At 63.4% G+C, this 115343-nt stretch carries 100 protein-coding genes and 1 other RNA gene (2 of these 101 cut by a window edge); 43 read left to right on the top strand and 58 right to left on the bottom strand.

The genetic code is table 11. The features are described 5' to 3' along the window. The 3 genes from CLAM6_RS03935 to CLAM6_RS03925 form a co-directional block, all read left to right on the top strand. Window positions 1-571 carry the 3' portion of a glycosyltransferase family 2 protein gene (locus CLAM6_RS03935; RefSeq protein ID WP_153635200.1) on the top strand. 512 nt of this gene lie to the left of the window's left edge, so the window shows 571 of its 1083 coding nt (coding positions 513-1083); its start codon lies beyond the left edge, outside the window; it ends in the stop codon at window positions 569-571. Continuing rightward, window positions 571-2025 carry a WecB/TagA/CpsF family glycosyltransferase gene (locus CLAM6_RS03930; RefSeq protein WP_172978618.1) on the top strand — a complete coding sequence of 485 codons (1455 nt, stop codon included), beginning with the start codon at window positions 571-573 and terminating at the stop codon, window positions 2023-2025. The genes CLAM6_RS03935 and CLAM6_RS03930 overlap by 1 nt, the downstream gene beginning before the upstream one ends. 70 nt (window positions 2026-2095) lie before the next feature. Beyond that, the gene (locus CLAM6_RS03925; protein WP_153635198.1) at window positions 2096-3340 is read left to right on the top strand and encodes a hypothetical protein; all 1245 of its coding nucleotides are present in this window, start codon (window positions 2096-2098) and stop codon (window positions 3338-3340) included. Between the two features lie 176 nt (window positions 3341-3516). Here CLAM6_RS03925 and CLAM6_RS03920 read toward each other — a convergent pair whose 3' ends face one another. After that, the gene (locus tag CLAM6_RS03920) at window positions 3517-5343 is read right to left on the bottom strand and encodes an SEC-C domain-containing protein (RefSeq protein ID WP_153635197.1); all 1827 of its coding nucleotides are present in this window, start codon (window positions 5341-5343) and stop codon (window positions 3517-3519) included. Between the two features lie 155 nt (window positions 5344-5498). After that, entirely contained in the window at window positions 5499-6437 is a 939-nt protein-coding gene (locus CLAM6_RS03915; protein WP_225347630.1) for a homocysteine S-methyltransferase family protein, read from the bottom strand. 267 nt (window positions 6438-6704) lie between these two features. Between CLAM6_RS03915 and CLAM6_RS03910 the strand changes: the two genes are divergently transcribed. The 3 genes from CLAM6_RS03910 (at window position 6705) to CLAM6_RS03900 (ending at window position 11947) form a co-directional block, all read left to right on the top strand. Then, a complete protein-coding gene (locus CLAM6_RS03910) occupies window positions 6705-8612 on the top strand; it encodes a hypothetical protein (RefSeq protein ID WP_043332458.1) in 1908 nt (635 codons plus the stop codon). 69 nt (window positions 8613-8681) lie between these two features. Then, window positions 8682-10829, top strand: a complete 2148-nt coding sequence (locus tag CLAM6_RS03905) for a DNA topoisomerase III (protein WP_153635196.1) — start codon at window positions 8682-8684, stop codon at window positions 10827-10829. A 71-nt stretch (window positions 10830-10900) separates the two neighbouring features. Next, complete coding sequence (locus tag CLAM6_RS03900; protein ID WP_242007737.1) at window positions 10901-11947, top strand: ketopantoate reductase family protein; 1047 nt, start codon at window positions 10901-10903, stop codon at window positions 11945-11947. A gap of 229 nt (window positions 11948-12176) precedes the next feature. On the opposite strand, the gene CLAM6_RS03895 is transcribed toward CLAM6_RS03900, so the two are convergent. From CLAM6_RS03895 to zwf, 3 genes are read right to left on the bottom strand one after another with little or no spacing between them, the layout of a single operon-like run. Beyond that, complete coding sequence (locus CLAM6_RS03895) at window positions 12177-12839, bottom strand: bifunctional 4-hydroxy-2-oxoglutarate aldolase/2-dehydro-3-deoxy-phosphogluconate aldolase (protein ID WP_043332465.1); 663 nt, start codon at window positions 12837-12839, stop codon at window positions 12177-12179. A gap of 56 nt (window positions 12840-12895) precedes the next feature. After that, window positions 12896-13588 carry a 6-phosphogluconolactonase gene (pgl, locus tag CLAM6_RS03890; RefSeq protein ID WP_153635195.1) on the bottom strand — a complete coding sequence of 231 codons (693 nt, stop codon included), beginning with the start codon at window positions 13586-13588 and terminating at the stop codon, window positions 12896-12898. 1 nt (window position 13589) lies between these two features. Continuing rightward, window positions 13590-15080, bottom strand: coding sequence for a glucose-6-phosphate dehydrogenase (gene zwf, locus CLAM6_RS03885; RefSeq protein ID WP_043332469.1), 1491 nt, complete (start codon window positions 15078-15080; stop codon window positions 13590-13592). A 390-nt stretch (window positions 15081-15470) separates the two neighbouring features. On the opposite strand from zwf, the gene CLAM6_RS03880 reads away from it, so the two are divergent. The 6 genes from CLAM6_RS03880 to CLAM6_RS03855 all read left to right on the top strand — a co-directional run bounded on the left by CLAM6_RS03880 (window position 15471) and on the right by CLAM6_RS03855 (window position 21548). Continuing rightward, window positions 15471-16328, top strand: coding sequence for a MurR/RpiR family transcriptional regulator (locus tag CLAM6_RS03880; RefSeq protein ID WP_043332471.1), 858 nt, complete (start codon window positions 15471-15473; stop codon window positions 16326-16328). A gap of 221 nt (window positions 16329-16549) precedes the next feature. Then, window positions 16550-17431 carry a putative selenate ABC transporter substrate-binding protein gene (locus CLAM6_RS03875; RefSeq protein WP_172978617.1) on the top strand — a complete coding sequence of 294 codons (882 nt, stop codon included), beginning with the start codon at window positions 16550-16552 and terminating at the stop codon, window positions 17429-17431. 4 nt (window positions 17432-17435) lie between these two features. After that, on the top strand, window positions 17436-18164 hold the full coding sequence (locus CLAM6_RS03870; RefSeq protein WP_153635193.1) for an ATP-binding cassette domain-containing protein: 729 nt from the start codon (window positions 17436-17438) through the stop codon (window positions 18162-18164). After that, window positions 18154-19713: an ABC transporter permease gene (locus tag CLAM6_RS03865; RefSeq protein ID WP_242007736.1), complete on the top strand. Its 1560-nt coding sequence runs from the start codon at window positions 18154-18156 to the stop codon at window positions 19711-19713. Before CLAM6_RS03870 ends, CLAM6_RS03865 begins: the two co-directional genes overlap by 11 nt. Before the next feature lie 73 nt (window positions 19714-19786). Continuing rightward, entirely contained in the window at window positions 19787-21073 is a 1287-nt protein-coding gene (locus CLAM6_RS03860; protein ID WP_153635192.1) for a cation diffusion facilitator family transporter, read from the top strand. 172 nt (window positions 21074-21245) lie between these two features. After that, window positions 21246-21548: a hypothetical protein gene (locus CLAM6_RS03855; RefSeq protein ID WP_043332474.1), complete on the top strand. Its 303-nt coding sequence runs from the start codon at window positions 21246-21248 to the stop codon at window positions 21546-21548. A 57-nt stretch (window positions 21549-21605) separates the two neighbouring features. Here CLAM6_RS03855 and CLAM6_RS03850 read toward each other — a convergent pair whose 3' ends face one another. Beyond that, window positions 21606-22070, bottom strand: coding sequence for a pilin (locus CLAM6_RS03850; protein WP_153635191.1), 465 nt, complete (start codon window positions 22068-22070; stop codon window positions 21606-21608). A gap of 571 nt (window positions 22071-22641) precedes the next feature. Between CLAM6_RS03850 and pilB the strand changes: the two genes are divergently transcribed. From pilB to yacG, 5 genes are all read left to right on the top strand, one after another. Next, window positions 22642-24378: a type IV-A pilus assembly ATPase PilB gene (gene pilB / locus CLAM6_RS03845; RefSeq protein WP_153635190.1), complete on the top strand. Its 1737-nt coding sequence runs from the start codon at window positions 22642-22644 to the stop codon at window positions 24376-24378. A 174-nt stretch (window positions 24379-24552) separates the two neighbouring features. Beyond that, entirely contained in the window at window positions 24553-25791 is a 1239-nt protein-coding gene (locus tag CLAM6_RS03840) for a type II secretion system F family protein (protein WP_153635189.1), read from the top strand. 81 nt (window positions 25792-25872) lie between these two features. After that, a complete protein-coding gene (locus tag CLAM6_RS03835) occupies window positions 25873-26733 on the top strand; it encodes a prepilin peptidase (RefSeq protein ID WP_172978616.1) in 861 nt (286 codons plus the stop codon). Next, window positions 26730-27380, top strand: coding sequence for a dephospho-CoA kinase (gene coaE, locus CLAM6_RS03830; protein ID WP_153635188.1), 651 nt, complete (start codon window positions 26730-26732; stop codon window positions 27378-27380). Before CLAM6_RS03835 ends, coaE begins: the two co-directional genes overlap by 4 nt. Beyond that, window positions 27373-27618 carry a DNA gyrase inhibitor YacG gene (yacG, locus tag CLAM6_RS03825; protein ID WP_153635187.1) on the top strand — a complete coding sequence of 82 codons (246 nt, stop codon included), beginning with the start codon at window positions 27373-27375 and terminating at the stop codon, window positions 27616-27618. Before coaE ends, yacG begins: the two co-directional genes overlap by 8 nt. Before the next feature lie 131 nt (window positions 27619-27749). Here yacG and CLAM6_RS03820 read toward each other — a convergent pair whose 3' ends face one another. From CLAM6_RS03820 to CLAM6_RS03805, 4 genes are all read right to left on the bottom strand, one after another. Next, the gene (locus CLAM6_RS03820) at window positions 27750-28703 is read right to left on the bottom strand and encodes a Nudix family hydrolase (RefSeq protein WP_043332483.1); all 954 of its coding nucleotides are present in this window, start codon (window positions 28701-28703) and stop codon (window positions 27750-27752) included. A gap of 107 nt (window positions 28704-28810) precedes the next feature. Next, window positions 28811-30034, bottom strand: coding sequence for a bifunctional glutamate N-acetyltransferase/amino-acid acetyltransferase ArgJ (gene argJ / locus CLAM6_RS03815; protein ID WP_153635186.1), 1224 nt, complete (start codon window positions 30032-30034; stop codon window positions 28811-28813). A gap of 89 nt (window positions 30035-30123) precedes the next feature. Next, complete coding sequence (secA, locus tag CLAM6_RS03810) at window positions 30124-32886, bottom strand: preprotein translocase subunit SecA (RefSeq protein WP_153635185.1); 2763 nt, start codon at window positions 32884-32886, stop codon at window positions 30124-30126. Between the two features lie 175 nt (window positions 32887-33061). Continuing rightward, entirely contained in the window at window positions 33062-33442 is a 381-nt protein-coding gene (locus CLAM6_RS03805) for a hypothetical protein (RefSeq protein WP_153635184.1), read from the bottom strand. Between the two features lie 62 nt (window positions 33443-33504). Here CLAM6_RS03805 and CLAM6_RS03800 point away from each other — a divergent pair, with 62 nt between their 5' ends. Beyond that, window positions 33505-33984 carry a DUF721 domain-containing protein gene (locus tag CLAM6_RS03800; protein WP_054555084.1) on the top strand — a complete coding sequence of 160 codons (480 nt, stop codon included), beginning with the start codon at window positions 33505-33507 and terminating at the stop codon, window positions 33982-33984. Between the two features lie 216 nt (window positions 33985-34200). Here the strand turns inward: CLAM6_RS03800 and lpxC are convergent, their stop codons facing one another. The 17 genes from lpxC to rsmI form a co-directional block, all read right to left on the bottom strand. Then, window positions 34201-35112, bottom strand: coding sequence for a UDP-3-O-acyl-N-acetylglucosamine deacetylase (lpxC, locus tag CLAM6_RS03795; RefSeq protein ID WP_054555085.1), 912 nt, complete (start codon window positions 35110-35112; stop codon window positions 34201-34203). Between the two features lie 451 nt (window positions 35113-35563). Beyond that, window positions 35564-36730, bottom strand: coding sequence for a cell division protein FtsZ (ftsZ, locus tag CLAM6_RS03790; protein WP_043332494.1), 1167 nt, complete (start codon window positions 36728-36730; stop codon window positions 35564-35566). 40 nt (window positions 36731-36770) lie between these two features. After that, window positions 36771-38051, bottom strand: a complete 1281-nt coding sequence (gene ftsA, locus CLAM6_RS03785) for a cell division protein FtsA (RefSeq protein WP_043332496.1) — start codon at window positions 38049-38051, stop codon at window positions 36771-36773. 289 nt (window positions 38052-38340) lie between these two features. Continuing rightward, window positions 38341-39069 (bottom strand): cell division protein FtsQ/DivIB, encoded by a 729-nt coding sequence (locus CLAM6_RS03780; protein ID WP_153635183.1) that lies wholly within the window; start codon window positions 39067-39069, stop codon window positions 38341-38343. 3 nt (window positions 39070-39072) lie between these two features. Further along, window positions 39073-40038: a D-alanine--D-alanine ligase gene (locus CLAM6_RS03775; protein ID WP_054555189.1), complete on the bottom strand. Its 966-nt coding sequence runs from the start codon at window positions 40036-40038 to the stop codon at window positions 39073-39075. Window positions 40039-40070: 32 nt separating this feature from the next. Then, window positions 40071-41483: a UDP-N-acetylmuramate--L-alanine ligase gene (gene murC / locus CLAM6_RS03770; protein WP_054555190.1), complete on the bottom strand. Its 1413-nt coding sequence runs from the start codon at window positions 41481-41483 to the stop codon at window positions 40071-40073. Window positions 41484-41505: 22 nt separating this feature from the next. Further along, a complete protein-coding gene (gene murG, locus CLAM6_RS03765; RefSeq protein WP_153636776.1) occupies window positions 41506-42582 on the bottom strand; it encodes an undecaprenyldiphospho-muramoylpentapeptide beta-N-acetylglucosaminyltransferase in 1077 nt (358 codons plus the stop codon). A 77-nt stretch (window positions 42583-42659) separates the two neighbouring features. After that, entirely contained in the window at window positions 42660-43889 is a 1230-nt protein-coding gene (gene ftsW, locus CLAM6_RS03760; protein ID WP_052384394.1) for a putative lipid II flippase FtsW, read from the bottom strand. Next, a complete protein-coding gene (gene murD, locus CLAM6_RS03755; protein ID WP_153635182.1) occupies window positions 43882-45393 on the bottom strand; it encodes a UDP-N-acetylmuramoyl-L-alanine--D-glutamate ligase in 1512 nt (503 codons plus the stop codon). The genes ftsW and murD overlap by 8 nt, the downstream gene beginning before the upstream one ends. 13 nt (window positions 45394-45406) lie before the next feature. Beyond that, on the bottom strand, window positions 45407-46489 hold the full coding sequence (mraY, locus tag CLAM6_RS03750; RefSeq protein ID WP_043332504.1) for a phospho-N-acetylmuramoyl-pentapeptide-transferase: 1083 nt from the start codon (window positions 46487-46489) through the stop codon (window positions 45407-45409). A 9-nt stretch (window positions 46490-46498) separates the two neighbouring features. Beyond that, the gene (locus tag CLAM6_RS03745; RefSeq protein WP_153635181.1) at window positions 46499-47962 is read right to left on the bottom strand and encodes a UDP-N-acetylmuramoyl-tripeptide--D-alanyl-D-alanine ligase; all 1464 of its coding nucleotides are present in this window, start codon (window positions 47960-47962) and stop codon (window positions 46499-46501) included. Then, on the bottom strand, window positions 47959-49557 hold the full coding sequence (locus tag CLAM6_RS03740; protein ID WP_242007735.1) for a UDP-N-acetylmuramoyl-L-alanyl-D-glutamate--2,6-diaminopimelate ligase: 1599 nt from the start codon (window positions 49555-49557) through the stop codon (window positions 47959-47961). The genes CLAM6_RS03745 and CLAM6_RS03740 overlap by 4 nt, the downstream gene beginning before the upstream one ends. A gap of 105 nt (window positions 49558-49662) precedes the next feature. Then, a complete protein-coding gene (locus CLAM6_RS03735) occupies window positions 49663-51324 on the bottom strand; it encodes a peptidoglycan D,D-transpeptidase FtsI family protein (protein ID WP_054555193.1) in 1662 nt (553 codons plus the stop codon). Window positions 51325-51440: 116 nt separating this feature from the next. Next, the gene (gene ftsL, locus CLAM6_RS03730; protein WP_043332508.1) at window positions 51441-51761 is read right to left on the bottom strand and encodes a cell division protein FtsL; all 321 of its coding nucleotides are present in this window, start codon (window positions 51759-51761) and stop codon (window positions 51441-51443) included. 250 nt (window positions 51762-52011) lie between these two features. Then, the gene (gene rsmH / locus CLAM6_RS03725; protein WP_153635180.1) at window positions 52012-52998 is read right to left on the bottom strand and encodes a 16S rRNA (cytosine(1402)-N(4))-methyltransferase RsmH; all 987 of its coding nucleotides are present in this window, start codon (window positions 52996-52998) and stop codon (window positions 52012-52014) included. 285 nt (window positions 52999-53283) lie between these two features. Next, window positions 53284-53636, bottom strand: an RNA gene (gene rnpB / locus CLAM6_RS03720) — RNase P RNA component class A. 102 nt (window positions 53637-53738) lie between these two features. Further along, window positions 53739-54602, bottom strand: a complete 864-nt coding sequence (gene rsmI, locus CLAM6_RS03715) for a 16S rRNA (cytidine(1402)-2'-O)-methyltransferase (RefSeq protein WP_153635179.1) — start codon at window positions 54600-54602, stop codon at window positions 53739-53741. A 196-nt stretch (window positions 54603-54798) separates the two neighbouring features. On the opposite strand from rsmI, the gene CLAM6_RS03710 reads away from it, so the two are divergent. Genes CLAM6_RS03710 through CLAM6_RS03695 form a run of 4 tightly spaced genes read left to right on the top strand, consistent with a single transcriptional unit; the run spans window position 54799 to window position 58334 of the window. Then, window positions 54799-56700: a penicillin-binding protein activator gene (locus CLAM6_RS03710; RefSeq protein WP_153635178.1), complete on the top strand. Its 1902-nt coding sequence runs from the start codon at window positions 54799-54801 to the stop codon at window positions 56698-56700. Window position 56701: 1 nt separating this feature from the next. Further along, entirely contained in the window at window positions 56702-57103 is a 402-nt protein-coding gene (locus CLAM6_RS03705) for a YraN family protein (protein WP_052384397.1), read from the top strand. Between the two features lie 21 nt (window positions 57104-57124). Then, window positions 57125-57718, top strand: coding sequence for a phosphoheptose isomerase (locus tag CLAM6_RS03700; RefSeq protein WP_043332512.1), 594 nt, complete (start codon window positions 57125-57127; stop codon window positions 57716-57718). Between the two features lie 37 nt (window positions 57719-57755). After that, window positions 57756-58334 carry a BON domain-containing protein gene (locus CLAM6_RS03695; RefSeq protein WP_153635177.1) on the top strand — a complete coding sequence of 193 codons (579 nt, stop codon included), beginning with the start codon at window positions 57756-57758 and terminating at the stop codon, window positions 58332-58334. A 193-nt stretch (window positions 58335-58527) separates the two neighbouring features. Here the strand turns inward: CLAM6_RS03695 and CLAM6_RS03690 are convergent, their stop codons facing one another. The 8 genes from CLAM6_RS03690 to zapE all read right to left on the bottom strand — a co-directional run bounded on the left by CLAM6_RS03690 (window position 58528) and on the right by zapE (window position 65253). After that, window positions 58528-59118, bottom strand: a complete 591-nt coding sequence (locus CLAM6_RS03690; RefSeq protein WP_153635176.1) for a ClpXP protease specificity-enhancing factor — start codon at window positions 59116-59118, stop codon at window positions 58528-58530. Window positions 59119-59285: 167 nt separating this feature from the next. After that, a complete protein-coding gene (gene sspA / locus CLAM6_RS03685) occupies window positions 59286-59912 on the bottom strand; it encodes a stringent starvation protein SspA (RefSeq protein WP_043332516.1) in 627 nt (208 codons plus the stop codon). Window positions 59913-60127: 215 nt separating this feature from the next. Then, on the bottom strand, window positions 60128-60940 hold the full coding sequence (locus CLAM6_RS03680; protein WP_441303504.1) for a cytochrome c1: 813 nt from the start codon (window positions 60938-60940) through the stop codon (window positions 60128-60130). Continuing rightward, the gene (locus CLAM6_RS03675) at window positions 60937-62199 is read right to left on the bottom strand and encodes a cytochrome b (RefSeq protein ID WP_107335416.1); all 1263 of its coding nucleotides are present in this window, start codon (window positions 62197-62199) and stop codon (window positions 60937-60939) included. The genes CLAM6_RS03680 and CLAM6_RS03675 overlap by 4 nt, the downstream gene beginning before the upstream one ends. Next, a complete protein-coding gene (gene petA / locus CLAM6_RS03670) occupies window positions 62199-62795 on the bottom strand; it encodes a ubiquinol-cytochrome c reductase iron-sulfur subunit (protein ID WP_043332520.1) in 597 nt (198 codons plus the stop codon). Before petA ends, CLAM6_RS03675 begins: the two co-directional genes overlap by 1 nt. 217 nt (window positions 62796-63012) lie before the next feature. Then, entirely contained in the window at window positions 63013-63402 is a 390-nt protein-coding gene (rpsI, locus tag CLAM6_RS03665) for a 30S ribosomal protein S9 (RefSeq protein ID WP_043332522.1), read from the bottom strand. A gap of 13 nt (window positions 63403-63415) precedes the next feature. Next, entirely contained in the window at window positions 63416-63844 is a 429-nt protein-coding gene (gene rplM, locus CLAM6_RS03660) for a 50S ribosomal protein L13 (RefSeq protein WP_043332524.1), read from the bottom strand. A gap of 251 nt (window positions 63845-64095) precedes the next feature. Further along, window positions 64096-65253 carry a cell division protein ZapE gene (zapE, locus tag CLAM6_RS03655; RefSeq protein ID WP_043332526.1) on the bottom strand — a complete coding sequence of 386 codons (1158 nt, stop codon included), beginning with the start codon at window positions 65251-65253 and terminating at the stop codon, window positions 64096-64098. 570 nt (window positions 65254-65823) lie between these two features. On the opposite strand from zapE, the gene CLAM6_RS03650 reads away from it, so the two are divergent. Next, entirely contained in the window at window positions 65824-66276 is a 453-nt protein-coding gene (locus CLAM6_RS03650) for a YhcB family protein (protein WP_043332529.1), read from the top strand. A gap of 100 nt (window positions 66277-66376) precedes the next feature. On the opposite strand, the gene CLAM6_RS03645 is transcribed toward CLAM6_RS03650, so the two are convergent. Continuing rightward, on the bottom strand, window positions 66377-67144 hold the full coding sequence (locus CLAM6_RS03645) for a Nif3-like dinuclear metal center hexameric protein (RefSeq protein ID WP_054555098.1): 768 nt from the start codon (window positions 67142-67144) through the stop codon (window positions 66377-66379). Window positions 67145-67330: 186 nt separating this feature from the next. Here CLAM6_RS03645 and CLAM6_RS03640 point away from each other — a divergent pair, with 186 nt between their 5' ends. Continuing rightward, the gene (locus tag CLAM6_RS03640) at window positions 67331-68647 is read left to right on the top strand and encodes a S1C family serine protease (RefSeq protein ID WP_153635175.1); all 1317 of its coding nucleotides are present in this window, start codon (window positions 67331-67333) and stop codon (window positions 68645-68647) included. Between the two features lie 122 nt (window positions 68648-68769). Here the strand turns inward: CLAM6_RS03640 and hisD are convergent, their stop codons facing one another. From hisD to CLAM6_RS03595, 9 genes are all read right to left on the bottom strand, one after another. Continuing rightward, a complete protein-coding gene (gene hisD / locus CLAM6_RS03635) occupies window positions 68770-70074 on the bottom strand; it encodes a histidinol dehydrogenase (RefSeq protein ID WP_153635174.1) in 1305 nt (434 codons plus the stop codon). 191 nt (window positions 70075-70265) lie between these two features. Next, window positions 70266-70910 carry an ATP phosphoribosyltransferase gene (gene hisG, locus CLAM6_RS03630; protein ID WP_131431369.1) on the bottom strand — a complete coding sequence of 215 codons (645 nt, stop codon included), beginning with the start codon at window positions 70908-70910 and terminating at the stop codon, window positions 70266-70268. Between the two features lie 83 nt (window positions 70911-70993). Further along, a complete protein-coding gene (gene murA, locus CLAM6_RS03625; protein ID WP_043332539.1) occupies window positions 70994-72259 on the bottom strand; it encodes a UDP-N-acetylglucosamine 1-carboxyvinyltransferase in 1266 nt (421 codons plus the stop codon). A gap of 12 nt (window positions 72260-72271) precedes the next feature. Next, window positions 72272-72526 carry a BolA family protein gene (locus CLAM6_RS03620; RefSeq protein ID WP_043332541.1) on the bottom strand — a complete coding sequence of 85 codons (255 nt, stop codon included), beginning with the start codon at window positions 72524-72526 and terminating at the stop codon, window positions 72272-72274. Between the two features lie 223 nt (window positions 72527-72749). After that, window positions 72750-73121: an STAS domain-containing protein gene (locus CLAM6_RS03615; RefSeq protein WP_054555102.1), complete on the bottom strand. Its 372-nt coding sequence runs from the start codon at window positions 73119-73121 to the stop codon at window positions 72750-72752. Window positions 73122-73135: 14 nt separating this feature from the next. Further along, window positions 73136-73798, bottom strand: a complete 663-nt coding sequence (locus tag CLAM6_RS03610) for an MlaC/ttg2D family ABC transporter substrate-binding protein (RefSeq protein ID WP_153635173.1) — start codon at window positions 73796-73798, stop codon at window positions 73136-73138. 139 nt (window positions 73799-73937) lie between these two features. Beyond that, window positions 73938-74402 carry an outer membrane lipid asymmetry maintenance protein MlaD gene (mlaD, locus tag CLAM6_RS03605; RefSeq protein WP_043332545.1) on the bottom strand — a complete coding sequence of 155 codons (465 nt, stop codon included), beginning with the start codon at window positions 74400-74402 and terminating at the stop codon, window positions 73938-73940. Next, window positions 74402-75202: a lipid asymmetry maintenance ABC transporter permease subunit MlaE gene (gene mlaE, locus CLAM6_RS03600; RefSeq protein ID WP_043332547.1), complete on the bottom strand. Its 801-nt coding sequence runs from the start codon at window positions 75200-75202 to the stop codon at window positions 74402-74404. Before mlaE ends, mlaD begins: the two co-directional genes overlap by 1 nt. Beyond that, a complete protein-coding gene (locus CLAM6_RS03595; protein ID WP_082388135.1) occupies window positions 75199-76119 on the bottom strand; it encodes an ABC transporter ATP-binding protein in 921 nt (306 codons plus the stop codon). The genes mlaE and CLAM6_RS03595 overlap by 4 nt, the downstream gene beginning before the upstream one ends. Before the next feature lie 315 nt (window positions 76120-76434). Here CLAM6_RS03595 and CLAM6_RS03590 point away from each other — a divergent pair, with 315 nt between their 5' ends. The 12 genes from CLAM6_RS03590 to mgtE all read left to right on the top strand — a co-directional run bounded on the left by CLAM6_RS03590 (window position 76435) and on the right by mgtE (window position 87567). Continuing rightward, window positions 76435-77379 (top strand): calcium/sodium antiporter, encoded by a 945-nt coding sequence (locus tag CLAM6_RS03590; RefSeq protein WP_043332549.1) that lies wholly within the window; start codon window positions 76435-76437, stop codon window positions 77377-77379. Between the two features lie 99 nt (window positions 77380-77478). Next, window positions 77479-78546 carry a KpsF/GutQ family sugar-phosphate isomerase gene (locus tag CLAM6_RS03585; protein WP_153635172.1) on the top strand — a complete coding sequence of 356 codons (1068 nt, stop codon included), beginning with the start codon at window positions 77479-77481 and terminating at the stop codon, window positions 78544-78546. A 126-nt stretch (window positions 78547-78672) separates the two neighbouring features. Then, window positions 78673-79242 (top strand): KdsC family phosphatase, encoded by a 570-nt coding sequence (locus tag CLAM6_RS03580; RefSeq protein WP_052384400.1) that lies wholly within the window; start codon window positions 78673-78675, stop codon window positions 79240-79242. Then, the gene (lptC, locus tag CLAM6_RS03575; RefSeq protein ID WP_153635171.1) at window positions 79242-79925 is read left to right on the top strand and encodes an LPS export ABC transporter periplasmic protein LptC; all 684 of its coding nucleotides are present in this window, start codon (window positions 79242-79244) and stop codon (window positions 79923-79925) included. Before CLAM6_RS03580 ends, lptC begins: the two co-directional genes overlap by 1 nt. 108 nt (window positions 79926-80033) lie before the next feature. Continuing rightward, the gene (gene lptA, locus CLAM6_RS03570) at window positions 80034-80612 is read left to right on the top strand and encodes a lipopolysaccharide transport periplasmic protein LptA (protein WP_225347607.1); all 579 of its coding nucleotides are present in this window, start codon (window positions 80034-80036) and stop codon (window positions 80610-80612) included. 3 nt (window positions 80613-80615) lie between these two features. Continuing rightward, a complete protein-coding gene (gene lptB / locus CLAM6_RS03565) occupies window positions 80616-81356 on the top strand; it encodes an LPS export ABC transporter ATP-binding protein (protein WP_043332551.1) in 741 nt (246 codons plus the stop codon). 233 nt (window positions 81357-81589) lie between these two features. Further along, complete coding sequence (locus CLAM6_RS03560; protein WP_054555105.1) at window positions 81590-83038, top strand: RNA polymerase factor sigma-54; 1449 nt, start codon at window positions 81590-81592, stop codon at window positions 83036-83038. 660 nt (window positions 83039-83698) lie between these two features. Beyond that, the gene (gene hpf / locus CLAM6_RS03555; RefSeq protein ID WP_043332555.1) at window positions 83699-84007 is read left to right on the top strand and encodes a ribosome hibernation-promoting factor, HPF/YfiA family; all 309 of its coding nucleotides are present in this window, start codon (window positions 83699-83701) and stop codon (window positions 84005-84007) included. A gap of 9 nt (window positions 84008-84016) precedes the next feature. After that, window positions 84017-84487, top strand: coding sequence for a PTS sugar transporter subunit IIA (locus CLAM6_RS03550; RefSeq protein ID WP_043332557.1), 471 nt, complete (start codon window positions 84017-84019; stop codon window positions 84485-84487). A 137-nt stretch (window positions 84488-84624) separates the two neighbouring features. Next, the gene (gene rapZ, locus CLAM6_RS03545; protein WP_052384402.1) at window positions 84625-85572 is read left to right on the top strand and encodes an RNase adapter RapZ; all 948 of its coding nucleotides are present in this window, start codon (window positions 84625-84627) and stop codon (window positions 85570-85572) included. Further along, window positions 85559-85828, top strand: a complete 270-nt coding sequence (locus CLAM6_RS03540; protein ID WP_153635170.1) for an HPr family phosphocarrier protein — start codon at window positions 85559-85561, stop codon at window positions 85826-85828. Before rapZ ends, CLAM6_RS03540 begins: the two co-directional genes overlap by 14 nt. Before the next feature lie 383 nt (window positions 85829-86211). Then, complete coding sequence (mgtE, locus tag CLAM6_RS03535) at window positions 86212-87567, top strand: magnesium transporter (protein WP_043332561.1); 1356 nt, start codon at window positions 86212-86214, stop codon at window positions 87565-87567. Between the two features lie 105 nt (window positions 87568-87672). On the opposite strand, the gene pmbA is transcribed toward mgtE, so the two are convergent. Continuing rightward, entirely contained in the window at window positions 87673-89043 is a 1371-nt protein-coding gene (gene pmbA, locus CLAM6_RS03530; protein WP_153635169.1) for a metalloprotease PmbA, read from the bottom strand. A gap of 76 nt (window positions 89044-89119) precedes the next feature. On the opposite strand from pmbA, the gene yjgA reads away from it, so the two are divergent. Beyond that, complete coding sequence (yjgA, locus tag CLAM6_RS03525; protein ID WP_043332563.1) at window positions 89120-89623, top strand: ribosome biogenesis factor YjgA; 504 nt, start codon at window positions 89120-89122, stop codon at window positions 89621-89623. 136 nt (window positions 89624-89759) lie between these two features. Here the strand turns inward: yjgA and tldD are convergent, their stop codons facing one another. From tldD to CLAM6_RS03490, 7 genes are all read right to left on the bottom strand, one after another. Further along, window positions 89760-91220, bottom strand: coding sequence for a metalloprotease TldD (gene tldD, locus CLAM6_RS03520; RefSeq protein ID WP_153635168.1), 1461 nt, complete (start codon window positions 91218-91220; stop codon window positions 89760-89762). Beyond that, on the bottom strand, window positions 91217-95515 hold the full coding sequence (locus tag CLAM6_RS03515; protein WP_153635167.1) for a YhdP family phospholipid transporter: 4299 nt from the start codon (window positions 95513-95515) through the stop codon (window positions 91217-91219). The genes tldD and CLAM6_RS03515 overlap by 4 nt, the downstream gene beginning before the upstream one ends. Before the next feature lie 80 nt (window positions 95516-95595). Continuing rightward, window positions 95596-97059 carry a ribonuclease G gene (gene rng / locus CLAM6_RS03510; RefSeq protein ID WP_043332570.1) on the bottom strand — a complete coding sequence of 488 codons (1464 nt, stop codon included), beginning with the start codon at window positions 97057-97059 and terminating at the stop codon, window positions 95596-95598. Between the two features lie 185 nt (window positions 97060-97244). Continuing rightward, window positions 97245-97925 carry a Maf family protein gene (locus CLAM6_RS03505; RefSeq protein ID WP_153635166.1) on the bottom strand — a complete coding sequence of 227 codons (681 nt, stop codon included), beginning with the start codon at window positions 97923-97925 and terminating at the stop codon, window positions 97245-97247. 210 nt (window positions 97926-98135) lie between these two features. Beyond that, the gene (mreD, locus tag CLAM6_RS03500; RefSeq protein WP_043332574.1) at window positions 98136-98618 is read right to left on the bottom strand and encodes a rod shape-determining protein MreD; all 483 of its coding nucleotides are present in this window, start codon (window positions 98616-98618) and stop codon (window positions 98136-98138) included. Next, window positions 98618-99595: a rod shape-determining protein MreC gene (gene mreC, locus CLAM6_RS03495; protein WP_268750727.1), complete on the bottom strand. Its 978-nt coding sequence runs from the start codon at window positions 99593-99595 to the stop codon at window positions 98618-98620. The genes mreD and mreC overlap by 1 nt, the downstream gene beginning before the upstream one ends. Window positions 99596-99659: 64 nt before the next feature. Continuing rightward, entirely contained in the window at window positions 99660-100697 is a 1038-nt protein-coding gene (locus CLAM6_RS03490; protein ID WP_043332576.1) for a rod shape-determining protein, read from the bottom strand. Between the two features lie 329 nt (window positions 100698-101026). On the opposite strand from CLAM6_RS03490, the gene gatC reads away from it, so the two are divergent. The 4 genes from gatC to CLAM6_RS03470 all read left to right on the top strand — a co-directional run bounded on the left by gatC (window position 101027) and on the right by CLAM6_RS03470 (window position 105094). Continuing rightward, a complete protein-coding gene (gatC, locus tag CLAM6_RS03485) occupies window positions 101027-101314 on the top strand; it encodes an Asp-tRNA(Asn)/Glu-tRNA(Gln) amidotransferase subunit GatC (protein WP_054555110.1) in 288 nt (95 codons plus the stop codon). A 130-nt stretch (window positions 101315-101444) separates the two neighbouring features. Then, on the top strand, window positions 101445-102923 hold the full coding sequence (gene gatA / locus CLAM6_RS03480) for an Asp-tRNA(Asn)/Glu-tRNA(Gln) amidotransferase subunit GatA (protein WP_153635165.1): 1479 nt from the start codon (window positions 101445-101447) through the stop codon (window positions 102921-102923). Then, entirely contained in the window at window positions 102923-104377 is a 1455-nt protein-coding gene (gene gatB, locus CLAM6_RS03475; RefSeq protein ID WP_153635164.1) for an Asp-tRNA(Asn)/Glu-tRNA(Gln) amidotransferase subunit GatB, read from the top strand. The genes gatA and gatB overlap by 1 nt, the downstream gene beginning before the upstream one ends. Before the next feature lie 165 nt (window positions 104378-104542). Next, on the top strand, window positions 104543-105094 hold the full coding sequence (locus CLAM6_RS03470) for a cupin domain-containing protein (RefSeq protein WP_043332584.1): 552 nt from the start codon (window positions 104543-104545) through the stop codon (window positions 105092-105094). Window positions 105095-105216: 122 nt separating this feature from the next. Here the strand turns inward: CLAM6_RS03470 and CLAM6_RS03465 are convergent, their stop codons facing one another. Genes CLAM6_RS03465 through CLAM6_RS03455 form a run of 3 tightly spaced genes read right to left on the bottom strand, consistent with a single transcriptional unit; the run spans window position 105217 to window position 109021 of the window. Then, complete coding sequence (locus CLAM6_RS03465; protein WP_153635163.1) at window positions 105217-106713, bottom strand: aldehyde dehydrogenase; 1497 nt, start codon at window positions 106711-106713, stop codon at window positions 105217-105219. Between the two features lie 2 nt (window positions 106714-106715). Continuing rightward, window positions 106716-108230, bottom strand: coding sequence for an aspartate aminotransferase family protein (locus CLAM6_RS03460; protein WP_197738703.1), 1515 nt, complete (start codon window positions 108228-108230; stop codon window positions 106716-106718). Window positions 108231-108232: 2 nt separating this feature from the next. After that, window positions 108233-109021 carry a gamma-glutamyl-gamma-aminobutyrate hydrolase family protein gene (locus tag CLAM6_RS03455; RefSeq protein WP_153635162.1) on the bottom strand — a complete coding sequence of 263 codons (789 nt, stop codon included), beginning with the start codon at window positions 109019-109021 and terminating at the stop codon, window positions 108233-108235. A 260-nt stretch (window positions 109022-109281) separates the two neighbouring features. Between CLAM6_RS03455 and CLAM6_RS03450 the strand changes: the two genes are divergently transcribed. Further along, window positions 109282-110658 (top strand): glutamine synthetase family protein, encoded by a 1377-nt coding sequence (locus tag CLAM6_RS03450; protein WP_153635161.1) that lies wholly within the window; start codon window positions 109282-109284, stop codon window positions 110656-110658. A gap of 229 nt (window positions 110659-110887) precedes the next feature. Beyond that, complete coding sequence (locus CLAM6_RS03445) at window positions 110888-112387, top strand: Na+/H+ antiporter NhaC family protein (protein ID WP_153635160.1); 1500 nt, start codon at window positions 110888-110890, stop codon at window positions 112385-112387. Between the two features lie 160 nt (window positions 112388-112547). On the opposite strand, the gene CLAM6_RS03440 is transcribed toward CLAM6_RS03445, so the two are convergent. Then, window positions 112548-113840, bottom strand: a complete 1293-nt coding sequence (locus tag CLAM6_RS03440; RefSeq protein WP_043332594.1) for an NAD(P)/FAD-dependent oxidoreductase — start codon at window positions 113838-113840, stop codon at window positions 112548-112550. A 209-nt stretch (window positions 113841-114049) separates the two neighbouring features. Next, a protein-coding gene (locus CLAM6_RS03435; RefSeq protein WP_052384404.1) for a glutamine synthetase family protein crosses the window boundary here: on the bottom strand, window positions 114050-115343 show its 3' portion. Its footprint extends 89 nt past the window's final position; the window shows 1294 of its 1383 coding nt (coding positions 90-1383); the start codon falls outside the window, past its right edge; the stop codon is at window positions 114050-114052.

The raw sequence follows: 115343 nt of genomic DNA, 5'->3' as shown, positions 1-115343 counted from the left end.
TGAGATCAAGGGGGGCGGCGTGCTGCCCTGTTATTTCGATGAGAGTCTGCGCCAGAGCGAAGACATCGAGTGCTGGACCCGCATCGCCCTCAAGACCGGCACCACGGTGGAAGGCATTCCCGAGCCGCTGACCCGCTACCGGCTCAATGAAGGCGGGCTTTCGGCACAACTGGAGCGCCAGTACCAGAGCTGGCTTGCGATCGTCGAGCTGACGCGCGCCTACGCGCCTGACTTCATCGAGCAATGGTATCCCCGCGCCCAGGCCTACCAACTGCGCTACCTGTCGCGTCAGGCGATTCGCCTGCGTGACGGGGATGCTGCCTGGGCGTATTGCCGCCGCGCCGTCAAGGCATGGCCGGGCATCTGGAAGGCGGAATTCGGGCGCACCGCTGCCACGGCAGGGGCCGCCCTGATGCTGCGCATGATGCCCAAGAGTCTCTATCTACGCTGTGAAGGGCTCGCCCAAGGGGTCATCGGCAAGGCGCAGAAGAAGAAGATCGACAATGCGCCGCGCCCGCAGTCGGCCAGACCGAATCAACAGCAGGACGCTCATGAAGTGGAGTCGCCATGATGAGCCAGCCATTGGATCAAGCCCTCTTCACCACTGAGCGCGTCAAGACGCTGCCTCACGTCAAGGTGCTGGGGGTGCCCTTCGTCAACACCAGTCTCGACACCTGCCTGAGCCTGCTCAAGAGCTGGATCAGCGACCCGCAGCCGCGCACCGTCAATTTCGTCAATGCACACTGCCTGAACGTGGCCCAGGTCGATCGCTATTACATGCAGGTACTGCATGACAGCGACCTGCTGCTGCCCGATGGCAGCGGCGTCAAGATGGCCTGCCGCATGCTCGGCCAGGAGCTCGAAGCCAACCTCAATGGCACCGATCTGCTGCCCCACCTGTGCGACATGCTGGTGGCGGAGAACAAGCGCCTGTTCCTGCTCGGCGCCGCGCCGGGCGTGGCCGACAGGATGGCCGACAAGCTCCGCGAGCAATGGCCGACGCTCGAGATCAGTGGCGTGCATCACGGCTTCATCGGCCCGGAAATCATCGACGACGTGCTGGCGCAGATCAATCAGGGCACTGACCTGTTGCTGGTGGCGATGGGCGTGCCGGCCCAGGAGAAGTGGATCTCGACCTACCGTGAGCGACTCGAGGTGCCGGTGGTCATGGGCGTCGGCGGTCTTTTCGATTTCTATTCCCAGCGCATCCCGCGTGCGCCGGGCGTCGTGCGCAGACTGGGCATGGAATGGGCCTGGCGGCTGCTGATGGAGCCACGCCGCATGTTCAAGCGCTACGTGCTTGGCAACCCGAGCTTTCTGATGAGCGTGCGCAGGTATGGGGAAGAGGCGATTCCCGGCCGCGGCCTGTGGATGAAGTCACGCTCCAACTGGCGCCACTTTCGATGGCGAGTGAGCAACTGGCTGACCCCGCGCGCGCGCCGCGCCATGGATATCGTCGGTGCCAGCGGCGTGCTGCTGGTGCTGTCACCGCTGCTGCTGGGCACCGTGCTGGCCATCCGCCTGGAATCGCCAGGCCCGGTGCTGTTCGGTCAGGAGCGTATCGGGCGCCACGGCAAGCCGTTCAAGCTGTGGAAGTTCCGCTCGATGTACATCGACGCCGAAGAGCGTCTGCGCGAACTGCAGGCCGCCAACGAGAGCGAGGGTGGCGTACTGTTCAAGATGAAGCAGGACCCGCGCATCACGCGCGTGGGTCGTATCATCCGCAAGCTGTCCATCGATGAATTGCCGCAGCTATGGAACGTGCTGCGCGGCGAGATGGCGCTGGTCGGGCCACGCCCCGCCCTCGCCCGCGAGGTGGCGCTCTACGAGGCGCGCGCGCGCATGCGTCTGGATGCCACCCCGGGGTTGACCGGGCTGTGGCAGGTGTCGGGCCGCTCGGACCTGTCCTTCGAGCAACAGATCCATCTGGATCTCTTCTACCTGCATCGTCAGGGCATCAAGGAAGACATCAAGCTGCTGTTGCGCACGATTCCTGCTGTTCTGACCAGCCGTGGAGCCTACTGATGCGTGAGACTCCCTCTCTCATTCGTGCTGCGCTGCGCCAATATCACGACTCATGCCAAGGAGGTGTGCAATGCATGTGATCCTGTTGGCGGACCGCCTCGGCCAGGAAGTCGCGCCGATTGACCGCCGTTACTCGCCGGCGCTGCTGCCGATTGCCGGACGCAGCGTGCTGGAGCGCAATCTCGACCTGCTGGTCGGGCGAGGCGTGACGCATATCAGCCTGATCATCGCCCGTGACCCCGAGTGGTTCCGGGCGCGTATCGCCGATGGCTCACGCTGGGGCATCGATCTCGACATTCTGCCGATGCCCGGCGAGCGAAACCCGCGCGAGCAGATCAAGCGCCTCGGCGCCATGGCTGCCCTGCCCGCTCCGGTGCTGCGCGCCGATGTGCTGCTGATGCCGGAGTGGTTCAAGGATGACAGCCTCGCGATCAGCGAGCAGGCCATGGCGTCGGGCGCGCCGGTCTGCCATCCAACCAGCGTGACAGACCCGTCTCTCGCTCGCCTGCACTGGCCGGAGCTGCGCGACAATCCCGGGCTTGGGCCGGCCCTGCTGGCCTCGCTGTCGCACTATCACGCCCTGGTGATGCAGGCACTCGATGCCGATGACTCAGGCCTGACACCACATGGCGAGCGCGGAGTATTGCCCGGCGAGCAGGACCTGCACCACGTCTACTACGCCGCCGGCGCGACGCGCCTGGATGAATCGCGCCTCACCGGCGGCTTCGCCGGCATCACCACCCATGTGGAGCCCGGCGTGCTGCTCAAGGGACACTGCTGCCTCGAACAGGGCAGCTACGTGGAAGAAGGCGCCATGCTCGAGGACTGCGTCATCCTGCCCTTCACCCGCGTGCACGGTGGCCAACAGGTGAACGCCGGCATCCTGTTCGAAGGCGAGGCGCTCGACAGGACGGCCCCGCACTGGCTCAAGGACCGCCGCCAGGCAGGTGCCGCCTCGCAACGCGGCGTCGCCTACCGCAACCCGGCACGCCCTGAATGGCAAGAGCGGATTCTGGCGGCCCTGATCACCCTGGCCACACGCCCCTTCGGCTCACGCTACAAGGAGCTTCGCCATCGCCTGCGCCAGGTGCAGGACAGCCGCATGCGGCTTTTCGGGGCACTGCCCGAGCGCTCGCCACCGCCACTGGACAGGGTCGGCATCAGCAGTGCAGGTGCCATCCAGCCCCCGGATTGGCGCGCCACACCGGATGCCTTCGCCGCGACGCTGGAGGCCATCCAGGTCGGCCAGACGCCGGGGCTACGCGGCGCCATTCGAGAAGCCTGGCGTCTGCGTCAGCAAGGCAAGCAGCAGTGATCGCCTCCGTTCACGCTTCCCCCTGAGCCCGCCTCGCGATGCAAGGCGAGACACGAAAAACCCCGCAGTGCCGTGGCACTGCGGGTTTTTTCATACGGGGCCTTGTCACACGAGGTCTAGTCATGCGAGCGCTTGCGATCACTCGTCAGGCAGCATGAGCAGCCTTTGACACCGGCTCAGCGATGCTTGGCCAGCCAGGCAAGCGCGCCTTCGCTGCGCTTCCACTGGTCGCGCATCAGGGTGCGGTACTGCCAGGCCTCACCACGCGTGCCGGGCTCCGGTGCTTCCACCGCCAGACTCACCGGCCGCGGATGCTCCGCCAGCAGCAGGCTGATCAGATGCGAATTGGCTTCCCGCACGATCTCGAGTGCCTGCTCGGCGTCCTTGTCGCGACCCAGTCGATAGAGCGCCAGCACCTGGCCCATCAGGATGCCCAACAGCGGCATTTCCTCATCGACGGCACGTCGCTCGATATCATGTTCGGCGAGGGTCACGGCCTCGTCGTTGCGGCCTTCGCGCAGCAGCTGATCCAGCACCAGCTCACGCAGGCCGAGGCTGTCTTCCTCGTCGAGCTTGAGCAGGCGCTCCGCCAGCTGGCGCGAACGCTCGCGCTCACCGCGCTCCATGCCGATCACCAGCCCCAGCCCACAGCGCAGCAACTGGGCGTTGTCGCCATCTTCCCAGCGCAACAGGCCGCCGGCCTGTTCGATCTGATCGAGCCAACGATCGAAGCGCTGTGCCAGCGGCACGAAGAAGGTGTCCGACATCCACGGCAGGCTACCGAAGCGACTGGCCAGTGCCAGAATCAGCCCCTGACACACCGCCGGAACGTCCAGCCATTCGGGGCTGGCGCACAGCTGCTGCAGCCACTCGTTGGGGTCCTGGACATCCCAGGGATCGATATCCAGCGCCAGTGCCGCCTCTTCCTCGATACGCGCCGGGAAGACCGCCTCCCAGAGCCCGAGTGTCACGGCCTGCTCCGCATTCTGACGGAACAGCAGACTGCCATCTTCCTGCGTTTCCAGCGCCAGACGCGGCGGATGCTCGATCACCTCGAACAGCGCCTGCAGGGCGGCCAGTGAATCCGACAGCGACTCATCGGAATTGACCATCTGCTCGGCGAGCGTGGCACGCGGGTTTTCGGCCAGATCCGCCAGGAATTCCAGCTGACCGGGCTCGATGTCCTTCTGCTTGGACAGACGACGCCACCAGAAGCGCGCACGATCCTGCGCCTCTTCCGGCTGGCCTTCGTGCAGCAGCAGCATGGCTTCGATATACGCCAGCGTCGGCGAATCGGGCAGCGTCTGCTGGGCACGAATGAAGGCGGCGCGCGCCGAGCCCAGATCATCGCTGTCCAGATGCAGCAGACATTGATGCTCCAGGGCGACGCCGCGGAGGAAGGCAGGGCCGCGCTCCAGCACCTCATCGAGCAGCAGCGCCTTCTTGCGGGTGAAGCCGCGCTCCTGATAGAGGTCCAGCAGCAGCTCGAAGCCAGGCTCGGCCTGCTCGGGCAGACGCGACCAGTCGCTGGTATCGAACAGCGCCTCCATGATCTGCTGAGCTCGACCACGATTGCCGCTCTCGGCGCTGATCAGCCCCGCTTCGAGCAGCGCCTGCGCCGGCGCGAGACCAGAGGCCAGCGCCGCCTTGAGCTGTTCACCCTTGAACTCGCGCAGCGACAGCATCCACATCAGGTGATCCGGTATCGCCGGCAGCTGCACCTTGTCGCAGCACTGCTTGTACTTGCGACCCGAGTCACACCAGCAAGGCTCGTTGCGTCCGGGCGGCGCCAACGACTCGCGCGCGAAGTCGAGTCGCACCAGCGGAGTCTGGCTCCACAGCACCGGCGCCAGCGCTACCGCCAGCGCTTCGTCGCCACCGCTGTAGTTCACGCCCTCCGAATGCGCCCACTGCATGAAGGCAGGAAAGGATTCATCGGCGCGGATGGCATCAAGTGCCCCACTGGCGTAACTCAAGAGCCGTTCGACCCACTCGGCAAGCATGGCATCTCCCTAAAAAAGCGTTTCACAGTCCTGCAGACACCGCATCCCGATCGTCGCCTCGGCGTTCACCTCGGCGTTTCCTCAGGCGCGATGCCCGTCAGAACCTGCGAATCAAGGGGCGAAGTCTATCACGAGGAAGCCTCCCCCCTCATCGTTCACTCACTCAAGCGGCTGACGCAGCGATAACCTGCTGACCTGAGCTGTTCGGCCAGGCAGGCGATATGCGCCGGGCCCACCTCACAGCAACCGCCGACGATACGAATGCCGGCATTGACCCACCCCAGCGCATGCGCCGCGTACTGCTTAGGCCCCAGGTCTTCGCGCGCCTTGAGGTCCTTGACGGTGCCGCCGGGGTTGAGTTCCGCGATGGAGGTGAAGCCATTGGCATAGGCACCGGTCGGCAGCGGGCTGGCCAGCAGATTTTCCAGACTACCCTGAATGGCTTCCGGCGCGCTGCAATTGATCAGGATCGCGTCCACGCCCATCGCTTGCAGCATGCTGATCGCGTCGGCCAGCGGCTCACCGCTGCGCAGGGTCGCGGTCAGATCATCCTTCACCGTCAGCGAGACCCACACCGGTAAGCCGCTCTCGAGTGCGGCGGTGGCAGCGGCGCGAGCCTCGACGCAGGAAGACAACGCCTCACACAGCAGGACATCGACCAGCGGTGCCTGCAATTCCACCAGCCGGCGATAGCTGGCCAGGGATTCGTCAGCACTCGGCGCGACATCGGGGCGATAGGTGGCGACCAGCGGCGGCAGGCAGCCTGCCACGCGCACGTCCGCCTCGCCACTCAGGGCGATGGCATCCCGCGCGGCCTTGCCGGCGGCGGCATGAATGGCCGCGATCGACTCGCCGACACCCGCCAGGCCCAGACGCTGCGGCGTGGCCGTGTAGGTATTGAGCGTGATGACGCGCGCGCCGGCACGAATGAAATCCAGGTGCAGGTCACGCACCAGCTCAGGCTGGTCCAGCATCACCTGAGACGACCACAGCGGCGTCGGCTCACGACCGCTACGACGCACCAGTTCCTGGCCCATGCCGCCGTCCAGCAACACGACTTCAGCCCCGTCACCTGCACCCTTTCCTGCTTCCAAGTCTCGTTCCACACAACCTCCAGAGCTTTTTGATGTCCTAGCGTGAGCCTGACGACCTGGCGAGACCCGCTGGCCAGTCAGTGGCGGGCGAAATTCTACCACGCTCGACCCGCTTGCGGCCCTTGCTCACTGGAGCCAAAAGGCTGCCCAATGCTACTGTTGACGACACCCTTTGCCCCGCGCTGCGCTCGAGGCTCGTGCTCACGAACCTCTCGGCAGCCCATGTCGTGCCAGAAGCCCCACCCCGTTCAATCAAGGAGGCCTGCCTTGCTGTTGCCGAGCCCCTTTCGTCCCCGAGCCAACACTGCCAACGACGCGCCCCAGGTGCGTCTGGAGCGTGAGGGCCGCGACGAGATTCGCCGCATTACCCAGGCCGTGGAGCGTGTGCCCTGGTCGGTGAGCCTGATGCAGATCCTGTGGACCGCAGGCCCGGTGACGCTGATCGGCGCCTGGGGCGGCTATCTGCTCGGTTACGGCAAGGAACCGACCTTCGAGAACTACATCTTCTTCATCTCCTACACCGTCATCACCGGTGTCGCGGGCATCGTGGCCAATATCGCCCACAACCTGACCAGCTCACGGCGCTATGACCGCACCGAAGCCAAGATCGAACGCGTCATCGACACCGTGCCGGAGCTGATCCTCGCCACGCGCAATCTGATCGTCGAGAGCCTGGAAGGCGATGCCCGCCGGCGTGAAGCGGCGGCCATGCTGCTGCGCAAGCAGGACCTGGCGCCGGAGGGGGTTGAGCTGGCGGCGCTGGAGCTGCTCGATGACCGTGATGCCGCGCGCATCATCAGCCAGATCGACGTCTACCGTCGCGTGGGCCTGCATGCGCGTATCCGCGACATGAACAGCCTCAACCGCGAATGGCTCGAGCCCCAGTTCAATGAGCTGGCCGAGCTGGCCCCCGAGGCCATCGGCCTGCTGCGTGAGCGCTTCGAAGGCCGCGCGCCCGACCTGCACAGCGGTGTGCCGCGTGACGAGAACTTCATCGAGCGTGTGCTGGCGGCCATCGAGCAGGACAACGACCTGCTGATGACCCTGCAGGACGTGGAGGAGATGTTGATTCTGGCCTTCGAGCTGATCAGCGGGCGCAAGATTCCGCTGCTGACCTTCGAATACCGTGGCCGCTGGAAGCTGGCGCGCGCGCTGGACAACCTCGAGCATGCCCGCTCGCGTTATCGCATACGTCAGGCCACCGGCCTGTCACGCCTCAAGGCGCTGACGGTCTATCTGGCCGAGCAGTCCGGCACCCTGGTGGAGGATGCCGCCTCCGGCCTGCGCGCCGAGGTACTGCTGGAGCGCTCCACCCAGGCGATGGACGCCCTTGCCGAGCAGGTGACGCATCTGGCGATCGCGGTCAATGAGGGCGATCGTGAACACCGCGCCGCACTGCGCTCGCGGGCCGACATCCTCACCAACGCCATCCGCCTCTACAAGACGGTGACCAATGCCTACGAGCAGGTAGGGCGCAGCCACGCCGTCTTCCTCAAGATGTCCAAGCGCTGGGAAAACATCGCCTCGCAGATGTCCGATGACGCCACCCGCCTGCGAGTCGGTCCGGGCCGTCGTGGTCTGCGCATCCAGGAAAAGACCATCGCGCTGGACGATGAAGCCAAGGCGGAGGTCTGCAAGCATCTGGCCGATCACTTGAACGAGAGTCGCATCAAGCGCGTCGACAGCGAGATCGCCTACCAGGCGCGCGAGACGGTGCTGCGCGTCGGTGTCGACAAGGCCAAGGCGATGGCAGTCGAGATCGCCCTCGCGCTGGAGCCCCACATACACCTGTCACGCCCGGCCGTGCAGCGCGCCATCAATGGCTCCAACGCCGCCTATTTCGGCCAGCTGGAGCCCAATCAATCCGCGGCGGCCAAGGCGGCCCTGGGCAGCGCCATGGTGCGCGAGATCGACGATGACCTGTCACGCACCGCCGAATCACTGGCCATCGCGCTGGTGCGCCACTACCGCGTCGAGCTGGAGCCGCTGGCCATCGAGTTCCTGCGCGATACCTTCGGCGCCCGTGAAGCGACGCTCAACATGCTCAGCAACTATCAGCCCGCGGACCACCACCCGGTCAGCTATCTCTCCAATCGCCCCCCGCTGATCCAGACCGCCAACCGCGACTGGTATCGCGCCCTCGTCCAGGCGCGTCGCGCGCTCGACGACGATTGATCCCCGCCTCGGGCCAACGGCATACTGTATGGATCATCATATCGACAGCCTTTGACCGCAGGATGCCCGATGCGCCTGATCATCGCCGAAAAGCCCAGCCTCGCCCGCGCCATTGCCGAGGCGCTGCCCGGACGCTCAAGCAAGCGCGACGGCTATATCGATGCCGGTGACACCCGTGTCACCTGGTGCATCGGCCACCTGCTGGAGCAGGCCCCGCCGGATGACTACGACGAGCGCTTCAAGCGCTGGTCGCTGGATCACCTGCCGATCATCCCCGAGCAATGGAAGCTCAAGCCACGCAGCCAGGCGCGCGGTCAGCTCAAGACCATCCGCGAGCAGCTCAAGCTGGCCGATGAGGTCGTGCATGCCGGCGACCCCGACCGTGAAGGCCAGCTGCTGGTGCAGGAAGTGCTGGAGCACATGCGCTGGCGCGGGCCGGTCAAACGCCTGCTGATCAGTGACATGAACCGCCCTGCCGTCAGCCGTGCCCTCAACAAGCTGGACGACAATCAGCGCTGGCAGCCGCTCTATGAAGCCGCACTGGCGCGCCAGCGCGCCGACTGGCTGTATGGCATGAACCTGACTCGCGCCTGGACATTGACCGGACGCCAGGCCGGCCACGACGGCGTATTGTCGGTGGGACGCGTGCAGACGCCGCTGCTGGGACTGGTCGTGCGCCGTGACGAGGAAATCGAGGCCTTCGAGCCCCGCGCCTTCTTCCCGCTGTGGATCGAGGCAGGTGTGGCGGCGGGCAGCTTCAAGGCCTGGTGGCATGCGCCCAGCTCGCCCTGGCTGCAACGCCTGGCGGACAAGGGCACCCCGCTGCCACTCGATGACAAGGGTCGCCTGCTGGATAGCCGTCCCGCCGAGCGCCTCGCCCGACATCTCGCGACCTTGACCACCCTCGGCGATGGCCATGTCGAAAGTGTCGAGGCCAGCGACAAGTCACAGCCCGCGCCGCTGCCCTATTCGCTCTCGGCGCTGCAGGTCGATGCCGCGCGCCGCTTTCGCCTGCCCGCCCAGAAGGTCCTCGACACCTGTCAGGCGCTTTACGAGCGTCATCAGCTGATCACCTATCCGCGCTCCGACTGCCGTTATCTGCCGCGTGAACATCACGCCGGCATGGCCAATCTGATGATCAGCGCCTGCGTGGGTGACCGTGAGCTTGAACGCTTCAGTGGCGGCGCCGATTTCAGCCTGCGCTCACGCGCCTTCAATGACAGCAAGGTCAGCGCGCACCACGCCTTGGCGCCGACCGGGCGCGAGCCGGACTATGCGCGCCTGTCGCGCGATGAAGCCAACCTCTACCGCATGATCACCCGCAACGTGCTGGCCCAGTTCTATCCGGCCTATCGCTATCGCGAGGTCAAGGTCGAGCTGCGCTTCGCCAAGGAGCCCTTCCGCGCCAGTGGCCGCAGCGTGATCGACGAGGGCTGGAAGGTGCTGTTCCAGCGCGCTGCGGGGGCCGGGGAGACAGCTGATAAGCAAGACTCTGACAAGAAGGCCTCTGACAAGAACGCAGCTGCCGATGACAAGACCCCGCCGCCACTGCCCGCCTTGACGGAAGGCGAACCGGCCTGCGTACTCGACTGTGGTATCGAGGAGAAAGAGACCCGCCCGCCGGAGCCCTTCAATGACGCCAGCCTGATCCAGGCGATGATGAACATCGCACGTTACGTCGAGGATGAAGCGGTGCGACGCACGCTGCGCGATGTGGATGGCCTGGGCACCGAAGCGACACGCGCCGGCATGCTCGAGACACTGATCAATCGCGGCTATCTGGTGCGCGAAGGCCAGGCGATGCGCTCGACGCGTATCGGTCGCGCGCTGATTCATGCCCTGCCGCCTGCCGTATCGCGTCCGGAGCGCACCGCACAGTGGGAGCAACGCCTGAGCCTGATCCACGAGCAAGGCGACCCGGCGGCGCCCTTCCTGAGCGAGCTGATCGTGGATCTGCGTGCGCTGCTCGCCGATAGCTCCGCCAGCCGCTTGAGCACGGCACTTGCCAGCGTCGGCGGTGCGACACCCGCGCCGCGCAAGGGCGGCGGCAAGGGCGGCTCGCGTCGCAAGGCCACGTCCTACAAGAAGCGCGCGTCTGGCAGCTCTTCAGGCAAGACCGCTTCTGGCAGCACTACTGACGGCGCTTCTCGTAAAAGTGCTTCCACCAGGAGTCCCCGCAAGCGAGCGACTGGGTCACGGTGCAAGACCGACAGCTGACAGCAGGTCAGGTGAAGTACAACCGGCCTTTCCCGCGCTCACGCACTGCTCTCCATGACAAGATGACGAATATGCATACAATGACTGATCCGGAAGATAACTGGCTGTGGATCATCGGCCCGGGCGCCATCGGGCGCCTGTTGGCGGCTTCGCTGATGGCAGCGCGCCAGCGAGAGCTGCGTGAGCAGGGGGCAACCGAGCTACCGCGTGTCTTGCTGCTGGGGCGTCAGGCAATGGTGGGGCAAGACGTCATGCTCGACATGACCACACCGGAATCACACACTGTTAGCGCAAAGATAAATTATTCAACAATTGACACACTGCAAGGCTCGCCATCCAGAAAGCCTTCCACCATCTGGCTGACGACCAAGGCCCACGGTGTACCCGCCGTCTGGCAGCAACTGGCACCACATATCACGCCCGGGACTCCCGTGACCTGCTGGCAGAATGGCCTGAGCGCTCAGCCGTGGCTGGCCGAACGCCACGCCAATCTGCTATGCGCCAGCACCACCGAAGGCGCCTGGCTGCCAGCCGAGCCTAGCGCAAGCGCGGCGCCTGACACTGACTCAACCGCGGATGAACTCCAGCACCTTGGCGTGCAACACGCCGGGCGCGGCCACACCTGGCTGGGCGCATGGCAAAGTGACGGCGACGGCGATCCCGACAGCCAGTCCCACCAGGCCGCTCTCCTGCAATGTGACTGGCTCAAGGCTGCAGGGTTTGCGTGCGAGCAGACGCCGGATATCCAGACTCGCCTGTGGCACAAGCTGGCGATCAATGCGGCGATCAATCCCCTGGTGGCACGCTATCGCATTCGCAATGGCCAGCTGCGCGACCGGCCATTTGCCCCGATGGTGCGCCAGGCGGTCGAGGAGATCAGCGCGGTACTGGATAGCGAAGGCATCTCTGCCCCGAGGGAAGGCTGGCAGGCGCTGGTCGAACAGGTCATCCGCGCGACCGCCAACAATCGCGCCTCGATGCTGCAGGATGTGCTCGCCGGTCGCCCTACCGAGGTCGAGGCGATCCTTGGCCCATTGCGCCTTGCCGCCGTCCGACATGGGCTGGCCCTGCCCTTGCTGGATGACCTCTACCGCCAGCTGAGCACGCCGCAACGCTGAAACCGGCATCACAACCAGCCCAGCGACTCCAGCCAGACAAGCTAGCCTCGCCTCTCTCCCCAGATGACGCGCACAAAAAAAGACCCGCCTCGCGAGAGACGGGTCACAAGCAACAGCCAAGCTGTCGAGAGAGAGCAGTACTGGCAGCCTGTCAGCCTCAAGCACGGCGTGCATGACGTTGGCAGGCAACCGCTGGATCAGTGACCAGCACTCATCCAGATATCAGGCTTCAGCGGTGGAAACGCTCTGAGGCTTCACGCGCCAGCTCGCGGATACCATCCCAGTCACCCGCATCGATCAGTTTCTGCGGCGCGACCCAGCTACCACCGACACACATCACGTTCTTGAGCGCGAGGTAGTCAGCGGCGTTGCTCAGGGAAATGCCGCCAGTCGGGCAGAAGCGAGCTTCGCTGATCGGGCCACCGAAGGACTTGATCGCATTGACGCCGCCCGCGGCTTCCGCCGGGAAGAACTTGAAGCGACGGTAACCGTACTGCCAGCCCGTCATCAGCTCCGAAACGGTCGCGACACCCGGCAGCATCGGCACGCTGCTGGTCACGCCGTACTGGTACAGCGCTTCGGTGGTGCCCGGCGTGACGATGAAGTCGACACCCAGCTCTTCCACCTGGCGATACTGTTCCGGCGTCAGCACGGTGCCGGCACCGATGCTGGCGTTGGGCAGCGCTTCACGCATCAGGCGGATGGCTTCCAGCGCGCAGTCGGTACGCAGCGTGACTTCCAGTACGGTCAGGCCACCTTCGTAGAGGGCCTTGCCCAGCGGTACGGCGTCCTCGATGCGCTCGACGGCGATCACCGGCAGCACGGAGGCTTTCTGGCAGATGCTGTCGATCTCGGTGGTGCGAGTCGACGGAAGCTGTTTTTCAAAGCTCATGGCGTTCTCCTTGTGCCGCGGCCAGCCTCCCTTGTGGCTGGCCGCGGCCGATGTGATCAGGGGGCCCAGTAAAGCGCCAGCGGCGCGGACAGGAAGGCACGAATCGGCAGTTCACTGGCCGCCTCGACGTCGCTCAGCGCGCGCGACAGCACGGCCTGCTTGTCGGTCCCCGTGAGATGAAGCACGGTACGACGCGTCTGGCGCAGACGCTCGAGAGACAGCGTGATACGCGCCTGCGGCACGCTGGGTGCACGCATCGGCACACAGCAATCCGCACTGGTCAGCGCTTCCTGCAGGCGGTCACCGTCCGGGAACAGCGAGGCAGTATGGCCATCGCCGCCCATGCCAAGAATCAGCGCGGAAGCCGGCCAGGGGAGCGCCGCGATGCGAGCACTCACTTCTGTGCAACCGTCCTCCGGCTCTGCCTCGGCATTGGTCAGCGGATGGAAGGTGGCGGCACTGGCCGCACCACTCAGCAGGTGCTCACGCACGAAGCGTGCATTGCTGTCATCGGCGTCTTCGCTCACCCAACGCTCATCGGCGAGGGTGATATCGACCCGCGACCAATCTAGCGGCTTGTCGCGCAGCGCGGCAAACAGCGGCTTGGGCGTGGAGCCGCCGGAAACCACCAGCAGCGCACGCGCTGACGGATCAACGTCGAGATCAGCGCGCAAGGCAGCGGCCAGATACTCGGCGAGAGAGTGCGCGGTCTGTACGCGCGGGTCCTGCTCATTCACGGTGGCGCTCATCTCAATACTCCTCATACCAGCTGCGACCATCGCGCGTGATCATCGCGATCGAGGAGACGGGCCCCCAAGAGCCGGCCGGATAACGGCGCGGCGTGGCGGCGCGGGATTCCCAGCCATCGATGAGGGTATCGACCCAACGCCAGGCGTGTTCGATCTCGTCACGACGCACGAACAGATACTGCTGGCCCTTGATGACTTCCAGCAGCAGACGTTCGTAAGCTTCCGGAATACGGCGCTTGGGGAAGGCGCTGTTGAAGTCGAGATCCAGCGGGCCCGGACGCAGACGCATGCCCTTGTCGAGACCGGAGTCCTTGGTCAGCACCTGCAGGGAGATGCCTTCGGACGGCTGAAGACGAATGATCAGCTTGTTGGCCGCCAGCGAGCGCTGGTCCGGATCGAAGATGTAGTGCGGCTGCTGACGGAAGTGGATCACGATCTGTGACAGCTTCTCCGGCATGCGCTTGCCGGTCCGCAGGTAGAACGGCACACCGGCCCAGCGCCAGTTGGAGACTTCGGTCTTGAAAGCCACGAAGGTCTCGGTCTGGGATTCGGTATTGGCACCCTCTTCCTCGAGGTAGCCCGGCACGTGCTGGCCATCGACGGCACCCGCAATGTACTGACCACGCACCAGATCCGTATTGAGACGCTCGCCGGTGATCGGGCGCAACGCCTTGAGAACCTTGACCTTCTCGTCACGAATGGCGTCTGCGTCCAGGTTGGACGGCGGATCCATCGCGATCAGACACAGCAGCTGCAGCAGGTGGTTCTGCACCATGTCACGCAGCTGACCGGCCTGATCGAAGTAGCCCCAGCGCCCTTCGATGCCGACCTTCTCCGCCACGGTGATCTCGACGTGGGAAATCTGGTTCTGATTCCACTGATTGCCGAACATCGGGTTGGCGAAGCGCAGCGCGATCAGGTTCTGTACGGTTTCCTTGCCCAGATAGTGATCGATACGGTAGATCTGGGATTCGTGGAAGACGGCGCCGATCGCGTCGTTGACGACGCGCGAGCTCTCCAGATCAGAGCCGATCGGCTTCTCGACCACGACACGCGAGTGCTCGTCGAGACAGCCCGCCGCCTGCAGATTGCTGCTGATGTCGCCGTAGATACGCGACGGTACGGAAAGATAGATCATCAGCGGGCGCGGCGACGGCTTGCCCTTGGCATCCACACGCCAATCGGCGATCGCGGAATAGCCTTCCACGGTACTGAAGTCCAGCGCCGCATAGCTGATGCGAGAGAGGAAGCGCTCGATGCATTCCTTCTCGAGGTGTTCCGGCTTGACGCGCTCCTTGAGCGCCGCCTGCACGGTGTCCTTGAAGGATTCGAGGCTGACATCCTGACGCGCCAGACCGATCAGGCGGGTTGCCTTCTCGAGCAGACCGTCACGGTCGAGGTGATAAAGGGCTGGATATAGCTTGCGCTTGGCGAGATCGCCCAAGGCGCCGAACAGGGCAATATCCACGCCCGGAATGATGTCGGAACTCATGCCGCCGATTTCTCCCGTCGAAACTGCCCTGTATGCCGAAATGACCGACAAGGTGGGCGACTTCGAACCCGCTTCCTGGAAGGCTGCGCAGGCTGGCGCGGCGAGGAGAGGCTCGAATGACACACGGCACCGGGAAGGCGTTGGCGATACATGGCTGGTTATATTAACAACAAATGTAGCGATAACGCCGCTGTCACTCAAGACAATTCGCCCCACAAATAGGTAAACTTACCTAAAAGTGGTAGTCAGCGGCGCTTTCGCTTTCACCTCGTCCTTCGCACCCCTGGATCAGCAAGTGACCCAAAGAGATGCTTGGCCTACCAGACGAGTGAGGCTAGGATGCCCAGATTACGTAGTTATTTCACTACACAATGGCAGGGTAACAGGCGAATGGCAGTACACGACCTCATCAATCGCATCCGTGAACGTCTCGACGAGCTCAATCGCTCCGAGCGCAAGGTCGCCGACGTCATTCTGGCGGACCCGGCTGCGGCCACCGGCATGAGCATCGCGGCGCTCGCTCAGGCCTCACTGGTCAGTGAGCCGACCGTCAACCGCTTCTGTCGCAACTTCGATGCCAAGGGCTTCCCCGACTTCAAGATCAAGCTGGCCCAGAGCCTGGCCGGCGGCACGCCCTATGTGTCACGCAGTGTCGATCAGAACGATGATGCCGCCGCCTATGGCGACAAGATTCTCGGCGCCACCGTGGCCGCGCTCGACGATGCCCGTCGCGCACTGGACCCCAGACGCATCGAACGCGCCGTCGACTACCTGAGCCAGGCCAAGCAGATCTGCTTCTTCGGCCTTGGCGCCTCAGGCCCGGTCGCGGCGGATGCCCAGCACAAGTTCTTCCGCTTCAACCTGCCGGTCATGGCCTATGAAGATGTGCTCATGCAGCGCATGGTGGCCGCCGCCTGCCATACCGGCGACGTGATCGTGATCATCTCCTACACCGGACGCACCCGCGAGCTGGTCGATATCGCCAAGCTCGCACGCAGCAATGGCGCCGCGGTACTGGGCATCACCGCACCGGACTCTCCGCTGGCGCGCGAGTGCACCGAAGTGCTGGAAGTCATGGCGCCGGAAGACACCGATATCTATATGCCGATGACCTCACGCATGATCCACCTGGCCCTGATCGACGTGCTGGCCACCGGCGTGACGCTGCGCCGCGGAGAAGACTTCCAGCAGCATCTCAAGAAGATCAAGGACAGCTTGAAGGACACCCGTTTCCCACCGGAGTCTTGAGCACTAGCCATCAGGTCATCAGCCCCAGCTAAGGCAAATGAGCTCTTCCTGCGCAGCCATTCAACGCGCTACTGACTCTTCAGCGTCACTTGAGCGATCCTTCAGGCATGGCGCGGGGCTTGCACCCGCGTGATCAAGACACAACAATACGCGCCATACCCCCCTGACATGCGGTGCTCGCCGCGTGATGTCTCATGTCGTGAATGCTGAGGATGCTTCCCATGCGCTGGCTGGCCACTGCTGCTCTGACCCTGATTTCCGCCCTTCCCGTGACCATGAGTCTGGCTCAGGCCGACACCTTCAAGTTCACGGCGATTCCGGATGAAGACGAGTCACGCCTGGTCGAGCGTTTCGACAAGGTCGCCGAGTATCTGGAAGAGAAGCTGGGCGTCGATGTCGAGTATGTGCCGGTCAAATCCTACAGCGCCGCCGTCAGCGCCTTCCGCAATGATCAGATCCAGATGGCCTGGTTCGGCGGCCTGACAGGCGTTCAGGCACGTCAGATGGTGCCGGGCTCCGTCGCCATCGCCCAGGGCGTGGAAGATGCCGCCTTCCGCAGCTACTTCATCGCACGTCGCGACCTCAAGCTGGCCGGCGATGCCGCCGAGCCGCTGGACGCCTTGCCCGACTCCGTCGAAGGCCACTCCTTCACCTTCGGCGCCAAGACCTCCACTTCAGGCCGCCTGATGCCGGAATACTATCTGCGCGAGCAGTTCCAGCAGGCACCGGATGCCCTGTTCAGCCGCGTCGGTTTCTCCGGCGACCACTCACGCACCATCGCACTGGTCGCCGCCGGCACCTATGACGTGGGCGCGGTCAACTTCGCGGTGTGGGAAGCGGCCGTCAAGGATGGCAAGGTCGACCCGAGCAAGGTGCAGGTGCTGTGGCAGACGCCGGCCTACCCGGATTATCAGTGGACCATTCGTGGCGATGCCGACAGCCATTTCGGCGCGGACTTCACTGCCCATGTCACCACGGCCCTGCTGGACATGAAGGACCCGGACCTGCTCGAGAGCTTCCCGCGCTCCGGCTTCATTCCGGCCAGCAACGATGACTACGCGCCGATCAAGACCGTCGGTGAGCAGCTCGGTCTGCTGCGCTGAGCTCATGACCCAGGAAACACCCTCTCCACTGCTGCACCTTTCGCAAGACCACCTCGGCCATGGCGTCGAGGTGGTCTTGCGTGATCTGGATATTCGCCTCCTGCCGGGCGAGCGCATCGCCCTGCTCGGCGCCAGTGGCGCAGGCAAGTCCACGCTGCTGGAAGCCCTGCGCGCCGCGCTGCAACAGCGTGACGTAGCCGCCGCCTGGTGCCCTCAACGCCAGGGGCTGGTGCCGCAATTGTCGGTCTACCACAACATCTTCATGGGCCGGTTGGACCAGCACTCACGGCTGACCAACCTGCTCAATCTGCTGCGCCCGAAACCGGCTCACTGGCAGACGGTCGCCGCGCTGTGCGAACCGCTGGGTATCGCCGGCCTGATGGAACGCTCCGTCGAGGCGCTTTCCGGCGGTCAGCGCCAGCGTGTCGCCATCGCACGCGCGCTCTATCAGGGTCATGAGCTGTTCCTCGGTGACGAGCCCGTCGCAAGCGTGGACCCGCATCAGGCCAGTCAGTTGATCCAGCTGATACATGCCCGTCACGCGACCAGTGTAGTAGCGCTTCATCAGCGTGAGTTGGCGCTTACTCACTTCACGCGCGTGATCGGGCTTGGCAAGCAGGCTGACGGCCAGGGGCACGTGCTGCTGGATGTCGCGACCGACGGACTAACGCCTGGCGACCTGGATTTCCTGTACCCCGCTGCGGCGACGCGCGAGTCATCCGATGTCAGCTGACCCCTCCACCATGACGGCAGAGCTGCGCCATCCCCCTCGCTGGTGGCAGGCACGCAGTGACGGTGCGCGCCTGATGCGCCTCGGTGGTGGTCTAGTGATCGCCATGCTGGTATTGGTGCCCTTCGCCGATCTCTCCGTTACCTCGCGCGATCCCTGGCAGGAACTGGGCCGCATGCTGGCGGGTCTGGCGTCGCCGGCTCCCGGCGCGCTGGAATCCCCGCTGCACGCCCTGATCCTGACCATCGCTTTTGCGCTGTGGGGCACCCTGCTGGGTGCGCTGATCGGGCTGCCACTGGCATTGGTCTACTCTCGCTCACGCTTGCTGCGGGGCATCTGCGCCGGGCTGCGTGCGGTGCATGAGCTGTTCTGGGCGCTACTGTTGCTGCAGGTGTTCGGGCTGTCGGCCGCCACGGCGCTGGCGGCGATCACGATTCCCTATGCGGCGACCTTCGCCAAGGTCTATGCCGAGATTCTCGAACAACTGCCGCAGGCGCCGCTCAAGGCACTGCCCTATGCCAGCTCGCGTGCGATGCGCTTTGTGTATGCAGAACTGCCGATGGCGTGGCGGCGCATGGCCAGCTACACCCGCTATCGCTTCGAATGCGGACTGCGCGCCAGCGTCCTGCTTGGTTTCGTCGGCTTGCCCACGCTGGGCTTCTATCTGGAAAGCGCCTTTCGCGAGGGCCGTTACGCCGAGGCGGGCGCTCTGCTGTGGATCTTCTATCTGCTGATCGCCACGCTCCCATGGTGGGGTCACCGTCGGGTATTGCCGGTGCTGGCCATCGCCAGCCTCTGGTGGCTGGGGCCATGGCCCGATGTCAGCCCGCCCCTGCTGTGGCGCTTCATCAGCCATGACATCTGGCCGGCGCCGCTGGTCAATGCATCATTCGAGTCACTGACCTCGGGCGAGCTCGCGACAGGCCTGCTGCAATGGGCCAGTCACCTGCCCGACCTGCTGCCCGCCATCGGCAATACCTTGCTGCTCGGCCTGCTGGGCACCGCCGGTAGTCTGCTGATCGCCATGCTGCTATGGCCGCTGGCCAGCCGCCATGTGGGCAACCGCCTCTCGCAACACTCGACCAACGGCCTGCTGATCTTCCTGCGCACCACGCCGGAGTTGATACTGGCCTTCATCCTGTTGCTGCTGTTGGGGCCCTCGCTGCTGCCCGCCTGGCTGGCGCTGGCACTGCATAATGGCGCGATCATCGCTTTCCTGTGTGCTCGCCATGCCAACCAGATTCAGCTGCCGCCCAGTCGCCCGCAGGGCAAGTTCGAATGCTGGCTCTATGAACTCAACCCGCGTGTCGCCCCCGGCATGTTCGCGTTGCTGCTCTACCGCGCCGAGACCATCATTCGCGAGACGGCCATTCTCGGCATGCTGGGGGTGGTGACGCTGGGCTTCCATATCGACTCGAGCTTCGAATACCTGATGTTTGATCAGGCATTTGCCTTGCTGGTGCTCACCGCCATACTCAATATCGGCGTTGATAGCCTAGCGCGGCGCCTGCGCCCCAGCGGCGAGATCTCTGAAGACAGCTGCGTGCGCTGACTCCTGCCCGGCCTGCGCAGAAGTAGGCGCTGACTTCATGACGCCCCCGACTCTCCTTTGAGCGAGCCTTCCCATGCCTCAATCGTCACCCGCAGATGCTGCCAGCACGGCAAGCGCCAAGCGTGAAGCACAGCGCATCACCTTGATCGGCGCGGCGCTGGATGGCGTGCTGGGTGTCGCGAAGCTCGTCATCGGCAAACTGGTCGGCTCGCAGGCGCTGATCGCCGATGGCATCCATTCCCTGTCAGACCTGGTGACGGATGCCTTCGTGTTGGTGGCGACTCACTACGGCCGCCAGGCGCCGGATCGCTCACATCCGTGGGGGCATGAGCGCATCGAGACGCTCGGCACCCTGGTGCTTGGCAGTCTGCTGCTGGCCGTGGCGGGCGCCATTAGCTGGGAAGGCATTCTGCGCAGCTGGGAGCTGATGTTCGGCTCACTGACCATTCCGCTGCCCGGCGCGCTGGGCATCGGCATCGCGATCATCTCGCTGCTCGTCAAGGAAGGTATCTTTCGCGCCACGCTGAAGGTCGCGCGCAAGCAGAAATCCAAGCTGCTGGAGGCCAATGCCTGGCACTCGCGCAGCGATGCGCTCTCCACCGTAGCGGTGCTGATAGGTCTGATCGGTACCCAGCTGGGGGCCAGCTGGCTGGATGGCATCGCGGCGGTCGTCGTTGGCGTCATGGTAGGCAAGATCGGCGCCTCATTGGCCTGGGAGGCCTCGCGCGAACTGATCGACACCGCCCTGCCACGCGAACAACAACACGCCATGCGTGAGTGCTTACTGTCACTACCGGAGGTGCGTGGCGCACATGACTTGCGCAGCCGCACGCTGGCCGGCCGTATCGTGCTGGAAGTCCACCTGCTGGTCGCGCCACGCATCAGCGTCTCGGAAGGCCATGCCATCGGTCATCACGCCGTGGCTCGCCTCAAGGCCGAATTCCCCCAGCTCAGTGATGTGCTCTATCACATCGACCCTGAAGATGACTCGCACCTCGGCCAGGCCAGCCTGGCGCAGCCCTCGCGGCAGCAGCCCCTGCCCCTGCGCAACGACATCATCGTCGCACTCGAGGAATGCTGGCAGCAGTCGCCTCTCTGGCAGGCGCGCAGCGGCCTTACACTGCATTACGTCAACCATGCCACCGCGTCTACTGATACCGATGCGTCAGCCCCGCATGTGGATATCCTGCTGGAGTTGCCGGGTTGTGCTACGCGAGCCATCTCAGAAACAGCTCAGCAATGTAACCACGACGCTGACTCACGCAACGCATCAATCGCCGAGATGGAACGCCTCGCAGCGGGCCTTGAGTGGTTTGGCAAGCTGGAGATCGGTGTGATGTCACATATCCACCAGCGCTGACGTGTGGGTTACACTGCAGGCAAAGGCAGACATGGCATCCTGAACTTCAGAGGCAGGCTTGGGTTGATCCCTCATCGTTCAAAAGCGCTCAAGAGAGCTCAAATCAAAGCCATCTAGACCAGAATTCACCCTCGAACTCAAAGACAGACGTCCACCAGACAAGGAGCACACCATGAGCAACGCATCCGGCGAAATGCACAAGACACGCATCATCAGTGAGCTGAAAGGTTTCATCCGCAAGCTGTTGCAAGACCCGAAGATTCTCGAGCAGTCACTGGTCGTGGCGCGAGCGCGCCTCAAGGAAGGGGCAGAACAAGGAAAGAATGAGCAAGCGGTGCTGGCTATCATCGCCAACGAGATTTCTGACACTACCAGCATCCATATCCCGGAAGATCCCGCAGAACACTCCGATGCAGACAAGCTGTTCCTGGAGCTGCTGAAGGATGTGGTGGAAGAGGAAGAAGCACTTTATTGAGTATTTTATAGATACAATAAAAAAACCGCCCCGTAGGGCGGTTTTTTTAAACCAAAATTAGGGTGCATCACAGTTCTGCGGAAGAAATTCAGCCGGGATAGTACCTTCACATGTCCAACGACCATTAGCATCACGATAGATACCAAGAGTATTTGCATCGGTACCTGAAAGGCGAGGATTCACCTCCCCTGTAAAAGCAATTTCTAGATCAAACTCTCCTGCTGCTCCGTCATCCGGTGCCGCAAGAGTGATTGCACCTAGATCTAGTTCATCGCTCGCAATACCAACATCAACTTGCCCCGCCTCCAAATCTGCGTCGCTACTCAACACTGGCTCTTGACCGCGTAGAATTGCTTCTTCAGCTGCAGTTTGTACGCCTCGCAAACTAGCCAAAGCGCTCGTGGCTTGAGAACGTGCAACATAATCTTGGTACCGCGGAATCGCGATAGCCGCCAGAATACCGATGATCGCCACAACGATCATCAGCTCAATCAATGTAAAACCAGCTTGCTTGCGTATCATGGTGTGACTCCCTTGCATTTGCGTAGTGAGATCAGGTCGTACGTCCTGAAACCCCGGTTACCTTCCCTGACCAGCAGGATGTTACACAAAGATGTCAGTATGAGCGTTTATTCCAATATTCCCAACAACATCTTCAACAGCATAACATCTTGATATCACGGGGTGTCGACCGGACGGGACGAGTGATACCACAGCCACAGATCAGGTGCCATTGCCATGTCGCAAGACGCTTGCTTGGCGGCGCTGACGGCTGCTTGGTTGTTACAATAGATTACACTCAGTGACATTGCAAGCAACGAACACAAAAACTTTGTGATCGAGATTCAGACGCACTTCAACGTTACTCTCGCCTCTTCAGTGTTTGGCTACCTCCTTCCACTAACTCTATCACCTCCTCATGTCACGAATGCGCCATTCCTAGCGCTGGGCAATCCAGCTACACTCTTCTGCAAGACGATGTTTGTAATACGATGGCTTGCCGCACCAGAGTTCACGCACAGCGCATCAGTGCCTTCTTCACGTTTGAAGCAGCGAGAGTAGACCCATTGGCAACTGCAACAGGAAGAGTGTCATGCCCCAGTCAGAACACACGCTAAAAGGATTTGCCGCCCGACTGGTCGACTCTGGCCTGCTCGAACCACAGGCAGCACAGCTGGCTGAACAAGAAGCCAATGAGGTCGGGGAAAGCCTGTTGTTGCACATTATCACGCATGGTCTGGTACCGGCGCGTGAGGCGACATTGGCGGCCGCCTGGGAATACGGCCTGCCGTATGTGGATCTCGATGCCCTTCGTATCGACTCGCTGCCCGCCATTGATGAGCTGCCCGAGAAGGTGCTGCGTAAGCTGGGGGTATTGCCACTTTATCGCCGTGAGCATCGCCTGACCGTCGGTGTGCCCTCCCCATCGACGCTCACGCATCTTGATGAACTGCAATTTGCCACGGGCTTGTCGATCGAGAGTGTTCTGGTCGCTGCCGACCAGCTGACGCCGGCATTGGAACAGTATCTGGAAGCCGGCGAAGAAAGTGCCATTGATATGCTTGGCGGCGAAGGTGAAGCCCTCGATGGCTTGGAGTTCGAGGGGGAGGAGGATAACAATAACGATCTGGCCATCACGGCCAGCAGTGATGATGCGCCAGTGGTACGCTTCGTGCACAAGGTACTGATGGATGCCATCAAGCGTGGCGCCTCGGATATCCACTTCGAGCCCTATGAATCCACCTATCGCATTCGTTTCCGCATTGATGGCATGTTGATCGAGAATACCCGCCCGCCCTTCAATATGCGTAACCGTATCTCGGCGCGCCTGAAAGTCATGTCGCGCATGGATATTTCCGAGAGACGTTTGCCGCAGGATGGTGCAATCAAGCTTCGTCTGTCCAAGTCCCGCTCCATCGATTTCCGCGTCAATACACTTCCCACCGTGTATGGCGAGAAGCTGGTGCTGCGTATTCTTGATCCCAGTTCGGCCAAGATGGGCATCGAAGCGCTGGGCTTCGAACCTGAACAGCGCGCCATGTTCGAGAAGACGCTGGATCAGCCACAGGGCATGATCCTGGTCACCGGCCCGACCGGTAGCGGCAAGACCGTGACGCTCTATACCGGCTTGAATATCCTCAATACACCGGAGCGCAATATCTCGACGGCGGAAGACCCGGTCGAGCTCAAGGTAGAAGGCGTCAACCAGGTCAATGTACTGCCCAAGATCGGCCTGGACTTCGCCTCGGCCTTGCGCGCCTTCCTGCGCCAGGATCCCGATGTGGTTATGGTAGGGGAGATTCGTGACAAGGAAACCGCCGAGATTGCCGTCAAGGCAGCCCAGACCGGTCATCTGGTACTTTCCACCTTGCACACAAACTCGGCGCCCGAGACGCTGACACGTCTGAGCAACATGGGGATTGCCCCTTTCAACATCGCGAGTTCTGTCTCGTTGATCATCGCCCAGCGCCTTGCTCGCCGACTGTGCGCTCACTGCCGCCAACCTGCGGAAATTCCGCCTGAAGCGATGGCCTCGATGGGCTTCAGTGAAGACAATGGCTTCAGTGCAGCAGAACTCGAGGCTGCAACCATATTCCGCCCCGTCGGTTGCAGTCAGTGCACGCTAGGTTACAAGGGGCGAGTCGGCATCTATGAAGTCATGCCGATCTCGGATGAGATGAGCCGCTTGATCATGCGTGAGGGCACCGCCATCGAGCTGGCAGACCAGGCGCGCAAGGAGGGGCTTTCAGACCTGAGGCGAAGCGGCTTGCGCAAGGTGATGTCGGGCATGACCTCGCTGGAAGAAGTCAATCGCATCACCAAGGACTGAGCCACTGCAACTGACCGAGCATGTAATGGTTGTCCATGCTGGGACAGCGATCAATACGCCAGATAGCTGACTTTTGCTCAGTCATCAGGCACATTGAAGACAAGATGACCCAGGCATTGATCATGGCTCGACCTTCAATGCCTGCTCCCCATTTATCAGGGAACGATAACTGACATGGCAACTCCCAGAACTGCCAAGCAAGACAAGAAAAAAGCGGGCATTGAAACTTGGCAATGGTCGGGCAAAAACTCGCGCGGTGAAAACGTCAAGGGCGAGCTGATGTCCCAAAATATCGATCAGGTCAAGAGCACGCTAATCAGCCAAGGGATTGTGGTCAAGCGCCTGCGCAAGAAGTCCTCCCTGTTTGGCGGTAGCAAAAGAGTCAGTGGAAAGGACGTCACCATGTTCGCTCGCCAGATGGCAACGATGATTCGCGCTGGCGTACCCGTATTACAGGCGTTTGGCATCGTTGCCGAGAGTATGAAAAGCCCAGGCATGCGCCACCTGGTCGAGGATTTGATGAATCAAGTAGGAGCAGGGGCCAGCTTTTCGGAAGCCCTACGCAAGCACCCTCAGCATTTTGATAATCTATTCACCAATCTTGTTGCTGCTGGGGAGCAGGCCGGTGCTTTAGACAAGATGCTGGACCGAGTGGCTACATACAAAGAAAAGATAGACTCGCTCAAGGCTCGTGTAAAGAAAGCTCTATATTATCCTGCTGCCGTAATATGTGTCGGCTTTGGTGTGACTGCCATTCTATTAATAAAAGTCGTACCGCAATTCGAAACGCTTTTCAAAGGTTTTGGAGCTGAATTACCAGCGTTCACTCAACTCACGTTGAAGCTTTCAGAATATGCCCAAGCATATTGGTATGTAGCCATAGCCGCTATAATCGTTTCAATAATCTCTATTTCTCAAGGCATGAAAAGATCAGATAAATTTGCTTATGCAATGCATCGTTTTATGCTAAAAGTTCCTGTTTTAGGAGATATACTAGACAAATCTTCTGTCGCAAGATACTCCAGAACGCTAGCCACCACCTTCCAAGCAGGCGTGCCGCTGATAGAGTCATTGGACACCGCAGCTGGCGCTACAGGTAGTAAAGTCTATGAACGCGCGATCGCCCAGATAAAAGAAGATGTTTCTACAGGCCAGCAGCTAAATTTTGCCATGCGTAACACTCAGTTGTTTCCGACATTGGCAGTACAGATGGTGGCGATTGGTGAAGAATCGGGCTCCTTGGATGCCATGCTCAACAAGGTCGCTGACTTCTATGAAGAGGATGTCGATAACAAGGTAGATGCACTAACCTCGCTACTGGAACCCTTTATTATTGTAGTATTAGGCACACTTGTCGGAGGTCTGGTTGTCTCAATGTACTTGCCAATTTTCGAAATGGGCAACGTCATGTAGATTTCAATAACACCAACTCTTCAAGATGTGGCCGCGCCACCTCAGGGACGCGGCCGTGTCATTTACTGACAAGGACGACTCGTGGAATCACTCGCCCAACTTTCCCCCACACTGCAAGCCTGCCTAGCCGGTATATTCGGTTTGCTGGTTGGCAGCTTTCTGAATGTCGTCATCACTCGCCTGCCCGTGATGATGATGCGCCAATGGCGCGCCGAGGCCCGCGAGGCATTGGAGCTGGAAGCCGAAGACACACCGCGCTTCAATCTGCTGGTGCCCGCATCACGCTGCCCGGGCTGTGACATGCCGATCAAGTGGCACGATAACCTCCCCATCCTCGGTTGGCTGAAACGCCGTGGCCGCTGCGCCAGCTGCAATACGCGTATCAGCGCGCAGTACCCGCTGGTGGAACTGGCCGGTGGCGCGCTCGGCGCGTCCATCGCGTTGATCTACGGCCTGGAGGTACAGAGCCTGTGGATCTTCGGTGCCTGTCTGACCCTGCTGGTGCTGTCGGTCATCGACTTCCGCACCCAGCTGCTGCCAGATGCCATCACCCTGCCACTGCTGTGGGCAGGCCTCGCCTATCAGTTGCTGTTCCAGCCTCTGATGCTGCCCAGTGCCGTGATCGGCGCGATGGCGGGCTATCTGGTTCTGTGGAGCTTCTACTGGCTATTCAAGCTGGTCACCGGCAAGGAAGGCATGGGCTACGGTGACTTCAAGCTGCTCGCCGCTCTCGGTGCCTGGCTCGGCTGGCAGTGGTTGCCGCTGTTGCTGATTCTGTCGGCTGGTCTCGGGGCCGTTCTGGGCATCCTGCTGCAACTGCTGGTACCGCGTCTGCGCGGCGCCCCGATGCCCTTCGGACCTTACCTGGCGGTTGCCGGCTGGATCGCTCTGCTGTTTGGTACGCCCTTGATGAGCCTCTACCTGAGCGTGATCGGCGCATGACGACGTCCTCTCCAACCCAAGGCCCCATCATCGGTGTCACCGGCGGCATCGGCAGCGGCAAATCGAGCGTCGCGCGGCTGTTCGGCGATCTGGGCATCCAGTGGGTGGATGCCGATGATGTCTCGCGCGAAATCGTGCGCCCCGGCGAGACCGCACTGGCCGAGATCATCGCCCACTTCGGCGAGTCGATCGTCACGGCGCAGGGCGAGCTTGATCGCGCCGCACTGCGCGAGCGGATCTTTGCTGCCCCCGAGGAGCGCCAATGGCTGGAGCGCTGCACCCATCCGCGTATCCGGGAGCGGATCGTGCAGCACCTGGCGGCCATGACCAGCCCCTATCGCCTGCTGGTCTCTCCGCTGCTGTTCGAGTCCGGCCAGGACAGTCTCGTCTCACGCACCCTGGTGGTGGATGTCAGCCAGGATATCCAGCTGGCGCGCACGCTGAGCCGCGATGGTGTCAGCGAAGCGCAGGTACGCGCCATTCTTGCGGCCCAACTGCCGCGCGAGACACGACTGGCCAAGGCCGACGATGTCATCGACAATGACGGAAGCCAGGCACATCTTCGTGAACAGGTAGTGGCCATGGATGCCTACTATCGATCACTGAGCGCCCCCCACACACCGTTTCAGGACACCCCTCATGTCTGATGCCACCGCTCCCCACAATGGCAAGACACCATTGACCGTCGCTTGCCCGCAATGCCGTACCGACGTGGTATGGAGTGCCGCCAGCGAGTTTCGCCCCTTCTGCAGCAAGCGCTGCCAACTGCTGGATCTTGGCGCCTGGGCTGACGAATCCCACAGCATCGCCGGTGAGCCCGCCATGGATGAGACCAGCATCGACGAGATGGTGGCGCGCATGGAGCGCGACATGCATCAGCAGTAGCGCTCGAGAGAGACCTGCTGATTCAGGCCGATAAAAAGCTCGGCACTCAAGACGCTGGGCATAAAAAAGACCCTCGAGGCTAGCCTCGAGGGTCTTTTGTCGTTCAGGCAAGTGCCATCAACGCGCGATCATCACTTCCAGAAATCACGGATCGATGCGATACCCTGGGCGCCGACGGCGCGTGCGTGATCGCTGTCATAGCGTGACATGCCGCCCAGCGCATAGACCGGCATGCACGCCTGCTCGACCAACCCCTGGAAGTCATGCCAGCCCAGCGGCGGACGCTCAGGGTGCGACGGCGTCACACGCAGCGGCGACAATGACACGAAGTCACACGCCACACGGCCGGCCTGGTCCAGCTGCTGCTGATCATGGGTGGAGGCAGACAGCCACTTGTTGGCGGCAATCGGACGCTCGCCCTTTTCCGCCAGCTCCGCCAGACGCACGCTGGTCAGGTGGATACCATCCGCATCGACCTTGCCGAGCATGGACGGTTCGGCGTTGAGCAGCAAACGGGCGCCACGCGCATGACAGATCGCCAGCGCCTTCTCGGCACGCGCGATATAGGCCGCCTCATCCAGCTCCTTGGCGCGCAGCTGGACCAGACGCACGCCGTCCTCATCCAATGCACGCGTCAGACGCGTCTCGAAGACGTCCTCATCAGCCTCTTCCGGCGTGATCAGATACTCGCGCGGCAGCGAGACCGCCCGCAGAATCGGCAGATTCGCCGCCGGGAAGGCGTACTTGTAGAGATCCTCGATCTCGACCCAGCGCACTGCCTGCCCTTCACGACCAAAGGGCTCGCCAGTGAACTGACGCGTTTCCCACACATCCAGCAGGATGTGCTTGTCCGGGTATTCGTGATGAATACGGATCAGCGGCTGAGCACGAATGATCTCGATGCCCAGCTCTTCGCACAGCTCACGCTTGAGCGCTTCCAGACCGGTTTCGTAAGGCGCCAGCTTGCCACCCGGAAACTCCCACAAGCCGCCCTGATCCACCGTCGAGGGACGACGTGCAATCAGGACCTGGCCCTGTTCGTTTAAGATGGCGGCAGCCGCCACGTGAACCCTTCGCTTCGGCATGATGCCTGTACCTTTGACTCGCGTTGTACATCCGACTCCGCCTCGAGAGGCGAAGCCTGCGGGAGATATTGCATTACCGTTTCAGCGTAAGCCTTCGCTCTGGGGCGTCAGCTACGATAATCAGCGTTGATCGAGACGTAATCGTGGGACAGATCCGATGTCCAGATGCGAGCTTCCTGCTGTCCACGTCCCAGGCGGATGCCGATCACCAGCTCCTCCTCGGCCATGGCAGCACTGCCGGCGGCTTCGGTGTAGCTATCGGCACGGCCGCCCTGTTCGACGATGGTGACGCCATTGAGTGTGATCGCGACACCCGTGACGTCCAGCTCTTCCAGCGGCGCACGTCCGACGGCCGCCAGAATGCGACCCCAGTTGGCGTCGCTGGCATAGAGCGCTGTCTTGACCAGCGGCGAGTGCGCGACGGTAAAGCCGACGGCACGCGCCTCTTCCTGTGAACGCGCCTCGCTGACCTCGATGGTGACGAACTTGGTCGCCCCCTCGCCATCACGAATGATGGCCTGAGCCAGCTCGAGCATGACCTCCGCCAGGGCGGCCTCAAACGCGATCAAGTCTTCACCCTCGACACGCCCGGCCTGCCCTGTGACAGCCAGCATGCAGGCGTCATTGGTGGAAGTATCGGAATCGACGGTGATGCTGTTGAAACTCTTGACCACCACCCGGCGCAGCATGGCGTCGAGAGCCGCCTGATCGATGGCGAGATCAGCATCGGTGGCCACGAAGCCCAGCATGGTCGCCATGTTCGGGCAGATCATGCCGGAGCCCTTGGAGACACCCGCCAACGTCACGCTCTCGCCATTGCTCAGCGCAAGCGTCCGCCAGCTGCCCTTGGGCCGCGTATCGGTGGTCATGATGCCATGCGCCGCGGCAGACCAGTCGCCCTCGCCCAGATTGGCAAAGGCTGTCGGCAACGCCGCCGTCAGGCGATCCATCGGCAACGGTTCACCGATCACGCCGGTCGAGAACGGCAGCACTGCCTTTGCATCACAGCCGGCGATCTCCGCCAAGGCCTGGCAGGTCGCGCGAGCATCGGTCATGCCCTGCTCGCCAGTCCCCGCATTGGCATTGCCGGTGTTGATCACCAGATAACGCGGCCCGTCGACGCCTGCCGTGAGGTGCTCACGTGCGACATGGACCGGCGCCGCACAGAAGGCGTTGCGGGTAAAAGTGCCTGCAAGACGCGACCCTGCCTCGAGGGCCATGATCACCAGATCACGACGACCCGGCTTCTTGATACCGGCTTCAGCAACCCCGATCTGAAAGCCGGCAATCGCCGGCATGTCAGCGGGAAAAGTGGAAGGCCCTACCGCCATCGCTCACGTCTCCAATCATGGTGTTCTGTGACAACTGCCCCCTGCGAGCCGAATCGACGTGACTCACAGGGAGGCTGTTTGGCGCAGTGTCAGCTCAGCTTGCCGTGGCACTGCTTGTATTTCTTGCCGGAACCGCACGGGCACGGGTCGTTGCGGCCGACCTTGGGAACATCGCGGCGCATCGGCTCGCCATCGCCCTGGGCCTGAGGCTGCGCACCGTACTGTGCCTCGACGACCTCTTCTGCCGCCTGAACGCCGTCTTCACTGACCGCATCTTCATCGACACGGCGCGTTTCGGCGCTGGCCTGCTCGCGCTCGAGGTTGGCACGACGCTCTTCTTCCAGCGTGTCGACCTCTTCCTGGCGACGCACCTGCACGTGGCTGAGAATGCGCACCACGTCGGACTTGATGTTGACCAGCAGCGTCTGGAACTGCTCGAACGCTTCGCGCTTGTATTCCTGCTTCGGGTTCTTCTGGGCATAACCGCGCAGGTGGATACCGCGACGCAGGTTGTCCATCGCCTGCAGGTGCTCCTTCCAGCGCGTGTCCAGCACCTGAAGCATGACCTGCTTCTCGAAGCGGCGCATCAGCTCAGGGCCAACGGCCTCAACCTTGTCGGCATAAAGCGCTTCATGGGCGGCCTGCAGACGTTCACGCAGCGTTTCCTCATGGAAGTGCTCGTCCTCTTCCGCCCACTGCACCAGCGGCAGGTCGAGGTTGAAGTCGGTCTTGAGGTCGTTCTCGAGGCTCGGCAGGTCCCACTGTTCCGGCAGGCTCTGCGGCGGCACACGCAGGGAGATGGCGTCATCGAGCACTTCGCGACGGATGCCGGCGATGTTCTCGGCGATCTCGTCGGCTTCGAGGATGTCGTTGCGCTGTTCGTAGATCACGCTGCGCTGGTCGTTGGCGACATCATCGTACTCGAGCAGCTGCTTGCGCACGTCGAAGTTGCGACCCTCGACCTTCTTCTGCGCGCGCTCGACGGCATTGGAGACCATCTTGTGCTCGATGGCTTCGCCCTTCTCGAGCCCCAGCGCGCCCATCAGACGCTGCACGCGGTCAGAACCGAACAAACGCATCAGGCTATCTTCCAGCGACAGGAAGAAGCGCGTGGAGCCCGGGTCACCCTGGCGACCGGCACGACCGCGCAGCTGGTTGTCGATACGGCGTGATTCGTGACGCTCGGACCCGATCACGTGCAGACCGCCTGCCGCCAGCACGGCTTCGTGACGCTCCTGCCAGCCATGCTTGATCTCGTTGATCTGCTCTTCGGTCGGCGCTTCCAGCTCGGCAAGCTCGGCTTCCCAGTTGCCGCCCAGCATGATGTCGGTACCACGACCGGCCATGTTGGTCGCGATGGTCACGGCGCCCGGACGACCCGCCTGGGCAATGATGGCAGCCTCGCTGACGTGCTGCTTGGCGTTCAGGACGTGATGCTTGACGCCCGCCTTGTGCATCATCTGCGACAGCAGCTCGGAGGTCTCGACCGAGGCGGTACCCACCAGCACCGGACGCCCTTCCGCAACCTTCTCGCGGGCGTCCTCGATGATGGCGTTGAACTTCTCTTCCGCGGTCAGATAGACCAGATCATTCATGTCCTTGCGCGCGATGGGCTTGTTGGTCGGGATGACCATCACGTCGAGGTTGTAGATCTGACGGAATTCGAAGGCCTCGGTATCGGCCGTACCGGTCATGCCGGACAGCTTGTCGTAGAGACGGAAGTAATTCTGGAAGGTCGTGGATGCCAGCGTCTGGCTTTCCTTCTGGATGGCAACGCCTTCCTTGGCCTCGACCGCCTGGTGCAGACCTTCAGACCAGCGACGACCGACCATGGTACGCCCGGTGTGCTCATCGACGATGACCACTTCGCCGTTGTTGACGATGTAATCCACGTCACGCACGAACAGGTTCTGGGCACGCAGCGCAGAGTGCACGTGGTGCAGCAGGCTCAGGTTCTGGGCCGCATACAGGGAATCCTCTTCCCCGAGCAGCTCCTGGGCACGCAGCAGCGCCTCGACCTTCTGGTGGCCGAACTCGGTCAGCTCGACCTGCTTCTGCTTCTCATCGAGAGTGAAGTCGCCGCTTTCCGGATCTTCCTCATCGCTGCACTGCTCGAGCTCGCGCGCCATGCGATCGATGATCTTGTAGAGGTCGGTATTCTCTTCCACCGGACCGGAGATGATCAGCGGCGTGCGCGCCTCATCGATCAGGATGGAGTCGACCTCATCGATGATGGCGAAGTGCAGCTTGCGCTGGACCTTGTCTTCCAGCGAGAAGGCCATGTTGTCGCGCAGGTAATCGAAACCGTATTCGTTGTTGGTGCCGTAGGTGATATCGGCCTGATAGGAGGCGCGCTTGTCTTCATTGGGCTGGCCGGAGTAGATGACACCGACACTCAGGCCGAGGAATTCATACAGCGGACGCATCCAGTTGGCATCACGGGTGGCCAGATAGTCGTTGACCGTCACCACGTGGACGCCTTCGCCGGTCAGTGCGTTCAGGTAGACCGCCAGCGTCCCCACCAGCGTCTTGCCCTCACCGGTCTTCATCTCGGCGATGCGACCTTCGTGCAGCGCCATGCCACCGACCATCTGGGTATCGAAGTGACGCATGCCCATGATGCGCTTGCTGGCCTCACGCACGGTCGCGAAGGCTTCCGGCAGCAGCTTGTCGAGGTGTTCCCCTTGCGCGAGACGCTCGCGGAATTCCGTGGTCTTGGCTGTCAGCGCCTCATCGGAGAGCGGTTCAAGCTCGCTCTCGAGCGCATTGATCGCGTTGACCCGCTTGCGCAGGCGCTTCACTTCGCGATCATTCTTGGAACCCACTACCTTGGTCAGGAATTTACCCAGCATATTCTGTCCTTGTACGTGACCCGGGGCCGGGTCACGCCTTCACATATCATGACACTCAAGCGCTGCCGCCAAACGCGATGACAGGGCAGCTCGATGTGGCCCGGGGCCCATCAGGCATTACGCTCGAAAGAGAAAACGAACCTCATCATCCGCGGCGCGAACGATGAACGGGGTGTCAGGACAGAATGGGCGGCGCACGCGGCGCGATGGCATTGACGAGACCACGCAGCAGAACGCGGGTGCAGGAAACGAAGGAGCGCTGGCGCGGGAGGTTGGGACTGGCCTGGGGCGCACGACGCACCCGCTTGCGCAGGCAGCGTAGCCCCTGACGGCGACTCTCGGCACGAATCACCGCGGGTGCCAGCAACTGCATGCTGGCCAGCGTCAGATTGACGCGCTCGACCTGCGCCGCGCTCAGTCCAGCGGGGAACAGACAGCTGAGCAGCAGGCCTGCCAGCAGCCAGCGCGGCGCCGTGCGTACCGACCAGCGACGCGAAGCGCCGCTACCGGAATCCGGTAACGCACGAGGGCGTGCTGTGGCATCGACAGGGCTCATGCTGTTGCCGGACTCCCGCTCATGATAGATTGCCGGAAATCACTAAACCGGCATGCAAGCCCATGAGTATAAAGGCTAAGCGTTTCCGCGCCCAGCCCGCGGCGCGCCTGTTGAACGGCAAGGGGCAACTTGGCAGCGTCATGCGCCAGGCGCGCATGCTCGAGCAGGCCCAGCTGCACCTGCGTGCTGCACTACCCAAAGACATGCAGGAACAGGTCTTCGTCGGCGGCTATCACGATGACACCTTGACGCTGATCACCAGCCGCGCCTCCTGGCTGACCTGGCTGCGCTATGAGCAGCGTCGCCTGATCAGTGTGCTGCGCGAGCTGCCAGAACTCGCCACCCTCGCCCGCCTGGCCTTCAAGGTCCGCCCGATTCGTCCGGCCTTCGTGCCCGCGCGCCAACCACGCCACCTGCCAGAGGCTGCCGCAGAACACCTGCTGGATTGCGCTTCCCATACCCGGGACGAGCGTCTGCGCCTCGCCCTGGAGCGACTAGCGGCTCACGCATCGGATTCGAGCGACGACACCGAAACGCCCTGAGCCAACTCAAGCATTTCTTGTCTGGCATGCAAACAGCCGCGCCACCCAGAAGGGCGGCGCGGCTGTTGTCGTTTCCATCTCCGGCTGGCTAAGGCCGGAGCAGTGCTGTCAGGCTGGACGGGCTAGGTCACAGTGTTCTGCTCGTACTGTCTCTCTGAGTGCTTTTCTTCTGAAATACCTCGTCTTGCAGCTTTCGCAGATGTCATTGGCCTCGACTCAGACGGCAAGCGCCGGAGAGGCATAGGAAATCGGCATCGCATCGGAGTTCTCGAAGGTGACGATCTCGTAGCTATCGGCATTTTCCAGCAGCGCGCGGCACAGCATGTTATTGAGGCCATGACCGGACTTGTAGCCACGGAACTCACCGATGATGCTGTGACCCAGCTGATAGAGGTCACCGATGGCGTCCAACACCTTGTGCTTGACGAACTCATCGTCGTAACGCAGGCCTTCATCGTTGAGGATGCGATAGTCATCGACGACGATGGCGTTGTCGAGGCTTCCGCCCAGCGCGAGGTTCTGGGAGCGCAGGAACTCGAGATCACGCATGAAACCGAAGGTACGCGCGCGAGACACTTCCTTGACGAAGGAGGTGGTAGAGAAGTCGACCGTGGTGGTCTGCTTCTGCTGCTCGAACACCGGGTGATCGAAGTCGATGGCGAAGGACACCTTGAAGCCGTTGTGCGGCAGGAAGGTCGCGACCTTGTCACCATCACGCACTTCGATCTCGCGCTTGATGCGGATGAACTTCTTGAGCGACGACTGCTCCTGGATACCAGCGGACTGGATCAGGAAGACGAACGGACCGGCGCTGCCGTCCATGATCGGCACTTCCGGCGCGGACAACTCGACGAAGCAGTTGTCGATGCCCAGGCCTGCGAAGGCGGACATCAGGTGCTCGACGGTCGTCACCTTGGCTTCACCGTTGGAGACGGCGGTGCACATGGTGGTGTCACGGACGCTCATCGCATCGGCACGGATATGAGCCTGCGGCTCGAGATCGGTGCGGATGAAGACGATGCCGGTGTTGACCGGAGCGGGACGCAGCGTCAGGTAAACCTTGTCACCTGAGTGCAGACCAACGCCTGTGGCGCGGATCGTATTCTGGAGTGTTTTTTGTCGAATCATAGGGAGATAGCCAGTCAGCCTGAATTTGGAAACAGTGTTCATGATAACAGCAATGCAGGAATTCAACAAATTGTCACCTGCCGCTGTTAGGGAAATTCAACATTGCCTTTCGAGCACCATTGAGGCTGACCCGCGCGCCTGCTGGCCTCGTGCTGAGTATGAACACGCAATCACCAAACAGTTCTCACTCGCACTGCCATAAAACGATAATCAATGTGCAAGACAGCTTGAAGTCCTCCCTTCCTTACGCGCCCACGGCACTGGCGGATGCACCCGTGACGCACAGGCAGCGCCCCGCGCCGGCGGCGAAAGCCCCTTTTGTCTGCCCCGGAAACGACTTCACCCACCCGGGAAGCCCCGGATGGGTGAAGTCAGACTCATGATGAGCCGTGTCATCTCAGCCTCATGCCGACTGGCACATGAGCGTCAATGACGTGTCAGTCAGTGCGCATCAGTCAGCCTGGCGACGCAGGAAGGCCGGGATATCGAGATAGTCATCCATATCACGCGACTTGCGCGGCTCCGACTTCTTGGCTGCCGCTTCCTGCTCTTCCTTGGCCTGACGGGTGACCGTCGGCGTCTGCAGGCTGCGGTAATCCGCCGGCTTCTCGACGGTACGCTTGGCCGGTGCCGTTTCACGTGCCGCCGGCTTCTCGACACGACCGTCGAGACCCGCCGCCACGACAGTGACACGCAGCTCGTCGGTCATGTCCATGTCGATGGACGTCCCGACCACGATGGTGGCGTCCGGAGAAGCGAACTCCTGCACGGTGGCACCCACATCGTTGAATTCACCGATGGAGAGGTCCGGGCCTGCCGTGATGTTGACCAGGATACCGCGCGCGCCGTGCAGATCGATGTCTTCGAGCAGCGGGCTGCGAATGGCCTTCTCGGCGGCTTCACGAGCACGGTTCTCGCCGATGGCGTCACCGGTACCCATCATCGCCATGCCCATCTCGGACATGACAGTGCGCACGTCGGCGAAATCGACGTTGATAATACCCGGGCTGGTGATCAGCTCCGCGATCCCCTGCACGGCACCCAGCAACACGTCGTTGGCGGCGCTGAAGGCGCTCAGCAGGCTGGCGCTCTTGCCCAGCACAGACAGCAGCTTCTCGTTGGGGATGGTGATCAGGGAGTCGACGTGCTCGGAGAGCTCCTTCATGCCCTGCTCTGCCGCCTTCTGACGACGCGGCCCTTCGAACGGGAACGGACGCGTGACGACGGCCACGGTCAGGATGCCCAGTTCCTTGGCGACCTGCGCCACGACAGGAGCACCGCCGGTACCGGTACCACCCCCCATGCCAGCGGTGATGAAGACCATGTCGGCGCCTTGCAGCAGCTCGACGATACGCTCACGGTCTTCCATCGCCGCCTGGCGGCCCACTTCCGGGTTGGCGCCAGCGCCAAGCCCCTTGGTGATTTCACTGCCCAGCTGCAGGACAGTCTTGGCGGCCACGCGCTTGAGCGCCTGAGCATCGGTGTTGGCGCAGATGAACTCGACGCCTTCGATGTTGCTCTCGACCATGTGATTGACGGCGTTACCACCGCCGCCGCCAACACCGATCACCTTGATGACCGCGCTGCTGGAGGGTGCGTTATCTACCAGTTCGAACATATGCCCTGTCTCCTGGATCACAGTCTTTCTGTAATCCCTGTCAGAAATTTCCCTTGAACCAGCCCTTGATCCGCTCCAGCGTGGAGGTGTCGTGCTCTTGGCCGTGAACGCGTCGCGCGGCAGATTCCTCTCTGCGCACCGCGACGGTCGTCGACGATGGCGTGTGCCGCTCCTGTTTCATCCCATAATGTAGCAAACCCACGCCCGTGGAATAAATCGGATTGCGGACCACATCCGCCAGTCCACGCACATTTTGCGGGCAAGCGATGCGAACAGGCATGTGGAAGATCTCCTCCGCCAGCTCAACGACACCTTCCATGCGTGACGTTCCACCCGTCAGAACCACGCCCGCAGCCACGAGATCTTCATAGCCACTGCGACGCAATTCATCGCGGACCAGGGTGAACAGTTCCTCATACCTGGGCTCGACCACTTCGGCCAACGCTTGACGGGACAGATCACGTGCCGGTCGGTCACCGACACTCGGCACCTTGATCGTCTCGTCGCTGGAGGCCAGCTGGGTCAGAGCACAGGCATACTTGACCTTGATTTCTTCTGCATATTGCGTCGGTGTGCGCAGCGCCATGGCGATGTCATTCGTGACCTGATCACCCGCGATGGGGATCACAGCCGTATGACGAATGGCACCTTCGGTGAAGACGGCGATATCCGTGGTACCACCGCCGATATCCACCATGCACACACCCAATTCACGCTCATCCTCGGTCAGAACCGCATGACTCGAGGCGAGCTGCTCGAGAATGATGTCGTCGACTTCGAGCCCGCAGCGACGCACGCACTTCTCGATATTCTGCACGGCATTCAGTGCGGCAGTGACCAGGTGAACGCGCGCCTCAAGACGCACCCCGGACATGCCCAACGGCTCGCGAATACCTTCCTGACGGTCAATGGCATATTCCTGCGGCAGCACGTGAAGAATGCGCTGACCTTCAGAAATCGCTCGAGCGCGCGCCGAGTCGATCACGCGTTCGATATCAGACGGCGTCACTTCGCGATCCTTGATCGCCACGACACCATCGGAATTCATCGAACTGATATGACTGCCGGCGATGCCCACATATACCGAGTGGATATCGCAGCCGGCCATCAACTCAGCCTCCTCCACTGCGCGCTGAATCGACTGTACGGTCGATTCGATGTTGATCACCACACCCTTCTTCATGCCACGTGAAGGGTGGGAGCCAATTCCCGCAATTTCGATACCGCCATCATCGGTCGGCTGACCCACGATCGCGACTACCTTGGAGGTTCCGATGTCCAGCCCGACCACCATATCCTGTGATTTGGAATGTCCTGCCATAGGTCGGGCCAGCTCCTTGATTCTGGTTCATCATGAAAATAATTGCGCGCTTTGACAGACAACATGTCTGCCGCACCACCCAAAACGGGTTTACGTTCCGTTTAACCCGTACAGAGGGATTTGACTTCCCAGTATAGGAGCAGCCACTTGGGGCATACCAGCCTAAAATACCGAGGGGCGCAAATCCCCGCTAGAATAGGCGGGATTGACGACAAATGAAACTGGCGATATCGCCATTTTGCTAATACTCACACGTAAATGAAGCATGTAGTGAGTGTCGCCATTTGCCTCAACTGTCCATGCCTTCTTCGGGTGCCGTCGTCTCCCCATGCCACGCCACTGCCACTCCGTTGGGGTAACGCAGATCAATGTAGCGGATCTGCGACGCCTCATCACCCAGACGCCGCTGCCAGGCCGCCATGAAACGCGCCAGACGCGCCTCTCGATCATTGCGACCCAGCATCACCCACACCGAATCATTGACCTGAAAGCGCCAGGCGCCGCGTGGCTCCAATCGCAACTGGGAGACATTGAGCCCCAGCCCGCCCAACTGGCTCTGCAGCGCGTCAAGCTCGGCCAGCACCTCGGATCCACTACCCTTGGGCCCCGCCAGGTTGGGCAGATTGCCCAGCTGCGTGACCGGGCCCGCCTGGAAGGCATCACCGCGCACATTGAGCAATTCGCCATCATTCCAGTAGGCCACCGGCTGCTGTTCAAACAGCTCGAATTCGAGTGTATCCGGCCAGCGACGCGAGATGCTGACCTCACTCAGCCAATCGATCGCCAACGCGCGACGCCGAACCTCGCCCAATGGGACGGAGAGCCAGCTCTGGCCACGAATCAACGGCGCGATATGGCGCTGAAGGTAGGCAGCACTGACATGATCGAAGTCACCCTTGATGGTGACTCGCTCAATGGGACGGTCAAGCCAGGTCCACAATGCCTGTCCGCCCGCGACCAGCAGCGCAAGACCGAGAACGAGGCCGAAGATTGCGCCGGTAGTGCTACGCGCCGCCATCGATCAATGACCACTCTGCTGAGCGACTGACGCATCGTTTGCGTCCCGCTCGGCGAGAGTCGTGTCGAGAATACGCAGTACCAGGGTGGCGAAATCGAGCCCGACATGTGCCGCGGACTGCGGCACCAGGCTGTGATCAGTCATGCCCGGCGAGGTGTTGACTTCCAGCAGCCAGAAGGCGCCGTCCGCATCTTCCATCACATCGACACGGCCCCAACCCTCGCAGCCCAGCACGTTGAATGCCTTGAGCGAGATCTCGGCCAATTCCGCCTCGCGCGCAGCGCTCAGACCACAAGGCAGCAGATAGCGCGTGGTATTGGCGATGTATTTGGCATCGTAATCATAGAAGCCACTATCGGCTTCGATGCGAATGGCCGGCAGGACTTCGCCGTCCAATACCGACACCGTGTATTCCGGGCCCTTGATGAAACGCTCGGCCATCACCACCGCATCGAAGCGGCTGGCATCCGTCCAGGCATCCTGGAGCGCCTGGGCGTCCTCGACGATATGGATGCCGAGTGTCGACCCCTCATGCACCGGCTTGACCACCACCGGCGTACCGAGCGTCTCGAGCACCGACTGCCAGTCCGTGTCCGCCGCCAGGCGACAGGAACGCGGCGTCGGCAAGCCTTCGATATCCCAGAGCTTCTTGGTGCGCAGCTTGTCCATGCCCAGTGCAGAGGCCAGTACGCCGCTGCCGGTGTAGGGGATGCCCAGCAATTCCAGCGCACCCTGCAAGGTGCCATCTTCGCCGCCGCGACCATGCATGGCGATGAAGACACGGTCGGGGCGCAAAGCCTCGAGACCGGCCAGCCCATGCGCCATGTCATAGCCCTGCACATCGACGCCTGCGCCCTGCAGGGCCGCCAGCACCGCCGCACCACTCTTGAGCGACACCTCGCGCTCGGCGCTCAGGCCACCGAACAGCACCACGACACGTCCATAGCGCGTAGCCAGCTCAGGATTCACGCCTGTCGATCCGGACGGGGAGGAAGAGACGGTCATAGCGTCACCTCGTCAAGCTTGAGGTCGGCCCCCGCCAGTGCCAGCGCAATGCCACCGACATCGCCCGCCCCCTGGGTAATCAGGATATCGCCCGGACGCAGCACGTTCTTGAGCAGGTCCGGCAACGCACGCTTGTGCTCGACGAACAGCGGGTCCACCTGACCGCGCTGACGGATCGAGCCCGCCAGCGAGCGGCCATCGGCGCCCGGAATCATCGCTTCCCCGGCACTGTAGACATCCAGCAGCAACAGGGTGTCGACTTCGGACAGCACACGCACGAAGTCTTCATAGAGATCATGGGTGCGCGAATAACGGTGCGGCTGGTAGGCCATCACCAGACGGCGCTGCGGCCAGCCGGCGCGCACGGCGCGAATCACCATCTCCACTTCGCGCGGGTGGTGGCCATAATCGTCCACCAGCATCACGCTCTGCTCACCATCGGGTGCCGCGAATTCTCCGTGCACCTGGAAGCGACGACCGACACCGGCAAAGCTTGCCAGCGCGCGGGCGATGGCCTCATCGCTGACACCGACATCGGTGGCGATGGCGATCGCCGCCAGGGCATTGAGCGCATTGTGCTCACCCGGCATCGCCAGGGTGATCTCGAGCGGTGCATGGCCTTCCGGACGCAGCGCCGTGAAGCTGAGCTGACCGCCACCCTGGCGGAAATCGCTGATGCGGTAATCGGCATCGTCGCTGAAGCCGTAGGTCACGAACTGACGCTGAACACGCGGCAGCAGCTCACGCACGTTGGCATCATCGATACACAGCACCGCCAGACCGTAGAACGGCAGGTTGTGCAGGAATTCGATGAAGGTGTCCTTGAGGCGATTGAAGTCGCCCTCATAGGTGGCCATGTGATCGGCATCGACGTTGGTCACCACCGAGATCAACGGCTGCAGATGCAGGAAGGAGGCATCGGACTCGTCCGCCTCGGCGACCAGATACTCGCCCTCGCCCAGACGGGCATTGGTGCCCGCACTGGTCAGCTTGCCGCCGATGACGAAGGTCGGGTCCATGCCACCTTCCGCGAGCAGGGTCGCGGTCAGGCTGGTGGTGGTGGTCTTGCCGTGGGTGCCGGCAATCGCGATGCCCTGGCGGAAGCGCATCAGCTCGGCGAGCATCTCCGCACGACGCACGACGGGAATGCGATGCTCCCGCGCCCAGGCCACTTCCGGGTTGGTGGTGTCCACCGCGGTCGAGACCACGACTACATCCGCGCCTTCGGCATTGATGGCCGCATGACCGATGGCGACACGCACGCCGCACTCACGCAGGTGAGCCGTGACGGCGGATTCCTTGAGGTCACTGCCGCTGACCTCATAGCCCATGTTGCCCAGTACTTCGGCGATACCACACATGCCCACACCGCCGATGCCGACGAAGTGGATACGACGGATGCGGCGCATACCTGCACCGCGATCAGAATTGCTAGCGTTCAAGGCGAGTCTCCATGCAGCCTGCCAGCATGGTCGCTACCGCATCGAGTTCCGCACTATTGCGGGCGCGAGCGGCCATGCCAGTGAGTATCTTGGGGTCGAGCAATTCTGCCAGCGTCTCGGCGAGGCGCTCTGCAGTCAACGTATTCTGGGGAATCAGGCGCGCGGCATCCGCCTTGACCAATACCGCGGCATTGACGGTCTGATGATCATCCACGGCGTGGGGGAACGGCACCAGCACCGCAGGCCGACCAGCCGCAGCCAGCTCGGCCACGGTCAGCGCGCCGGCGCGACAGACCACGAGGTCTGCCCAGGCGTAGGCCTCGGCCATGTCACCGATGAACTCGCTGACCTCAGCCGTGACACCGGCTGCCTGATAGGCGGCGAGGGTCGCCTCCTGCTTGTCACGTCCGGCCTGATGGCGCACCACGGGGCGCGAGGCTTCCGGCAGCAAGGCCAGCGCCGGCGCGAGCGTCTCGTTGAGCGCCTGAGCCCCCAGCGAGCCGCCCATCACCAGCAGATGCAACGCACGCGCCTCGCCTGCCGTCTCGACAGCAGACTCGGACGCATGACCTGCGGCACCGACATTCGCGATCTCATCACGCACCGGATTGCCCACCACCTGAGCCCCGAGAGCGGGCGGGAAGGCGCCCGGGAAGGCGGCGTAGACACGCGTCGCCATCCGCGCCAGCACCTTGTTGGTCAGGCCCGCGATGGCGTTCTGCTCATGAATGACCAGCGGAATGCCTTCAAGGCGCGCCGCGAGCCCGCCCGGACCACTGGCGAAGCCACCGAGGCCCACCACAAGCACCGGTTTGAGCTCACGAATCACGCGCCGCGCCTGCAGGACGGCACGCGCGAGACGAAACGGGATCGCCGCATAGCCCGCCAGCCCCTTGCCACGCAGGCCCGCGACCTCGACCCGATGCAGCGGATAGCCGGCGTCAGGCACCAGACGGTTCTCGATGCCACGCGGGCTGCCCAGCCAATGGATCTCGTGACCGGCCGCCGCGAGGGCACGCGCCAGCGACAGCGCCGGGATCACATGCCCTCCCGTCCCGCCGGCCATCATCAGCACGACGCCCCTGGAGACAGTGTCTATCGAGTCAACCGCCCCCTCGGGAGCGATGGTAGAAGAAGATGACGTCATGCCTGTGCTCCTTGCGGTGTCTCGGTCGGCTTCTTGGCCTTGCGCCGGGGCGCGGCGGCATTTCCTGTCGGTGTGCGGGTCAGCTTGCGGGTCTCGGCATCGATACGCAGCAGTATCGCGATCTGCACGCAACTGACGATCAGGCTGGAACCGCCATAACTCATCAGGGGCAGGGTCAGCCCCTTGGTGGGCAGCAGTCCGCTGGCCACACCGATGTTGATGAAGGCCTGCGCCCCCAGCACGAGGGCGATACCGTAGCCGAGGTAGGCGCTGAACGGCAAGCCGGCGAGTTCAGCGCGGCGACCGATCTTGAAGGCGCGGTAGATCAGCAGTCCGAACAGCGCCACCACGGCCGTCGCCCCGATCAAGCCCAGCTCTTCGGCCAGCACGGCGAACACGAAATCGGTATGCGCTTCCGGCAGATAGAAAAGCTTCTGCACGCTGTTGCCCAGCCCCATGCCGCTCAGGTGGCCACGACCGAAGGCGATCAACGCCTGGGTCAGCTGGTAGCCACTGTCATACATGTTGGCCCACGGGTCGGTATAGGTGGTCAGACGCTCCCAGCGATAGGGTTCGGCGATCGCCAACAGCCAACCACCACCGCCGGCCAGGCCCAGCAAGACGATGAAGCCCCACCAGGCGACGCCCGCCATCAACAGCATGCCCATCACGGCACCGCCCATGACCACGATGGAGCCAAAGTCAGGCTCCAGCGCCAGCAGCACGATCATCAGCAACAAGGGAACGCAGGGCAGAATGAGGCCGTTGACGACGCTGGCGCGCACCTTGTCGAGGCGGCGGTCCAGATAGCCGGCCAGCCAGATCATCAGACACAGCTTGGCGATCTCGGAGGCCTGCACCCCGCCGACCAATGGCAGCGGTATCCAGCGCTTGGCGCCGTTGATCTCGCGCCCGACCACCAACACGACCACCAGCAGCACGAAGCCCAGCATCAGCATCGCGAAGCTGCGCTGCTGCCAGGCGGACATCGGCACGCGCAGCGTACAGAAGGCGGCCACCAGGCCGATCACGATGAATATGCCGTGGCGCATGCTGTAGTAGAAGGCATTGCCATCGAAGCGCTCGCTCGAGATCTCGCTGGAGGCAGACGTCACCATCACCCAGCCGATACACAGGATCGCCAGCGCGCAGAACAGCAGCCAGCCGTCGACGGGCTGACGCTCTGCCGTCAAGGTGTCATGGACTCGCCGGGCCTTGTTACGCATCGCAGGCTTCCTTGTCGCTGCCGCCAGGGCCAGAATTGCAGTCAGCACCGGACATGATGTGCTGCGTGACCCAGTCACGGAACGCGTCGCCGCGCGCCATGTAATTGGGGAACTGATCGAGACTGGCGCAGGCCGGTGACAGCAGCACGCAGTCCCCCGCCTGTGCGATCTGTCGAGCATGACGCATGGCCTCCAACAGCGTCATGACTGGCGTCACGGTAACGTCATCGGCCAGGGCTTGCGTCAATAGCGGCGCATCCTGACCGAACACCACCGCCTCACGGGCGTAACGGGCCAATGGCGCCGCCAGCGGCGTGAAATCCGCGCCCTTGCCCTGGCCACCGGCCAGCAATATCAGCTTGCCCTCGAGCGTCGGGCCGAGACCGGCAATCGCCGCCAGCGTCGCCCCGACATTGGTGCCCTTGGAATCATTGATCCAGCGCACGCCCGCCACCTCGGCAATCAGCTCGCCGCGATGCGGCAAGCCCGCGAAGCTTGCTAGCTCGGCGACCATCGCCGTCTCGTCGAGGCCGATCGCGGTGCCCATCGCGAGTGCCGCCAGCGCATTGGCCTGGTTGTGGCGACCGGCCAGTCGCACCTCCGCAGCAGGCATCACGCTGCGCAGCTGGCCAGACTCGACATGACACAGCGACAGCGTGCCGCCCTGCTCCGCCAGGCGCCATTGCGCCTGCCTGGCAGCCTCATCGGTCGACTCATCGGCCGACTCACCGAGCTGCACGCTGAAGCTGACTCGCGCCACCGCATCATTCTCGGCCGGCCAGCTCCAGGCGTCATCGGCATTGATGACCGCAAGGCCTGCGCCGCGGAAGATGCCGCGCTTGGCGGCCTGATAGCCGCGCATGCCATCGTGGCGATCAAGATGATCTTCAGAGAGATTCAGGAAGCAGGCGACATCGGCCTTGAGCTCAGGTGTGGTCTCGAGCTGGAAGGAAGACAGCTCCAGCACGTAGAGTTCGGCATCAGGCTGCTCACGCAACAAGGTCAGCGCGGCGGTGCCCAGATTGCCGCCGACCGCCACGTCACGACCGGCACGCGCGGCCATCTGCGCGATCAGCGTGGTCACGGTGGACTTGGCGTTCGAGCCGGTGATCGCGACCAGCGTTGGCCGCTTGCCCTGCGCATCGCGGGCCTGACGCTCGTCCAGCGCGCGCACGAAGAGTGCGATCTCGCCGACCAGTCGCTCGCGAACCCCATCGAATACCGCCTGACGCGGGTCGATGCCCGGACTGAGCACCACCTCGCCGAAGCGTGACAGGTCCAGCGATTCAAGTGGGCCGAGATGCACCTCGGCCTGCGGCGCATGCTCGCGCAGGCTCTCGAGGCCCGGCGGTGCGCTGCGGGTATCGGCGACGGCAAAGTCGATGCCGCGATCACTCAGATGGCGAGCGATCGCCTGTCCGGAGACACCAAGACCGACCACCAGGGTCGGTCCTTTGGCAGGCACCGGCGAGGCCGGTGCTTGGGAGGTGACAGAGAGGGTCATCGCGAATGCGTCCTCAGCGAACCTTGAGTGTGGCCAGGCCAAGCAGCACCAGCACGACGGTGATGATCCAGAAGCGCACGATGACGCGCGGCTCCGGCCAGCCTTTCAGCTCGAAGTGGTGATGCAGCGGCGCCATGCGGAAGATGCGTCGCCCGGTCAGCTTGTAGGAGCCGACCTGCAGGATCACCGAGACGGTTTCCATCACGAAGACGCCGCCCATGATGAACAGCACGATTTCCTGACGCACGATGACCGCCACGACACCCAGCGCCGCGCCGAGTGCCAGCGCGCCCACATCGCCCATGAAGACCTGGGCGGGATAGGTGTTGAACCACAGGAAACCGAGGCCGGCACCCGCGATGGTGGCGCAGAACACCGCCAGCTCACCGGAACCGGCGATGAACGGAATGTGCAGATACTCGGCGAACTTCAGGTTGCCCGAGGCGTAGGCGAAGATGGCCAGGCCCATGGCGACCAGCACGGTCGGCATGATCGCCAGACCATCGAGGCCATCGGTGAGGTTTACCGCATTGGAGCTGCCGACGATCACGAAGTAGGTCAGCACCATGTAGAACACGCCCAGCGGGATGACGACGTCCTTGAAGAACGGCACCAGCAGGCCCGTCTCGGCCGGCGTGCTCGCCGTCAGATACAGCACCACGGCGGCGCCGATGCCCACCACCGACTGCCAGAAGTACTTCCAGCGCGCCGGCAGGCCACGCGGATTCTTCTCCACCACCTTGCGGTAGTCATCGACCCAGCCGACGGCACCGAAGCCCAGCGTGACGGCCAGCACCACCCAGACATACAGGTTGGTCAGATCGCCCCACAGCAGAGTGGAGACGGCCATCGACAGCAGGATCATCACGCCGCCCATGGTCGGGGTGCCGGCCTTGGAAAGGTGAGACTTGGGGCCATCGTCGCGCACGGCCTGGCCGATCTGACCATCGACGAGCTTGCGTATAACCCAGGGACCCAGCCATAGACACAGCAACAGTGCCGTCAACGTGGCCAATACCACGCGCAGGGTCAGATAATTGAAAACCGTAAAGGCGCCATTGAATTGGGCCAGAAACTCAGCAAGCAGCAGCAGCATGACTCACATTCACCTTGATGCGTCGACCTTGAGCGCGGCAACGACATTCTCCATGCCAGCGCTGCGAGACCCCTTGACCAGAACACTGGCCCCGGTGGGTAGATGGTTACGGGCGTAAGCTTCCAGCTCTGCCCGCTCGATAAAGTGCTTGCCACCGGCCCCGAAGGCCTCGGCAGTCGCCTGAGCGCCCTCGCCGCAGGTGGCAATGAAATCTATGCCCAGCTTGCGGGCGTGATCGCCCACCTCGGCATGCAGACGCTCGGCGTCGGCTCCGAGTTCGCCCATGGCGCCCATCAGGAACCAGCGCGGCGCAGGCAGTGTCGCCAGCAGATCCAGCGCCGCCAGCATGGCGCCGGGGTTGGCGTTGTAGCTGTCATCCAGCAGACGCGAACCGTTGATGCCCGCCACGACACCCAGCCTGCCGGGCACGCTCTCGGCGCTCTCGAGCCCGGCGATCACCAGATCACTGTCGATGCCCAGTGCCAGGCACGCCGCGGCAGCCGCCAGCGCATTGGCCACGTTGTGACGCCCCAGCAACGCCAGCTGGACACGACCGAGCGAGCGGCCATCAAACGTCAGTGCGAAAGCATAACGCCCGAGTTCATCCGCGCCTAGCTCACGCGCCTGCAGGCGTGCCGGGCGATCAACGCTATCCACGCTGCTATCCACAACGCCATCCGCAACGCTGAAGTCGATGACATCGACCGCCTGGCCGGTTGCGGCCAGCGCCTGCCATAGCGAGAAGTAGGCGTCATCACGGTTGAGCACCGCGACCGGACGTCGCCCTCCCAACGGGCTCAAGCCCGCCAGAATCTCGCCCTTGGCTTGGGCGATCTGCCCCATGCCGCCGAATTCGCCGACATGGGCGCCGGTGACATTGGTGATCACCGCCACTTGCGGGCGCGCCAGGGCCGTCGTCCAGGCGATCTCGCCGAGATGATTGGCGCCCAGTTCGACCACACCGTGCTGGTGGGCGTTGCTCAAGCGCAGCAACGTCATCGGCAGGCCGAAATCGTTGTTGAGGTTGCCGTGATTGGCGAGGCTTTCGGCCTCGAAACGCGCGGCATCCCGCACAAGGATGGCATGCACCAGGCCCTTGACGCTGGTCTTGCCACTGTTGCCGGTCACCGCGATCAGCGGCCTCCCCCAGGCACGGCGACGCGCTGCCGCCAGCAGCCCGAAGGCCAGGCGGGTATCCGCGACGACGATCTGCGGCAGCGGATCATCCACTGCCCGCTCGACCAGCGCCGCGACGGCGCCATTGGCGCGAGCCTGGGCGAGGAAGTCATGGGCGTCGAAGCGCTCACCCTTCAGGGCCACGAACAGCGGTGCGGCCTGCTCGCCAAGCTTGCGGGTGTCCGTCTCGATGGCGCCCAGCACCTGACCACGCAATGCCTGTGGCAACTGCGCCCCGAGCACCGCGGCTACTTCCTCGAAGGTGTCCAGAGCGACGGGCTGTTCAGGCGCACTCATGCGTCACGCTCCTGACCTTCCAGCATCGAGAGCTCACGACGCTCCAGCGCCGCGACCGCATGGGCCACATCGGAAAACGGCAGTCGCTGACCGTCGATTTCCTGATAGTCCTCGTGCCCCTTGCCGGCGATCAGGATGACATCATGCTCGCCGGCATCGCGGATGACCTGGGCAATGGCTTCGCCACGCTCGGCGATATCCAGCACGCGCTCGCGGGCATGGATGCCGGTCATCATCTGCTGACGGATGGCGGCGGCATCCTCGGTACGCGGATTGTCATCGGTGATCACGACACGGTCGGCGCCCTGTTCGGCGGCCGTGGCCATCAGCGGGCGCTTGCCGCTGTCGCGATCGCCACCACAGCCAAGTACACACCACAGGCGCGCATCATCCCGCGCCGGCAGGTGGGCACGCAGCGCGGTCAGTGCCGTCTCGACGGCCTCCGGCGTGTGGGCATAGTCGACCACCACCACCGGCGCGCCATCACGACTCAGGCGCTGCATGCGGCCCGGCACCGGCGTCAGACGCGGCGCGGCGGCAAACAGCCCCTCGAACGAATAGTCGAGGCCATGCAGGATTAGCATTGCCAGCAAGGCGTTGTCGAGATTGAAGCGCCCCATCAGATTGAGGCCCAGCTCGCGCTCGCCATCCGGCGTCGCGATCACGGCAACCTGGCCCAGCGGCTCGGGGAAGACATCCAGCACGCGCAGGGTCGCGACATCATCACGCCCCATTGCCAGCACGCGCACGCCGCGCTGCATGCCGGCCAGCATCAGACGCGCCAGCGCATCGTCGGCATTGAGCACCGCAAGCTTGAGTTCGGGGCGCTTGAACAGCTTCGCCTTGGCCGCCGCATAGGCCGCCATGCTGCCGTGATAGTCGAGGTGGTCTCGCGAAAGATTGGTATAGCCCGCGACGGTGAAGCGACAGCCATTGACGCGCCCTTGATCGAGCGCATGGGAAGAGACTTCCATCGCGATCAGCTCGGCACCGGCAAGACTCAGGCCCTTGAGCGCCGCCTGCACGGCCAGGGCATCAGGCGTGGTGCGCTCGCCCGCGACCAACGCGCCGGGACGCCCGATGCCGAGCGTACCGATCATGCCGGCGGGCGTGCCCATCGCTTCGGCCAGCTCGGCGATGTAATGGGTGACGGAAGACTTGCCATTGGTGCCCGTGACCCCGACCAGCGTCAGCGACTCGGGCACACTGAAGGCCTGGCGGCCCAGCTCACCGAGCTGCTCGCCCAGGTTCTCGAGCCAGACGACTCTGGCATCGTCTGAATGCAGTGCGAGACGTGCATCCCCGCCTGCGGGTCTTTCGGCCAGCACCAGCTCGGCACCGCCCTCAAGCGCCGCGGCGATATAGTCGCGGCCATCGCTGGCGATGCCGGGGATGGCGATGAAGAGGGAGCCCTGAGCGGCACTGCGACTGTCGATCGTCAGGTGCCAGTCATCGCGCGCGGCAAGCCGTGCACGGCAATCGTCATTGAGAGCGCCTGGCCACAGCGCCAGCAATGCTGCCAGCATGTCTGTCGCCGTGGCCAACGGGCGCGCCAGAAACTCGCCCAGGCGCCTGGAATCGTGCGGTGAAGTCATGTCGGAAGACCTTCCTTGTTCCCGATGTCCCGGAACGTATTCACTACATGAGAAAAAAGACGCAGTCGCCCGCCCAAGGCCGACGACCGTGCCACATGAAAAGCGTTACTCACCGACCTTGCTGTCCGGCGGCACATCCAGCAGGCGCAAAGCCTTGCCCACCACGCGCCCGAACACGGGCGCCGCCACCAGACCGCCGTAATATTCTTCCCCTTTGGGGTTTTCGATCATCACCACGGTCACGATACGCGGATCAGACACCGGTGCCACACCCGCGAACAACGAACGATACGCGGTCTTCTGATAGCCACCGGCCGTCACCTTGCGCACGGTGCCGGTCTTGCCGGCGATGCGATAGCCTTCGACCACCGCCCGCTTGGCTGGCCCGTTGGGCTGCACGATCTTCTCCATCATGCCGAGCAAGGCGTGCGCGTTGTCCGATGAGATCACCTGGTCACCGACCGGCGGCGTCTTGACCTTGAGCAGCGACGGCGGCACACGACGGCCGTCATTGGCGAGCGCGGTGTAGGCGCTGGCCAGCTGCAGCGCCGAGACGCTGATACCGTAACCGTAGGAGATGGAGGCCCGCTTGCTGCGCGACCAGTTGGTCGGCGGCGGCAGCACGCCGGTCGTCTCGCCCGGGAAGCCGGTGCCCGGCGCCTGACCGAGGCCCAGCTCATAGTAGCGATTCCACACCGCATCATCCTCGAGACTCAGCGCCATGCGGCTCATGCCGATATTCGAGGAATGATAGAGAATGCCCGCCATGTCGAGCTTGCCGTAGTTACGGAAGTCACGAATGGTGAACTGATCGACCCGCATGTAACCCGGCGTGGTATCGATCACCGAGTCCGGCTGATACTTGCTGGAGGCAAGGCCGGCGCTCATCGACAGCGGCTTCATCACCGAGCCGGGCTCGAAGGCATCGGTGATCGCGCGGTTACGCAGCCCGGCGGGATCAAGCCCGGCACGGTTGTTCGGGTTATAGGACTTCTGATTGACCATCGCCAGCACTTCGCCGGTGCGCGCATCCATCATCACCAGGGTGCCGCCATCGGCGCGGTGCTCCGCCACGGCCGCCTTGAGCTCACGGTAGGCCATGTATTGCAGACGCAGGTCGATGGAGAGTGTCAGGTCGCCACCGGGCTTGGCTTCGCTGATCAGGTGCAGGTCACGCACCAGGCGCCCCTTGCGGTCCTTGAGCACGCGCCGCTTGCCCGGCGTACCGGAAAGGTAGGAATTGTAGGCAAGCTCGAGCCCCTCCTGGCCCTTGTCATCGACGTTGGTCACGCCGATCAACTGGGCGGAGACTTCTCCGGAGGGGTAATAGCGCTTGTATTCCTGCTTGTGGCTGACGCCCGGAATATCGAGGTCAATGGCAGGCTGAGCCTGCGGCGGGGTCATCTGGCGCTTGATGTACATGAAGCCCTTGCCGGCATCGCGATAGCGGCGGACGCGTGCGATCAGATCATCCGGCTTCTGCCCCAGCGCGCGCGCCAGCAATGACAGCCGCACGGGGTCGTCGGGCACCTTGCGCGGGTCGGCCCACAGGGTGATGACCGGCGTGGAGATCGCCAGCGGCTCACCGGTGCGATCGGTGATCATGCCGCGGTGAGCATTAATGCTGTCGACACGTAAGGTGCGTGCGTCGCCCTGATCCTGCAGGAACTGCTGATCGAAGAGCTGGAGATAGCCGATGCGGCCGACCAGAGCGACAAGCCCGGCCAGCACGATGAAGAGCATGATGCGATAGCGGGCTGGCCCCATGGCCGCACGCGCGCTCTTGCGGGCACCGCTTGCGGCCTTGGTACGAGCGGGCGTCTCAGCGCCGGCGGCTTTGCGCGGGTTGCGCGGGCGAGACGAAGGCGGGCGACGCGTGGCCATCAGCGAATGACCTCGACATCGTGGACATCCGGGACGCGCATCTCGAGTCGCTCGATGCTGATGCTTTCGATACGCGCCGGCGCCGACCAGGCGCTTTCTTCCAGCAGCAGGCGGCCCCAACGTGCACGCGCATCATCGCGCGCCGCTTCCAGCTTCTGCAGCTGGGCATATTGGCCGCGCGAGAGGTGGGAGCTGATCACGACAGCAGCGGCAGAGCCGAGCAGACTGAGCATCAGCACCGCGAAACACAGGTGACGCCAACGCATCTGCACCTTGATCGGCCAGTTACCCGTCCAGCCATCCTGTCTCCGTCCCGCCATGCCGACTCCCTAATCACTCTGAACGTGATGCCCCGCATCACGAATATCCTTGCAGACTGCCAACGTGCAGGCGCGATGTTCGCTCACTTGTTTGAAGCGCCCGGCGCATTATGTCAGCAAGTGGCGTTAGCCGCTAAGAGTTGCAGCACGGCAACACTTGTGTCGTCCTTTCACCACAGCCCACTTGCGCGCGCGCCTGCCGGTAGGCAGGCGCAGAAAGAGGCACGATTCCCCAGAGGGAGCACTGACGCTATTTGAGCTTTTCGGCAATGCGCATCACGGCACTGCGCGAACGGACATTGGCATCGACTTCGCTTTGCGAGGCCTTCTGCGCCTTGCCCACCAGCTTGAGACGCTTGTTGAGCTGGTCTTCACGGATCGGCATGCCACGCGGCGCCTGATCCCCCCGCGCCTTGTCACGCATGAAGCGCTTGACGATGCGGTCTTCCAGCGAGTGGAAGCTGATCACGACCAGACGACCGCCGGGCTTGAGCGCCTCGAGACCGGCATCCAGCGCGCGGGTCAGCTCATCCAGCTCACCATTGATGTGGATGCGGATCGCCTGGAAGACACGCGTCGCCGGGTGCTTGTGCTTCTCCCAGTTGGGGTGGGCATCCTTGATCAGGCTGGCGAAGTCGCCGGTGCGCGTGATGGGTCGCTCGGCGCGACGCTCCACCACGGCGCGCGCCAGACGCTTGGCATAACGCTCCTCACCATAGGTCTTGAAGACCCAGGCCATATCCTCGGCACTGGCACGCGACAGCCACTCGGCGGCGCTCTCGCCACTGGTGGGGTCCATGCGCATGTCCAGCGGGCCATCATTCATGAAGCTGAAGCCACGCTCGGCATCATCCAGCTGCGGGGATGACACGCCGATGTCGAGCAGGATGCCATCCAGCTGGCCGTGCACGCCCTCACGCTCGGCATACTCGCCAAGACGCGCGAATTCACCGGCATGGATACTGAAGCGCTCGTCATCGATGGTCGCGGCTTCCGCCAGCGCCTGGGGGTCACGATCACAGGCGACCAGACGCCCCTCGGGCGCCAGGCGCGACAGGATCAGACGCGAATGGCCACCGCGACCGAAGGTGCCGTCGAAGTAGACGCCGGCCGTGTCCTGAATCAGGCCATCGACCGCGCCATCGAGCATGACACTGACATGCGCGAAGCGATCAGCCACTTCGACGGACTCGGTATCGGCAGACTCGGTAACGGAAGGAGCGCTGGGCTTGGACATGACGAAACTCTGGACCTTGGCACGCGATGCGAGCAGTGAAAGCCGGTGGCAAAGGACACCGACAGCATAAGAGCGGAAACAGCGCCTGCGTGCAGCAGGCAAGCGGCTGAAACACGAATTCAAGTGCCATAACCGACAACCGGCGCCTGTCACGGCAGCGTGTTCGTTGCCATCCAACTGCAATGGTCATTCACGAAACACGCAGCGGACGGCGCCGGTCATGCGAATTCAAGGTGTGCTGCCATCGCTCGCATCGCGAAGGCTGGCAGCACACTGACGTTATAAGGCGGGAGATGGCCGATAAGCCGGGTCTTGTCGTGGACAGTCATTCATCTAGGCCCTGAATCACTTCAGGGCTCAAGCAACCAACCCGCCCCCACTGCGGGCAGCAGCATAGGGGGCCTATTTGGTCTTGCTCCAGGTGGGGTTTACCTCGCCGCGAACTGTTACCAGCCGCGCGGTGCGCTCTTACCGCACCCTTTCACCCTTACCGGTCAGCCGAAGCTGACGTAGGCGGTCTTCTCTCTGCTGCACTTGCCGTCGGCTCGCGCCGCCCAGACGTTATCTGGCACCTTGCCCTATGGAGCCCGGACTTTCCTCCCCCAGCTTGCGCTGGCGGCGACTGTCTGGCCGTCTCCCAAGCGCGCAAGACTACCAGTGTCATGGGCCTTTCACAAGACGAAGCCCGCGCAGGCCGAACAATGGCAGCGGCAAAAAAGTCTGGCGTGACAGAGGTTTGCTTATTCCTCTGCCGCGTCCTTCATGGCTTGCGCCTTGGCATACCAGGCTTTCTTGCGCCCGCCCACCAGACGCGTGGCGATGGCGGCCATCTGCTTGACGCCGACGCCCTCCTCGAACAGCACCTGCAACAGGGCGTCGCCTTCGACACTGGCCGTCTCGTCGCCGTCACGTGCCGGCGCCCCTTCGATCATGACCACGAATTCGCCGCGGGTCTGATCACTGTCAGCGTCCATCTGCGCCAGCAGCTCGGCCGCCGTGCCATCGAGGAAGGTCTCGAAGGTCTTGGTCAGCTCACGGGCCAGCACGACCCGGCGCTCGCCCAGCACCTCGCGGATATCGCCGAGCAGCGCCTGGATGCGGTGCGGAGACTCGTACAGCACATGGGTGGCGCTATCGTCGCGCAGCGCGGCAAGGCGCGCCTGACGCGGGCCACCCTTGTGGGCCAGAAAGCCTTCGAAGGTGAAGCGATCCGTCGGCAGGCCCGCCGCGCTGAGGGCGGTGATCAACGCGCACGGCCCCGGCAGCGGCACTACCTTGAAGCCACGCTCGCGCAGGGCGCGCACGACGATGAAGCCGGGATCGGAGATCAGCGGCGTGCCGGCATCGGAGACCAGCGCGACGCGTCGGCCTGCCTCCAGCGCCTGACACAGCTGGTCGACGCGGCCACGTTCGTTGTGATCGTGCAGGGACATCATGGGCACTTCCAGGCCCAGGTGACGCAGCAACCGCGCGCTGTGGCGGGTATCCTCGGCTGCGATCAGGTCCACTTCTCCCAGCACCCGCGCGGCGCGGGGACTGAGATCATCGAGGTTACCAATCGGCGTGGCGACCACGTACAATACGCCTTCAGAAGACTCGGACATTCAATGCTTCGACTCGTTGAACTCAATGGTAGAAATGGTCGTCAGACACAGGCAGATTGCCTTGGGACATTTCATCCGAAGGACGCTGCATGCGTGGCCCTGATCGACCGAGTGCCATGATGCCTTTCACCCTTCATCACAGTAGGCGGCGATGCAGTCCTGACCACATCGCCCATCAGCCAAGGGACCGTCGTACATGCGCCAGACATGGAATCGTGCATCAGCCAATACGCTGGGCACTTCGTCAGCCATCCGGCAGGAGGCCGCGCGCCGTTCACGTTCCGGCCTGCGCACGCTGGCGGGCCTCGCCGCCTCCGCCCTGCTGCTGGCAGGGTGTGCCGGACAGTCACCGCTCTCCAGCGGCCCCGGGGCCGATGCCCTGCTTGCTCAGGCCGAGCAGCAACAGGGTCAGCAAGCGGCCAGTACGCGCCTGCAAGCTGCGGACATCCTAGCACGCAGCGGCGACAACGCGCAGGCGATCACCATCGCATCCGACATCGACCCGACAAGCCTCGAGCCGCAGGAACGCGTGCAATGGGCCCTGCTGCTGTCGCGTATCGCGCTTGAGCAGCAGGACGGCTGGAACACGATCCTGGCCACCTCGGTGCTCGAGGACAACATCCAGATGTCCGGCGATGACCAGCGCACACTGCGCAAGCGTCGCGGCCTGGCGCTCGGCATGGTCGGCGAGCCCCTAGCCAGCGCCCAGACCCTGATCGCCCTGCAGGCCGACAGCGATGACCTGAGCATCAACGACACCCTGTGGGAGCAGCTCACGCGCCTCTCGCCCAGTCAGCTCAATGAGCTGGCCAGTGCCAGCCCCACCGCCAGTGGCTGGACGGACCTGCTGCGCCTGCAGCGTCGCTTCGGTGGCAACATCGACCAGATGTTCTCCGCCATCAACGACTGGTCGGACGCCAACCCGCAGCATCCCGCCGCACGCCAGATGCCGCAGGGCATTCTCGACCTGCGCGAGCTCTCCGGCCAGGAAGTACGCAAGATTGCCGTCTTCCTGCCCGAATCCGGCTCGCTCAAGCGGATCGCCCAGGCCATCCGTGAGGGCATCGAGGCGCGCCATCGCAGCGCCATCGACAATGCCGAGGCCACGCCGCAGTTGAGCTTCTATGACACCTCGAGCGCGGACCTCAAGACCCTGTATGCCCGTGCCACCATGGATGGCGCCCAGGTCGTGCTCGGCCCGCTGGACAAGAAGCTGGTCAGTCAGCTCGAGACCCAGAACAGCCTGCCGCTGCCGACACTGGCCCTCAACTACGGCACCCATGACAGCAACAGTGCCGACAACCTGTTCCAGTACGGCCTGTCCGCCGAGGACGAAGCCCGCCAGGTCGCCATGCGCGCCGCGCTTGATGGCCATCGTGGCGCCGCCGCGCTGGTGCCCAACAATGCCTGGGGCCAGCGCGTCTACAGCGCCTTCCGTGACCGCTTCGAGCAGGAAGGTGGCGACATCGTCTCCGTCGAGCGCTACAACCCCAAGGGCGCCGTCAGCTCAGCCGTCAAGGACCTGCTGTCGGTCTCGAACCAGGATCAGGCGCGCATGAAGTCCGCCAAGAAATCCGGCAGCAAATACGGCCGCGCCCATTCCGGCAACATCGACATGATCTTCCTGCTGGCGCTGCCGAGCTATGCGCGTCAGGTGCCGCCGATGCTGGACTTCTACTACGCGGGCGACCTGCCGATCTACGGCACCTCCCATCTCTATGACGGCGCACCGCAGCCCGATCAGGATGGCGACCTCAATGGCGTCGACTTCGTGGACATTCCCTGGGAAGTGCCGGAGGCCTCCTCCGGCGGCAAGGCGTCCCTGCCGGAAGTCGACACCTACCGCGCCCTGTCCGACGCCTCACCGCGCATGCTCAAGCTCAACGCCATGGGGGTCGATGCCTATCGTCTGGCCCAGCGCGTACCGCTGATGCTGGCCGGTGCAGGCGGCGAACTCTTCGGCGCCACCGGCAGCCTCTTCCCGCGCCACGATGGCCGCATCGAGCGCACGCTGCCCTGGGCTGAATTCAGAGGTGGCGTACCGCGTCCGCCACTGAAAGGCGCCAACAGCCGCACCGTCGAAGCCTACACACCTTGACATGACACGCGCCGACTCGCCCTCTGGCAAGGCGCACCCGCCTCCCCAGCGTCGCGCCCGAGCGCGCGGCGCCGTCATCGAGGCGGAGGTAGAACAATGGCTGGCAGCGCGTGGCCTGACACCCGTCACGCGCAACCAGCATGCCAAGGGCGGCGAGATCGACCTGATCATGCGTGACGCCGAGACCCTGGTCTTCATCGAGGTGCGCTACCGGGCCAACTCCCGCTTCGGCAGCGCGCTGGAAAGCGTGACCCATACCAAGCAACGCCGGCTGATCACTGCCGCGCGTTTTTATCTGGCCCAGCACGGGCTATCATGTTCCTGCCGCTTCGACGTGGTAGGCGTGGAGGGGACCTCCCCTCGTTCCATTCACTGGATTCGCCACGCCTTCGAAGCGTTCTGAAGCCAACGACCAAGAGCCATCATGGATTTCCAATCGCGTATTCTCGGCCACTTCAACGCCAGCATTGACACCAAGACCTACGCCAGCGAAGTGCTGCCGCCCTTCATCGAAGCGGCCAGCCAGATGATGGTCCAGAGCCTGGTCAATGACGGCAAGATCCTGGCCTGCGGCAACGGCGGCAGCGCCGGTGACAGCCAGCATTTCTCCTCCGAGCTGCTCAACCGCTTCGAGCGTGAGCGCCCGAGCCTGCCGGCCATCGCGCTGACCACCGACACTTCCACGCTGACGTCCATCGCCAACGACTACAGCTACAACGAGGTGTTCTCCAAGCAGATCCGCGCCCTGGGTCAGCCCGGCGACATCCTGCTGGCCATCTCCACCAGCGGCAACTCCGCCAACGTGGTGCAGGCCATCCAGGCGGCTCACGACCGCGACATGCGCGTCGTCGCCTTGACGGGCCGTGACGGTGGCGACATGGCGTCACTGCTGGGCAGCGAAGACTGCGAGATTCGTGTTCCCGCCACCTCTACGGCACGCATCCAGGAAGTCCATCTGCTGGCCATCCACTGCCTGTGCGACCTGATTGATCATCAGCTGTTCGGCAGCAACGAGTAATCCGCGCGCCCCACGGCATTCACCAGGAGAAAACGGCATGACGCCCAAGAACCTGCTTTCCCTCATGGCCACCGCCGGCTTCCTGACGCTAGCCGGCTGCACCACCGTCGCCGACCTGACCAACAGCGGCCCGATCGACGAAGACTATGGCGATCGCACCCTGGGCGCCCAGGTGGAAGACGAGAGCATCGAGACCAAGATCGAGGTCAATCTCGGCAAGACCGATGCCCGCTTCAATGATGCCCACGTCAACGTGAACTCCTACAACGGCATGGTGCTGCTGACCGGCCAGGTCGCCAGTGACGAGCTGAAGCAGAAGGCCACGGACATCGCCAAGGACGTGCGTCGCGTGCGTCAGGTGCACAACGCGCTGGAAGTCAGCGCCAATGCCCCGGCCAGCCAGCGCGTGCAGGACACTTGGCTGACCACGCGCGTCAAGGCCACGCTGGCGGCGGATGCCAACATCGACTCCGGCCGCATCCTAGTACTCACCGAGAATGCCAGCGTCTACCTGATGGGTATCGTGACCCGCGCCGAAGCCGACCAGATCGTCAGCAAGGTCTCTGAAGTCGGCGGCATCCAGCGTATCGCCAAGGTCTTCGAGTACCTCGACTGATCGAGGTGGCGCACCTTGCATGCCTGGCATACCTGACATGCAGAGCGCCCTGAACGAAAAGTGCCCTAAACGAAACGTACCCAGAATGAAAAATGCCCCGCAGGCCGAAGCCTGCGGGGCATTTTTCATGACAGGAGCGACATCAGGCGGGCAATGGCCAACCCTCATCCATCGCCCCCACCTGCCGACGTGATTACTTGATCACGCGCAGCGAAGGACGCCCCTTGCGCGGCGGCTTGGGCTGATCATTGTCATCAGCCCCCTGCTCGTCGCTAGCCGAGTCTGACGCCTGCTCTTCACCGGCGACTTCGGCATCAGCGCCTGGACTTGTCTCGACGGACGCATCCGCTGACTCTGGCGCCTCTTCCTCGACGGGCGCACTGCCGACACTGGCCAGCGTCGGGCGCGCTGCGGCGGCCGGCTCGGCATCTGGCGCGGCTTCACCGAATGTCATCTCATCGGCACCCGGCATCACCGGCTCGTGACCGAAGACCATACCGACACCGTTTTCACGCGAATACAGCGCGACCAGGGCCGCCGTCGGCACGCTGACGTGCATCGGCTGACCACCGAAGCGGGCATTGAAGCTGACCCCTTCATTGGCGATCAACAGATCACGCACTGCACCGGGTGCGATATTGAGCACGATCTGGCCGTTCTGGACGTGTTGACGCGGCACCTGGACACCTTCCTGCTCGGCGTCCACCACGATGTACGGCGTATTGTCGTTATCCAGCAGCCACTCGTAGAGTGCGCGTGCCAGATAAGGGCGACTGGAAAGCATGGGAGAACCTCTTGAACTGCAATGAGTGTCAGCGACGACCGAAGTCCATTCCGCCAACGGGCCAACGCCCCGCACATCGCTCACATCCATCATCCACAGACTGATGAGCGAGGGCGAAAGCCCGAATGCGTGACCGATCGATCAGTGACCGAAGGATCACGCACGGATCAGATGCGCATCTCGCGCTCGGCCTCGGACAGCGACGCCTTGAAGGCATCACGCCCGAACAACCGCTCCATGTAGGTCAGCAGCGGCTTGACCTGCTTCTCCGGCAGCTCGATTCCCAGTGTCGGCAAGCGCCACAGGATCGGGGCAATGCAGGTGTCCACCAGCGAGAACTCGTCGCTCATGAAGAACGGCATGTCGTCGAAGATCGGGGAAATGCCGATCAGGCTTTCACGCAATTCCTTGCGCGCCTTGTCGGCTTCCTTCTTGGTGCCTGTCTGGATGGTTTCCATCATCGGCACCCATTCGCGCTCGATGCGATGCATCCACAGACGGCTCTGGGCGCGCGCCACCGGATACACCGGCAACAGCGGCGGATGCGGGAAACGCTCGTCCAGATATTCCATCATGACCTTGGACTCGTAGAGCACCAGGTCGCGATCCAGCAGCGTCGGCACACTGTTGTACGGGTTCAGGTCGGCCAGTTCGGCCGGACGGCTGTCATCATCCACATCAATGATATCGACTGCCACACCCTTCTCGGCCAGCACGATCCGTACACGGTGGCTGAAGTGGTCGTCACCACCGGAGTAGAAGGTCATCGATGAACGCTTGGCCACAACACCCATGAAACTGTCCTCGCATCTGTTCGAGACATGCCCGTGTCAGCTTTTGGCCTGACAAACGGGGATAAGTTTCCTCTGGCCTGCCCTTGTCACAACGGGCCCTGCCAGAGGGTCAGCCTGCGCCACCTCGAGGCGACGCAAGCGGGCGCGCGACTGATCAGCCGCGCGCCCGTCACTGCCGGCTCGCCATTATCACTGAGACCCCGCCCCGGGGGCCATCAATGAATGTCGCGCCAGTATTCCTTCTTGAGAAGATACGCCAGCAAGGTAAAGATCAGAATGAATATTAACACCTTGGGGGCCATGCTCTCAGCCTTGAGTCGCGAAGGCTCACCGACATAGGCCAGAAAATTGGTCAGATCCCACATCGCTTGATCAAACTCCCCTGCCGTCATGCTGCCAGGCTGGGTGATCTCTAGAATATCACAGGACGCATAACGCCCCGTGTCGGGATCGATCTCCGCCCCCGCTACCGCCAGGTCACTCTGCCCACAGACCTTTTCCTGCACGCCCTGCAGCGACTCCAGCACATGTGGCATGCCGACCTGGGGGAAGACCGCATTGTTCACGCCCCACGGACGTGACGCATCGCGATAGAAGCTCTTCAGATAGGTGTAGATCCAGTCTGTGCCGCGCAGACGCGCCTCGAGCGACAGATCCGGTGGCGGCGTGCCGAACCAGCCGGCCGCGTCTTCTTTCTGCATGCCCGTGCGCATGGTGTCATTGATCTTGAGCGCTGGCGAGAGAATCAGATATTGCTCGACCAGGTCCTCGGGCATCCCCAGGTCCTCTGCGGCACGCGAGTAACGCTGATACTGCAGGTTATGACAGCCGAGACAGTAATTGGTGTAAAGCTGCATGCCTCGCTGCAGCGAGGGCTGATCATGCAGATCCGGCTCCATCGTCTCCAGCGGCACCGCGCTGCTCGCCGCGCTCACCATGCCCGACCCCATCAGGCTCACTACGGCCAGCAACCCTGCTGCCAGCCCGCGTTCGAGCCACTTCCTTGACCCACCCATCAGCGCGCTCATCGGCCCGTCACCCTGTCAGGCACCGCTCGCGTCGTCTCGAAGCGCGTATACAGCGGCATCAATATGAAGAAGGCGAAATATGCCACGGTCGCCAGCTGCGCGATGATCGTGCGCTCCTGCGTGGGCGGCATCACCCCCAGCACGCCCAGCGTCACGAAACTGACCACGAAGATGACGATGGCGATACGCGATAGCCAGCCCTTGTAGCGGATCGAGCGCACCGCCGAGCGATCCAGCCACGGCAGCACGAACAGGATGGCGATCGCCAGCCCCATGACCACCACGCCCCAGAACTTGGCATCCACGCCGAACAGCGGGTAATTGACCGCGCGCAACATGGCGTAGAACGGCGTGAAGTACCACACCGGCGCGATGTGCTCGGGCGTCTTCAGCGAATTGGCCGGCTCGAAGTTCGGCGTCTCCAGGAAGTAACCGCCGCCTTCGGGGAAGTAGAAGATCACCGCACAGAACACGAACAGGAAGACACCGACGCCGACGAGGTCCTTCACCGTGTAATAGGGATGGAAGGGAATGCCATCCAGCGGCTGCCCCGCCTCATCCTTCCTGTCCTTGATCTCGATGCCATCGGGATTGTTCGAGCCCACCTCGTGCAGCGCCACCAGATGCAGCACCACCAGCCCGACGATCACCAGCGGCAAGGCGATGACATGCAGCGCAAAGAAGCGGTTCAGGGTGATCCCCGAGATCAAATAGTCGCCACGAATCATCTGCGCCAGGTCTGCCCCGATGACCGGAATCGCCGTGAACAGCGAGATGATCACCTGCGCGCCCCAGTAGGACATCTGTCCCCAGGGCAGCAGATAGCCCATGAAGGCCTCGGCCATCAGCGCCAGATAGATGCACATGCCGAAGATCCAGACCAGCTCGCGAGGCGCACGGTAGGAGCCATACAGCAGACCACGGAACATGTGCAGATAGATGACCACGAAGAAGGCCGAGGCGCCGGTGGAATGCATGTAGCGGATCAGCCAGCCGTACTCCACATCGCGCATGATGTACTCGATGGAGGCAAAGGCCTCCTCGGCACTCGGCGTATAGCTCATCGTCAGCCAGATGCCGGTCAATATCTGATTGACCAGCACCAGCAAGGCCAGCGAGCCGAAGAAGTAGAAGAAGTTGAAATTCTTCGGCGCGTAGTAGCCGGTCAGATGGTCCTGCAGAAACTGGGTGGCCGGCAGGCGGTCATCGATCCAGCGCATGATGCCGCGTGGCGCCTTGGCACGGTTTGGATTCCCCATCAGGCAGCCTCCTCATCGACACCCACCACCAGCACCTGCTCACTCTCGTAGCGATGCGGCGGCACCTCCAGATTCGAAGGCGCCGGCACCCCGGTGAAGACTCGCCCGGCGAGATCGAACTTGGACCCATGACAGGCACACAAATAGCCGCCCGGCCAGTCCGCGCCGAGATCCGCCGCGCCGATCTCGGGACGATAGCCAGGCGAGCAGCCCAGGTGCGTGCAGATACCCACCAACACCACATATTCCGGCTTGATGGAACGCAGCACGGCATCGACATAAGGGGGCTGCTGGGGGCGCAGTGACTCGGGGTCCTGCAGCTCTGCGGGGGGGATGGCGCGGATATCGGCGATCATCTCGGGGGTGCGACGCACCACCCACACCGGTTTGCCGCGCCATTCGATGGTCATCTGCTGGCCGGGTGCCAGCCGCGAGATATCCGCCGTGACAGGCGCACCTGCCGCACGGGCACGCGCACTTGGCTGCCAGGACGCCAGGAAGGGCGTTGCAATACCGACCACCCCTACCGCCCCGACCACGGTGGTTGCGCTGACGAGGAAGCGGCGTCGCCCTCGGTTCACAGCTTGATCTGACATTTTATTGTTATCTCCCAAACACTACCGCTTGATGCTGGGCCATCCACTTGCCGAGCACTTGATGCTTGCTTGTATTAAAGGGCAAGAACAGAGCGCTCACAACTCAAGAAAGCCACCTTGACCAAAGCCGCTTTCGTCAATCGTGCAGCGAGACCGCAAAAAAAACGTCCAGCACCCTTGCGGGCACTGGACGTTCTTGTGGTCGACGCGAGTTCTCTTAACGCTTGGAGAACTGCGGACGACGACGGGCCTTGCGCAGGCCGACTTTCTTACGCTCGACTTCACGGGCGTCACGAGTGACGTAACCGGCGGCGCGGAGGGCCGGACGGAAGTCTTCGTTGTAAGCCATCAGGGCACGAGTGATGCCGTGACGGATAGCGCCGGCTTGAGCAGAACCACCACCACCAGCAACAGTGACGTAGACGTCGAACTGTTCGGTAGTTTCGGTCAGCTCGAGCGGCTGACGGACAACCATGCGGCCTGTCACACGACCGAAGTAGTCGTTCAGGTCACGCTGGTTGACGGTGATTTTGCCGGTGCCCGGCTTCAGGAAGACGCGCGCGGTAGAAGTCTTGCGGCGCCCGGTACCGTAGTGCTGCTGTGTCATGGCGATGCTTCCCTCAGATGTTCAGTTCTTGCGGCTGCTGCGCAGCGTGCGGATGCTCGGAGCCAGCATAGACTTTCAGCTTGGACTGCATGGCACGACCCAGCGGGCCCTTCGGCAGCATGCCCTTGACAGCCAGTTCGATCACGCGCTCAGGCTTGTGCTCGATCATCTGGTTGAAGTTCATGGAGCGCAGGCCGCCCGGGTAACCGGTGTGACGGTAGTAGGTCTTGGCTTCTGCCTTGCGACCTGTCACAGCGACTTTCTCGGCATTGATGACGACGATGTAATCGCCAGTATCAACGTGCGGAGTGTACTCGGCTTTATGCTTGCCGCGCAGGCGACGAGCAATTTCGGTAGCCATACGGCCCAGCGTCTTGCCGGCTGCGTCGACGACGAACCAGTCACGCTGGACGGACTGCGGCTTAGCAGTAAACGTCTTCATGGATGAATCACCTATAGTCGGGTCTTGCACTTGTGTGCGCGACCAATCCCTATTTTTCTTGGTTGTCCGACGTCTGGCAGCGAGCGGCGTGCTGCTTGCGCAGTCACTGTCCTCTCATCTCCAGACTGCCCTCGCCCATCAGGAGTGAATGACTCAGGATGGCTCGAGAACCGGTCAACAGTTCGAGCGAGCGCGCATTGTACATGTCATGCCCGCCTACCACAAAGGCTATTTTGCCCTTGCCGCGGGCCTCACGGCTTGTGCGGCAACGCGAGATACTCACGCGATTGCATTTCCTGCAGACGTGACAGCGTGCGCTGGAATTCGAAATCCAGATTGCCGCCGGTATAGAGGTCCTCGACGGGCGTCGCGGCGCTCATCAACAGCTTGACGCCACGGTCATAGAACTCATCGACCATGTTGATGAAACGACGCACCTGGTCGTCGCTGTCGCGCCCCATCTGCGGCACCTCGGACACCAGCACGGTGTGGAACTCACGCGCAAGCTCAATGTAGTCATTCTGGCTACGCGGGCCATCACACAGCTCATCGAAGTGGAACCACACCACGTCTTCATGGCGACGCAGGGCGTGCAGCACGCGATGATTGATGCTCAGACCTTCATCGGCATGGCCTTCGGCACCGGCGATGGAGCGGAATTCCCGCGCCAGCCGCGCGGCACTGTCGTCGCCCAGCGGGCTATGGAAGAGCTCGGCGTGCTCCAGCGCGCGCAGTCGGTAGTCGATGCCGGAATCGACGTTGACCACCGTGCAGTGACGCTTGACCAGGTCGATCGCCGGCAGGAAGCGCGCCCGCTGCAGGCCGTCCTTGTAGAGATCATCCGGCACGATATTGGAGGTCGCGACCAGCACCACGCCCTGCTTGAACAGCTCTTCGAACAGGGTGGCGAGAATCATCGCATCGGTGATGTCCTTGACGAAGAATTCGTCAAAGCAGATCACGCGCGCCTCGACGGCGAACTTGGCCGCCACCAGAGTCAGCGGGTTCTTCTCGCCCTTGTAGTGGCCGAGTTCATTGTGGACACGCTGCATGAAGCGGTGGAAATGCGTGCGCATCTTGTCGGCAAACGGCAGGCTCTCGTAGAAGGTATCGACGAGGTAGGTCTTGCCGCGCCCCACGCCACCCCAGAAGTAGAGGCCCATGATCTCGGGCGCTTCATCGACAGGCGCCGTGCGTGACGGCTTGCCGAACAGACGACGCACCTTGGAGCCCAGCCCGCCGCCACCCGTCGCGTCGGACACCTTGTCGGGCGTCTGGCGCGGCGTGCGCACGAGGTCGTCGTAGAGACGCTGCAGATGGCGGACCGCATCTTCCTGGGCGGCATCGTAGGCAAAGTCATCACGCTTGAGGTCTGCCTGGTACTTCTCGAGAGGCGTCGGTGCTGGCATTGAGAAACCCGCTGCAGGTCAGGCGTCACGCACTGGCGCACGCCTGACATGAAAGGAACAAGATCACGCCTGACCCGACACGGCGGGCAGGCAAGGACGAAATTGCGCGGCATTATACGCCTTGATGGCCACTTTACCCACTCACCGACCAGCAATCGGCTGCGCGACGTGGCTTTCGCCGCGCGCATTGCTCGCAAGGCGTGAGCTGGCATCCGCCCACACCCCGCCGGCTGCGCCGACAGGCGACCAAGGTCGCGCGCCGCGTGAATTGACGCATCGCTGCACCACACCGATATAATGGCGCGTGGACGCTTTTGAAACGCAAGCGGCACGAAAGACAGAGCCACGAAAGACAGAGCAAAGAAAGACAGAGCAAAGAAAGAAGACACGCAAGACTGAGGCAAGAAGGACAGCGGCAAGAAGGACAGCGGCAAGCGGCGCTGACCTGCTGGACACCAGACCGATCCCGAGATCGGCGTGATGGAACATCATTGAATACCGGCATCGTATCTCAGCGCTACCATGCCCCAGCGGTGACGATCACCGCAGTCGTGACACAAGGAGAGCGACGTGAACGAGAGCAACATTGACTGGATCCTGGCCATTGCCTGTTTTCTGGCTGGCATCGGTATCGGCGCCTTGTGCTACCACCTGCTGAATGCCAACGTGGCCCGCAACCAGAAGACCCGCCAGAAGCTGGCTGAGCGCGAGCTGGAGCTGACCCAGTTCCGCGATGCCCTCAACGACCACTTCTCCAAGGCCAGCGACCTGACCGACCAGATCCAGCGTGCCGGCAATGAGCTGCGCCAGCATCTGGCCACTGGCGCCACCGCGCTGTGCGATGACAGCCAGCTCAAGCGCCGCCTGCTGGACACTGACACCACGCCGGACGACAGCGAGACCGACAAGGTCGACCTGCCGCGTGATTACGCCGACAACCGCGGCACCCTGTCAGAGGACTTCGGCCTCAAGCCGCAACCGAGTGAAGGCGAGACACCGGCCACCAACCCGCCGCGTATCTGATCGTCCTGCTGTCGTGAACCACTCACGGCATCTGAAAACGACAGCGACAACGACAACGGCCACCTCTCGAGGTGGCCGTTGTCGTTTCCGGCATCAGATGTCACGCCGGGTTGTCGATATCCACGAAGCGGTGCTCCACACCATGTTCGGTGGCCAGCCACTCGCCGAGGGCCCGCACACCGTCACGCTCGGTCGCATGATGGCCCGCCGCGAAGTAGGTCACTCCCTCTTCGCGGGCGCTATGGGTGGTGCGCTCGGAGATCTCGCCCGAGAGGAAGGCATCGACACCGGCCTCGATGGCCAGACCGATATAGTCCTGAGCGCCGCCGGTGCACCAGGCAATGCGCTTGATGGGGCGATCATGACCGGCCACGACCAGCACCTCACGCCCGAGACGCCGGCTGAACTCGGCCCCCAGCGCGGTGCTGTCCAGCCCTTCCACCTCAGCGGCCAGACGCCCGACATGCACCAGGCCACGCCCGGGCACGCCATCCAGACAGCCTTCACTGACCAGCCCCAGACGCTCGGCCAGCTGGGCATTGTTGCCTAGGGTCGGGTGCGCATCCAACGGCAGGTGATAGGCCGCCAGATTGATGTCATTGGCCAGCAAGGTCTTGAGGCGCCGACGCTTCATGCCGGTGATCTGGGCCGGCTCGTTCTTCCAGAAGTAGCCGTGATGCACCAGCACCAGGTCCGCCTGCCAGGCGAGCGCCTCATCGAGCAGCGCCTGACTGGCCGTCACGCCGGTCATCACGCGGCGCACCTCACGGCGCCCCTCCACCTGCAAGCCATTGACGGTATAGTCCTTGAAGGCCTGCGCCTCCAGACAGCCATCCAGCGCCTTCATCAGCGTGTCACGATCAGCCATTGGGCCTCCAGCAGTCAGAGTCATCGAGTGTTACACTGGCGAGCATTGTAACGGCGCATCGGCGCCATGTAAGCGTGTCGCGCCTTGACCGGGGCCATCCCTTCGCGTGGCACGTGGATCTTCAGGCTATTCATCTTCATGTCCGCAGCATCGCGTCGGTGCGCGGACTTTTTATCAGGTAATCCGATGCCCCGTTCTCTTCGCAGCACACTGCTCCCGCTACTGTGGCCCGTCGTCACCGGCGTCCTGCTGGCCGTCGTCGTGCTGGATCGCTTTCCGACGCTGGGTCTGGGCGAGCCCGCCCAGCAGCAGAACGAGCAGGCAGGCAACACCCCCTACCCGAGCCCATCTCAGAACTCTGCCGCCAATCAGCAGGTGCTGCCGCCTCCGAGCCTGACGCTGTCAGCGGCGCAGCGCGAAGAGTCGGCAGACCCGGTACTGCGTGAAGCACCGCCGCTGCAGCGCAACAGCGGCCCGGCCAGCTATCAGGCCGCGGTGGATGCCGCCGCCCCGGCGGTGGTCAACATCTACTCCTCGCGCGAGATCAAGGACGACAGCAAGCATCCGCTGATGTCCGACCCCTTCTTCAACCAGTTCTACGGGGAAGACGCCCTGCGCAGCCAGCGCATGCTGTCGAGCCTGGGCTCCGGTGTCATTCTCTCCAGTGACGGCTATATCCTGACCAACAACCACGTCATCCAGGGCGCCGACCAGATTCAGGTCGCCCTGCGCGATGGCCGCGAGACATTCGCCAAGGTCGTGGGTGTAGACCCGGAATCCGACCTCGCGGCGCTCAAGATCGACCTCGACAACCTGCCCACCGTGGCGATTGCCGATTCCACCCAGGTCCACGTCGGCGATGTCTCGCTGGCGATCGGCAACCCCTTCGGAGTCGGCCAGACGGTCACCATGGGCATCATCTCGGCCACCGGACGCAACCATCTTGGTCTGAACGCCTATGAAGACTTCATCCAGACCGATGCCGCGATCAACCCCGGCAACTCCGGCGGCGCGCTGATCAACACCGACGGCTCACTGGTCGGCATCAATACCGCCATCTATTCGCGCTCCGGCGGCTCGCAGGGTATCGGCTTCGCCATCCCCGCCAACCTGGCGCGCGACATCCTCGAATCGCTGGTCGACCACGGGCGCGTGATTCGGGGCTGGCTGGGCCTGGAAGTGCAGGAGCTGACACCGTCGCTGGCGCACTCCTTCGGCCTGAGCGCCCCGCAAGGCGTGGTGGTGGCCGCCGTGCTGCGTGATGGCCCTGCCGCGCGTGCCGGCCTGCGCCCGGGCGATATCCTGACTGCCATCGGCGGCAAGCGCCTGCTGGATGCTCGCCTGGCCATGGCCGACATCGCCGCCGTCAAACCCGGCAATGCGCTGGAATTGCGCCTGCTGCGTGACGGCAAGACGCTGGACATCGACGTCAAGGTCGGCGAACGCCCGATTCCCGACAACACGCCGGCAGCCGTCGAGCCATCCCTGCAGGACAAGGGCTGAGCCGGAACATCGGCGCAGCGCCTTGGAAAGACCACCCGCCCCATGATGACAAAAGCCCCGCGACGGAGACCGTCGCGGGGCTTTTTTTACTGACCAGACAAGGCTCAGTCTCAGTTTCAGGCTCAGTCGAGAATGCGATTCTCGGCACTGCGCGCATGCGCCGTCAGTGACTCGCCACGCGCCAGCACCGAGGCAGTACGCCCAAGCACCGACGCGCCTTCCGGCGAGCACTGGATCAGCGAGGAGCGCTTCTGGAAGTCATAGACGCCCAGCGGCGATGAGAAGCGCGCGGTGCCGGAGGTCGGCAGCACGTGATTCGGCCCGGCGCAGTAATCACCCAGCGCCTCGGAGGTGTGCGAACCCATGAAGATGGCGCCGGCGTGACGCACGCCCTCGACCCACTCCTCGGGATTCGCCACCGAGAGCTCCAGGTGCTCCGGCGCGATGCGGTTGGTCAGCTCCAGTGCCTGCTCCGGTCCGCTGACGCGAATCAGGGCACCGCGCTCACGCAGCGAGGTCAGGATGATCTCGGCACGCTCCATGGTCGGCGCCAGGCGCTCGATGGCGGCCTCGACGGCGGCCAGGTGCTCGTCATCCCACCCGATCAGGATCGCCTGGGCATCTTCATCGTGCTCGGCCTGGGAGAACAGGTCCATCGCCAGCCAGTCCGGGTCGGTCACGCCATCGCTGACCACCAGAATCTCGGACGGCCCGGCGATCATGTCGATACCAACCTGACCGAACACCGCACGCTTGGCAGTCGCCACGTAGATGTTGCCGGGGCCGACGATCTTGTCGACGCGCGGCACGGTCTCGGTGCCATAGGCCAGTGCCGCCACGGCCTGGGCGCCGCCGATGGTGAAGACACGATCGATACCCGCCAGGTGCGCCGCGGCCAGCACCAGCTCATTGACCACGCCGTCCGGCGTCGGCACGACCATGATGATCTCGCGCACGCCCGCGACATGCGCCGGAATCGCGTTCATCAGCACGGAAGACGGATAGGCCGCCTTGCCGCCCGGCACGTAGATCCCGGCGCGGTCCAGCGGCGTGACCTTCTGGCCCAGCAGGCTGCCGTGCTCGTCCTTGAAGGACCAGCTTTCCGGCTTCTGATGCTCGTGATAGACACGCACACGCTCGGCAGCCACGGCCAGCGCCTCGCGCTGATCCGCCGGCAGGTCGGCATAGGCCTGGGCCAGACGCTCGGCACCGATGACCAGCTCGGCCATGCTCGAGACATTCAGGCGGTCGAAGCGGTTGGAGAACTCCACCAGCGCCGCATCGCCTTCCTGCTTGACGCGCGCGAGGATGTCGGTGACACGATGCTGTACCTCGGCATCGGACACGCCCTCCCATGACAGCAAGCGGTCCAGGCGGGCAGTAAAATCGGTATCACGGCTATCAAGCCGGTTGATCAAGGTATCCATGCGAACCTCTTTTCTCATTGCTTGGCAGAGAAGGCTGAACCGGACGGGCTCCGTCCAGCGACTGCCCGCATCATCTTGATAAGCATCGTGATGAGCAGGGGCGGCAGCTGGCGTTTCGAGAGTCATCTTCTGCCACGGTCATCTATGCGACCTTGGGTATCCATCGGGTCGATGCCAACAGCCCGCGGCCATCACGCCTCGCGGCGGACTTCCACGGCCTGACGCAGGCGATCGATCAGCGGCTTGAGGCGATCGTGCTTCATGGTCATGGCGGCCTTGTTGACCACCAGACGCGTGCTGATGTCGGTGATCAGCTCACGCGGCTCCATGCCGTTGGCGCGCAGGGTATTGCCGGTGTCGACGATATCGACGATCTCGTCGGCCAGATTCATCAGCGGGGCCAGCTCCATCGCGCCGTAGAGCTTGATGACTTCGGCCTGGATGCCCTGCTCGGCGTAATAGCGACGCGCGACATCGACGAACTTGGTCGCGACACGGCGGCGAGCGCCCTGCTGCTGCTGACCGACGACACCGGCGGTCATCAGGCGGCACTTGGCGATTTCAAGATCCAGCGGCTCGTACAGGCCTTCGGCACCATGCTCGAGCAGCACGTCCTTGCCGGCGATACCGAGATCGGCGGCGCCCAGCTGCACGTAGGTCGGCACGTCGGTGGCACGGATGATGACCAGCTTGACGTCCGGCAGATTGGTATCGAAGAGCAGCTTGCGGCTCTTGTCGAGATCTTCCAGCGGCTCGATGCCAGCGTCAGCCAGCAGCGGCAGGGTTTCCTTGAGGATACGCCCCTTGGAGAGGGCGACGACCAGTTGCTTGCTCATGGGGTATTCGCCCGTGCTTGTACGTAGGAATTCGGCACGCGCTGCCGGTCAATCAAGGCCGACAGCGCGAGGTGGGGCCCTGATCAGCCGGCGGAGCGACGGATGATCACGTTCAGCCCGGACAGCTTCTCTTCGATGCACTCGTAACCGCGGTCGATGTGATAGATGCGGTCGACCATGGTCTCGCCGTCGGCGACGATCGCCGCGATCACCAGCGAGGCAGAGGCGCGCAGGTCCGTCGCCATCACCGGCGCACCGGACAGGCGCTCGGTGCCGGTCACGACCGCGGTGTTGCCCTCGAGCGCGATGTGGGCGCCCATGCGGTTGAGCTCCTGCACGTGCATGAAGCGGTTCTCGAAGATGGTCTCGATCACGGTGCTGGTGCCTTCCGCGACCGCATTCATCGCCACGAACTGGGCCTGCATGTCGGTGGGGAATGCCGGGTACGGCGCCGTGCGGATATTGACCGCCTTCGGGCGCTTGCCGTGCATATCAAGCTCGATCCAGTCATCACCAGTGGTGATGGTGGCACCGGCTTCTTCCAGCTTGGCCAGTACGGCGTCCAGGGTGTCGGCACGCGTACGCGTGACACGCACCTTGCCGCGAGAGGCAGCCGCCGCGACCAGGAAGGTGCCGGTCTCGATGCGGTCCGGCATGACGGAGTATTCACAGCCGTGCAGCTTCTCGACACCGTCGATGACGATGGTGTCGGAGCCCTGGCCCGTGATCCTGGCGCCCATGGCGATCAGGCACTCGGCCAGATCGACGACTTCCGGCTCACGCGCGGCGTTTTCCAGCACGGTGCGGCCATCGGCCAGGGTCGCGGCCATCAGCAGGTTCTCGGTGCCGGTGACGGTCACGACGTCAAAGACGATGCGCGCGCCCTTCAAGCGGCCACCCGGCGCCTTGGCGCGGATGTAGCCATTCTCGACCGTGATCTCGGCCCCCATCGCCTCCAGGCCACGGATGTGCAGATCCACCGGACGCGAGCCGATGGCGCAGCCACCCGGCAGCGAGACTTCGGCACTGCCGAAGTGCGCCAGCAGCGGGCCCAGCACCAGAATCGAGGCACGCATCTTCTTGACCAGGTCATAGGGCGCGTGACAATGCTCGACCTTGGAGCCATCCAGCTGCACGGTCATGTTGTCGCCCATCACCGGCTCGACGCCCATGCGCCCGAGCAGCTCGAGGCTGGTCGTGATGTCCTGCAGATGCGGCAGGTTGCTGATGGTCACGGGACCTTCCGACAGCAGCGTGGCTGCCAGAATGGGCAGTGCCGAATTCTTGGCGCCGCTGGCCCAGACTTCCCCGTTGACCGGCCCGTTGCCAGTGATGATCAGCTTATCCATGAAATGTTCCGGTCAACCCTGAGCGTTGCCGGCGGCAGCTTCGAACTGCGCCGGGGTATAGGTACGAATGCTGATGGCATGCAGCGCGCCAGAGCGGATCTCGTCATTGAGTGCGGAGTAGACCAGCTGCTGGGCCTTGACGCGGCTCAGCTCGGCAAAGACATCCCCCACGGCGACGACCTGGAAATTGCAGCCCTCACCCTGGATATGAAAATCGACGTTCTCGATACGAGCCTCGAGCAGGGCCTTGACATCATTCGGTTGCATGACGGGCGGTGACTCCTTCGCGGTACATGTCGGGATCGTGGCAGGGAATCCTTGCGCGACGATCGATGCGATATGACCGCACATGGTAATCAAAAGCGCGCGGGAACGCGATTGGCAGTCAATCGCTGCCTCCACGTTGCCGCGCGCATGAATGGCGATACGGACAAGCCTCGAGCTTCCAGCAGAGCGGTGCGGCCTGACAGGCGATCAGGCCGCCGCTGACTCAGGACGTCTCGAGTGACAGCGGGGGCTCAGCACTGATCTCAGCGACATTCAGCCCCGGCAGCAGGTTTTCCAGTCCGGAGACTGCCGCCAGTCGGCTCAATGCGGGGGACAGCGCGAGATGAGCGACATGCCCACCGTGCTCCGCCAGATGGCGCTGCCACTCGAGCAGTACGCTCAGGGTGGCGGTACTGGCGCTATCCACGCCGCACAGATCGATGGAAACCCCATCCTCGCGGCGCCCCAGCCATTTCCTGCCGGAATCCGCCAGCTCTGCGGCATTGTCGAAATCCGGCTGGCCACTCAGGCTCAGCCGTGCGTCACCGGCTTCCAGCGTGACGCCCTCGCGATCGAAGAGAGTTTTCATGGTCATGGCGACGACAGGGCTCAGCTGTTGCCCTGATCCCCCTCACCCTTCTCGAGGTCGACATCCGGCTGCCAGCCCTTGATGACGGCGTCGATGTCGCGGCCGTTGTCACGCATGGCCTGGTCGAACTGGTTGCGGAAGGTCAGGCCAAGGTTGACGCCGTTGACGATCACGTTGACCACCTTCCACTCGTCGTTGCGCAGACGCATGGAATAGGCCACCGGGTAGACCTTGCCCTTGGTATCGACCACGTCCATGTAGACAGTGTCCTGGTCTTCATAGCGACGCTCGCCTTCGCTGTCCTTCACGTCCAGCCTGGCGTAATCGAAGCTCACCAGACCCTTGGCGTAGGTGCCGATCAGGGTGTCATGGAAGACCTTGGAGAATTCGGTGCGCTGCTCAGGAGAGGCGCCCTTGAAGTACTTGCCCATCACGCTGGCGGCGATATAGCGATAATCCACCACCGGCTTCAGCGCGGAATCCACCAGGGTTTCCAGCTCGTCGACGTTGTCCTTGTAGTAGCTCTCGCGGCTATCGATCTTGGTGGTCAGGCCCTCGACCGTATCGCGCAGCAGCACGTCCGGCTCCTGCGGGGCGGACATGGCCAGCGGGCTCAGCGCCATCAGGGCGGACAGGCTCAGCACGCTCAACGGACGAATCAGCTTCTTGAGGCTAGAGGTCATCAGGGTTGCTCCTTGAAAATGTGCATCGTGCTCGAACGTGAAACCGCAGGCACCGAGTCAGGTCTGTCGGTGCATCACACGCGTGCGCCGGGTGCCTGCACTTCGATGAACAGCGCATCGAGAATCAACGCTTCGAGAATCAGCTCTTCGAAAAATTGGACACGAACTGCTGGATCAACTCTTCCAGCACCAGTGCAGACTGGGTATCGCGAATGGTATCGCCGTCCTCCAGCACGTCCGGGTCTCCCCCGGTGCTCAGGCCGATGTACTGCTCGCCCAGCAGGCCGGACGTCAGGATGGCGGCGGTGGTGTCCTTGCTCAGCTTGCCACGCAGGCTGCTGTCGAGCTTCATCGTGACACGAGCGTCAAACCACTTCGGGTCCAGCTCGATCTTCTCGACGCTGCCGACGGCAACACCTGCCATCGTGACCTTTGACCGCGCCTTGAGGCTTCCGATCCCTGAGAAGTTGGCATTGAGCACGAAGGTGTCATCGGCCTGCTGGAACGTGACGCCGCTGACACGCAGCCCCAGGAAGACCATTCCCAGGAAACCAGCGAGTATGAACAGGCCCACGCCGAACTCGAGCATGCGGGTACGTTTCATCAAATCTCTCCGAACATGACGGCCGTGAGGACAAAGTCGAGTCCCAGCACCGCCAAAGATGAATAAACCACGGTACGTGTGGTGGCGCGCGAAATGCCTTCCGAGGTCGGGATCAGGTCATAGCCCTGGAAGACGGCGATCCAGCTGACCACCAGCCCGAAGACCAGTGACTTGATGACGCCGTTCATGACATCACCGATGAAATCGACGTTCGACTGCATGCTGCTCCAGTAGGCGCCCTCGTAGATGCCCAGCCAGTCGACCCCCACCAGCTTGCCGCCCCAGATGCCGACGACACTGAAGCCAATGGTCAGCAGCGGCAGCGAGACGAACCCGGCCCACAGACGCGGCGCGACGATGCGCTTTAGCGGATCGACGCCGATCATCTCCATGCTGGTCAACTGCTCGGTGGCCTTCATCAGGCCGATCTCCGCCGTCAGCGCCGATCCCGCGCGCCCGGCAAACAGCAAGGCCGCGACCACAGGCGCCAGCTCGCGCAGCAGTGACAGCGACACCATCTGCCCCAGCGCCTCCTCGGCGCCGAAACCGACAAGAATGGTGTAGCCCTGCAGCGCCAGCACCATGCCGATGAACAGCCCCGAGACCAGCACGATGGCCAGCGACAGCACACCGACGAAGTGCATCTGCCGCACCCACAGGCCGATGCCCTCACGGGACGGGATGCCGATACCGGCCTGCACCAGCAGCATGCCGGCACGCCCGATGGCCGCGATCACGTCGATGCTGCTGCGGCCCAGTGACGTGATGGCCCCGAGCGGGCCACGATTCAGACCACTCATGACTCTCTCCTGCGGGTTGCCGATTCGCGACCATCGAGAATGTCGCCGGCGAAGTCCGGGGCGGGATAATGGAAGGGCACCGGGCCATCCGGCTTGCCGTGGATGAACTGGGCCACGCGCGGGTCCGATTCGGCGTTCAGCGCCTCGGGGGTGCCCTGCGCCATCACCTTGCCATCGGCGATCACATAGACGTAATCGGCGATGGTCAGCGTTTCCTTGATGTCGTGCGAGACCACCAGCGCCGTCATGCCCAGCGCATCATTGAGGCGCCGGATCAGATTGACCAGCACGCCCATCGAGATGGGGTCCTGCCCGGCAAAGGGCTCGTCGTACATGATGAGGTCCGGGTCCAGCGCGATGGCTCGCGCCAGCGCCACACGCCGCGTCATGCCGCCGGAGAGTTCGGCCGGCATCAATTCACGCGCGCCGCGCAGCCCGACGGACTCGAGCTTGATCAGCACGATGTCACGAATCATCGCATCGGGGAGATCGGTGTGGACGCGCAGCGGGAAGGCGACGTTCTCGAACACGCTCAGGTCGGAGAACAGGGCACCGCTCTGAAACAGCATGCCCATGCGACGGCGCATGCGAAACAGCTCGCGCCGCGACAGGCCGTGCACGTGCAAGCCGGCGATCTCGACGCGCCCCGCCGAGGGCGTCAACTGACCGCCGATCAACTTGAGCAGTGTCGTCTTGCCGGTACCGGAAGGCCCCATGATGGCGGTTATCTTGCCGCGCGGGATCTTGAGGTCGATGCCGGAGAATATCTCGCGCTCTCCACGGGTGAACCGCAGGCCTTCGACACGAATCAGGGCGTCATCGAGATTGATCTCGCCTGCCGCGCCGCGTGAAGAAGCCTGCGCATCCTGGCCGTCCGCACCCGTCCGGGTTGCGGTCTGACCGGGCAAATCAGTCATAGAAGCATCCGCTGTGAGGGACCTTCGCCGTGACGAGCCACACGCTGTCGGCTCGTGAACAGGTCGAATGTCCGAGTCATGGGATCCAAGGATCAAGTTAGTTAGCGAACATCGTATCCGAACCCACCCCTGTGCCGCCAGTCTCATCAAGGCAACAGAGCCGTGCCGCGGGTGGTGACGCGCTCAACAAAGCGCTCGGCAAGAGGCTCGACAATGGGAACATGGCCACTGTCTTGCAAAGGATTGGGGGGATGCGTTTAATGGCGCGGTTCCCGGCGATACGCCACCGCCCTGCCCCCTGCCCCGAGAGTTCTGATGCTATATCCCATCCTTGCAGTCGTCATCGGCCTGATTGGTCTTGTCTGGAGTGCTGATCGCTTCGTCGAAGGAGCCGCGGCCACTGCGTGGCGCGCCGGGATGAGCAAGCTGCTGATCGGGATGACGATCGTCTCCGTCGGCACCTCTGCCCCCGAGATCGTCGTCTCCATCATGGCCTCTCTTGATGGCACTCCGGATATCGCGACCGGCAATGCGCTGGGCTCCAACATCGCCAATATCGGCCTGGTGCTCGGCGTCACGGCGCTGATCGCCCCGATTCCGGTGCATTTCGGGCTGGTGCGTCGCGAGCTGCCGCTGCTGCTGGCGGCCACGGCGCTGGGTGGTTATGCGCTGTCCAACAGCGGACTCGAGCGTCTCGATGGCATCCTGCTGCTGGCCCTGCTGGTCTTCACGCTGGTGTGGCTGTTCAAGGTCGATTCGCCGAGCGAGGCGGAAAGCCAGGATGACGTACCCGAGATGAGCACAGGACGCGCCATCTTCTGGCTGCTGGTCGGGCTGGCGGTGCTGATCGCCAGCTCGCGTGCGCTGGTGTGGGGGGCGACCGACATCGCCCAGGCACTCGGCGTGCCGGAATTGATCATCGGCCTGACCGTGATCGCCATCGGCACCAGCCTGCCGGAACTGGCCGCCAGCGTGGCCAGCGCCCTCAAGCGCCATCACGACATCGCCATCGGCAACGTCATCGGTTCCAACCTGTTCAACATCCTCGCCGTGCTGCCCGTGCCGGGCCTGCTGGCGCCGGGCCCGGTGGATGGCAGCGCCATCAGCCGTGACTATCCGGTGATGCTGGGGCTGACGCTGCTGCTGGCCGCGCTGCTCATCTGGCAGCGCCGTGGGCGCATCGGTCGCGGCCCAGGTGTTATCCTGCTCGCCTGCTATCTGGCCTACACGGCCTGGCTTGCCATCAGCCTGACTCGCTGACGGCAGCGTCTTCATCATCGTTTGCCACGCCGCCGCGCGGGATGACACGCCCTTTCCGCGCGGTTTGAGCCCTGGCCAACCACAGGCAACAATTCGATCATGACCGAGCCTTCCAGCACCCCGCACGCCACCGCGCCTGGCACTTCTGCTTCAAGTCAGTCCGCCGCCAGCCAGTCCGCCGCCGATGAGACTCCGGCCAGCCAGGCGGATTTTCGCGCCAGCGCCCGCCGCACCTTCGCCATTGAGGAAGCGGCCATCGCCGCGCTCGAAAGCCATCTCGATGACGACTTCGACCGCGCCTGTCAGCTGATGCTGGCGACCAAGGGCCGCGTCATCGTGACCGGCATGGGCAAATCCGGCCATGTCGCCAGCAAGATCGCCGCCACCCTGGCCAGCACCGGCACGCCGGCCTTCTTCGTCCACCCCGGTGAAGCCAGCCATGGCGACCTGGGCATGATCACGCCAGCCGATGTGGTGCTGGCGCTGTCCAACTCCGGAGAGACCGCCGAGGTCACGGCGCTGCTGCCGCTCTTGAAGCGCATGGGCACTCCGCTGGTCTCGATGACCGGCAAACCCGGCTCGACCCTGGCGCGTGACGCCGAGGCACATCTGGACACCAGCGTCGCCCAGGAAGCCTGCCCGCTGAATCTGGCACCGACCGCCTCGACCACCGCCGCGCTGGTGATGGGCGACGCCCTGGCGGTGGCACTGCTGGAGGCCCGCGGCTTCACTGCCGAGGAATTCGCGCTTTCCCACCCGGGCGGCAGCCTGGGTCGACGCCTGCTGCTGCGGGTTCAGGACGTGATGCACCAAGGCGATGCCCTGCCGCGCGTGGCACTCGGCAGCCCGCTGCGCGATGCGCTGCTCGAGATCACGCGTCAGGGCATGGGCTTCACCTGCGTAATCGATGATGACGACCACCTGGTCGGCGTCTATACCGATGGTGACCTGCGCCGCACCCTCGACCAGCACGGCGATCTGCGCGCGCTGAAGGTCGATGATGTCATGACCCGTGGCGGCAAGACCGTGCGCGCCAGCATGCTGGCCGCCGAAGCGGTGCGCATCATGGAAGAAAACCGCATCAGCGTTCTGGTAGTCTGTGACGAGGATGAGCACCCCATCGGAGCCATCCATATGCACGGCCTGCTGGCCAGCGGCGTGATCTGAACTCCCGCGGGCGTTCGCTGTCTCTGTTCGACGGCAGATCGTCCCGGCAAGACGCCACCGCTCAACGCCCATCAGCGCCGTTCACAGGACAGCGTCAAGCATGCACGGAGTGCGAGGAGAAAGACCATGAGCGACACGAATTCCCTGAGCGAAGAATATCCGCAGGACATCATCGACCGCGCACGCCGCGTGCGTCTGCTGGCTCTGGATGTCGACGGCGTGCTCACCGACAACCGTCTGCACTACGATGCCAATGGCGTCGAGACCAAGTCCTTCCACGTCCAGGATGGCCATGGCCTCAAGCTGGTGCTGCGCAGTGGCGTTCGCGTTGCGCTGATCACCGGCCGCAGCTCGCCGATGGTCGAGCGTCGCGCCAAGGAACTGGGCATTCAGGATGTCATCCAGGGCCGTGAGGACAAGCTGGTCGCGCTGACCGACCTGTGCCGCGAGCACGGGATCGAGCTGGAAGAAGTCGCCTATTGTGGCGATGACCTGCCGGACCGCGAGGCCATTCGTCGTGTCGGTCTCGGCGTCAGCGTGCCCAACGCCATGGCCTACGTGATGAGCGAGGCCAACTGGGTCACCTCACGCCAGGGCGGCGATGGCGCCGTGCGCGAGCTCTGTGATCTGCTGCTCAAGGCACAGGGCCATTGGGCCTCGGTGCTGGATACTTACCTGCAGGAGTCGCGTCCCTGATGTTACGTCTGCCCCGCCCTTCTCCGCGTCTCTGGCTGATGCTGCTGTTGCTGCTCGTCGGTGGCGTGCTGGCGCTGATCGAGCAGCGCAACAGCCTGGAATCGACCGTCAATGTCGAGGTCGACAGCAGTGAGCCGGATTACTATCTCGACGGGGCAGACATGACACGCTTCGATGCGCGCGGCGTGGCGATCCAGTCAATGACCTCGCCGCATATCGAGCACACGCCAGGCGATGACGTGACCCGGGCGCAGACCCCGAAGATTCGCACCAACGACAGTGAAGACCGCCGCTGGTATGCCACGGGGGACAGTGGCGTGTTGAGCGCCGGCGGCGACACCTTCACCCTCGAGGGCAATGCCAGACTGCGCCAGCCCGATGACCGCTGGACCCTCGATACCGATGTCCTGCACTACAGCCGTGATCAGAATCGCGCCTGGAGTGACGTGCCGGTCGTGATCACCCAGAATGGCCAGCATGTCGAAAGCGACAGCTTCAGCGCCGACCTCTCACAGGATTCCGCCGTGCTGCAGGGCCGTGTTCGCAGCGTCCTGCAACCCGGCACAGGCCAGAGCGAGGCCAGCAAGGAAGCCGAGCGCATCGACTCGGGCGCCGACAGCACCACCTCCGATGATGGGCGCGTCAACAGCACCTTCGAGGCAGCGCCTGCCAGCGGTGAATGAACCCGCCGGGCTGGCCGTCACGCCATGACCCGCGCCGCAACACCTTCTTCTCTGCCGCTCGATGGCATCATTGCTCGGGCGGCGACCCCGTCATGCCAAGGAGCCACCATGACTTCCACGACTCGCAAGCCCTTGACGGCCTGTCGCCAGACCCTCAACAGCGGTGTCATGGCGCTCTGCCTGGCACTGGGCATGTCCACCTTCGCCCCGGCCGCCATGGCGCTGGACAGCGATGCCAGCCAGCCGATCAACATCGCCGCGGACGCCCTGTCGCTCGATGACAAGGCCGGGACCGCCACCTACACCGGCCAGGTGGAAATGCGCCAGGGCAGCATGAAACTCGATGCCAGCCGCGTCGATATCAGCCGCGCCGGCAGCGGCGAGATCTCGCTGGTCAAGGCCACCGGCAAGCGTGCCTACCTGGAACAGCAGCCCGCGCCCGACGAGAAGCTGGTCAAGGGCTGGGCCGACACCATCCGCTACCATGCGCTGGAGCGCCGCGTGGAGCTGGTCGGCAACGCGCGTCTCGAGAAAGGCGATGACACCTTCGAAGGCGGCTACGTGGAGTACTTCCTCGACAAGCGCCAGGTGAACGCCAACAACAGCAAGACGGCACAGCAGACCGAAGGCGGTCGCGTGCACATGACTCTGACGCCGCGCGGCGCCAATGCCAGCAAGGAAAACTGAGTCATGACTGCTGCTACTCCGCGTACGCTGAGCGCTCGCCATCTGGCCAAGGCCTACAAGGGCCGCAAGGTGGTCAAGGACATCTCGCTGGAGATCCGCCAAGGCGACATCGTCGGCCTGCTGGGCCCCAACGGCGCCGGCAAGACGACCTCGTTCTACATGATCGTCGGGCTGGTGCGCGCCGATGCCGGCAACGTCTCCATCGATGACAAGGACCTCTCCGCTGCCGCCATGCATCAGCGTGCACGCGCCGGCATCGGCTATCTGCCGCAGGAGGCGTCGATCTTCCGCAAGCTGTCGGTGGCCGACAACATCATGGCGATCCTGGAGACCCGCAAGGACCTGGATCGCAATGGCCGCAAGGCACGCCTTGAAGAGTTGCTCGAGGAATTCAGCATCACGCACATCCGCGCCAGCGCCGGCATGAGCCTGTCCGGCGGCGAGCGTCGACGGGTCGAGATCGCCCGTGCACTGGCCACCGAGCCGGACTTCGTACTGCTCGATGAGCCCTTCGCCGGCGTCGACCCCATCTCGGTGGGCGAGATCAAGAGCATCGTGCGCCAACTGCGCGATCGTGGCATCGGCGTGCTGATCACCGACCACAACGTGCGCGAGACACTCGATATCTGTGACACCGCCTATATCGTCGGCGATGGCCAGATCATCGCCCACGGTGATGCGGACTCCATCCTGGCCAACCAGCAGGTGCGCGACGTCTACCTGGGCCACGAGTTCACGCTCTAGGGTCAGCGGCTGCGCTGAGCCCACCGGAGGCGAAAGCTTCAAAAGCCGCTGCGTGATTTTATCGCGTAGCGGCTTTTTCATGTCTGACATCAGACGCATGCATGACGTCCATACCACCTTGGTGGAAACATGGCATGCAAGTTGCTTGAATATTCACGACAACCTCTTGTCAGTGCCCCGAGTCACGGTATAGCGTAGTAAGCACGTTCCTTTGCCGTGAATTGACTGACTCCATGAAACCCACCCTGCAACTCCGCCTCGGCACCTCGCTGACCATGACGCCGCAGCTCCAGCAAGCGATCCAGCTGCTGCAGCTGTCGACGCTCGACCTGCGTCAGGAGATTCAGCAAGCCCTCGAGTCCAACCCCATGTTGGAGCTCGACGAGGACTACGAGTCGCTGGATGTCGTCGAGACACAGGATTCGAGCGAGATCTCCACTGCCGACTCCTCGAGCGAGATTCCCGAGGAATACCCCCTCGACAGTGACTGGTCGGACCTCTACCAGGACCACGCCGGTAGCCTGACCAGCTCCGGCAGTGGCAGCGGGAGTGAAGAAGGGCCGGACTTCGATCGCAATACCAGTGTCGAGAGCCTGCAGGACCACCTGCGCTGGCAGCTGGCGATGACCGACCTCGATGGCCGTGAACGCCAGATGGCGGAGAGCCTGATCGATGCCGTCGACGGTGCCGGCTATCTGAGTCTGTCACTCGATGAGCTGGTCGATGGCCTGCGCGGCCAGGGCCTGCCCGGCCTCAAGGCCTCCGAGCTCGAGCAGGTATTGTTGCGTCTGCAGCAGTTCGACCCGACCGGCGTCTTCGCCCGTGATCTGCGCGAATGCCTGCTGCTGCAACTGGCACTGCTGCCGGATGATCTGCCGCTGCTGGCGCAGGCGCGCCGCCTGGTACGTCAATTCCTCGAGGCACTGGGCAACGATGACCGCAAGCTGCTCAAGCGCCGCCTGAGCCTTGATGATGACGAGCTGGACCACGTCATTCGCCTGGTGCGCGCGCTCGACCCGCGCCCGGCATCCGCCTGGGGCGAGCCCGCCAGCGATTACGTGATCCCTGATCTGCTGGTGCGCCATACCCGCCACGGCTGGCAGGTCGAGCTCAACCCGGAAGCGCTACCCAAGCTGCGCATCCAGCCGGAATACGCCGCGCTGATCAAGCGTGCCGACAAGTCCGCCGACAATACCTTCCTCAAGGACAACCTGCAGGAAGCCCGCTGGCTGATGAAGAGCCTGTCATCGCGCAATGACACCCTGCTCAAGGTCGGCCGCGAGATCATGGCGCGCCAGATCGACTTCCTCGAGCAAGGCGAGGAAGGCATGAAGCCGCTGATTCTGGCCAACATCGCCGAAGTGGTCGAGATGCACGAATCGACCATCTCGCGGGTCACGACCCAGAAGTACATCCACACCCCGCGCGGCGTCTTCGAGCTCAAGTTCTTCTTCTCGAGCCAGGTCGGTGGCAGCGGCAGTGGCGACGCCCACTCAAGCACCGCCATTCGTGCCCGCATCCGCAAGCTGATCGCGGAAGAGCCGGCCCGCAAGCCTCTCTCCGACTCACGGCTGGTCGATCTGCTCGCCAGCGATGGCATCGAGGTCGCACGCCGTACCGTGGCCAAGTATCGCGAAGCGATGGGCATCCCGTCCTCCAGCGAGCGCAAGCGTCTGGCCTGACCCGTCACCTGCGGCTGCCATGCCCTGCTCTCACCTCCACAATGGCAGCCGCCGCCAACCTCAAGCGCTGGATTTTCCGCTCATCAGCCTCTGACTTCGCGGGCAGCGGTGCGCCTGTCGCGCGCTCTGTCATCCCGTCAACCGCTCGTCAATTGCCCGTCATGGGCCATGACGGCGCGCAGGATGACGGTAAAAAACCGCCGTTCCGGCAGCGTCATTCACCGTCAATCGCATGTTTTTAAAGTCACTTTTGCGCGTATTGCACCTGGATGACACCCGGACAACCTCCCAAAACGCCGCTTGCTCCACTCAATCGAAGCGCCTGAAAGGCGACGTACATGCAGGGATTGGCGACGAAAACCCGCCTTCTTGCGCGTCTTTCACGCACCACCCACCAGACGTGCCCTTGAAGTCCACTCCGTTACCCCTCACTGAGTTGAAGACAAGCACTGAGCCACGATGCAGCGCAGCGTTGATCTTTGCGCAAAGCTTGGGCATTGTCGGTACAGACGCTCACGACATCTGACGCCACTGGCAAGGGTGCGAAAACATCGCCAGACGGTGGCCGTCAAGCCTGTTGCAGAGCGTCCGATCAGGGTTTGCTCGTAGTCAAAAAGGGTTACAATTGAATGGCAACCCGCTGGATAAAGGAGCGTGTCCATGCAAGTGAATATCACCGGGCATCATGTGGAACTTACCGATCCTCTCCGCGATTACGTCAACGAGAAGCTCGCTCGCCTCGAACGGCATTACGACAACATCACCAATGTTCAGGTGACACTGTCGATCGAGAAGGAGCGCCAGCAGGCTGCCTGCACCTTGCACGCGGCAGGCGCTGACCTCCACGCCCTGGCAGAAGACCCCAACATGTACGCTGCCATCGACGCGCTCGCCGACAAGCTGGATCGCCAGCTGGTCAAACACAAGGAAAAGTCCCAGGCTCGCTCTCAGGGCACCGGGACCCGTTGACCTTCAGCCATGACACTTGATCAGATCCTTCCCCCCGAGCGCACGCTTTACGGTGTCCCCGGGGGGAGCAAGAAGCGGGTGCTTGAATTCTTCAGCACCTTCATCGCACAGAACATTCCCAGCCTGGATAGCCAGGAAGTCTTCTCGCGCCTGATCGGGCGCGAGAGACTGGGGTCGACCGGCATTGGCCACGGTGTGGCCGTGCCCCATGCACGCAGCCCGCATTGCAAGACGCCAATCGCTGCGTTTCTGAAGCTCGGTGAACCCATCGACTTCGATGCCATCGACGGAGAACCCATCGATCTGCTGTTCGTGCTGCTGGTGCCTGAGGAAGCGGATGAGACCCATCTGACGCTGCTCGGGCAGGTCGCGGAATTGCTCAATTCCCCGACCAATCGCTCGGCCCTGCGCCAGGCAGACAGCCAGCGTGCACTCTTTGAGGCATTGACCCAAGCCATCGCCGAATTACCGGCGCGCTGAATGACAGGCCCGGACATCGTCCGGGCTTTCGTCTTGCTGGCCTCCCATCGGCCGATGTACAGCGCACTGATAGCGGGCAGCCCTCTGCCCCACCCCTGCATTCTTTCGACGTTGACCTCGCCCTTGGAGAGCACTTCATGAAGATCGTGATCATCAGCGGCCGCTCCGGCTCCGGGAAATCCATCGCTCTCCAGGCGCTGGAAGACATTGGCTACTACGCCATCGACAATCTGCCCGGCATGCTGCTGGCGCCACTGGTCGATCAGCTCGAAAAGGACAGCCCGGCGCGCCGGCGCATCGCGGTCTCCATCGATGCCCGCAACCTGCCGGAAGCCTTGACCCGCTTCCCCGAATTGCTCGACAACGTCCGCCAGAGCGGCATGGACGTGCAGGTCGTCTACCTGACCACCGATTCGCGAGTGCTGCTGGAACGCTACTCAGCGACCCGTCGTCGTCACCCTCTGACGCGCGACAATGACCACACCCTGGCCGAGGCCATCGAGATCGAGCAGAAGACGCTCGCTCCCATTCGCCAGAAGGCCGATCTGGTCATCGACTCGACCAACCTGAGCGTGCACGACCTGCGCTCGCGGATCACCGAGCAGGTCGCCCAGCACAGCTCCCGCCACCTGACGCTGACCTTTGAATCCTTCGGCTTCAAGCATGGCGTGCCGACCGACGCCGACATGGTGTTCGATGCCCGCTGCCTGCCCAACCCGTACTGGGATATCAATCTGCGCGGCGATACCGGTCGCGATGACAGCGTGGCCGAATTCCTGCAGCGCTACCCCACCGTCCAGGCGATGCATGACGATATCGCTGGCTGGCTGGAACGCTGGCTGCCCGCCTATCAGGACAGCAACCGCAGCTACCTGACGGTGTCCGTGGGCTGCACCGGCGGCCAGCATCGCAGCGTCTACCTGTGCGAGCAGCTGGCGAGCTACTTTGCCGAGCGCCTGCCTGAGGTGCGCCTGCGTCACCGCGAGCTGGGCATTCATACCGCGCTGAGCAACGCGGGTGAGACGATTGGTCAGCAAGAGCATCAGCAAGAGCATCAGCAGGAGCATCGCGATGGCCTCTCGTGAGCTGACGCTGACCAACCGCCGCGGGCTGCACGCCCGCGCAGCCACCAAGCTGGTCAATTGCTGTGCGCCCTATTGCGCGACGGTGATAGTCAGCCATGGCGAGCGACGCGCCAATGCAGCCAATGTAATGGCATTGCTGATGCTGGCCGCGCCCTGCGGCACGACGCTGCTGATCGATGTCGAGGGCGAACAGGCCGATGAGGCGATGCTGGCCATCGAGGCGCTGTTCGAGGCGCGTTTCGAGGAAGACGAATAACCGCCACTGACAGCGCTGTGCAGTTGCGCTGTGAGCCCAGCCTTCCTCCCTCAGCCAGCTCGCTTCTTGATCAACTATCTTTTCGGCCCGCTCGCTTATCGGCCAGCCCCCTCTGGCGGCGTCCTGGCGACACCATTAACTGCTCGCGCAGGATGCCTAGCGCCTGTTCCTTCACCGGTTCCTGCACCTGTCCTTGCGCCTACCCTTGTACCTTTCCCTGCACCTATCCTTGCGCCTGGCAGCCATGCAACGCTGCTTTTGCGCCAGTAGCGGAACGCGGATTGTCCTTTCGATAAGAAACACTGTTTTCTTTTGTCGACGCGCCCCCCTACGCCAATGGTAGAATCAGCGCTGTCCTTCATGTCGACAGGGGAAGCCGACAGATGAGCAAGACGTCTCGTAAACTCAAGCCAAGACTTGATCGCCTGTCACAGGCGCTGGAAAGCGGCGAGCTGGAACAGGCAAGACGCATGCTCAATCGCGGCCTCGCGCCAGTGGACGTGGCCCACCTGCTGGAATCCTCGCCCCCCAAGGAGCGTAATCTGCTCTGGGAGCTGGTCGATGCCGAGCTGCAGGGCGATGTCCTTCAATACCTTGGCGAAGACATCCAGACCGACTTCCTCAAGGACATGGACGCCGTCGACGTTCTCGCCGCCACCGAGAACCTGGAACCGGATGATGTCGCCGACATTCTGCAGCGCCTGCCGAATGCGGTGATTCTCGAGGTCCTCGACTCCATGGAGGCGCAGGAGCGCCTGCGCGTCGAAACGGTACTGTCCTTCCCTGAGGACACCGCCGGCGGCCTGATGAACACGGACACCATCACCATTCGTCCGGACATCACCCTGGACGTGGTGCTGCGCTACATTCGCCGCCACGAGCGCCTGCCCGACTCCACCGATACCCTGCTGGTCGTCTCGCGCCGCGATGAATTCATCGGTGCCCTGCCCATCAATCGCCTGCTGGTCTCTGACCCCGGCGTCACGGTGCGCGAAGTGATGGACACCGACAGCGTGGTGATTCCGGCCCTGATGCCGGAAACCGAAGTCGCCTCGCTGTTCGAGAAGCACGACCTGATCTCGGCACCCGTGGTCGGCGGCGATGGCAACCTGCTGGGTCGTATCACCATCGATGACGTGGTCGACGTCATCCGTGGCGACGCCGAGCACCAGGTGATGTCGATGGCGGGGATGGATGAGGACGAAGACACCTTCTCTCCCGTGATGCGAACCTCGTGGCGCCGCGCCGTCTGGCTCGGCATCAACCTGCTGACCGCCTTCATGGCCTCCGCCGTGATCGGCATGTTCGAAGGCACCATTCAGAAGATCACCGCGCTGGCCGTACTGATGCCCATCGTCGCCAGCATGGGCGGCATCGCGGGCTCTCAGGCACTCACCGTCCTGATTCGCGGTATCGCGCTGGGGCACGTCAAGAGTGGCAATGTCCGCTGGCTACTCAAGCGCGAGGTCATCGTCGCGGGGCTCAACGGCCTGTTATGGGCCGTGGTGGTGGCAGGCATCGCCATCGTGTGGTTCGGGGATGTCCAGCTGGGGGCCATCATCGGCGCCGCGATCATGATCAACCTGTTGATCGCCGCCGTGACGGGCACGCTGCTGCCGGTACTGCTCAAGAAGCTCAATATCGACCCTGCCCTCTCCGGCAGCGTGATATTGACCACCGTGACCGACGTGATCGGCTTCATGGCCTTCCTGGGGCTGGCGACCTGGCTCTACCTGTAATACGCCCGACGGATTCCAGTGACTGCTCCAGAAACAACACGGCCGCTCCCTCGGGAGCGGCCGTGTTGCATCTCGCCTGTCGCGCGATCAGAGAAGCCTCAGCGATCAGCCTTCCAGCTCTTCGTCTTCGCCTTCGGACATGCCCGCGACGGTCATGCCATCGATCAGCCAGCTACCGCTGTGGATGCTGCCACGCGTATCGACATCATCGCCGACCGCCAGCAGATTGGCCGCCATGTCGCGCAGATTGCCGGCAATGGTGAACTCCTCGACCGCATGCTGGATCTCGCCGTTCTCGACCCAGAAACCGGAGGCGCCGCGTGAGTAGTCACCGGTGACGCCGTTGACGCCCTGGCCCATCAGCTCGGTCACCAGCACGCCGGTGCCCATCTGCTTGAGCATCTCATCAAGCGAGGTCAGCGGCGCGGTGATGCGCACGTTGCGCGCGCCGCCGGCGTTGCCGGTGGTCTGCATGTTCAGGCGACGGGCACTGTAGGCGCTCAGCATGTAGCTCTGCACCTTGCCGTCGGCAAAGTAGACATTGTCACGCGTCGCGACGCCATCGTTGTCGAAGGCGGCGCTGGACATGCCACCGACTTCCCGCGGCTTCTCGCCCAGCGTGAACCAGTCGGGGAACAGCGGCTGACCCAGGCTATCGCACAGGAAGCTGGACTCACGGTACAGCGAGCCGCCGGCGATGGCAGACAGGTAGTGACCGACCAGCCCGGCCGACATCTGCGGGTCGAACAGCACCGGCATGCGCCCCGTCGCCACCTTGCGCGCATTCAGACGCGCCAGCGTGCGGCGCGCGGCTTCACGCCCCACCGACTCGGGGGAGCGCAGGTCCGCCGGATTGCGCACGCTGGTGTAGTCATAGTCACGCTGCATGCCCTGTGCATCCTTGGCGATCAGCATGCATGACATCGAGTGGCGGCTGCCGCACTGGCTGGCCAGGAACCCATGGCTGTTGCCATAGACCTGAACGCCTTCACCACTGGAGAAGCTGGCGCCTTCGGACTGCGCGATGCCTTCCACTTCCAGCCCGGCACGCTCACAGGCCAGCGCCAGGTCAGTCGCTTCATCGACGCTGATCGCCCAAGGGTGATGCGCCTTGAGATCAGGGAAGTCGGTGGCCATCAGCTCGGCCGGCGCCAGACCGGCAAAACTGTCTTCGCCGGTATAGTGCGCGATGGAGACCGCCTTCTCGACCGCGGCACGAATCGAGTCGCTGCCGGCATCGGAAGATGTCGCGCTGCCCTTGCGATTGCCGAGATAGACGGTCACGCCGATGCCCTGGTCACGCGACAGTTCGACCGTCTCGACTTCGCCGTCACGCACCGAGATGCTGACGCCCTGATCGACGCTGGCACCGACCTCACAGGCGTCGGCACCCAGGCTGCGGGCAAGCTCGAGAGCTTCGCTGACGCGACGCTCGAGCAGTTGTTGCTGAGCAACGGCATCAAAGGCCTGGCTCATGTTGTTCTCCTTCTGAGGAGACGGGGGCCCGGCAGTGCTATACTGCCGCAAATTTCCCCGACTCATTGGAATTGGCATGCGTAAAGAAAGACCCGAGGAGCTCGTCGAGCGCCCCAGCAAGTCCCAGTTGAAGCGCGAGATGATCGAGCTGCAGGCGCTGGGCAAGAAGATCATCGATCTGCCGGAAGGCCAGCGCGCCAAGTTCCCGCTCTCTGACGACATGCTGGCCGCCATCGAGGAGACCCATCGCATTCGTAGTCACGAAGGCCTGCGTCGCCACATGCAGTACGTCGGCAAGCTGATGCGCAAGGAAGACCTGGACGCCGTGCGTGCCGTCTTCGAAGCCATGGAGCAGCAGAACGTGCGTCGCGATGCTTCCTTCCAGCGTCTCGAACGCTGGCGCGATCGCCTGCTGGACGACGATGAAGCCTTCGTGATCTTCGTCGAGGATTATCCTCACGTGGACCGTCAGGCCCTGCGTCAGCTGATCCGCAATGCGCGTGCCGAACGTGACGCCGGCAAACAGCCCAACAGCGCCAAGAAGCTCTTCAAGCTGCTGCGGGCCGAACTCGACCTCTGACACGGGGTCTGCCGCTCACGCGCTGCTCTGACGTACTGCTTCTGACGAGCTGATCCTCAAGCGCTTCCTCGACACCGCCATGGCCCTGCCACGGCGGTGTCGTCGTATTCATCGCTTCATTGTGAACGCGACCCGCTCAGGATTGCGTGCCGCCGACCGTCAGCTCATCGAGCTTCAGCGTCGGCTGACCGACCCCGACGGGCACGGACTGGCCGTCCTTGCCACACACGCCGACACCGGTATCCAGCTCCAGGTCGTTGCCGATCATCGAGACGCGGCCCATGGCTTCCGGCCCGTTGCCGATCAGGGTCGCGCCCTTGACCGGCGTGGTCACCTTGCCGTCTTCGATCAGATAAGCTTCGCTTGCGGAGAACACGAAGCGCCCGGAGGTGATGTCGACCTGGCCACCGCCGAAGCTGACCGCGTATATGCCACGCTTGACGCTCTTGATGATCTCCTGCGGATCGCGATCGCCACCCAGCATGTAGGTATTGGTCATGCGCGGCATCGGCAGGTGCGCGAAGGACTCACGACGCGCATTGCCCGTCGGTGCCATGCCCATCAGGCGGGCATTGAGCTTGTCCTGCATGTAGCCGGTGAGGATGCCATCCTCGATCAGCGGCGTGTACTGCCCCGGGGTACCTTCGTCATCGACGGACAGCGAGCCACGGCGATCGGCCAGGGTCGCATCATCGACAACGGTGACGCCGCGTGCCGCGACCTGCTCGCCCATGCGGCCCGAGAAGGCAGAGCTGCCCTTGCGGTTGAAGTCACCTTCCAGACCATGACCGACCGCCTCGTGCAGCAGCACGCCCGGCCAGCCATTGCCCAGCACCACCGGCATCTGACCGGCCGGTGCATCGATGGCCTCGAGATTGACCAGCGCCTGGCGCACGGCTTCACGCGCGTAACGCTCGGCGACATTCTCATCGCGCAGACGGGTCAGCGGGAAACGACCACCGCCACCGGCACTGCCACGCTCGCGACGGCCATTGCGCACCGCGATCACGCTGATGTTGAAACGCACCAGCGGACGCAGGTCCGCGGCGAGGGTGCCATCGCTGGCACGCACCATCACCACCTCGTAAAGCGCCGACAGCGAGGCCGATACCTGACTGATGGACGGGTCAAGGCTGCGCGCGATGCGGTCCGCTTCCTTGAGCATCGCGACCTTGTCCTCGGCGCTCAGGCCATTCAGTGGGTCGATGCCCGCATAGAAGGACGGTGCCTCGGTGATGATCGAGCGCGCGACCGTGCCGCTGCTGCCGCTGCGCGAGATACCCGCCGCAGTGCGGCCAGTGTCGGCAAGGGCGGCGGCATCGATCTGATTGGAGTACGCGAAGCCGGTCTTTTCCCCCGCCAGTGAGCGTACGCCCACGCCGCCATCGATGTTGTAGCTGGCGTCCTTGACGACGCCGTCTTCCAGCACCCAGCTCTCCTGCCAGATACGCTGGAAGTAGAGGTCGGCATAGTCGGTGCCCGGGCCCATGGCATGTGCCAGGCCAGCATCCAGATCATCCAGGCTGAGCCCGCCCGGGGTCAGCAACAGGGCCGCGGCATCGTCGAGCACGCGACCGGAACTCGCATTTTGCGTCATTCGGCACTTTCCAGAGTAATGTTCGGGTCGCCCCAGGGGCCTGATACCCGATAGTGAATTTGCGTCACCTTGTCGATGAAGCGGCCGAAGATCTTGTCGGCCACGAACAGCGCCCCGCCCACGGCGGGTGCGCCTGCCAGCACGGCGGCCAGCGGAAGGTTCTGGCTGACCGGCACCGTGATGGCCATGCGTTGATCAAGGGTACCGCGAAGCAGATCGACCTGCCCGTTGAGTGTCACGGTGGTGGACGGCGCCTCGATACGCAAGGGGCCATCGCTTTCCAGCCGCCCATCGAAGAGCGTCGCTGCGCCGCGCACCTTGTCGAAGGCCGTCCCCTTGTCGGTGACATCAGAGAAGTCCAGCGACAGCCGGCGCAGCAGGTTATCCACATTGACCAGCCCCAGCAGGCGGGCGGAGGTCGAGCCCAGATTCAGGAAGCGTCCGTCATCCAGCTTGATCTCGACGCGACCATTGGAGCGCGACAGGGCAAAGTCCTGCGGCGCACCGGGCCAGGCCAGCTTGACCTCGGCCCGGGCGCGGTCCGCCTCGATGCCGCGCGGCTGGGAGAGACGCTCGAGCAACCCGCCCAGATCACTGCCATCGGCGGACAGGCGAGCGCGCGTCAGACTGTTGGTGCCGGCATCTTCCCAGGTGATGTTGCCCACCGCGGTGATCTTGCCCAGCGTGATGGAGAGCGGCAACACCACCAGCTGCTGGCTGTCGGCGGTCCAGTCAGCACTGATCGGTCCCAGCTGCTGATCGCGCCAGATGAGGTGTGCCAGACGCAGACTGCCCGCGGGCAGGTCGGCAAGCTCAGCAGGATACGGCGTCGGCTCGATGCCGACATCGATAGCCTCGGTAAAGTTGCCTGGCGCACTGGCGGTCTGCGTCTCCTGCTCGGCATCCGCGGGCCACAGGGCATCGAGATTCAGGGTGTCCAGGTCCAGAATCAGCGGTCGCGCGGCGCCTGACTGCCACACCAGCTCGCCACTGGCGAGCTGACCATCCAGCGTCGCGGCCAGCCCCAGCCCTTGCTGCTGCGAGCTCTGGCGCGGCGCGGCCTCGAGCGTCATCGGCCCCGTACACCGGGACTGGATCATCAGGCAATCGGTGGCAACGCGCAGGCGTGACAAGGCACGCAGGGGGTCGCTCTGCTCAGCGTCGCTGCCCCCATCACTCGCGCTGCCCTCTCCACTCACGCCACCTTCACCGGAGAGCGCTCCCGCCCACGGCTTCCAGAGCTCGGGGGCGAGAGTCGGTGTGCGCCAGGCGATGTCCCAGCCGGTCTGGGTGGGCCACTGCGGGTCACTCGGCCAACGCTCCAGCCACAGCTGTCCCGTCATCGGCACCGTGCTGCCATCGTCACGCGTATTGCCGCCTTTCCAGCGTGCGCGGGCGCGATTGTCGAGGCGAACATCGCCGCCACCCTCCGCGAGCCCGATATCCACCGCTAGCGGAGCCGCCTGATCGCGCGTCTTGCCAAAGGGTGCCGGCAGATTGATGGCGACTCCCTTGAGGTCACTCGAGAGCGCCAGACTGGCGCCGTCATCCGGCAGCATCAGGCGCGCCTGGTAGTTGAACTCGCCGCCCAGCGCACGCGGGGTCTCGCCGTCCTGCAAGGCGGCCCGGGTGTTCTCGGCGGCATCGCCGATCAGGTGCTCGGGCGCGCCCAGCCAGCTCAGCACCGGTGCCAATGGCGCCTTGCCGTCGAAGGTGATCGCGCCCTTGCTGCTTGAGTCTGCCTGCCCGATGTTGAGCGCCGCCTTGACCGCACCGCCGAACAACTTGCCGGAGAGATTGCCGGTCAACTGCTCACGGCGCCCCTCGGGGCGCGATGGGTCATGCACGAACTCGAGCGGCCCGCGAATGCCGTCAACCTCGATGCCCGGCCCCGGGAAGGCCAGCGTCGCCGCCTGGCGCTCGCCGACCTTGCCCGCCGCCGTGATGCGCGTCTGCTCGGCGTCCTCCAGCGGCACGCGGATGTCCATCGTCGCATCCACCGAGCCCTTGCCCTGCCATTCGGCGATCAGCGCTGCGGTATCCTCGAGCGGCGCATGCGAGAGCAGATCGAACAGCGCCTCGACGCTGCCGGTCACATCACCCTGAATCTTCAAGGTGTTGTCCTGCATGTCGACGTCGGCCTGACGCACCGCCAGGGGCGCTGCACTGCCAAGCGCCGCAACCGGCTGAGAGTGCGCCGCCGCGACCGTGGCACTCAACGTATTGTCGTGCAGCGCGAGATTGCCCTTCACGCCCTCCAGCGCAGGCCAGCCCTCGGCGTAACCGAGTCGCCCATCCTCGATGGCAAGCTCAAGGTCCATCGAATCGCCGGGGCCATAGCCATTTTCACCATTGTCGTCATCCCACACCTGGGTGAGATGCAGGCTGCCCTCGGGGACCTGCCCCGCAACATCGCGCGTCAACCACTCGCTCAGCGCCGGGTCCAGCACCTTCATCGGCAACCAGGAGGCCAGCGGAATGCTGCGGGCGTCCACGTCGCGCATCTCGAGATCCAGCTGGAAGCGATCATGGTCCTGTGCGGGAATCTGCAGGCCGAAGCCGCCCGTCACATCGGCGCCAGCGCGCTGGATATGCAGGTCATGCCCCGAGACGCTGCTGCCACTGTCATCGACCTTGACCTCGACCACCCCGTCGGCGGCCTCGAGCTGCCAGCCGTCGCCGAAGACCTCGGGGAAGTCGAAGCGCATGCCCGGGTCGCCACGAAACGCGATCCGGCTCGCGATGCCACCCTCATCAAGACTCTGCGCGGTGACCCAGGCCGCCAGGGGGCCGAGTCCCGGGGCGCCCTGCCAGGGGTCCACCTCGGCGCCGGTGAGGCCCAGCGCCAGCTTCATGGTCAGCGGGGTATCGAGGCCGATCCCGGCCAGCGACAGGGAGAGGCCGGTGGCCGTGCCACGCGGATCGAGAGACTCGAGCACATTGCCCAGCTCGCCGAGCGCCAGCACATTGCGCCAGCGCGCCACCTTCTCCAGATCGAAACTGCTGGTGACCAGCGACACACTGCCCTCGGCGAGATCCCCCGACAGCGAAATACGCTCGGGCAGACTGGCAAGCGCCGCGGAGACTTCTGGCGATGACGCCGCTTGCGGCGTCTGGCCGTCACTGTCAGCCGCCGGAACGCCGGGCGCCGGAGTGCCGGCCACCGGAGCGCCGGCCGCCGGGGCATCATCGAGTTGCGTGGCGCCGACCGAGATCTGATTGAGCCAGGCCTGCCAGCGATCACTGCCCGCCAGGTCGCGCAGCCACTGGCCACGCGCATGAATGTCCTTGAGCGCCAGCTGGGCGCCATGGTGATCCAGCGTCAGGCGATTGAGATCGAGGCGCAGACGAGCATCTTCCAGTCGCGCGTCACGCCAGCGCGCCCACAGCGTCGCGTTGCCATCGGCATCGCGCAGCATCAGGCTGTCGCGCTCGCCCATCAGGCGCCCGACACTCGCCAGCGCACCGGCGTCCAGCTCCATCTGCAGCTGGGCCGAGTAGTCGGCGAGACCGTCGTCTCCCGGCAGCACCTCCAGCACGGCGCTGACACCGGCCTGAGGCGATTCCCCGACCCGCAACTGGCCCTCCAGATGCGCGCGATCGCCTTCTCCCGACAGCAACAGCTCGGCGGCATTCAGGTTGAGGGTATCGTTGCGACCATGCAGCACCAGGCGCACGTCCTCGAGCCGCACACGCTGACGTGCCAGCAGCGCCAGCCCCTGCTCCGTCTGCGCAAGGCTCATCTGTCCTTCGGGTTCGAGCGCTTCGGGAGGACGCGGCGGCCCCGGCCAGCCCCAGCTGCCATCTTCGCGCTGGTACAGGTGCACGATGACGCCGGTGGCGGTGGCGCGATCAAAGACAGGCGCCAGATGGCGCAGGGAGGAAAGTACATCGAGACGGGTTTCCAGATGCGACACGCTCAACAGCGGCGCCGCCTGCATCTCATTGGGTCGAAAGAGGTTCAGCCCCGACAGCTTGATGGCCGGATCAAGGTGATCCATGCGGCCCTCAAGCGATGACATCCCCACATTGGAGTGGGTCTGGGTGGCAATGAAGTCACTGATGGACTCACTGCGCGAATCCAACGTGGTCAACCACCAGCGCAGGCCCCCGATCAGGATGGCCAGCAACGCCAGCAGCACCGCGAGCGCCATCAGCAGCCCGCGCGCCCAGCGCCGCCCACGCGAGGGTGGCGCTGGCGTCGCAGCTGACGAAGACGGGGCGTCTTCGACGCCCTCCTGCGCCGCCTCTTGCGAGGTAGAACGTGCCGCCTCTGGTGAGGTAGAACGGGTCACTGGTGGTTCTCCGAACAGGACAGACTCACGATGTGGATAACGCGACTCCCGGCTTCATCGCAGGCGCGGCGGCTGACAGATCACATGAGCACAATATCGTACTGCTCCTGGGTGTAATGCGCCTCGACCTGGAAGCGGATGGTCTTGCCGATGAAGCTCTCGAGGTCCGCCACGGCCGCGGATTCCTCGTCCAGCAGGCGATCGACCACGTTCTGCGAGGCCAGCACCATGTAGGTATCCGGGCTGTAGGCGCGCTCTTCGCGCATGATCTCGCGGAAGATCTCGTAGCAGACCGTCTCCGGCGTCTTGAGGGTGCCGCGCCCCTGACAGGTCGGGCAGGCCTCGCACAGCACCTGCTCCAGACTCTCGCGCGTGCGCTTGCGCGTCAGCTGCACCAGGCCCAGCTCGGTCACGCCGGTCATCTTGTTCTTGGCATGATCACGCTCCAGCGACTTCTCGAGCACGCGCAACACCTGGCGCTGGTGCTCGGTCTCTTCCATGTCGATGAAGTCGATGATGATGATGCCGCCGAGATTGCGCAGGCGCAGCTGGCGCGCGATGGCGGTCGCCGCCTCGAGATTGGTCTTGAAGATGGTCTCTTCGAGGTTGCGATGACCGACAAAACCACCGGTGTTGACGTCGATGGTGGTCATCGCCTCGGTCTGGTCGATCACCAGATAGCCGCCACTCTTGAGCTGCACCTTGCGGCCCATCGCCTTGTGCAGCTCATCCTCGACACTGAACAGATCGAAGATCGGCCGCTCGCCGGGGTAATACTCGATGCGCCCTTCCATGTCGGGCATGAACTCGCTGGCGAATTCCTTGAGCCGGATGAAATTCTCGCGCGAGTCGATGCGCACGCGCTCGATCTCGTCACGCATCACGTCGCGCAGCGTGCGCATGAACAGCGGCAGATCATCATAGATCACGCTGGGCACGGCGGCGGTCAGGCGACGCTCGCTGACCTTGCGCCACAGGCGCAGCAGGAAATGCATGTCCTGTTTGAGCTCCGCCTCGCTGATGCCTTCGGCCGCCGTGCGCAAAATGAAGCCGCCAGGGGCTTCCGGATCCAGCGCCGTCAGGCACTGCTCGGTGAGCTCCTTGAGGCGGTCTCGCTCGGCATCGCTCTCGATGCGCTGCGACACGCCGGTATGCGGCGAGTCCGGCATGTAGACCAGATAGCGTGACGGCACCGACAGATGCGTGGTCAGCCGGGCGCCCTTGGTGCCGATGGGGTCCTTGGTGACCTGCACCACCAGTGGCTGGCCTTCGCTGAGCAGCTCGCGGATCGAGAGCTGCTCATCATGCGGCGTGTGCGCCGGCATGACTTCCTGGGCATGGATGAAGGCGGCCCGTTCGAGACCGATGTCGATGAAGGCCGCCTGCATGCCGGGCAACACTCTCACCACCTTGCCACGGTAGATGTTGCCGACGATGCCGCGTCGCCCGCTGCGTTCGATGAAGGCTTCCTGCAGGACACCGTTCTCGACCACCGCCACGCGGGTCTCCATCGGTGTCAGGTTGATCAATACCTCGCCGCTCATAGCGCAAGTCCTTGTAAAGTCGTTGCTTGCGATTATGACATAGCAAGGGAGCCCCCGGCTGTGATCTATCGACTAAGGATTTCCTGCAACGGGTATTTTGTGCCACGCACGCACGCCATCGTCCTTCACGATGGCGCTGGAGCGCTGTCTCGACACCCGACTGACGCAGTGCGAAACATCGTCCATCAGAGCGGTTGCCACGGCTGAACGCCCGCCTTGCTCAGAAGCTCTGCGGTCTCATGCAGCGGCAGCCCGACCACGGCGCTGTAACTGCCCTCGAGATGACTGACGAAGACGGCGCCGAGCCCCTGGATGGCGTAGCCACCTGCCTTGTCAGCCGGCTCACCGGTCGCCCAGTAGCGCGCGGCCTCCTCTGGGGTGATGGTGCGGAAAGTCACGCGGCTCTCGACCAGCTCGCTCGCGCAGCGCATGTCGCGCCCGGCGTCGCCATGACACAGCGCCACGCCACTGAGCACCTGATGGCTGCGCCCCGACAGGCTGAGCAGCATCTCGCGCGCATCGGCCTCATCGCGCGGCTTGCCGAGAATGCGCCCATCCAGTGCCAGCGCGGTATCCGCGCCGAGCACTCGCCGCCCCGCCGTCTGGCCTGCCGTCCGCTGCGCCAGGGCCGCGAACCCGGCCTGCGCCTTCTCCCGCGCCAGCCGCAGCACATAATGCTCCGGCGACTCATTGGCCTGCGGCGTCTCATCGATATCCACCGGCGCCACCTCACATTGGATACCGATACTGGCCAGCAGGTCACGACGACGCGGCGACCCCGAAGCCAGAATCAATTCCGCTTGAGCAGCGCCCTGTTGAGCAATGCCCTGTTCATCAGTGCCCTGTTGAACAACGCCCTGAGACATCACTTTGCGCTGCGTCGCGGCGTCAGAGTTCGCAAAGAGTGAGGAAGTGGGGCTTGCGGTGTCAGGTGTGGATGGCCTGGAAGTGGATGACCTTGAACTGGATGACATGGAAGACCTCGTGAAGAGAAACATGGCTGACAAGTACCAGAAAGCCGCCCGTAGGCGGCTTTTGGAAGCTGACAAGAATCGGCACTGGCGCGCCAGTGGTACTCAGGCCGCGACCCGCCGACGCAGCATCTGCAGCAGGGTATAGAGCCACGGCCACAATGCGCCGCCGATGACCGCCGAGAGCAGGAACGACAGGCTGACGGGGCCGGCACCGAACAGACTGCGCAGCCATTGATCCAGCAACTGCGCGATGCCCAGCACCACGATCACCAGCAACGCCTGCTGCAACAGCGAGTAGGCGCGAATGCGCTGATAGAGCAGCACGCCCATGAAGGCCGTCAACGACAGTACCAGGGCGTTGTGCCCCAGTGGTGCGCCCTGCAGGACATCCAGCGCCAGCCCGAACAGGAAGCCGTGGAAGACTCCGACACTCTGCGGCGAGACGATGCACCAGTAGACCAGCATCAGACCCAGCCACTGGGGCCGCCAGATCAGCCACACATCCGGCAATGGCATGACCTGCAGACACAGCGCCAGCAGCAGCGAGAACCAGCACAGCAAGGTGGTCTGGGGACGAAAGGCCATCAGTTGTTCTCCCCGGCAGCATCGGTGGGTGCCTGAGCGTCTGCCGCATCCTCGGCGGAGCCTTGCGCGGCGTCGTCACCCTCGGGTCTGGGCGCCGCCAGGTTGTCACGCGGCAACTCATCGAGGCTGTCATCGACATACAGGTTGTCGGTATCCACCGGCGGCGGCATCTGGATCAGGAAGTTGCGCGAGCGCTCCAGCTGCGCGATGGGCTCGGCACTCACGCGGGCGAACGGCTTGCCGGGATCATGATAGACCTCGGTGACACGTGCCACCGGCAGGCCGCGCGGAAAACGCAGCGCCAGTCCGGAAGTCACCAGCAGATCACCGACACGAATGTCGGCGGTGTCCGGCACATGCAGCACATCGACCTGATCGATCTTGCCGCTGCCCTGGGCGATGAAGCGCAGACCATTGCGATTGATCTCCACCGGTACGGCGTGACTGGCATCACTGATCATCAGCACGCGACTGTTGTAGGCCGAGGTGGAGATGACCTGCCCGACGAGGCCATAGGCATCGAGCACCGGCAAGCCGATGCGCACGCCATCCTGCTCGCCGCGGTCCACCACCATGCGGTGGGAGAACGGGTCAGCATCGAGGGTCAGCAACTGGGAGGTGATATAGGGGATGTCGCTACGCTGCCCGGCATTGAGCAATTCGCGCAGGCGCGTATTCTCGGAGGTCAGGCTCGCCATGCGTTGCACACGGCTGGACAGATTGAGCAGCTGTTCGCGCAGCGCGCGATTCTCGTCGGCCAGCTCCTGCTGGTCGGCAAACACCAGCGCGCCCCAGCTGATGCCTTCCGTCGGCAAGCTGACGACCCACTGCACGGGCGATACCAGCGTCGCCATGCTGGCGCGCACATCGACCATCCAGCTGAAGCGATCTTCGGCAAACATCAGCGCGAGTGACAGCACCGCGCACAACAGCATGCGGTAGCCGGGCACGGGGCCACGCGTGAACAGGGGTTTGATAGCACTTCCTCCGACAGGCCGGGACCAGCCGTACAGCACACAGCATGCCCGGCCCCGGACGAGGTCAATCGCTCGACAGCAGCTCGAAGGTGTGCTGATCGATCATTTCCAGCGCCTTGCCACCGCCACGCGCCACGCAGGTCAGCGGGTCTTCGGCGATGATCACCGGCAGGCCCGTCTCTTCCGCGATCAGCTTGTCGATGTCACGCAGCAGCGCACCACCACCGGTCAGCACCAGGCCGCGCTCGGCGATGTCGGAGGCCAGCTCCGGCGGAGACTGCTCGAGCGCGCTCTTGACTACCGAGACGATGGCCGCCAGCGGTTCCTGCAGCGCATCGAGAATCTCGTGGGAGTTGAGCGTGAAGGAACGCGGAATGCCCTCGGCCAGGTTGCGACCGCGCACGTCGATCTCGCGCAGCTCGCCACCCGGGTAGGCACAACCGATCTCTTCCTTGATGCGCTCGGCCGTCGCCTCACCGATCAGGCTGCCGTAATGGCGACGCACATAGGAGGTGATGGCTTCGTCGAAGCGGTCACCGCCGATACGCACGGATTCGGAATAGACCACGCCGTTGAGCGAGATGATGGCGATTTCAGTGGTACCACCACCGATATCGACCACCATGGAGCCCATCGCCTCTTCCACCGGCAGGCCCGCACCGATCGCGGCAGCCATCGGCTCCTCGATCAGGTAGACCTCACGCGCGCCGGCCCCTTCGGCCGATTCCTTGATGGCGCGACGCTCGACCTGGGTCGACATGCACGGCACACACACCAGCACACGAGGGCTGGGTGTCAGGAAGGTGCTCTGATGCACCTTGCGGATGAAATGCTGGAGCATCTGTTCGGTAACGGTGAAGTCGGCGATGACGCCGTCCTTCATCGGACGGATGGCCGTGATATTGCCGGGGGTACGCCCCAGCATGCGCTTGGCATCGGCACCGACGGCCGCCACACTGCGGGCATTCCCGGACTGGCGAATGGCCACGACTGAGGGCTCGTCGAGCACGATACCGCGACCGCGCACATAAATAAGCGTGTTGGCAGTACCCAGATCGATCGACAGATCGCTCGAGAACAGCCCACGTAAACGTTTAAACATGGAAGTTGATCACCTAGTCCAGACCGGAACCCTGTGCAGACGCGAACGGTACCATTGCCACCCCATGGCGGCAAGCTGACACGCCTGCCAGAGCGACGCAGATGTGGTACATTTCACGCCGAATCACACTGTAACGGCGCATTCGGCGACAGATTGCTCCATCGCTGCAAAGCGCGCTGTTTTACAGGGTAACGGGCATCGGGTTTGCCGGGACACCACAATTTTCGAATTCGGCCTTTCGCGCACCTTGCGCCAGCCCGATTCCGTGTGGTCGTCTCCGACTCCTGCCGTCACCTCAAGCCTCTCGAAGCCAAGACAGGGAAACTTCAATGGCCCTTGAACATTCAGATGTGCTGCGTGCCGCTCACCTCGCACGCCTGGGTCTTGCCTCGCAGGATGCCGAAGCCTACGTCGAGGATCTCGACCGGATTCTCGCCATGGTCGACCAGCTGCAACAGGTCGATACCGACGGCGTCGCACCGCTGGCACACCCGCTGGAAGCCACGCAACGCCTGCGCGCGGACGAAGTCACCGAATCGAATCAGCGCGAGCGTTTTCAGCAGGTGGCCCCGGCCACAGAGCAGGGTCTGTATCTGGTTCCGCGCGTCGTCGAGTGATCTCGCCTGGCAGGTCGCTCACGCATCGTGACCAGCTGCCATCGGATACCACGTCACGCGGCACGCCCCGTCCGCCCCGGAATTTCTGCGGACGATGCCCGGCGCATCGTCTGCACTGATGGAATCGAACATGTCATCGTCCATTGCACTACATGACAAGACGCTCAGTGAGCTGGCGCAAGGCCTGGAGGCCGGCGAATACACCAGCCGCGAGCTGACGGAAGCCTTCCTGGCCCGTATCGAACGCCTCGATGGCGAGCTCAACAGCTACATCACCCTGTGCCGCGAAGACGCGCTGCGTGATGCGGATGCCGCCGATGCGCGCCGTGCCGCTGGCAATGCCGCCGCGCTGACCGGCGTGCCGATGGCCATCAAGGACATCTTCTGTACCGAAGGTGTGCGCACCAGCTGCGGCTCGAAGATGCTCGACAACTTCGTCGCGCCCTACGACGCCACCGTGATCGAGAAGCTCAAGGCCGAAGGCGTGGTGATTCTCGGCAAGACCAATCTCGATGAGTTCGCGATGGGCTCCTCGAACGAGAACAGCCACTACGGCGCCGTCAAGAACCCGTGGGACCTGTCCGCCGTGCCGGGTGGCAGCTCCGGTGGCAGTGCCGCCGCCGTCGCCGCAGGCCTTGCGCCGGCCGCCCTGGGCACCGACACCGGCGGTTCCATCCGCCAGCCGGCCGCCTTCTGTGGCATCACCGGCCTCAAGCCGACCTACGGTCGCGTCTCGCGCTACGGCATGATCGCCTACGCCTCCAGCCTCGATCAGGGCGGCCCGATGGCCCGCTCCGCCGAAGACTGCGCGCGCCTGATGAACGTGATCGCCGGCGCCGACCCGCGCGACTCCACCAGCGTGGTGCGTGGCGTGCCGGATTACGTCGAAGGGCTGGACTACAACCTCAAGGGGCTGAAGATCGGCCTGCCGAAGGAATACTTCGGCGAAGGCCTGTCCGAGGAAGTCGAAGCCTCCGTGCGTGCCGCGATCAAGGTCTTCGAGGATGCCGGTGCCAGCGTGCAGGAAATCTCGCTGCCGCATACCCACCTGGCCATCCCGACCTACTACGTGATCGCGCCGGCCGAGGCCTCCTCCAACCTGTCGCGTTACGACGGCGTGCGTTTCGGCCATCGCTGCAAGGACCCGCAGGACCTGGAAGACCTCTACAAGCGCACGCGCGAGGAAGGCTTCGGCGACGAGGTGAAGCGTCGCATCATCATCGGCACGCACACCCTGTCCGAAGGCTTCTTCGATGCCTACTACATCAAGGCCCAGAAGGTGCGTCGCCTGATCCGTCAGGACTTCCTCGATGCCTTCGACCAGGTCGATGTACTGATGGGCCCGGCGGCACCGACCCCGGCGTTCGATCTCGGCGCGCACAAGGACCCGCTGTCCATGTACCTGCAGGATCTCTACACCATCGCCATCAACCTGGCGGGCATTCCGGGCATCAGCGTGCCGGCCGGCCTGGCAGGCAAGCGTCCGGTGGGTCTGCAGATCCTCGGCCCGCACTTCGGTGAGCAGACCCTGCTGGGCGTCGCGCACCAGTTCCAGCAAATCACCGACTGGCATCGCCAGCGCCCGGAATTCGGACAGGAGCAAGCCTGATGCAATGGGAAGTCGTAATCGGGCTTGAGGTTCACGCTCAGCTCGCCACCCAGTCAAAGATCTTCTCCGGCTCTTCCACCACCTACGGTGCCGAGCCCAACACCCAGGCCAGCGCCGTGGACCTCGGCCTGCCGGGCACCCTGCCGGTGCTCAACGAGCAGGCCGTGGCCATGGCCGTGCGCTTCGGCCTCGCCGTCGATGCCGCCGTTGCCGGCCGTTCGGTGTTCGAGCGCAAGAACTACTTCTACCCGGATCTGCCCAAGGGCTACCAGACCAGCCAGATGGATCAGCCCATCGTCGGCCCTGGCGTGCTCGAGATCCTTCTGGAAGATGGCACGAGCAAGTCGATCCGCATCCACCACGCCCACCTCGAGGAAGATGCCGGCAAGTCGCTGCACGAAGACTTCCAGGGCATGACCGGTATCGACCTCAACCGTGCCGGCACGCCGCTGCTGGAAATCGTCTCCGAGCCGGACATGCGTTCCGCCAAGGAAGCGGTGGCCTACGTGAAGGCGATCCACGCCATCGTCACCTACCTGGGCATCTCCGACGGCAACATGGCCGAAGGCTCCCTGCGTTGTGATGTCAATGTCTCGGTGCGCCCCAAGGGTCAGGAAGCCTTCGGCACCCGCGCGGAGATCAAGAACGTCAACTCCTTCCGCTTCATCGAGCGCGCCATCCACTTCGAGGTGGAGCGTCAGATCGAGCTGATCGAGGACGGCGGCAAGGTCGTGCAGGAAACCCGCCTGTATGATCCGGACGCCGACGAGACGCGCAGCATGCGCACCAAGGAAGAAGCCAACGATTACCGCTACTTCCCGTGCCCGGACCTGCTGCCGGTGGAAGTGGACGAGGCCTACATCGAACACCTGCGCCAGACCCTGCCGGAACTGCCGGCCGAGAAACGCGCCCGTTTCGAAAGCGAACTGGGCCTGTCCGCCTATGACGCCAGCGTGCTGTCCGCCAGCCGCGAGATGGCCGACTTCTTCGAGGAAGTGAAGGATGTCTGCGGCGACGCCAAGCAGGCCGCCAACTGGGTGCAGGGCGAGCTGGCCGGTCGTCTCAACAAGGAAAACCTCGACATCACCGTCAGCCCGGTCTCCGCGGCCCAGCTGGGTGGCCTGATCAAGCGCATCGTCGATGAGACCATCAACGGCAAGGCCGCCAAGCAGGTGTTCGCCGCACTGTGGGATGGCGAAGGCAAGAGCGCCGACGAGATCATCGAGTCGCGCGGCCTCAAGCAGGTCACCGACACCGGTGCCATCGAAGCCGTGGTCGATCAGGTGATCGCCGACAACCCGGCCCAGGTGACCCAGTATCAGGAAGCCGAGCCGGACAAGCGTGGCAAGATGATCGGCTTCTTCGTTGGTCAGGTGATGAAGGCCTCGCGCGGCACCGCCAATCCGCAACAGGTCAACAAGGTGCTGAAAGACAAGCTGGATAGTCTCAGCTGATCGCGTGGTCGATGATCAGGACAGCGCCGGCTCTGATGCCGATGCCCCTGATCTCGACCACCAGCACGTGAACGACGGCCAGTCGCGGAGCTCCGTGGCTGGCCGTCGTCGGTCTGGAAGGGCTTGCCCCTCTCCTCAACTCGTCGCGACATGAAGGATGTTCTGATGGCAGATGATGTCGGTGCCCGCCTGCGGGCATTGCGTACCTTGCGTGGCATCTCGCAACGCGAGCTGGCCAAGCGCTGCGGTGTGACACACTCGAGCCTGTCACTGATCGAACAGGGCAAGGTCAGCCCGTCGGTGAGTTCACTGTCGAAGATTCTCGCCGCCATTCCCATGAGTGTCGGCGACTTCTTCACCATGGAGCTCGAGAACACCGCCAAGGTGTTCTACAGCGAGGAGGAGCTGATCAACGTCGGCAGCGGCGATGTCATCTTCAAGCTGGTGGGCGCCAAGCGGCGTGACCGCGCCCTGTCGTTCATGATCGAGACCTACCCGCCCGTCACTGACACCGGCCGCGAGATGATCACCCATCAGGGTGAGGAAGCGGGCGTGGTCATCGAGGGCGAGATAGAGATCACCATCGGTGGCGACACGCGGGTATTGAAGGCGGGCGACGCCTACTACTTCGATACCAACGTGCCGCATCGCTTCCGCAACATCGGTGATGTCGAGTGTCGCCTGGTCAGCTGCGCGACGCCGGCGCGGATGTTCTAGCCCTTGTGGCGAAGGCAAGCAAGAAGAGGCCACGCAATCGCGTGGCCTCTTCGTTCTTCGCAAGCCCCTGAGTTCATGGGGACCTACACAGCTCATTTCATTTCAGTTCAGCTCATCCCGGTTCAGCTCAGCTCGATCCAGACACTCTTGAGCTGGGTGTATTCCGCCAGCGAGTGATGTGACTTGTCACGGCCGTTGCCGGACTGCTTCACCCCACCGAAGGGCATGGTCTGATCGCCCCCCGCCCAGTTGTTGACAAAGACCTGACCGGATTCGAGACGATGCGTCACGCGCATGATGCGATCGATGTCCTGACTCCACACCCCTGCCGCCAACCCGAAGTCACTGTCATTGGCCAACGCCAGCGCTTCGTCTTCGGTCTCGAAGCCGAACACGGACAGCACCGGGCCGAAGATTTCCTCGCAGCCGATCGCCATTTGTGGCGTGACGCCATCGAAGACCACAGGACGAATGAAGAGTCCGGGCCCTTCGACCTCCTCACCGCCGGCGCGCAGTGCCGCGCCCTCCTCGACACCCTGACGGATATAGCCCATCACGCGCTCATACTGGGTGCTGTCGACCATCGCGCCCATGAAGCTTGCCGGGTCCAGCGGGTCGCCCGGCTGCATGCGCTCGGCAGCCGCCACTACCTTGGCGACGAAGGCATCGCGGATCGAGTTCTCCACCAGCAGACGGGAACCCGCGATGCAGACCTCACCCTGGTTGTAGAAGATGGCGGCAGCGGCACTTTCGGCGACGCGATCCAGATTGGCGCAATCGGCGAAGACGATGTTGGGGCTCTTGCCGCCACACTCCAGGAACACCCGCTTCAGATTCGACTGCCCGGCATACTGCATCAATTGCTTACCGACGGCGGTGGAACCGGTGAAGGCCAGGCACTCGACGTCCATCGACAGCGCCAGCGCACGCCCGACGGTATGCCCGAAGCCCGGCAGCACCTGGAAGACGCCGCTCGGGATACCGGCCTCACGCGCCAGCTGCGCCAGACGCAGCGCCGACAGCGGTGACTTCTCCGACGGTTTGAGGATGACGCTGTTGCCCGCCGCCAACGCCGGGGCGATCTTCCACGCCGTCATCATCAGCGGGAAGTTCCACGGCACGATGGAGGCCACCACGCCCAGCGGTTCGCGCAGCACCATGCCCAGCGCCTGCTGACCGGTCGGGGCGACCTCACCGTAAAGCTTGTCGATGGACTCGGCCTGATGGCGGATCGAGCCGATCGCCCCGGCCATGTCGTTCAGCGCGCTGGTGACCGGCTTGCCCATGTCGAGGCTATCCAACAACGCCAGCTCATCCTGATGGGCTTCCATCAGCTCGGCCAGCCTGAGCAACACCTGCTTGCGCCGGGTCGGGGCCATGCGCGACCAGACACCGCTCTTGAAGGCGGCACGCGCATGACGAATGGCGATCTCGGCATCGGCGCTGTCACAGCTGGCGACCATCGCCAGCCGCTCACCGGTGGCCGGGTTGAGGCTCTCGAAGGTCTCGCCGCTGACCGCCGGCACGAATTCGTCATTGATGAAGGCATTGCCTTGCAACTGCGGGGTCAGGCGAGCGGCCAGCGCCTGCCATTCGGCCAATGTCTGAGGACGGCTCATGATCAGGATTCCGAGGTCAGGGAAGAGGAAGGTTCAGAGGATGGAGTAGAGGAGAGTGAAGAAGGCAGCGAGGACGAGGGCGAAGTGGCCTTCAGCGCTGCGGAAGAGCAAGTGGCGGCGTGACTCGCCAGCTGGCGCGCCGTTTCATCCAGTGCCGCGCGCGCCAGACTGACCAGCGCATCGATCTGCTCATGCGTGATCACCAGCGGCGGCGAGATGATCATGGTGTCACCCACCGAGCGCATCACCAGCCCCGTCTCGAAACAGATATCACGACACAGGTTGCCGACGGCCTGGGAAGAATCGAAACGCGCGCCACTGGCCTTGTCGGCCACCAGCTCCAGCGCCCCCATCAGGCCAAGCGAACGCGCCTCGCCGACCAGCGGGTGGTCTGCAAGCGTGGCCCAGCGACTGGCGAGATACGGCCCCAGGTCGTCACGCACCCGGGTGACGATATCCTCGCGCTGCATGATCTCGAGGGTCTTGAGCGCCACGGCGGCACACACCGGGTGTCCGGAATAGGTGAAGCCATGGAAGAACTCGCCGCCCTCTTCGATCAGCGTATCGGCGACCCTGTCGCCGACCAGCACACCGCCGATCGGCAGGTAACCGGAGGACAACCCCTTGGCGATGGGCATCAGATCGGGCTTCAGGTCGTAATGCTGACTGCCGAACCATTCACCGAGGCGACCGAAGCCGCAGATGACCTCATCCACCACCAGCAGGATGTCATATTTCGCCAGCACGGCCTTGATGGCAGGCCAGTAGCTGTCAGGCGGCATGATCGCACCGCCGGCACCCTGCACGGGCTCCGCCAGGAAGGCGGCCACATTGTCCGGGCCCAGTTCCTGGATGCGCGCATCCAGCGCCTCGGCACACAGTCGCCCGAAATCATCTCGGCTATGTGTGTCAGATGCTGGGCTTTCACTCCCCTTTCCACGACCTTCCGCGAACCAGTAAGGCTGGCGGATATGCGTGATGCCGGGCACACAGGGGCCGCCCTGGGCATGCATCGGTGTCATGCCGCCCAGGCTCATGCCCGCGACGGTCGAGCCGTGATAGCCATTCTCGCGCGCGATGATCCACTGCTTTTCCGGCTGGCCCTTGAGCGCCCAGAACCGCCGAACCATGCGCAGCATGCTGTCGTTGGCTTCAGAGCCGGAGCCGGTGAAGAAGACATGATTGATATGCTCTGGCGCGAGACGACACAGCTCGGCCGCCAGCTCGATCGCCGGCGGGTGGGCGGTCTTGAAGAAGGTGTTGTAGTACGGCAGCTGCGTCATCTGCTGGCTGGCCGCCGCGACCAGTTCCGGCTGATCATAGCCGAGGTTCACGCACCACAGTCCCGCCATGCCATCGAGGATCCGCTGGCCATCGGCGTCATGGATATAGACGCCGCTGGCACCGGTGATGATACGACTGCCCTGCTCGCCCAGCTGCTTGAAGTCGGTGAAGGGGTGCAGGTGGTGGCGCGCATCCAGCGCCTTCAGGCGTTCGCCAGCGTCATTCATTGCCATCTTCACGCCTCCTCGCGAGTCGGGTGACAGGTCGGCAAGGTGCCACCCTCGGCCTTGTCACGACAGGCCGCGGCAAAGCCTTCCAGAATCGCCTGATACAAGGCGTGCTCACGCGGCTTCCATTCCGGATGCCACTGCACCGCCAGCGTGAAGGACGCCGCACCACTGACCGAGACCGCCTCGATTAGCCCATCCGGGGCAACCGCTTCGATATTCAGGCCCTCACCAAGACGGGCGATCCCCTGCTGATGCAAGGAATTGACCTGCGCCTCGGGCGCAGCGTAAAGCCCTGCCAGCACTCCGCCGGGCGAGATGCTGATGGCATGCGACGGCGCGAACTGCGCCTCGAGATCGCCCTTGGGCTCACGATGATCCATCAGGCCTGCCACCTTCTGCACCGCCTGGTGCAAGCTGCCGCCGAAGGCAACGTTCAGCTCCTGAAACCCGCGGCAGATCCCCAGCAGCGGCAGTCGCAACTCAAGCGCCAGCGGCACCCAACAGAGCACCGCAGCGTCGCGGGCCGGGTCTTCATAGGTGTTCTCCGGCGCGCTGGTCTCGCCGTAGCGTGAGGGGTGCATGTTGGAATAGCTGCCAGTCAGCAGCAGACCATCCAGGCGTGCCAGCAGGGCGCTGGCGGCGCCGGGCTCGACATCCTCCCAGACCGGAATGACCACCGGATCCAGTCCGAATTCACGCAGGGCGCTGACGTACTTGTCGGTCACCATATGCGCCGGATGACCTTCTACGGTGCGACGGCAGGCAATGACGCCCACCAGGGGACGAGGTGGCATGGGATCTCCTTTGAGGCGAACAAGCAGGCCTTGGATAATTGGTATGTTTTAATCAACATAGACTGAACGTCTTTCCTTGCCAACCCGACGAAACGACGATTTCACAAAAATCCATACAAAATACTGTTTTAAAACAATTTATTGCCATAACACCAAAGCCATTCAGCAACGCAAACCATCATGTGTTGTAAAATATTTGACAACAATGGCCATGATGGCGATATATAAACCACAACATCCCATGCCCACAGGTGATATCCATGTACAGCCTCCCTGTCGATGAGGCCAGAGAATTTCTGGACCGTCATCCGGAAATCGAGAACATCGATCTGCTGATCAGTGACATAAGCGGCATCCAGCGCGGCAAGCGAATCCCGCGCGAGAATCTGGAAAAGGCCTATGAGAATGGCATCAACCTGCCAGGCTCCGTCTTCGCACTGGATATCGCCGGCAACACCATCGAGGAAACCGGGCTGGGGCTCAGCAGCGGTGACAGTGATCAGGTCTGCCGCCCCATCCCCGGCACCTTGATGGCAGCCCCCTGGCTGCGCAACGGCAAGCAGGGGCAGCTGCTGATGAACATGCGTGATGACAAGGATGGCCCCTTCTTTGCCGACCCGCGCAATCAGCTGCAGAAACAGGTCGATATTCTTGCCGACATGGGCCTGACGGCGGTCGTCGCGCTGGAACTGGAGTTCTATCTGGTCGATCGCGAACGCGATGACCTGGGCATGGTGCAGCCGCCGTGCTCCCCGCTGACAGGCGAGCGCGCCAGCGAAAGCCAGCTCTATTCCATCGGCGAGCTGGATGAGTACGCCGACTTCCTCGACGAGATCCAGACTGCCGCGCGCATCCAACAGCTGCCGCTGGATACCGCGCTCAAGGAATGTGCGCCGGGCCAGTTCGAGATCAACCTGATCCATCTCGACGATGTCATGAAGGCCTGTGACAGCGCTGTCCTGCTCAAGCGTCTGATCAAGGGCGTCGCCCTGCGCCACGGCTTCGATGCCACCTTCATGGCCAAGCCGTATGGCGACGAGGCCGGCAACGGCATGCATGCGCACATGAGCCTGGTGGACCAGCACGGCAACAATGTCTTCGCCGCGCAGGACGAGAATCCGCTGGGCACCGAGACCCTGCGTCACGCCATCGGCGGCCTGCTGGAACTGATGCCCGCCTCGATGGCGCTGTTTGCGCCCAACCTGAATTCCTATCGCCGCTTCCAGCAGGGCCTGTACGTGCCGATGGCGCCGACCTGGGGCTTCGACAATCGCTCGGTCGCCATCCGTATCCCCTCCGGCCCCAACGAGGCACGTCGTCTCGAGCACCGCGTCGCCGGGGCCGACGTCAATCCCTACCTGCTGCTGGCCACCTTGCTGGCCTCGGTGATCCACGGCATCACGCATCAGGTCTCGCCGGGCGAGCCGGTCACCGGCAATGCCTATGACCAGTTCGAGCCGAGCCTGACCAACAGCTGGCCCGAGGCGCTGACGCTGCTGGAGGAGAGTGAAGCATTGGCCCACGCCTTCAGCGAGCGCTTCCTGAACGTCTTCATTGCTGGCCGTCGCGCGGAGCGTGAAGCAGCCATGCAGATCATCAGCCGTCTGGAATACGACTGGTACCTGCGCAACATCTGATCCACACCGACCACTCCACCAACTCCAGGGCTCAGGACATGACAATCATAAAAACCGTCGCTGCCCGCGACTTCGTTGGTCACTCGCTGCATGGCCACGGCTTTGCAGGCCGGCTCCCCGCAGAGCGCTGCTGCGCTGACCAACTCAGTACCGAGCAAGTCAGTACCGACCAAGTCAGTACCGAGCAAGTCAGCACCGAGCACTTCCTCGCTGCATGGGAGGCCCGGGCATGAATCAGGTCTCTCCCGTCCCTCCAGCGCCCCCGCACCCCTTCGCTCCCTCCGTCAGCGTCCGTGGCAAGGGGCGCAGCATTGCCATGTTCGGCGTCATCCTGGCACTGGTGCTGGGCATCACCTTTACCCATGAGGCCGGCACGCCATTCGGCTGGATCAGCCTCGTGCCATCGCTGATCGTGCTGGTGGTCGCCATCGCGACCCATCGCACCCTGGAAGCCCTGGCCATCGGCGCGCTCGCGGGTCTGCTGATACTGCAGCCTGACGACTACATCGGAGAACTGGCCGATATCTCGCTGGGCGTGATGATGAACGAGACCATCGCCTGGCTGATTCTGGTCTGTGGGCTGATGGGCGGCTTCATCGCCATGATGGAGAAGTCCGGCTGCACGCTGAGTTTCAGCAACATGATCGGTCGCCTGCTCAAGACACGCCGTCAGTCGCTGATCGGCACCGTGATCCTCGGCATCCTCATCTTCATCGATGACTATCTGAATGCCCTGGCGACGCCGGCGGCGATGAAACGCCTGACGGACCGCTTCGGGGTCTCGCGTGAGAAGCTGGCCTATATCGTCGACTCGACTGCCGCGCCCATCTGCATTCTGGTGCCCCTCTCGACCTGGGCGGTGTACTTCTCCCAGTTGCTCGAGGAAGGCGGTGCCACCGAAAGCGGCATGTCGCTCTATATCCAGGCGATTCCCTACATGCTGTATGGCTGGATCGCGATGGCGCTGGCCATGCTGGTCGCCATTGGCCTGATGCCGGACATCGGACCGATGAAGGCCGCCGAGCGACGCGCCAAGGCCGGCCAGCCGATTCCTGACGGCGCCCCGGAGCCCCTGCCGGAAGCAGAAGCGCCGAAATCCAGCCCATGGATCGGTCTGATGAACTTCGTGCTGCCAATGGCCGTGCTGATCGGCGCCAGCGCCTGGTTCGAGATCGACCTGCTCAAGGGCGTGATCGTCGCTACGCTGTTCACCATCCTGCTGTATCTCGCCCAGCGCCTGGTGTCGTTTTCCTCGCTGATGGACGCGGTGATGGACGGCTTTCGCACCATGATGCTGCCCCTGGCCATCGTGGCGGTCGGGTTCGTGCTGCGCGAGGTCAATGACCAGCTCGGCATGACCACCTTCATGATCGAGAGCCTGACACCCTACCTGACTCCGGCAATCCTGCCGGCCATCGTGTTCGTCAGCATGGCCGTCGTGGTCTTCGCGACCGGCTCCTCCTGGGGCGTGTTCGTGATCTCGATCCCGATCGTGATTCCCATCGCGCTGCACATGGATGCCTCGTTGCCGCTGATCGTCGGTGCCCTGCTGTCAGCCTCCAGCTTCGGTAGCCACGCCTGCTTCTTCTCGGACTCTTCGGTGCTGTCCTCACAGGGTTGCGGGGTCCAGCCGATGCAGCATGCGCTGACGCAACTGCCCTACACCTTGATCGGTGCGCTGGTCACGACGCTGGGCTTCCTGCTGATGGGGTTCTGGATCGCCGGCTGACCCAGCGCTCACGCCATGAATCGGCAAGACATGCACTGCGCCCCGCCTTCACAGGCGGGGCGCAGTGCGTTTCGGGCCAGGTCAGGCGTACTTTCCAGCCCATGAAAAAGCCGCCTCCCGATAAGGAAGGCGGCTTGGGGCATTCTGGAGAACAGGCTGATCAGATACCGAGCTTGTCGCGGGTCTGGTAGTACCAGGCACCCACGGCAGACAGCGGCACCCGCAGCATGCGGCCACCGGGGAACGGCAGGTGCGGCAGGCCGGCGAAGGCATCAAAGCGGCCATCACGGCCGGTCATCACCTCACTGATCAAGCGCCCAGCCAGATGGCTGCAGGTCACGCCATGCCCGGAATAGCCCTGAGCGTAGTAAACGTTGTCATTGAGCACGCCGAACTGAGGCAGACGATTGAGCGTCATCAGGAAGGTACCGCTCCAGGCGTAGTCGATCTTGACGTTGGCCAGTTGCGGGAAGGCCTTGAGCATCTTGGGGCGAATCAAGGCTTCGATATTGCTGGGGTCTTCGCCGCCATAGTTGACGCCGCCACCGAAGATGAGTCGGTTGTCACGGGTCAGGCGGTAGTAATCGAGCAGGTAATTGCAGTCTTCCACCGCCATGTTGTTGGGCAGCAGACTACGCGCCACATCCTCCGCCAGCGGTTCGGTGGTGATGATCTGGGTACCACAGGGCATCGACTTGCCTTCAAGCTCCGGCAGCACGCCGTTGAGGTAGGCATTGCCCGCCATCACGACGCGGTCGGCCCGCAGGGTGCCGCCCGCGGTCTTGAGCACGACGGAGCTGCCATGCTCGAGACTCAGCAGCGGGCTGTGCTCGAAGATCACGCCGCCCAGTGACTCGAAGGCTGCGGCTTCGCCCAACACCAGATTGAGCGGATGGATGTGGCCACCGGAGTGATCGACCAGCGCGCCCGTATAGCCTTCGGCACTCACTTCACGCTTGTAGGCATCGCCTTCCAGCAATTCGAGACTGGTATTGCCATAGCGCTCCCACAGCGCCTTGTGCTCCTTGAGCCCCTTGAGCTGACGCGCATTGCAGGCGGCAAACAGATTGCCTTCGCGCAGGTCACAATCGATGCCATAACCGGCGATACGCTCACGAATGATGCGGTTGCCTTCAAAGGCCATGTCGCCCAGCGCACGCGCCGTCTGGGCACCGAAACGCTCCTCGATCACATCCATGTCGCGGCTGTAGCTGTTGACGATCTGCCCGCCATTGCGACCGGATGCGCCGTAACCCACGCGGGCGGCCTCCAGCACCATCACCTTGAGGCCCTGCTCGGCCAGATGCAGCGCCGCCGAGATGCCGGTGAAGCCAGCCCCGACGACGCAGACATCACAGCTGACATCTCCCGCTAGCGGGGGCCGTTCGGGCACGGCATTGGCTGAGGCGGCATACCAGGAGGCAGCATGTTCCAGGGGCAGAGAGGCACTCATGACAATTTCCTTGTGGTTATTTTAATCAACATAAAAGCACGATATCACGGATCATCGAGCCAATCACGCCGACTATGACATGTAATAATCACCACAAGCAGCATCCTGCCAACACAGAGTGCCCCTCCTGAAACGCCGAGAGGCCGTGACGACTGTCACGGCCTCTCGGCTTCCCCATGGCGATGCCCCGCAGGGTGAGACACGCAAGGCTAGACACGCAGCAGCAGGTGCTCCCGCTCCCACGAGCTGATGACCTGGAAGTATTCACGATGCTCGGCGCGCTTGACGGCCAGATAGCTCTTCACGAAGCGCTCGCCGAGAATATCCGCCAACGGCTTGCAGGAGTGCAGCGCATTCAGTGCCGGCCCGATATCGTCCGGCAAGGAATTGCCGCCCTCCCAGGCAGAGCCCACGGCCGGCGGACGCGGCTCGATCTGCGCCATCATGCCCAGATAACCGCAGGCCAGCGAGGCAGCCATCACCAGATAGGGATTGGCGTCGGCGCCGGCCAGACGGTTCTCGACCCGCGTCCCCTCGGCATCTGACACCGGCACCCGCAAACCGACGGTGCGGTTGTCAAAGCCCCATTCGACGTTGATCGGCGCGGAGCCACTGGTCTCGCTGCGCATCAGGCGGCGATAGGAATTGACGTTGGGCGCGAAGAACGGCATCGCGGACGGCATGTAGGTCTGCAAGCCGCCGATGAAGTTGCGAAACAGGGTGCTGGCCCGCCCTTCATCATCCGCGAACAGGTTCCTGCCGGTCGCGACATCCACCAGGCTCTGATGGATATGCATCGAGCTGCCCGGCTGATAGGCCATCGGCTTGGCCATGAAGGTACCGTACATGCCGTGGCGCAATGCCGTCTCGCGCAGCGTGCGCTTGAACATCACGACCTGATCGGCCAGCGCCAGCGGATCACCATGCTCGAAATTGACTTCCATCTGCCCGGCGCCCTCCTCATGGATCAGGGTATCGAGATCCAGCCCCATGGCCTCGCAGTAGTCATACATCTCCTCGAAGAGCGGATCGAACTCATTGACCGCATCGATGGAATAGGACTGACGGCTGCTCTCCTGACGACCGCTGCGCCCGATGGGCGGCTCCAGCGGGTAGTCGGAGTCCTTGTTGGTCTTGACGAGATAGAACTCGGCTTCGGGGGCCACCACCGGCTTCCAGCCGCGTGCGGCATACAGTGCCAGCACTCGCTTGAGCACATAGCGCGGCGACAGCTCCACCGGATCACCATTGAGGTAATAGCAGTCATGGATGATCTGCGCGGTGGGGTCTTCCGCCCATGGCACCAGATAGACGGCGCTGGTATCCGGGATCAGCTGCATGTCCTGCTCGGCCGGATTCCAGAAGCGGCTGTCTTCATCATCCGGATACCCGCCGGTGACGGTCTGGATGAAGATGGAGTCCGGCAGGCGCGGTCGCCCACCATTGAGGTACTTGCGCGCCGGCATGATCTTGCCCTTGAGAATGCCGGTCAGGTCGGTGACC

This window comes from Cobetia sp. AM6 (assembly GCF_009617955.1).
In the GTDB taxonomy this organism is placed as follows: domain Bacteria; phylum Pseudomonadota; class Gammaproteobacteria; order Pseudomonadales; family Halomonadaceae; genus Cobetia; species Cobetia amphilecti.
Note: the sequence above shows the minus strand (reverse complement) of the source record. Positions and strands in the feature narration are given on the sequence as shown.

Excerpts from the sequence above, each read along its gene's own strand:
- CLAM6_RS03930 (WP_172978618.1), top strand. The coding sequence starts at position 571 with ATGAGCCAGCCATTGGATCAAGCCCTCTTCACCACTGAGCGCGTCAAG.
- CLAM6_RS03925 (WP_153635198.1), top strand. The coding sequence starts at position 2,096 with ATGCATGTGATCCTGTTGGCGGACCGCCTCGGCCAGGAAGTCGCGCCG.
- CLAM6_RS03920 (WP_153635197.1), bottom strand. The coding sequence starts at position 5,343 with ATGCTTGCCGAGTGGGTCGAACGGCTCTTGAGTTACGCCAGTGGGGCA.
- CLAM6_RS03905 (WP_153635196.1), top strand. The coding sequence starts at position 8,682 with ATGCGCCTGATCATCGCCGAAAAGCCCAGCCTCGCCCGCGCCATTGCC.
- CLAM6_RS03900 (WP_242007737.1), top strand. The coding sequence starts at position 10,901 with ATGCATACAATGACTGATCCGGAAGATAACTGGCTGTGGATCATCGGC.
- CLAM6_RS03895 (WP_043332465.1), bottom strand. The coding sequence starts at position 12,839 with ATGAGCTTTGAAAAACAGCTTCCGTCGACTCGCACCACCGAGATCGAC.
- pgl (WP_153635195.1), bottom strand. The coding sequence starts at position 13,588 with ATGAGCGCCACCGTGAATGAGCAGGACCCGCGCGTACAGACCGCGCAC.
- zwf (WP_043332469.1), bottom strand. The coding sequence starts at position 15,080 with ATGAGTTCCGACATCATTCCGGGCGTGGATATTGCCCTGTTCGGCGCC.
- CLAM6_RS03880 (WP_043332471.1), top strand. The coding sequence starts at position 15,471 with ATGGCAGTACACGACCTCATCAATCGCATCCGTGAACGTCTCGACGAG.
- CLAM6_RS03875 (WP_172978617.1), top strand. The coding sequence starts at position 16,550 with ATGCGCTGGCTGGCCACTGCTGCTCTGACCCTGATTTCCGCCCTTCCC.
- CLAM6_RS03870 (WP_153635193.1), top strand. The coding sequence starts at position 17,436 with ATGACCCAGGAAACACCCTCTCCACTGCTGCACCTTTCGCAAGACCAC.
- CLAM6_RS03865 (WP_242007736.1), top strand. The coding sequence starts at position 18,154 with ATGTCAGCTGACCCCTCCACCATGACGGCAGAGCTGCGCCATCCCCCT.
- CLAM6_RS03860 (WP_153635192.1), top strand. The coding sequence starts at position 19,787 with ATGCCTCAATCGTCACCCGCAGATGCTGCCAGCACGGCAAGCGCCAAG.
- CLAM6_RS03855 (WP_043332474.1), top strand. The coding sequence starts at position 21,246 with ATGAGCAACGCATCCGGCGAAATGCACAAGACACGCATCATCAGTGAG.
- CLAM6_RS03850 (WP_153635191.1), bottom strand. The coding sequence starts at position 22,070 with ATGATACGCAAGCAAGCTGGTTTTACATTGATTGAGCTGATGATCGTT.
- pilB (WP_153635190.1), top strand. The coding sequence starts at position 22,642 with ATGCCCCAGTCAGAACACACGCTAAAAGGATTTGCCGCCCGACTGGTC.
- CLAM6_RS03840 (WP_153635189.1), top strand. The coding sequence starts at position 24,553 with ATGGCAACTCCCAGAACTGCCAAGCAAGACAAGAAAAAAGCGGGCATT.
- coaE (WP_153635188.1), top strand. The coding sequence starts at position 26,730 with ATGACGACGTCCTCTCCAACCCAAGGCCCCATCATCGGTGTCACCGGC.
- yacG (WP_153635187.1), top strand. The coding sequence starts at position 27,373 with ATGTCTGATGCCACCGCTCCCCACAATGGCAAGACACCATTGACCGTC.
- CLAM6_RS03820 (WP_043332483.1), bottom strand. The coding sequence starts at position 28,703 with ATGCCGAAGCGAAGGGTTCACGTGGCGGCTGCCGCCATCTTAAACGAA.
- argJ (WP_153635186.1), bottom strand. The coding sequence starts at position 30,034 with ATGGCGGTAGGGCCTTCCACTTTTCCCGCTGACATGCCGGCGATTGCC.
- secA (WP_153635185.1), bottom strand. The coding sequence starts at position 32,886 with ATGCTGGGTAAATTCCTGACCAAGGTAGTGGGTTCCAAGAATGATCGC.
- CLAM6_RS03805 (WP_153635184.1), bottom strand. The coding sequence starts at position 33,442 with ATGAGCCCTGTCGATGCCACAGCACGCCCTCGTGCGTTACCGGATTCC.
- CLAM6_RS03800 (WP_054555084.1), top strand. The coding sequence starts at position 33,505 with ATGAGTATAAAGGCTAAGCGTTTCCGCGCCCAGCCCGCGGCGCGCCTG.
- lpxC (WP_054555085.1), bottom strand. The coding sequence starts at position 35,112 with ATGATTCGACAAAAAACACTCCAGAATACGATCCGCGCCACAGGCGTT.
- ftsZ (WP_043332494.1), bottom strand. The coding sequence starts at position 36,730 with ATGTTCGAACTGGTAGATAACGCACCCTCCAGCAGCGCGGTCATCAAG.
- ftsA (WP_043332496.1), bottom strand. The coding sequence starts at position 38,051 with ATGGCAGGACATTCCAAATCACAGGATATGGTGGTCGGGCTGGACATC.
- CLAM6_RS03780 (WP_153635183.1), bottom strand. The coding sequence starts at position 39,069 with ATGGCGGCGCGTAGCACTACCGGCGCAATCTTCGGCCTCGTTCTCGGT.
- murC (WP_054555190.1), bottom strand. The coding sequence starts at position 41,483 with ATGCGCCGCATCCGTCGTATCCACTTCGTCGGCATCGGCGGTGTGGGC.
- murG (WP_153636776.1), bottom strand. The coding sequence starts at position 42,582 with ATGGCCGGCGGGACGGGAGGGCATGTGATCCCGGCGCTGTCGCTGGCG.
- ftsW (WP_052384394.1), bottom strand. The coding sequence starts at position 43,889 with ATGCGTAACAAGGCCCGGCGAGTCCATGACACCTTGACGGCAGAGCGT.
- murD (WP_153635182.1), bottom strand. The coding sequence starts at position 45,393 with ATGACCCTCTCTGTCACCTCCCAAGCACCGGCCTCGCCGGTGCCTGCC.
- mraY (WP_043332504.1), bottom strand. The coding sequence starts at position 46,489 with ATGCTGCTGCTGCTTGCTGAGTTTCTGGCCCAATTCAATGGCGCCTTT.
- CLAM6_RS03745 (WP_153635181.1), bottom strand. The coding sequence starts at position 47,962 with ATGAGTGCGCCTGAACAGCCCGTCGCTCTGGACACCTTCGAGGAAGTA.
- CLAM6_RS03740 (WP_242007735.1), bottom strand. The coding sequence starts at position 49,557 with ATGACTTCACCGCACGATTCCAGGCGCCTGGGCGAGTTTCTGGCGCGC.
- CLAM6_RS03735 (WP_054555193.1), bottom strand. The coding sequence starts at position 51,324 with ATGGGGCCAGCCCGCTATCGCATCATGCTCTTCATCGTGCTGGCCGGG.
- ftsL (WP_043332508.1), bottom strand. The coding sequence starts at position 51,761 with ATGGCGGGACGGAGACAGGATGGCTGGACGGGTAACTGGCCGATCAAG.
- rsmH (WP_153635180.1), bottom strand. The coding sequence starts at position 52,998 with ATGTCCAAGCCCAGCGCTCCTTCCGTTACCGAGTCTGCCGATACCGAG.
- rsmI (WP_153635179.1), bottom strand. The coding sequence starts at position 54,602 with ATGTCCGAGTCTTCTGAAGGCGTATTGTACGTGGTCGCCACGCCGATT.
- CLAM6_RS03710 (WP_153635178.1), top strand. The coding sequence starts at position 54,799 with ATGCGCCAGACATGGAATCGTGCATCAGCCAATACGCTGGGCACTTCG.
- CLAM6_RS03705 (WP_052384397.1), top strand. The coding sequence starts at position 56,702 with ATGACACGCGCCGACTCGCCCTCTGGCAAGGCGCACCCGCCTCCCCAG.
- CLAM6_RS03700 (WP_043332512.1), top strand. The coding sequence starts at position 57,125 with ATGGATTTCCAATCGCGTATTCTCGGCCACTTCAACGCCAGCATTGAC.
- CLAM6_RS03695 (WP_153635177.1), top strand. The coding sequence starts at position 57,756 with ATGACGCCCAAGAACCTGCTTTCCCTCATGGCCACCGCCGGCTTCCTG.
- CLAM6_RS03690 (WP_153635176.1), bottom strand. The coding sequence starts at position 59,118 with ATGCTTTCCAGTCGCCCTTATCTGGCACGCGCACTCTACGAGTGGCTG.
- sspA (WP_043332516.1), bottom strand. The coding sequence starts at position 59,912 with ATGGGTGTTGTGGCCAAGCGTTCATCGATGACCTTCTACTCCGGTGGT.
- CLAM6_RS03680 (WP_441303504.1), bottom strand. The coding sequence starts at position 60,940 with ATGAGCGCGCTGATGGGTGGGTCAAGGAAGTGGCTCGAACGCGGGCTG.
- CLAM6_RS03675 (WP_107335416.1), bottom strand. The coding sequence starts at position 62,199 with ATGGGGAATCCAAACCGTGCCAAGGCGCCACGCGGCATCATGCGCTGG.
- petA (WP_043332520.1), bottom strand. The coding sequence starts at position 62,795 with ATGTCAGATCAAGCTGTGAACCGAGGGCGACGCCGCTTCCTCGTCAGC.
- rpsI (WP_043332522.1), bottom strand. The coding sequence starts at position 63,402 with ATGACACAGCAGCACTACGGTACCGGGCGCCGCAAGACTTCTACCGCG.
- rplM (WP_043332524.1), bottom strand. The coding sequence starts at position 63,844 with ATGAAGACGTTTACTGCTAAGCCGCAGTCCGTCCAGCGTGACTGGTTC.
- zapE (WP_043332526.1), bottom strand. The coding sequence starts at position 65,253 with ATGCCAGCACCGACGCCTCTCGAGAAGTACCAGGCAGACCTCAAGCGT.
- CLAM6_RS03645 (WP_054555098.1), bottom strand. The coding sequence starts at position 67,144 with ATGGCTGATCGTGACACGCTGATGAAGGCGCTGGATGGCTGTCTGGAG.
- CLAM6_RS03640 (WP_153635175.1), top strand. The coding sequence starts at position 67,331 with ATGCCCCGTTCTCTTCGCAGCACACTGCTCCCGCTACTGTGGCCCGTC.
- hisD (WP_153635174.1), bottom strand. The coding sequence starts at position 70,074 with ATGGATACCTTGATCAACCGGCTTGATAGCCGTGATACCGATTTTACT.
- hisG (WP_131431369.1), bottom strand. The coding sequence starts at position 70,910 with ATGAGCAAGCAACTGGTCGTCGCCCTCTCCAAGGGGCGTATCCTCAAG.
- murA (WP_043332539.1), bottom strand. The coding sequence starts at position 72,259 with ATGGATAAGCTGATCATCACTGGCAACGGGCCGGTCAACGGGGAAGTC.
- CLAM6_RS03620 (WP_043332541.1), bottom strand. The coding sequence starts at position 72,526 with ATGCAACCGAATGATGTCAAGGCCCTGCTCGAGGCTCGTATCGAGAAC.
- CLAM6_RS03615 (WP_054555102.1), bottom strand. The coding sequence starts at position 73,121 with ATGACCATGAAAACTCTCTTCGATCGCGAGGGCGTCACGCTGGAAGCC.
- CLAM6_RS03610 (WP_153635173.1), bottom strand. The coding sequence starts at position 73,798 with ATGACCTCTAGCCTCAAGAAGCTGATTCGTCCGTTGAGCGTGCTGAGC.
- mlaD (WP_043332545.1), bottom strand. The coding sequence starts at position 74,402 with ATGAAACGTACCCGCATGCTCGAGTTCGGCGTGGGCCTGTTCATACTC.
- mlaE (WP_043332547.1), bottom strand. The coding sequence starts at position 75,202 with ATGAGTGGTCTGAATCGTGGCCCGCTCGGGGCCATCACGTCACTGGGC.
- CLAM6_RS03595 (WP_082388135.1), bottom strand. The coding sequence starts at position 76,119 with ATGACTGATTTGCCCGGTCAGACCGCAACCCGGACGGGTGCGGACGGC.
- CLAM6_RS03590 (WP_043332549.1), top strand. The coding sequence starts at position 76,435 with ATGCTATATCCCATCCTTGCAGTCGTCATCGGCCTGATTGGTCTTGTC.
- CLAM6_RS03585 (WP_153635172.1), top strand. The coding sequence starts at position 77,479 with ATGACCGAGCCTTCCAGCACCCCGCACGCCACCGCGCCTGGCACTTCT.
- CLAM6_RS03580 (WP_052384400.1), top strand. The coding sequence starts at position 78,673 with ATGAGCGACACGAATTCCCTGAGCGAAGAATATCCGCAGGACATCATC.
- lptC (WP_153635171.1), top strand. The coding sequence starts at position 79,242 with ATGTTACGTCTGCCCCGCCCTTCTCCGCGTCTCTGGCTGATGCTGCTG.
- lptA (WP_225347607.1), top strand. The coding sequence starts at position 80,034 with ATGACTTCCACGACTCGCAAGCCCTTGACGGCCTGTCGCCAGACCCTC.
- lptB (WP_043332551.1), top strand. The coding sequence starts at position 80,616 with ATGACTGCTGCTACTCCGCGTACGCTGAGCGCTCGCCATCTGGCCAAG.
- CLAM6_RS03560 (WP_054555105.1), top strand. The coding sequence starts at position 81,590 with ATGAAACCCACCCTGCAACTCCGCCTCGGCACCTCGCTGACCATGACG.
- hpf (WP_043332555.1), top strand. The coding sequence starts at position 83,699 with ATGCAAGTGAATATCACCGGGCATCATGTGGAACTTACCGATCCTCTC.
- CLAM6_RS03550 (WP_043332557.1), top strand. The coding sequence starts at position 84,017 with ATGACACTTGATCAGATCCTTCCCCCCGAGCGCACGCTTTACGGTGTC.
- rapZ (WP_052384402.1), top strand. The coding sequence starts at position 84,625 with ATGAAGATCGTGATCATCAGCGGCCGCTCCGGCTCCGGGAAATCCATC.
- CLAM6_RS03540 (WP_153635170.1), top strand. The coding sequence starts at position 85,559 with ATGGCCTCTCGTGAGCTGACGCTGACCAACCGCCGCGGGCTGCACGCC.
- mgtE (WP_043332561.1), top strand. The coding sequence starts at position 86,212 with ATGAGCAAGACGTCTCGTAAACTCAAGCCAAGACTTGATCGCCTGTCA.
- pmbA (WP_153635169.1), bottom strand. The coding sequence starts at position 89,043 with ATGAGCCAGGCCTTTGATGCCGTTGCTCAGCAACAACTGCTCGAGCGT.
- yjgA (WP_043332563.1), top strand. The coding sequence starts at position 89,120 with ATGCGTAAAGAAAGACCCGAGGAGCTCGTCGAGCGCCCCAGCAAGTCC.
- tldD (WP_153635168.1), bottom strand. The coding sequence starts at position 91,220 with ATGACGCAAAATGCGAGTTCCGGTCGCGTGCTCGACGATGCCGCGGCC.
- rng (WP_043332570.1), bottom strand. The coding sequence starts at position 97,059 with ATGAGCGGCGAGGTATTGATCAACCTGACACCGATGGAGACCCGCGTG.
- CLAM6_RS03505 (WP_153635166.1), bottom strand. The coding sequence starts at position 97,925 with ATGTCTCAGGGCGTTGTTCAACAGGGCACTGATGAACAGGGCATTGCT.
- mreD (WP_043332574.1), bottom strand. The coding sequence starts at position 98,618 with ATGGCCTTTCGTCCCCAGACCACCTTGCTGTGCTGGTTCTCGCTGCTG.
- CLAM6_RS03490 (WP_043332576.1), bottom strand. The coding sequence starts at position 100,697 with ATGTTTAAACGTTTACGTGGGCTGTTCTCGAGCGATCTGTCGATCGAT.
- gatC (WP_054555110.1), top strand. The coding sequence starts at position 101,027 with ATGGCCCTTGAACATTCAGATGTGCTGCGTGCCGCTCACCTCGCACGC.
- gatA (WP_153635165.1), top strand. The coding sequence starts at position 101,445 with ATGTCATCGTCCATTGCACTACATGACAAGACGCTCAGTGAGCTGGCG.
- gatB (WP_153635164.1), top strand. The coding sequence starts at position 102,923 with ATGCAATGGGAAGTCGTAATCGGGCTTGAGGTTCACGCTCAGCTCGCC.
- CLAM6_RS03470 (WP_043332584.1), top strand. The coding sequence starts at position 104,543 with ATGGCAGATGATGTCGGTGCCCGCCTGCGGGCATTGCGTACCTTGCGT.
- CLAM6_RS03465 (WP_153635163.1), bottom strand. The coding sequence starts at position 106,713 with ATGAGCCGTCCTCAGACATTGGCCGAATGGCAGGCGCTGGCCGCTCGC.
- CLAM6_RS03460 (WP_197738703.1), bottom strand. The coding sequence starts at position 108,230 with ATGGCAATGAATGACGCTGGCGAACGCCTGAAGGCGCTGGATGCGCGC.
- CLAM6_RS03455 (WP_153635162.1), bottom strand. The coding sequence starts at position 109,021 with ATGCCACCTCGTCCCCTGGTGGGCGTCATTGCCTGCCGTCGCACCGTA.
- CLAM6_RS03450 (WP_153635161.1), top strand. The coding sequence starts at position 109,282 with ATGTACAGCCTCCCTGTCGATGAGGCCAGAGAATTTCTGGACCGTCAT.
- CLAM6_RS03445 (WP_153635160.1), top strand. The coding sequence starts at position 110,888 with ATGAATCAGGTCTCTCCCGTCCCTCCAGCGCCCCCGCACCCCTTCGCT.
- CLAM6_RS03440 (WP_043332594.1), bottom strand. The coding sequence starts at position 113,840 with ATGAGTGCCTCTCTGCCCCTGGAACATGCTGCCTCCTGGTATGCCGCC.